Raw genomic sequence first — 88,862 nt, forward strand, 5'->3', positions numbered from 1 at the left:
GGCCCCCCCCCCGCCCCTTACGCCAGCCGCCGCCCCCCCAAGACACCCACCCCCGCCCCCCCCGCCCCCGCCTCCGCACACACTGCGCCCCCGTCCCCGGGGACGGTGGCCCACTGTGTTTCCCGCACGCTCACCCCTGGGTGGGCAGTTCGTCACCCTGGGGTCCCTGTCTCCGACCCCGCCGGTCATTGACGATGAGTGCATGCAAGTGAATTCGTGCAGGTCGGCGGTACTGGATGCAGTGGAAGCGCTGCCCGCGCTCGAAAGGGAGACACTGGCCCTCGTGTACTACCGGGGCATGTCCTGCGACGAGGTGGCGGACACGATGCAGATCAGCGTCGCCACCGTCCGGGACCGCCTCCACGAGGGGGCGCGCAGACTGCTCGCTGGTGTCGGCAGCCTCTGATCGGAACCCCCGCCCTCATGTGCCGATCGGCTGACCGAGCAGGCTCGCGATCGTGTCGCCGACGATCGACGACCACACCGGCCACGTCGCCTGGTCGAGGGCCATCGATCCCACGTCGTGGGTGGTGCACCCGACGTCGGCGGGCACCCCGGCGAACCGGTCCCGCAGCCACATCAGGGCGCTCGCGGCCGCGACCGGTTCGAGGGACAGGTGCTCGCTCGCATGGTCGCGGGTGTACGTCACCCGGGCGTTCTGGTCCTGGCAGTAGGTGCCGACGAGTGTGTCGACGGGTCCGACCGGCACCAGCCAGTCCGGGTTCGCCTGGTACATGAATATCGGTACGTCCGGGACCAGGTGACCCATCTTCGTCCGGTCGAGCACCGATTCGACCACCGGATCTCGCAGCGGGTCGCCACTCGGGCTGTCGAACAGCCCCCTCAGGTTCGCGAACGGCAGCAGCGCCGACTGGTAGCTGACGCAGAGGTTGCTCTTGGCGGCCAGGAGTTGCTTGCCGAGTGGATTCAGGTGCGTGTCGAGATACTCGGCGAGCTCGGGATAGTCACGGCTCACGCCGAACACGCCGCCCAGCACGATCCCCGCACCGAGGTTGTTGTCGGCGATATCGACGAGGGCGCCGAGATCGGCCGGGATGCCGCCTTCGGCCGCGCCGACGATGTTCAGGTCCGGTGCGTAGCTCGCGTGGAGTTCGGCGGCGTGCCCCGTCGCGATCGCGCCTCCCGAGTAGCCCATCACCCCGACGGGAGTCTGCCGGCCCGGCAGCCCCAGTGGGTCGAAGTTCTCCGCCGCCCGGATTCCGTCCAGGGTGATGCGGCCTGCGAGGGGCCCGGCCGCATACGCGGCATTCGGGCCCTGGTGATCCGGCATCACGACGGCCCATCCCTGGGCGAGGGCGGCCTGCGCCTCGAGGAACTGCAGCGGCGCGACGACCTGACCGGTCAGCGGCGCGGGCACGGACCACTGCTGCAGTGCGTACGAGGCGGCGCAGTACCTGCCGAGGGAGTCTTCCGCCGGCTGGAGCGAGAGCAGATTGCGGACGCCGTCGATCGTGCCCCGCGGCTTGACGACCGTCGCGACCGCCGGGATCGCCTCGTCCCGCGAATTGTTGGAGCGATAGGACAGCTGCCACGCGTCGACGTTCACCGGAAGCACCGACAGGTTGGCCAGATGCACTTCGCGGGCGGCGATGATCTCGCCCGGCTCGGCCGCCGCGACCACGTCTGCCGGCGGTTCGTAGAAACCCCGGTCGGCCTCGGGCCAGGCGGGAACGGTAGGGGCCGGCTGCACGTCCACCGACGTTCCGGCGTCGGCGGGAGCCCCGACCGACGGCGTGGCGACGGCGAGCTGCGTGCCCACCACCAACGCTCCCACCAGCAGTATTCGACGTCGCAGCACTCTCGATCCGATCATGTGGTCCTCCCCGGGCTGAAGTGAGACGTCCATGTCTCACTTTGAGAGCAGACCTTAGATCAGGTGTGACGGGTATCGCAATACTCGCGAGTAAGTTCGGCTCAGGACTGATCGGTGACCAGCGCGATGAGCATCGTGCTCAGGACGTCCACCAGGACCGACGCGGACGGTCGGGGGGAGGCGGTGCTCCAGTGGTGGGCGAGGTCGTTGACCGCCCCGATGAAGGCGATCGACACCATCGCGAACCGCTCGGGCGGGTCGACGACGCCGCCGTCGATCGTGCGAGTGACGGTTTCGAAGAGTTGCGCCCACTGCGTGCGGCGCTCGAGGCGGTACTGCTCGACCCGGGGGCCCGCCCCGACCACCTCCACGAAGATGATCCTGGCCCGCCGCTCGTCCGTGCCGACCGACTCGATGTACGCCGTCATGACGGTGCCGGCGACGGTCCGCGGATCGCGCGACGGCGCCCTGTCGTTCGCGGCGAGCACGGCGTCCCGGGCCTCGTCTTGAATCGTGTCGTAGAGCGCGAGGAGGATGTCCTCGCGGCTGCCGAACTCCTCGTAGAACTGGCGACGCGACAGTCCGGCGTGGGCGCAGATGTCGCTGATCGAACTGTGGGCGTACGTCTTCTCCGCGAAGACCGACAGGGCGGAGTCGAGGAACCGTGCCCGGCGGGCCACGCGACGTTCCGCAACCGGTTGGCCGCTGTACGTCCGATTCGACTCTGCTCGGGACACGATCTCAGCCTACGGTGACGGGACGTTGTGGCCCGCCGCGGCTCACATCAGTTCCCGCATCCGCTCGTGCAGGATGATGCGCCCCGCGGCCTCGATTAGCGCGAGGTGGGAGAACGCCTGCGGGAAATTGCCGAGATGACGGCCGGTGCTCGTGTCGAACTCCTCGGCGTACAGCCCCAGCGGAGAGGACACGCTGAGTAGCCGCTCCATCAAATCGGTTGCCGCCTGTACCTGTTCGACCACGGTCAGTGCCGACACCAGCCAGAACGAGCAGATCAGGAAACTGCCTTCCGTCCCCGACAGCCCGTCGTCGGTTTCGCCGGTGCGGTAGCGCAGGACGAATCCGTCTTCGGTGAGGTCGTTCGCGATGGCGTCGACGGTGGCGCGCAGGCGTTCGTCGCCGCGGGGAAGGAATCCGAAGACGGCGGCGAGCAGGGTCGACGCGTCGAGCGCTTCGGTGTCGTAGTGCTGGCGCAGCACCCCGTCCTTCACCCCGTGCTCGAGGATGTCCGCGCGGATCTCGTCGGCTGTGGCGCGCCAGGTTTCCTCGGCCGAGCGATCGCCGCGGATGCCCGCGATCTTCGACGCCCGGTCGAGTGCCACCCAGCACATCAGCTTCGACGACACGTAGTGCTGCGGTGCGCCGCGGGCCTCCCAGATCCCCTGATCGGGGTTGCGCCACACCGCTGACGCGCACGTCGCCTGCTGCTGCACGAGCGGCCACAGCCGGCGGGGGAGGCGCTTGCTGCGCACCGTATGCAACAGGATCGAGTCGAGGACGGCGCCGAACACGTCGTTCTGCCGCTGCTCGAACGCGCCGTTGCCGATGCGCACCGGACGAGCGCCCGCGTAGCCGGACAGGTCGTCGCGGGTCGACTCCGTCAGGTCGCGGGTGCCGTCGATTCCGTACATGATCTGCAGTGCGCCATCGCCGTTCGACTCGAGGTCGGCGACGAACTGCATGAACTCGTCGGCCTCCCAGTCCAGGTTCAGATAGTGCAGCGCCTGCAGGGTGAACGTGGAGTCCCGCATCCACGTGTACCGGTAGTCCCAATTACGTTCGCCGCCCGGAGTTTCCGGAAGGGACGTAGTGAGAGCCGCGACGGTGGCGCCGGTCGGCATGTACGTGAGTCCCTTGATGGTCAGGGCGGACCGCTGGATCGCCTCACGCCACCGGTGGTCGGGAAAACGTGCGTGGCTGAACCACTGCCGCCAGAATTCCGTTGTCGCATCGAGTTGCCCGACAGCCTCTTCCACGGTCTGCGGTGCGACGAGTTCCGCCGACCACGTCAGGGCGCAGTAGAGGGTTTCACCCTTCTCGAGCACGTGGCGGGCGCGAACCCGCCCCCCTTCGATGCCGAGTGCCATGTCGGTCTGCAGGCGGAGGGTCTGACCCGCGCCACTCGCGTCGGCGGTGTGCCGGCTGCCGTCCACGAGAACCCACTCCGCCGGTGTGCGCCCGTAGTCGAACACGGGCTCGCACACCAACTCCACCTCCACGCTGCCGTCGAGGCAGGTGACAGTGCGGACCAGCATGTGGTCTGCGTCCTCGTCTGCAGGTGGCCGTGTGTGAGGAGTGACGGTGTCCTCGCCGCGGCTCGGACCCATCGTCAGCGCGCTGCGCACCGTGACCCAGCCGGTCGGCGTGTTCCACACCGCCGAAATGGTGTTGCTTCCCGGCTCGTACTGCCGGGACGCCGGAACGTTGAGCCCGAACGGTCCGATCCGGAACATCCCCGCCTCGCGGTCGAGGAGGGACCCGAACACGCTGGGCGAGTCGAACCGGGGCACGCACAGCCAGTCGACGGAACCGTCCGGCGCGATCAGCGCCCCGGTGTGGCAGTTCGAGAGGAAGGCGTAGTCGGCGATCGGCGGGAACGGCGACGGCGCGGCAGCGCTCTGGGGTGGGGCATCGTCGTCCGAGGCAGTAGTCACGTTCGCGCGCCCCTCTCCCGGCAGTGTCGACCACCTCCATGCTGCTGGTCGGGGCGCGCACGGTCATCACCCTGTACGGGTGACCGGGGTCCCGTCAGTCACCGAGAACCGCGAGATCGAGTCGGCGGACGCGATCGGGTTCTGCGATGACGTCGATCTCGGTGATCCTGCCGTCCGCGATCGTGAACGCCAGCACCAGGTGCAACCGTCCGTGGAGTGCCATCACGAGCCCGGCCGCCCCGTTCACCAGGGCAACCTGGGTGAACCGGGCCCGTTCCGCGGAGGCGAGCGCGCCCCTGGCCACGACGCGGGCACCCCGGATCACGAGAGGTGCCGGGGTGGGGCCGACAGCCGGATCGGCCCGGAGCACCACGTCCGGATCGAGCAGGGCGACCAGCGCGTCGAAGTCGCCGCCGCGGGTGGCGGCCAGATAGGCGTCGACGACGCGGCGCCGGCGGTCCAGATCCGCCGTGTCCGGCGCCGGCGAGGCTCCTTTCACCCGTCGGCGGGCGCGGCTCGCGAGTTGCCGCACCGCGGGGGAGGAGCGGCCCACGATGGGGGCGACGTCGTCGAAGGGCACGTCGAACATGTCGTGCAGCACGAACGCGAGCCGCTCGGCCGGGGTCAGCGTGTCGAGCACCACCAACAGGGCCAGCCCGACCGAGTCCGCGAGCATCGCTTCGTGTTCGGGGTCGCCACCGTCCTCGTGACCGACGATCGGGTCGTGTGCCAGCACGTCGAGAGGTTCCTCGCGCCGCTGCTCGCGTGAGCGCAGCACGTTCAGGCACACCCGCGACACCACCGTGATCAGCCACGCCTCGAGATTGTCCACATCGCCGGTGTCGGCGCGGCTCATGCGCAGCCACGCCTCCTGGACGGCGTCGTCGGCCTCGCTCACCGAGCCCAGCATCCGGTACGCGACAGCCCGCAGCCGGGGCCGGTGTTCCTCGAAACGCTCCGTCAGCCGATCGCGGTCGTCCACCGTGTCACATTCCTTCCTCGCCGCGTGTCTAAGCAGTAGATCCACCGAAAACCAGCTGTCGAGACCGGGAAACCGAGTCCCGCATCCCACGAATCTGGAGAGATCATGACATCACCCATTCTGATCACCGGCGGTACGGGCACGCTCGGACGTCAGGTCGTCCCACTGCTGCGGGCGGCGGGACGGGACGTGCGGGTTCTCAGCCGGCACGGCCGCGAGACCGGCGACGGCATCGAGTACGTGACCGGTGACTTGTTCGAGGGCAAGGGAATAGAGCCAGCGCTGGAGGGGGTCGAGACCGTTCTGCACCTGGCGGGCGGCCCCAAGGGCGACGAGGTGGCGACGTGGAACCTGGCGGAGGCCGCCTCGCGCGCCGGGGTGCAGCACCTGGTGTACATCTCGGTGATCGGCGCCGACGGCGTCCCGCTCGGCTGGTTCACGTCCAAGCTGGCCGCGGAACGAGCGGTGGCCGATTCGGGTGTGCCGTGGACGACGCTGCGCGCGGCCCAGTTCCACGACCTGGTGCTGACCATGCTGCAGAAGATGGTGAAACTGCCGGTGATCCCGGTCCCGGGCGGACTGCGTTTTCAGCCCGTCGACTCGGGGGAGGTCGCGGCGCGTCTGGTGGAACTGACGCTCGGGGCACCGGCCGGCCTGGTTCCCGACCTGCCCGGGCCGACCGTGTACGGGATGGCCGATCTGATTCGCGGATACCTGCAGGCGACCGGAAGGCGTCGGCTGACGATGCCGGTCCGGATGCCGGGAAAGGCCGGCCGCGCGTACCGGGACGGCGCGAACCTGTCACTCGACGTCGCAGCGACGGGCAAGCGGACGTGGGAGGACTTCCTGGCCGCCTACGAGAGCATCTGACCGCCGACGTCGGCGAGTTTCCCGCGCAGGTCCGCCAGGGTCTTGGTCAGGAGCCGGGACACCTGCATCTGCGAGACACCCACCCGCGCGGCGATCTGCGACTGGGTCATGTTGCCGAAGAAGCGCAGGACCAGCACGGTGCGTTCGAGGTCGGGAAGTGATTCCAGTAGAGGTTCGAGGACCACGTGGTCCTCGACGTGTGCGAGGGCCGGGTCGAGGTCGCCGATCGTCTCCGACAGCGGGCGTTCGTTCTCGCCGAGCGGGAAATCGACGGAGAGGGTGCTGTACGCGTCGGCGACCCGGAGCCCCTGGACTACTTCGTCCTTGTCGATCCCGAGGGCTTCGGCCAGTTCGCTCGCCGTCGGGGCGCGTCCGAGTGTGGTGGTCAGTTCGGTCGTCGAGTTGGTGAGGGACAGGTGCAGTTCCTGCATGCTACGCGGGACACGCATGGCCCAGCCCGTGTCGCGGAAGTGCCTGCGGACTTCGCCGGTGATGGTCGGGACGGCGTAGGACACGAAGTTCGCGCCGCAGCGGGCGTCGAATCGGTCGACGGCCTTGACCAGACCGAGGCGGGCGACCTGGATCAGGTCGTCGAGTGGTTCTCCGCGACCGTGGAAGCGCCGGGCGATGTGTTCGGCGAGCGGCAGGCAACGTTCGATCAGTCGCTGTCGCAACACTTCGCGGCGGGGGTCGGAGGCGGCGAGCCGGCCGATGGCCTCGCACTGCGCGGGCACGTCACGGTACTGGTCGCGCTCGCGGCGCGCGGGCTCCGGGCGTTCCCGCCGTCGGTCTTCTGCTGCTGCGACCTCTGCCGCAGGCTTCGTGCGATGCGTCGGCGTCGTCCTCGAGGGGATGCGACGGATTTCGCAGGATGGTGCGACGAGCTGGGTGGACACATTCATGGCTCTGCCCTTCTCTGACCTGCCGGCATCGGCAATGGCGTCGCTATTCGACGAGTGCGGGTGAGGTGTCGGCGGCCTCGTCGGCGAACATCGCCTCGATCCGGGCCTTGATTTCCTCGGTGCTCATCGTTGCTCCGCCTCGCGAGGCAGTAGTGGTGGCGGAAGCGTGGGATGTGGAGCTGGCGGGCATGAGCGTTGTGTCCTGTCGGGTGCGAAGGGTCGGTGGAGAAAAGGTGGGCGGGCCGGCCGTCAGGTCGGCAGGGACGAGAGGAGAGTGAGCGCGCTGAGGGCCAGCGTGGCGATCAGGCCGCCGGCGATCGCTCCACCGCTACCTGCGCGGAGAACGAGGACTTCTCCGTCGTGGGGAGGGTTCTGCGCGTTGTGTGTGGTCATCGGTTCTCCTTGGTGTCCACCTCGTGGTGTGAACTTATCTGCGTTGAAGAATATAGATTTGTTCTACAGTCATAGCGCAGGAAGTTCAAGCGGAGTCAGCAAGATTGCTGCTCGAGGGGGGCGATCGCCGGAGGAGATCCGGATCAGGAAGAGATCAGAGGAAGCCGAGTGGCCGTCCGGGCCGCCGAGAACTGCGATGCGGGAGTGGGGAAAGCGCGGCACATGCAGGGCAGCGCGAACCTGTACCCCCTGCGGCACATTGTGTCCTTCTGGCCTTGATAAGATTGATGCGCCCTGAGAAGAAGGGAGATCCGGTGACGTCCTCTCATGTGCCGCTTCGTTCGCAGCGAGGTGTGTACGGGATCTCGGTAACGTCGGAACTGACGGGTATCGGGCCGCAGACGCTGCGCTTGTACGAGCGGCGAGGGTTGATCACACCGACTCGCACGGGCGGTGGCACACGCCGGTACAGCGAGGACGATGTCGCGCGCCTCCATAAGGTCACCGAACTCGTTGCCGCCGGTGTCAATCTGGTCGGAATCGGTCAGATTCTTCAGCTCGAAGCCGAGAATGCGATCCTCACGGCGCGAAACGCCGAGCTGGAGCAGCTCGTGCAGTCCGAGGTCCCTGGTCGCGCCTGAGCGGCGCTTACCGGCTCAGCTCGTGGACGGGTCGTTGGTGGCGTTGAACTCGTCGAACGATGCGTCGGCCGACTGCCATTTGCCCTCGGCCCGGATGTCGGCGAACGCGAGGTCGAACGCGTCGACCAGCCACGCGTGCTCGGCGGCGGCCAGCAGTTCGTCGGACGTGCCGTCGGTGACGCCCTGGTAGAGGCTGACCCGCCATTCGGACGTGTCCTCGGCGGTCTCGGTCAGTCCGTCGGCGGCGTTGAATGCGAGAAGGTAGCGGTTGTACTCGAAATCGACCCGGATCGCATAGCCCGTACCGGTGTTGACGACATTTGCCGGCCGCTGGGTGGCCGCGGCGAGCGCAGTGAGGGCATCGCGGTAGCGATCTGCGTGTTCCTGAGTGCGGGGCACCGTTTTCTCGTCTCTGGCGCAGAGGCCGTGGCACTGGCGGCCACGACACCTCCACGAACCCTGCCGGAGCGACCTCGGTTCGTGTTCGGTTCGGACCCGAGATTACGTCACCCGCTCCTGGTCCTCGCGGCAGCAGGCCGGGCATGAGCAGCCAGAGATGCAAAATCTATACCATCAGTTGCAGATTCGTTTCATGCGTTTGTTAACATCAGGTGTTCCTTGAGCAGAAGGGAGCCTGTTGTGACCATCGATGCCTTACCCCGCTCATGTCGCGGGGTCTACGGAATTGCAGTGACTTCGGAGTTGACGGGCATCGGCCCGCAAACTCTGCGGCTGTACGAGCGTCGCGGATTGCTGACGCCGGCCCGGACCAGCGGCGGCACCCGTCGATACAGCGATGACGATCTGGTCAGGTTGGCGCGCATTGCGCAGCTCATGGAGGACGGAGTGAACGTCCCGGGCATTCAGAGGATTCTCGCGCTCGAAGCCGAGAACGTGGATCTGGCGTCCCGGTTGGAAGGGTCGGAGGGCGGCTCGGCCGGAGAGTGATCCGTCAGGTTATGGGGGTTCGACCGATTTTCGGACCGACGTCGGTCTCCGCCTCCGGTTCTTCTCGAGCAGTGGGATCCCGTAGATGTGTCATCTGCGCTGGTCCCGGGTGGTTTCAGCGCCGCAATCCGCGCGTCGGCCGATTCTCTTGCTCGGACGGGTTGAACTTTACTGCTGAGTAGATAAGATGAAATCTGTATCAGCCAGAGCAGATAAGTTGACGACCCGATACGAGCCGCACGCACACGAACACAGAGTGTGACGCCGCGGCAGGGAGAGAACAAGCAATGGCCGAACCCGACACTGCCCGTGCAGTCGATGTCGTCAGCGCGCTACCGCTGTAAATCGCGAAACCCGGGCCCTGCACGAAGGCGCCGACAGCGTCGTCAGGCGAACGCCCTCTCGTGTACGCCCGCCTCTGGTCCGCACTCGACTCCAGACGGGAAATCGAACCATGACCCTTGCCCACAATGCACTCCGCACACGCACTCCCCGGCACGCGAAGAACCAGCAGGACGAGCCCGACCGCCGTTTCTCGCTCGGGACCGCTCTCGTCGCTGCACTCGTCGCCGCCGTGCCTGCGATGTCCGTGACCGGATCGGCGGTCCTCGCGGCCGTCACTGCCGGTTCCGTTCTGGCCGGCGTCCTACTCGCTGCCTATCTCATCTCCAGCCTGATCTGACCGCACCCCACGAACCGGAAGGACACACCATGACCATCACCACTGTCCCCACACTGATCACCCAGCTGCGCGCCGTACTCGATCTGACCAACACCGAAATCCAGGTTGCCGAAACCCACGTCGCGCAGGCGCGCACCGAGGCCGTGCGCCGAGAACTGACCGAGAACGCCGAGAACGGACGCCTCCGTGCAGAGGCGATCGAACGCGCCATCCGCGATCTCGGGGGAGTGCCGGAGATCGTCGGCCCGCTGCTCGGCCGGCTGGCAGCGGCGCTGAAGGCAATGGCGGAGCAGGCCCAGCCGTTCGACGAGGCCCTGCTCGGCGACCTCGCCCTCGAACACCAGCTGCTCGATCGCGCGCGGTACGTGAAGGCCCTCGCGACCACGGCCGGGAAGCAGGACGTCGTCCGGTTGGCCGATCGACTGGTCACCGCGCACGCCGCGACCGTCGACTGGTTGACCACGGTGCTCGCGGAGGAGGCGCTCGGTGGACCGGCGGCCCTGCGACGCACCCCGTTCCAGGCGGCGACCGGCGCCACGATCCGGCTGATCAACGTCCCCGTCTCGTGGTCCGCGCGCGGCATCGACCGTGCTCTCGACACGGCCCGCACCACCCCGCCGATGCTGAGCGCGTTGCTCGGGCGAGGCGCCCACGCGGGCGACGTCGCGGTGAAGACACTTGCCGCCTCGCGTGATGCCGCTCTCGAAACGGCCGAGCAGGTCACTCGCAACGAAGGCGCCGACGGAATCGCCGACGCGATTCATTCTGCACGCGCCGCCGGCGGCGTCCTGGAGGCGGACGAACTCCCGATCGCCGACTATGACGACCTCAACGTGTCCCAGGCCGTCGCCGCGGTCAAGGATCTGACCGATCCCTCCGACGTGCGCACCGTCGTCGCCTACGAGGAAGCCCACAAGGATCGTCAGGGCGTGGTCTCCGCGGCCCAGACTCGACTGGCCGGTATCGCCCAGGAGGTTGCCGGTATCGGTAACTGACGCAACACCGTCGGCGAACTCGCCGGTCCCGCAACCCGGGGCCGGCGGTTCGTCGTGTCGCGCTCAGCGGAGTCCGGCGAAGAACTCCCGGATGTCTGCGGTCAACCTCTCGGGCTCTTCGAGTGCGGCGAAGTGACCGCCGCGGTCCTCGACGTCGGTCCACCGTGTGATCGCGTGCTCCTGTTCGGCGTAGCGACGGATGCCGACGTCGTGGGCGAAGACGATGACCCCGGTGGGGATCCCGGACGCGGATTTGTCGGCGCCCCAAGATGATTCCCGCATGTAGCCGACATACGCGGACGAAGACGCGGTGTCGGTGAGCCAGTACAGCATGACGTTGGTGAGCAGACGGTCGATGCCGACGACATCGTGGGGGAGCGCCGCGCGGGGATACGTCCACTCGCGGAACTTGTCGACGATCCAGGCGAGCTGACCCACCGGCGAATCGGCAAGCGCGGCACCGAGAGTCGCGGGTCTCGTGGACTGGATGGAGATGTAGCCGAACTCCTCGGACATGAACCGGGACACCCGGTCCAGGCGGTCCTGTTCCAACGGTGACAGGCTCGCCCGCTCCTCATCGTCCAGCTCGTGGAACGGAACCCCGACGTTGCCGTTGAGATGCACCCCGACCACCGCGTCCGGGGCGATGCGGGCGACCTCGGGTGAGACGCCCGCACCGATGTCCCCGCCCTGGACCCCGTAGCGGTGGTAGCCGAGCCGGATCATCAGCTCTGCCCACGCCGCGGCGATACGGGCAGTGTTCCAGCCCGATTCGCGGACCGGTCCGGAGAACCCGAATCCGGGCAGCGACGGTACGACCACGTGGAAGGCGTCGGCGGGGTCGCCCCCGTGCGCTGCGGGGTCGGTAAGAGGTCCGATCACGTCGAGGAACTCGACGAACGAACCCGGCCAGCCATGGGTGAGGACGAGGGGCAGTGCGTCCGGTTCGGGTGAGCGCACTTGGAGGAAGTGGATGTTCTGACCGTCGATCTCGGTCACGAACTGCGGGATGGTGTTGAGCGATTTCTCCTGCGCCCGCCAGTCGAACTCGTCGCGCCAGTACGTGACGAGTTCGACCAGGTAGGACGTGGGCACACCGCTCGCCCAGTCGTCACCCGGGAGAGGTGTGCCGAACCGGGTTCGCGCGAGGCGATCGTCGAGATCGTCGAGTTGCTCCTGCGCGATGTCGATGCGAAACGGACGGATGGTCTTCGTCGTGTCGGTCATACCGAACACGCTATGAAGGATTGAGGACGGTTCCGGTCCTCGATTGCGAAGCCGGGTCAGCAGGCCCCGGTCTTGGCGGCGTCGTAGGCCTGGATCATCTGGTCCTTGCGCTCCTGCGGAGCGTCCTTCCACTCCGCCGTCTCGGCCGACTGGGTGAAGAGGTCGTCGAGGGCCTTCGTGCGGTCGAACGACTCGCCGCTCTGCTGCGCCCGCGCCTCTGCGCCGTTCGCGTACTGGAGCAGGCCTTTGCACAGGTCCGCGACGGCGGGCAGGTCTGCGGAGGATGCCTCGGTGGCCTCGGTCGTTGCGCTCGCCGGGGACTCGGCCTCGGTGGTGGTCGATTCGGAACTGCACGCCCCGAGCAGCAGGGCGGCAGGGATCAACAGCGCAACGATGGTTCGTGTCATGCGAAATACATACCAGAGGCACGTGTCGGGCGTTGTCGGCCGGTCGGTCCTATGCACGAAGCGGCAGTGCTCTCGCGAGCTGCCGGGCCGCCTCGCCCGGCAGCTCCCCCAGTTCGCCGATGACGACGTGATCGGCGCCGGCCGCGAGGTGGCTGTGGACCCGCGCGACGATCGCGTCGGCATCGCCCCATGCGACCAGGTCGTCGACGAGCCGATCGCTGAGTCCCGAGATGTCGGTGGCATCGAAACCCATCCGCCCGAAGTTGGCGGCGTAGCCGGGGACTCCGGACAGAAAACCGAGAGGGACGCGGGCTGCTTGGCGGGCACGCGCAGCGTCGGTGCCGAGCACCGTCATGAGCGAGACGACGAGCGTCGCGTCCGGACCGAGGATGCGGCGAGCTTCCGCGGTGTAGTCGGGGGTGACGAGGAGCAGGACGGCCCCCGCGGCCCTGTCCCGCGCGAGTTCCAGCTTGCGTGGGCCCAGTGCGGCAAGTAGTCGGCGCTCCGCCGGCACCGGTGGGTCGGACCGGTCGAGCCTGTCGAGGTACTCGTTCAGTGCCCGGAGCGGTCGCGGGATCTGCGGGCCGCCCAGTCCGACGACGAACCGGTCCGGCGTAGTGGTCTGCAGATCGGCGTACAGCTCGGCGACCGCATCGGCGTCGTAGACGTCGACCGGGATGATGCCGGTCGCGACGGGAATCGAGCCGGTCGCCCGGACGACGGCCGAGATCCGGTCCAGGCTGTCGATCTGACCGCCCCGCAGCCAGATCGCCGAATAGCCGAGGGATTCCAGCCGGGCCGCCTCGTCGAGGTGCGTCTCGTCCGGTGAGATGTCCAGGGAGATGCCGACGGGTCCGAGGCCTTCGATGCGAGTCATGACCCGACCGTAGAACCTCGAGTCACGTTCAGGTCAAGGCGTCAGGCGGGCCCGAGTGTGTAGTCGACGCCCGGACGGTCTCCCTTGCCCTTGAGCCACCGTCCCGGCAACTTGCCGGCGAGGTCGCCGAGCGGCCCGACGGCGGCGCTGAGAATCCCCACCGTTTCCTGCAGCAGGTCGATGCTGGCGCTCATCCGCTCGAGGTTGGGCGCCAGCGCCGTCAACGTTTCGGACAGCGCGACGATCTGGTCGAGTGGGCCACCCTCGGCGATGAGACGTTCGAACGCGCCACCCTCCGACAGCAGGGTCTCGAGGATGCCGTTCTCGGCGAGCGCCCGGTCCACGATTCCGCCCGGCGCCGTGAGCCGCTCGACCGCACCGTCCTGCGCGGTCAGCCGTTCGAGAGGTCCCTGCTCGGCGGTGAGACGGTCGAGCAGACCGTCCTTCGCGAGAAGCCGTTCCAGGGTGCCGTCCTCGGCGAGCACCCGGTCGAGCGGGCCGTCCTTGGCGAGCACCCGCTCGAGCGGGCCGCCCGGCTCGAGCAGACGTTCGAGGGTGCCGCCCTCCGAGGTGAGACGGTCGACGGGACCGCCTGGAGCGAGGAGACGGTCGAGCGGACCACCCGGCTGAAGGGCCTGCCCGAGCGGGCGGTCATTGGCCGCGAGCGACGACAGTTGGCTGATTACCTGCAACGGGCTCCCCGGGGTGCTCATCCCCGTGACCACACCGGTCCCGGCGACTGCCGTGCGGACGGTCATCAGGCTGGCTTCGGCGATTCCGAGGCCGACATCGGCCGCCGCGAGACCGACGCGCACCGGGAGGGTCATCAACGACACCAGGTTCATGGAATTACTGTAACCCGCGACACACAAGCATCGAGTGTCACGATCGGCTCAGTGCAGAACCTTCAGCCCCACGACGCATCCCACGATGCCGAGGATCAGCAGGATCTTCACCAGCGAGGAACTCTCGGCGCCGGTCACCATCGCGAACCCGACCGTGAGGGCCGCGCCGATGCCCACCCACACCGCGTACGACGTTCCGATGGGGAGACTGCGCATCGCGAACGCCAGACCCGCCATGCTGAGGATCAACGCGATGCCGAATACGACACTGGGTCCGAGTTTGGTGAAGCCTTCCGACCGGCCGAGGGCGGTGGCCCAGACGGCCTCCAGGATTCCCGACAGCACAAGGACGATCCACGCCATGACAAACCTCCGGGCACCGTCTTGTCGCTGGCCGGGTACGGTGCGCTCGTCCGGATGTCGTGTCGACGATTTCCACGGTACCCAACGAGGCACTCCGCGCCTGTGAGTGGTGAGCGAGTACACACACTCCTCGAACGCGCACGGGTCGCGAATGCGCCGATTATCTCGCAGATCGAGGTCGCCTCATTTATTGTCGAGCGAAACAGTGAATTCTGTGCATATACCACGGAAGATAACGAGGCACATCATGATGCTCGGACTGCTCGCCGCAATCAACAGCGCTTTCACCCTCGGGCTCGCCAACACGATCGGGACGTTCGGTGGAGTGGTACTCAACCTGAATGTCGTCGCCTGAACTTCCTGCCTGTCAAGACAACTCCGCTCCCGCAACCCCGCTGTCGGCTCGGCGGCGGGGTTGTCTCGTGTGCGGCGACCGGAGGCGCCGGCACGCGGAGCGCAACTTTCCCATCCTTGCCTATGTGCCGTGAGTTTCACCCTTTTTCGCCAAAGAAGAATGGCTGATTTTATTCAGGAAAATTGCTCGCGTGTGTCGCCGCTAATTCCCCGGAGTTGACCTAGTGTCATCCGCAACGCGCACGGACGGCGCGCAACTACCCCTTCGCAGGGGCGACGATGGAGGTCATGATGCTCGGACTGCTCGGGGCGCTCAACAGCGGTGTCACACTCGGCTTGGCCAACACGATCCTGACGTTCGGCGGCGTAGTGTTCAACCTCAACATCGTCGTGAACTGACGAGCGGAATCCCGCCCGCACGGGCCGGTGGTGCCGGCTCACAGGAATCTCCCAGGAAACCTACAGCGACGATCCAGCGTCACGAGTGATGATGGGTTCCGTGAATAAGAAGCCTGTCGAAGCCCGCGTCCTCGTCGTCGACGACGAACCGAACATCCTCGAGTTGCTCTCCGTGAGCCTGCGATTTCAGGGATTCGAGGTGGCGACGGCGTCGACCGGGGCCGAGGGACTCGACACGGCCCGCACGTTCCGCCCCGACGCCGTCATTCTCGACGTCATGATGCCGGGAATGGACGGGTTCGGGCTGCTCAAGCGCCTGCGCGCCGACGGTGTGGACGCTCCGGTGCTGTTCCTCACCGCCAAGGACGCGGTCGAGGACAAGATCAGTGGCCTCACCCTCGGCGCGGACGACTACGTCACCAAGCCGTTCAGCCTCGAAGAAGTGGTGACGCGGCTGCGCGTCATCCTGCGGCGCGCCGGCAAGGTGTCGGTGGAGGAGCAGTCCGCCCGCATCAAGTTCGCCGACATCGAACTCGACGACGACACGCGGGAGGTCTGGAAGGCGGGCGACCTGGTGTCGCTGTCGCCGACCGAGTTCACGCTGCTGCGGTACTTCATGGTCAACGCCGGCACCGTGCTGAGCAAGCCGCGGATCCTCGACCACGTCTGGAACTACGACTTCGGCGGTGAGGTCGGGGTGGTCGAGTCGTACGTGTCCTACCTCCGCCGGAAGGTCGACACGGGCGAGACGCCGCTGATCCACACCCTCCGCGGCGTCGGCTATGTGATGCGAGAACCGCGGCGATGACCGCGCCTGCGGCTCCGCAGGAGTCGGCCGAAGTGGTCGCCGCTGTCCCGAACGGGCTTGCGCGACGGTGGATTCGCGCGATGCCGCTACGCATCACCCTCGTCGGTGCCGTGCTCCTGCTCGCTGCGCTCGGGCTCCTCGCGTCCGGTGTCGCGGTGACGTCGGCGCTCGAGAATTCCCTGACCAACCGTGTCGATCACCAGTTGCACGAGGCGGCTCAGGGGTGGGCGAAGCCCGGCAAATCGCGCCCGCTGCCGCCGCCGGACGAACCGAACCCCGGCCGCCCGCCGAGCCCGTTCTACGTCCGCACGACGCTGGCGAACGGAACGGTCCTGCGCGAGATCAACGACGAATCCGTCTCCCCCGCACTGCCCGAGGACCCCGCGTCCGGGCCCGAGACGGTCGGCTCGACCGACAACTCCGACGTGCGCTGGCGGGTGCTGACGACGACCGCGCCGGACGGAACCGAGACCACCGTCGCGATGACGCTCACCGAGAACGACGAAACGGTGAACCGGCTGGTCGTGCTGCAACTCATCATCGGTGTGGTGGTGCTGATCGCGCTGGGAGTGGTCGCGTACTTCGTGGTGCGGCGCAGTCTGCGTCCCCTCGTCGAAGTGGAGGAGACCGCTGCGGCCATCGCGTCGGGTGACTTGCACCGCCGAGTTCCGGAACGGGACGATCGTACCGAGATCGGTCGACTGTCCGTGGCGCTCAACGGAATGCTCGCCCAGATCCAGCACGCATTCGCCGCCACCGAGGCGTCGGAGGAATCCGCGCGCCGCTCCGAGGAGAAGATGCGGCGATTCGTCGCCGACGCGAGTCACGAGCTGCGCACCCCGCTCACCACGATCCGCGGCTTCGCCGAGCTGTATCGACAAGGCGCGATGACCGACACGGAAACCCTGATGAGTCGCATCGAAGGGGAGGCGTCGCGGATGGGGCTCCTCGTGGAGGATCTCCTCATGCTCGCCCGGCTCGATGCCCAGCGTCCCCTCGAGACCCGGCCCGTCGACCTGCTGTCGGTGGCCTCGGACGCCGTGCACGGGGCACGCGCCGTCGCCCCCGATCGGTCCATCGCGCTCGACGTCCGCCCCGGACCAGGGACACCCGAGGTGATCGGTGACGAGGCCCGGCTGCGGCAGGTCCTCGGCAACCTGCTCGCCAACGCCGTCAAACACACCCCCGCCACCGCGGACGTGACGGTGCGGCTGAGCACCGCCGAACACAGCGTCGTGCTCGAGGTGGCCGACACCGGACCCGGCCTCAGCGAAGAGGACGCGGCCCGGGTGTTCGAGAGGTTCTACCGCACCGACGCCTCCCGCACCCGGGAGAGCGGCGGCAGCGGGCTCGGCCTGTCGATCGTGGCGGCCCTCGTCGCCGCCCACCGAGGGTCGGTGACCGTCGACAGCCGGCCCGGCGAGGGTGCCACCTTCCGGGTGGAACTGCCGCGGTCGAGCTGACCGTCAGTCGGGGACGTTGTCCCCGTGCCCGAGTTCGCGCAGCGCGGCCTTGAGCTTTGCCTGCGCCTCGTCGAGCGATTCCCGGGACGGATTCTGCTCGGCGTTGCTGATGTTGAAATCGCCGAGGTCGTAGGCCGGGAAAACGTGCACGTGCAGGTGCGGCACCTCGAGGCCGGCGATCAGCAGACCCGCCCGCGGTGCGTCGAACGCGGGGCGGACGGCCTGCCCGATCGTGCGGGCGACGTCCATGACCTTCGTCCAGATCGCACCGTCGACGTCCTGCCACTGGTCCACCTCCTTGCGAGGTACGACGAGGGCATGGCCCTGCGTGACGGGGGCGATGGTGAGGAACGCGACGACGTCCTCGTCCTCCCACACGAAACGTCCGGGCAGATCTCCGTTGATGATGGCGCTGAATACTGATCCCATGGCCGCCATTATGCGGCTTCGCCCCCCGTGAGTACTTATCAACCACCCGCGGTTAATAAGTACTCACGGGCGCGAAGCGCACAGGAAACTCCCAGCCTCCGTCCAGAGTCATCGGAGCGTACGGGACGAATCTTGGACGCATGACGACGAATTCCCTCTCCCGCGCACCGGGCGCCATGGGACGACTCGAGACCCCCGAAACCTCAGAGACTGCGCCCGTGCTCGACGTTGTCGTGCCGGTCTACAACGAGGAAGCCGGACTCGAACGTTGCGTGCGCCGGCTGCGGCGGCACCTCGACGAGAACGTTCCCTACTCCGCCCGCATCACCATCGCCGACAACGCCAGCGTCGACGCCACCCTCGCCGTTGCCCACCGGCTGGCCGCCGAGGTCGACGGCGTCCTCGTCGTGCACCTCGACGAGAAGGGGCGGGGCCGCGCTCTGCGTGCGGTGTGGAGTGCCTCCGACGCCGAGGTGGTGGCGTACATGGACGTGGACCTGTCGACGGACCTCAACGCCCTGATGCCGCTCATCGCGCCCTTGCTGTCGGGGCATTCGGACCTCGCGATCGGCTCCCGTCTCGCCCGCTCGTCGCGGGTGGTCCGGGGGCCGAAGCGCGAGTTCATCTCCCGCAGCTACAACCTCATCCTCCGCAGTGCGCTGCACGCGCGGTTCTCCGACGCGCAGTGCGGGTTCAAGGCGATGCGGGCGGACGTCGCGCAGCGGCTGCTGCCGCTGGTCGAGGACACCGGATGGTTCTTCGACACCGAGCTGCTGGTGCTCGCGGAACGCGCCGGGCTCCGCATCCACGAGGTCCCCGTCGACTGGGTGGACGACCCGGACAGCCGCGTCGACATCGTCGCGACCGCTGTCGCCGACCTCAAGGGCGTGTGGCGGGTGGGCCGTGCCCTGTCCACCGGATCGCTGCCGATCGGCAGCCTCCGCGACAGCTTCGGACGCGAGCCGCTGGTGCCCGGAGTTCCCCGCGGCATGGTCGGGCAGCTGGCCCGGTTCGCCGTGATCGGCGTGGCGTCCACCGTCGCGTACGCGCTGCTCTACCTGCTCCTGCATCCGATCATGGGCGCGCAGTGGGCCAACGCCGTCTCACTCCTCGTCACTGCCGTGCTCAACACGGCCGCGAACCGCGCGTTCACGTTCGGTGTCCGCGGATCCGAGGGTGCGGCCCGGCATCAGATGCAGGGCCTGCTCGTGTTCGCCTTCGGACTGCTGCTCACCAGCGGTTCGCTGTACGTCCTCCATTCGGCGGCCCCGGACGTGTCCAAGCACGTCGAACTCGCCGTCCTCGTTCTCGCCAATCTCGTTGCCACCATCAGCCGTTTCATAGCCCTTCGCTGGGTGTTCCGGAACGCACGCCCCGAAGGAGTTCATGCATGACGACGACCCTCGAACAGCCAAAGGTCGAACCGGCCGAACCACCTCCCGCCCGGAGGCGGTGGGAGCCCTGGGCACTCGCCGCACTCCTGGTCGGGACCGCGGTCGCGTACATCTGGGGGCTCGGCGCCTCCGGCTGGGCCAACTCGTTCTACGCCGCCGCGGTCCAGGCGGGTTCGGAGTCGTGGAAGGCGTTCTTCTTCGGATCCTCCGACGCCGCCAACTCCATCACCGTCGACAAGCCCCCGATGTCGCTGTGGCTGATGTCGCTGTCGGTCCGGGTCTTCGGGCTCAGCTCCTGGGCGATGCTGGTTCCGCAGGCCCTGCTCGGCGTCGGTTCGGTCGCCCTGCTGTACGCCACGGTGAAGCGGTGGTTCGGCGCCCCGGCGGGTCTGCTCGCGGGTCTCGTGCTCGCGCTGACGCCGATCGCGGTGCTGATGTTCCGGTTCAACAACCCCGACGCCCTGCTGGTGCTGCTGATGATCGCGTCCGTGTGGGCGATGCTGCGGGCCGTGGAGGATGGACGCACCCGGTGGATGGTGCTGACCGGCGTGTTCGTCGGTTTGGGGTTCCTGACCAAGCAGCTTCAGGTGATGCTCGTCGTGCCGCCGCTCGCTCTGACCTATCTCTTCGCGGGACCGCCGAAGTTCGGCAAACGCCTCGCCCAGTGCTTCGCGGCGCTCGGCGCGATGATCGTCTCCGCCGGCTGGTGGTTGCTGATCGTCGAACTGTGGCCGGCGTCGTCGCGGCCCTGGATCGGTGGTTCGCAGAACAACTCGATCCTCGAACTCACGCTGGGTTACAACGGTCTCGGCCGGTTGAACGGTGAGGAGACCGGCAGTGTCACGCCCGGCGGCGGCAGTCGCGGGGACGCCGCGACTGCCATGGGTGGTGCCGGTGAGGCGATGGCGGGCGGCGGCATGCCCGCAGGCGGCCCCGGTGGCGGCGGCGGAATGTGGGGCAGCACCGGCATCACGCGCATGTTCGAATCGGCTCAGGGCGGTCAGATCGCCTGGCTGATCCCGGCCGCACTGATCCTGCTGGTCGCCGGTCTCGCACTGCGCGGCAGGGCGCCTCGCGTCGACACCCAGCGTGCGTCGTTCCTCGTGTGGGGTCTGTGGCTGCTCGTCACCGGACTGACGTTCAGCTTCATGGCGGGCATCTTCCACGCGTACTACACAGTCGCTCTCGCACCGGCTGTGGCCGCGCTGGTGGCGATCGGTTCGGTGACGCTGTGGCGTCGACGGGACGCCCTGTGGGTGCGGGCGGTCCTCGCCGTGACACTGCTGGCCACCGCCGCCATGTCCTGGGTTCTGCTCGGACGCAGCGCGTCGTTCGTGCCGTGGCTGAAGTGGGCCGTGGTCGTCGTCGGAGTTGTCGCCGCGGTTGCCGTGCTGATCCCGGCGCTGACCCGAGGCCGGATCGCCGCCGTGGTCACGCTGGCCGCGCTGTTCACCGGGCTCGCCGGACCGACGGCCTACGCCGTCGACACCATCGCGACGCCGCACACCGGTTCGATCGTCTCGGCCGGACCCAATGTCGAAGGCGCCCGCGGAGGCCCCGGCGGAATGGGTGGCCCCGGCGGCATGGACGGTGCCGGACGCGTGGGCGGCCGCACCGACGGTGCCGCGGTGCCCACCGCGCCGGGCGGTGTCGTTGCGGGCGCAACGGACGGTGCGGCGGCAGCTGCCACCGACGGCATGGGCGGTATGGGTGCCATGGGCGGCGCCGCCGGGGGACTGCTCTCCGGTAGCGATCCGGGCGCGGAACTGGTGACGTTGCTCGAACAGGACTCCGGCAACTACACCTGGGTCGCCGCGGCCATCGGATCCAACAGTGCGTCCGGCTACCAGCTGGCCACCGAGGACCCGGTCATGCCGATCGGCGGGTTCAACGGCAGCGATCCATCACCCACGCTGGAGCAGTTCCAGCAGTACGTGGCGGACGGCAAGATCCACTACTTCATCTCCGGCGGCCGTGGCGGCGGAATGGGTGGCGACGGCACGGCGTCGGAGATCTCCACCTGGGTGCAGGAGAACTTCACCACCGTCACCGTCGACGGCGTGACCCTGTACGACCTCACGTCCTGATCGAAACCGGCTGTGCGCACTCGTTCACCGTTCGCGGTCGACAAGTGCGCGCAGCTGTTTCAGACGTCGAACGAGATTTCGGGCGTGCGGCAGATGAGCAACCTCCGCACGAGGCCCGAATCGTCGAGCTGTGCCGAGGTGTTGAACGAGGCCTCGAATTCGCCGTTTCGGGTGGTGCGTCCCAGAGCCAGCTCGAGCTCTCCCACACGAGCACCCGCGAGGACCTCGTGTACGAGCACACTCTTCTCGCGTTGCTGCAGGTACCCGATCAGGCCTGCTCGATCCCCGACGAACTCGGCGGCATTACCGTCTCCGGTGGAGAATTGAATCGACATCCGGAAATCGTCGCTGATCATGGTCAGGACGCGGTCGGGATCGTCCGAATCCATGATCGCGAACCACGCGACCAGCGCGGGCGTCGGACAAGTGGTCTCGGTCAGGTCAGTCGCGCTTCCCATGGGCCAACTCCTTTGTGAGAATGCTGAATTCCGTGTCGAAGGACACCTCGTACGCATCGATGGCACCCTCGCTGTCGAGGTGCATCGCGGCGAGGAAGTAGCCGGTTGTCTTCACGTCGTTCTCGACGACGGAACCGTAGGCGAACTGGACGTCGCCGGCGCTGCTCGTTCGGAGCAGCACGTGTCGTCGATCGACCGGGGGCCGTCCCCTGAGGTAGTCGAGCATGTCGGCGCGGCTGTACCCCCGGCGGACGGTACCCGGGAGGACTATGGCGAACTCGATCGATTCGTCGAGCAAGGCAACCGCGTCTTCGGTCCGGCCGCTGTCGAGGATCGCGTAGTACCGCTCGATCACGAGTGCATCGGTCATGAAATGAACTTAGTTCAAACTGCCGGGCGTTGTCGAGAGTCCTTGCCGAAGCAGCTCCGGCGAAACTAAACTGAACTCACGTCAATTTGAGGAGAGTTCCATGCCGTCGCCCCATTCCCGCCCCTGGCCCGAGACCGAACCCCCGGCGATGACGCCTGTCGCCGAGCACGACGATATCCGGGCCGTAGTCCGCCAATTGCTGGATCGGCATTCGACGCTCGAGGCCGGCCGCCTCGCCGCCGAGTCCGAAATCGGCTATTCCCCCGAGTTGTGGTCGCTTCTCGTCAAGGAGATGAACGTCGCCGCCCTGACGGTGCCGGAGGATCGCGGGGGCCTGGGTTACGGCATGGTCGAACTCGGGATCGTTCTCGAAGAATGCGGGCGCGCGCTGGTCGGCGAACCCGTACTCACGTCCGCGACACTGGGAGTGCACGCCCTGCTCGCTGCCGAGAGGTGCCCGCAGGTCGACGAACTGCTGGGACAAGTCGTCGAGGGCGAGCTCGTCGCAACCGTGACAGCCCTGTGCTCGGAGACCGATTTCGTCGACGCCACCCGAGCCGGAGGCCGCTGGTCGGTGTCCGGCCGCGCGACCAATGTCGTGCAGGGTGGCGCGGCCGATATCGTCGTGCTACTCGGGCGTGGTGACGAGGGGCCCGGCCTCTACGCGGTCGATCTGCGTACAGCCCCGGTACGGCGCTCGGAGCTTCCGGTCATCGACCCCAGTCGGCGGCAGGCGAATCTGCTCTTCGACGACGCCGAGGCGGTACGTCTCGTCGGACCCGCCGACGCACTGCGGACGGCCGCATCGCTGCGGAGCCTCGGAGTGATCGGCCTGGCCTGCGAACATGTGGGAATTGTCGACCGATTGCTCGAAAGCACAAGGGAATACACGGTGCAACGCCACCAGTTCGGGCGGGCGATCGGCTCCTTCCAGGCCGTGAAGCATCGATTGGCGAACACCCTGGTCGAGTTGGAGAAGGCTCGATCGGCGGCGCGATATGCGGCCGCCGTCTTCTCGGAAGACCCGGACTCCGCGGCGCTCCCCGCCGCGGTCGCGGGAGCAATCTGCACCGAGGCCGTGATCGCCACCGCCCACGAGGCCGTGCAATTGCATGGCGGTGTCGGCTTCACCTGGGAACATGCGGCGCATTCCTACGTTCGCCGCGCCCTCGGAGACGAACCGCTGCTCGGGGATTCGCGGGCGCATCGCAGTCGTATCGCGGATCTCGTCGGGCTCTGACGTCGGGTCGCCTGCCGGCGGCTGAATCGAAAACTCTTTTCCCGCGCTATTGACGGAACAACTCCCACCCAGTAGAACTGAAGTGAATCCAGTTCAGTTTATCCCTCGAAAGGACACCGACATGGTGGACACCGACCACATCGTGCTCGAGAAGGACGGCGACGTCGCCCGCGTGTGGCTCAACCGCCCGCACAAGAAGAACGCGGTCACCGTCGAGCTGCTGCATCGCCTCGACGAGATCATCGTGGAGGTCGACAACGACCCCAACCTCAAGGTGCTGGTCCTGCGTGGACGTGACGGCACCTTCTGCTCGGGCTTCGATCTCGACGAACTGCGGGAGAAGTACGTCGGCTCCACCACCGCGATGGACGTCGCCGTGCTGTCCGCCCGGGTGTGCGACCGCTTGTACTCGATGAACACGCCGTCCGTCGCGGTCCTCGAAGGCTTCGTCACCGCAGGCGGTTTCGAGCTCATGATCTCCTGTGACTTCGCCATCGCCGCCGAGGACGCCCGTATCGGCGATTTCCACATCCGTCGCGCGCTGTTCGGCGGGGCAGGCCCGATCTACCGGCTCCCGCGGATGATCGGCATTCGGAAGACCAAGGAGCTCATGCTGACCGGCAAGCTCCTGACCGGCAAGGAGGCGGAGGCCTTCGACCTGATCAACGCCTCGGCGCCGGCCGAAGACCTCGACAAGCTTCTCGCCGAGTTCATCGCCCCGATCGTCGACAAGAGCCCGTTCATGATGAAGCTCACCAAGATGTGCATCGACCGCGGCCTCGACGCGGACATCCAGTCACTGATGGTGATGGAGCACCTCGCCGTCGGCAATGCGCTGCAGTCCGAGGACGCACGAGAAGGCGTGAACGCCTTCCTCGAAAAGCGTGATCCGGTCTGGGTCGGTCGCTGATCCGATACCGACGACGAATCCCGAGGAGAGAATGAGGATGGGCGAGACACATACCGCGCCGGCGCTCGGCGCGAGCCGGTGCTCCCACTGCTCGACTGTCGCGTTCCCGGCCACCAGCCTGTGCTCGCAGTGCTCACGACCGGCGATGTCGCCGTTCACGCTGAGCACACGCGGAACGGTCTGGGCGTACACGGTTCAGCGGTTCGCCCCGAAATCCCCGCCGTACGTCCCGCCGCCGAACGGTTTCGCACCGTTCGCCGTCGGATACGTCGAACTCCCCGAGGGAATCAAGATCGAAGCCGTGCTCGAATGCCACGACTTCGACGAGTTGGACGACGGGGCGCCGGTGACCTTGATCGCCACGGCGCCGGTGCCCCGGTTCGCCACCGATGCCTATCTGAAGGAGATCCGCTGATGTCCACCGTGTCGATCATCGGGGCCGGACTCTCGAAATTCGGACGTCAGCCGGACAAGAGCGGTCGCGGGCTGGCCCTGGACGCGATCGCGTCCGCCTTGACCGACGCAGGCATCGCGTGGACCGATGTTCAGGTCGCATTCGGCGGCAGCGACGGATCCGGGCTCGCCGACACCCTGGTCGCCGAACTCGGGCTCACCGGCATACCCTTCACCAACGTCAAGAACGGTTGCGCGACCGGCGGTAGCGCGCTGGTGTCGGCCGTCAACGCGATTCGCGCGGGCGCCGCCGACATCGCACTCGCGGTCGGCTTCGACAAACATCCGCGCGGCGCCTTCGACCCGGCACCGCAGGATTGGGGCCTGCCCGTCGGTTACGGCGAGGCGGGCCTGATGGTCACCACCCAGTTCTTCGGCATCAAGATCGCGCGGTACATGCGCGAACACGGGATCAGCGCACCTACGCTCGCCGCCGTGGCGGAGAAGGCGTATCGCAACGGCTCGCTCAATCCGAATGCCTGGCGTCGCGAACCGATGTCCGCTGAAGTGATCGCCGCAGCGGACATGGTCAACGACCCACTCACGCGATACATGTTCTGTTCTCCCGGCGAGGGCGGTGCCGCCGTCGTCGTGGCGAGTGAGGCCGCCGTCCGGCGCCTCGGCGGGAGGCCCGTGCAACTGCGCGGAATCTCGGCGGGCACCCGCCGATTCGGCTCCTTCGAGGTGTTCGGTCCGTCGATACAGGGCGAGGGAACCCCGTCGAGCGTGAGCACGTCCACCGCCACCGCCGCATTCGAGCAGGCCGGACTCGGCCCGTCCGACGTCGATGTGGCGCAACTCCAGGACACGGAGAGCGGCGCCGAGATCATGCACATGGCCGAGTGCGGATTCTGTGAGCACGGCGAACAGGAGAAGCTGATCGCCGCGGGCGAGACGGAGATCGGTGGCCGGATCCCGATCAACACCGACGGCGGATGCATCGCCAACGGGGAGCCGATCGGCGCCTCCGGCCTCCGGCAGATACACGAGATCGTCACGCAGTTGCGCGGGGAGGCCGGTGCCCGACAGGTTCCCGGACACCCGCGCATCGGATTCACCCACGTCTACGGTGCGCCCGGAATCAGCGCCTGCACCGTCCTGTCCGTCTGAGGAAGAGCCATGAATCAAGCAACGATGCCCGACATGGACCAGTTCGTGGATGATGCGCGGGCGTGGCTGAGAACTGTCGCCGAACCACGCACCCAGATCAAGTGGGGGGTGGGGTCCGACTCGGTCGCCGTCTTCGAGAATTGGACCGCAGAGCAGGAGCGCGACGAGACCGACCATATCCGGGCGTACGAGCAGACGAAGTTCGACGCCGGCTGGGGCTCGATGAATTGGCCGGACGAGTACGGTGGCCGTGGCCTGCCGATGTCCTACGTTCTCGCGTTCCGGCGGGAGGAGAACGCGTTCGACGTGCCGCGCCGGACCGAAATGTTCTCGGTGACGCAGCAACTGGTCGCGCCGGCGATCGCCCAGTGGGGAACACCGGCACAGTGCGAGCGATATGTGCGTGCGATGCTTCGTACCGATATCATTGCCTGTCAGCTGTTTTCGGAGACCGAGGCCGGATCCGACCTTGCCGCCGTCCGGACGAGGGCAGTCGAACAGGACGGCCGGTGGACCATTACCGGGCACAAGGTCTGGACGTCCGGCGCCCGGGTCGCCGACGTGGGGGTCGCGGTGTGCCGCACCGACCCCGACGCGCCCAAACACGCAGGACTCACGGTGTTCCTGATCCCGATGGACGCTCCCGGAGTCACCGTCCGGCCGATCCGCCAGATGACCGGGGGCAGTTCCTTCAACGAGGTCTACCTCGACGGCGTCGAACTCTCGGACGACTACCGCTTGGGGCCGGTGGGGGAGGGCTGGCCGGTCGCCTTGACGGTGCTGGCAGCCGAGCGACTCGACGCCGGGAACCTGGGTCTGGCCAACGCCGATCACGCCGTCGAACTCGCCCGTCACCTCGACCGGCAGCTGACCGAAATCGAGCGTGACAAGGTCGCGGATCTCGTGACGCGCAGCTACGTCCAGCGGGTGACCGGTATGCGGGTGGCCGCGGCAGTGGTCGCAGACAAGGACCCCGGTCCCGAGGCATCGGTGGGTAAGTTGCTCGCCACGGACACCATGGCACGTACGTCGGAGGTCGTCCGGCTGTTGCTGGGGCGCGATCTGATTGCCGACTCGGGCGAGTGGGGAACGTTCGCATGGACGGAACATGTGCTCGGCGCGCCCGGGTACCGGATCGCCGGCGGCACCGACGAGATCCAGCGCAACATCCTCGCCGAGCGTGTTCTCGGTCTGCCGAGGGAGTCGCGCCGATGACCACGAACAGCACGCTCGGCGACCGGGTAGCCCACCGCCTGCGTGAGCAGAGCCCGGGCCTGGACGTCGGAACACTCGAGCCGCTGCTCGGCGGGCATTCCGGTTTGACGTACAAAGTGCAGACCAGCGACGGCGACCTCGTGGTCAAGGCGGTTCCCGAGGGGCAACGCCCCATCGGACGACACGACATGGTGCGCCAGGCGCGGATCATGGAAACACTCGGTGCGACCGAGGTTCCGGTGCCCCGGATCGTCGCCGTCGACGAGGACGGGCCTGCGTGGTTCGCGATGGAGTGCGTGGCCGGGGAATCACTCGAGCCGGTGCTCGATTCCCCTCCGGTCGAACCGGCTGTCGCGGCAGCCCGGATGCGCCGGGCCGCCGCGGTCCTGCCGCTGCTGCACGCGGTGCCGGTCGACACGATCCCGGCGGCCGGGGATCCCCTGTCGCCCGGCGCGGAGCTGGCGCGGTGGAAACGCACCCTGGACGCCGTTCCCCCCGACCTGGTCAGCGGCGGCGACGAACTCCTGCGCCTCCTCGCCGCCGATCTCCCCGACGCGCTGGCACCGACGTTGGTGCACGGCGACTACCGGCTCGGCAACATCATTGCGCGTGACACCGAGCCCGCGGCACTGATCGACTGGGAGATCTGGAGCCTGGGCGATCCGCGGGTCGAACTGGGCTGGTTCCTCGTCTTCGCCGACGGTGCGAACTTTCCCGGGGTGGGGCGCGCGGTGCCGGACCTGCCGTCCGAGGACGAACTGATCGCCCTCTACACCGGGGACCACCCGGCGCTGCCGGACATGAACTGGTTCAACGCGCTCGGCCGCTTGAAGATGGCGGCGATCATGGGCCACAACCTCCGCCGGCACCGAGAGGGCCGCCACCACGACCCCGACCAGGAACGGCTGCCCGACACCATCTCGCAGCTCATCCGCAGCGGGACCGCGCTACTTGCCTGATCAACCTCCGTTCACCGCGTGACGCGATGAAGGAACAGAGAGGACCTCACGTGGACTTCGAATACTCCGCGCGCACCGAGCGACTGCTCGAGCAGCTGCGGAACTTCATGGAAGAGCACGTCTATCCGGCCGAGGCCGTGTACGACGAGCAGATCAAGTCGAACGACAACCCACACGAGCAGCCCAAGGTCATGCTGGACCTGCAGGCGAAGGCCCGCGAGCTCGGTTTGTGGAATCTCTTCATGACGCACGGTGGGTGGGGCGCCGGTCTCACCAACCTCGAGTACGCCCCGCTCGCAGAGTTGGTCGGACGCTCGGTGATCGGCAACGAAGCCATCAACTGTTCGGCACCCGACACCGGCAACATGGAGATCCTCGCCATGTACGGCACCGAGCAACAACAGTCGCGGTGGCTCGCGCCGCTCCTCGACTGCACGATCCGGTCGGCGTTCGCCATGACGGAACCGGATGTGGCGAGCTCCGACGCAACGAACATCACCTCGACCATCCGCCGGGACGGCGACGAGTACGTCCTGAACGGCCGGAAGTGGTACACCTCAGGCATTCTCGACCCCGATTGCAAGCTCGTCATCTTCATGGGCAAGTCCGATCCCGAGGCTCCGACCTACCGGCAGCAGAGCATGATCCTGGTGCCTGCGGATTCCCCCGGTATCGAGGTCCTTCGCGATCTGCCCATGTTCGGATACCGGGACCGGCTCGGTCACGGCGAGGTCCAGTTCACGGACGTCCGGGTGCCGGCCGATCACATGCTCGGCGCCGAGGGGGACGGTTTCGCGATCGCGCAGGGCCGGCTGGGGCCGGGGCGCATGCACTACGCGATGCGAGCGATCGGCATGGCCGAGCGCGCCCTCGAGATGATGTGCCGACGAGCTCTGCAGCGCAATGCCTTCGGCGCGCCGCTCGCCGATCGCGGTGTGGTACGGGAGTGGATCGCGCGCAGCCGGATGGAGATCGACCAGATCCGGCTGCTGGTTCTTCAGTCGTCGTGGCTGATGGACACCCGCGGCAACGCCGCGGCCCGCTCGGAAGTCGCCGCGATCAAGGTTGCGGCCATGGAAGTCGCTCATCGAGTGGTCGACCACGCCGTCCAGACCTACGGCGCGGCAGGGGTGAGTGACGACACGATCCTCGCCCGGCTGTATGCGATCACCCGGGCTCTGCAGATCGCCGACGGCCCCAACGAAGTCCATCTGCGCACCATTGCGCGCCTCGAACTGAAGAAGTACGCATGAACGCGACGCGAGAACTGACAGGCAAGGTCGCACTCGTCACGGGGGCCACCCGAGGGCTCGGATACGCCATCGCCAGCGGGCTGGCCGCCGCGGGTGCCACCGTGATCGTGTCGAGCCGCAAGGAGGACGCGTGCATCTCCGCAGCCCTTGCGATCACCCGTGAGACCGGTGGCATCGCCGAACCGCTCGCACTGCACGTCGGGAAGTGGGAAGCGATCGAACTCGCGGTCGACCACATTCTCACGCAGTTCGGCAGCCTCGACATCGTCGTCAACAACGCCGGTATCGCGCCCCTGTCACCGAACCTCGAGTCGGTGTCCGAGTCGCTCTTCGACAAGACGATCGAGGTCAACCTGAAGGGCCCGTTCCGGCTCATGGCGGTGGCCGGTGCCAGGATGAGCGCGGCCGGAGGCGGCTCGATCATCAACATCTCGAGCATCGGCGCGCTGCGGCCCAGCCCGCCGGAAGCGATGTATGCGGCATCGAAGAACGGCCTCAACGCGCTGACGATGGCCTTCGCTCAGGAATACGCGCCCCGGGTGCGGGTGAACTGCATCATGCCGGGCGGATTCGCGACCGACATGGCGGCGGACTGGGACGACGAGTTCGTCGGCAAGATCGTCGACCGACTCCCCGCCGGCCGCCTGGGGCGCCCTGATGAAATTGCGGGCCTCGTAGTGCATCTGGCCGGCGACCGTGCCGGCTACACCACGGGCGCCGTCATCCCCGTCGACGGCGGGCGCACCGCCGTCTACTGACGCGCGCGTGCCATAAACACGAGTAGGAGCCAATTACATGCAGGTACCCGACCTGTTCCAGCTGAGCGGTCGCGTCGCCGTCGTCACGGGTGCATCCTCCGGGTTGGGAACGGGATTCGCGCGGACGCTGGCGTCAGCGGGCGCGACGGTCTTCGCGGCCGCCCGCCGTGTCGAGCGCCTCGCGGCACTGGCCGACGAGGTCGAGGGGGTCGTCCCCGTCGAGTGCGACATCACCGTGGACTCGGACCGGCGCTCGCTGGTCGATCGGGTACTCGCGGAGGCCGGACGAATCGACGTCCTCGTCAACAACGCGGGCAGACCCGGCCGGCCGAACGCCGAGGACGAGAGCCCGGAGGAATTCTCCTCGATTCTCGACGTCAATCTGGCCGCGGGATTTCACCTCGCCACGTGCGTCGCCTCGGCCACACCGGCGGGCGAGGCAGCGTCGATCATCAACATCTCCTCCGTCGTCGGGCTCGTGTCGACGGCACCCATCGGCGGCGCGAGCTATGCGGCATCGAAAGCCGGCGTGCTCGGGCTGACCCGCGAACTCGCCGGGCAGTGGGGCAGGCGTGGCATCCGCGTGAACGCCATCGTGCCGGGCTGGTTCGACACGGAAATGACCGATGGATTGTTCAGCAACCAGCGCTCGGCGGACTGGGTGCGCCGCAACACGATGCTCGCCCGCGGTGGACGCCCCGGCGAAGTGGACGGCGCTGTCCTCTTCCTGGCGTCGGACGCGTCGTCCTACGTCACCGGCCAGACCCTGGTGGTCGATGGCGGCTGGACCGCCCGGTAGGCAAAGGTGACACTCATGGCAGTTCCGACAATGCAGGCAGTACGCCTGACCGGCTGGGGTGACGGAGCGCGGGTTGTGCGCATCCCGGTTCCCGAACCGCAGGGGCATCAGCTGCTCCTCCGGGTCGAGGCCGCCGGGCTGTGCAGATCCGATCTGCATGTGATGGACGCACCCGCGGGAGTATTCGACTATCCCCTCCCGTTCACGCTCGGGCACGAGGTGGCGGGAACCGTCGTCGGTGCAGGCCCGGAGGCCGACGAGTCCTGGATCGGTGAGTCCGTCGTCGTCCATGGTGTCTGGTCGTGCGGGCGATGCCGCAACTGCCGCCGAGGCCGCGAGAACTATTGCTTCGAACTGGGCCCACGCGACGACGGTCGTCTCACCGCGATCGGCAACGGCATCGGCTACGACGGTGGTCTGGCCGAAACCATGATCGTTCCATCGGGGCGGTGTCTGGTCCGCACCCACGGGCTCGCCCCCGAGAGCGCCGCCCCACTCGCCGATGCCGCCCTGACGGCGTATCACGCAATCCGCACCAACCGGGACCTCCTGGGCGCCGACTCCGTTTCCGTGGTCGTCGGTGTCGGGGGACTGGGCCACATCGCGGTCCAGGTTCTTCGCGCACTGGGCGCGGGAACGATCATTGCGGTCGATCCGCGTAAGAGCTCACGCGACCTTGCACGTCGGCTGGGGGCGGACGTGGCGGTTTCGGACATCGCGGAGGTTGCGACATCTCGGCCCGGCATCGCCCGACGTCACTGCGCTGACGTGGTCTTCGATTTCGTGGGAGCGCCGGACACGATGGAATCGGCGGCACAGTTGCTCGCCCCCGGGGGCCGGCTGGTCACCGTCGGCAGCGCCGGCGGTCGGCTCACGGTGGGCAAAGACGTCGGACTCGCGACGGGCTGGCAGGTGACTGCGCCGTTCTGGGGAACGCGCGCAGATCTCGAAGCCGTGGTCGACCTCGCAAACCGAGGTCTGCTGGCGGTCGAGGCGACTGCGTACCCGTTGGACGATGTCCTCGACGTGTATTCGAAGTTGCGGCGCGGCGAGATCACGGGGAGGGCCGTCGTGATTCCGTGACCGACGAAAGCTGGGTACGGTGCGTGTCATAGTCAATAATGAAACTAGTTCACTTCAATGGAAGGTCGGCGGAATGTGGGAGCTGGCACGCGAATTCGTTGCTCGCGCAGCGAATTCTCCGGATGACATCGCAGTCGTCGATGCAACGGGGGAGCACACGATGGCGGAGGTTGTCGCGGCGGCAACCGGGCTCGCCGCCCAGCTGGACGCCGCGACGGGTGGCTCGCCGACGGTGCTGGTGCAGGCCGACAACACGTGGCGCACACTCGCCGCGGCAATCGCCGTCGGACTGCGCGGCGGCCTGATCGCGGTGTTCAGCCGACATGCCACCCCGTCGGAGTTCGCCGTGGCCCTGAACGACATCGCACCCGACGTGGTGATCGCCGACCGGCAGTCGCTCTCGCACTGGGGTGTACCGGAGGACCGCTTCTGCGAGGAAGCGGCCGCGGCGGCCGGCTGGGTGATGCGCTGGTCGCGATCACCGGTCAGCGACGTCGAGCGGTGGAACGGCGGGATCGCGATCGCGATGACGTCCGGGTCGACCGGACATCCCAAGTGCGTGGTGCAGTCGGAATCCGCAATCCGGTACGCCTGCCGTTGCACGATCGAGGCGGTCGGCCTCCAACCCGGAGATCCGGTCGCCGCGTTCGTGCCGCTCTCGTCGGTGGCCGCATTCTGCTTCGGGCTCTACCTCCCCACGATGCTGGCCGCGCCGATGGTCTGCATGGACGGCTGGAAGCCGGCGACAGCCCTCCACACCGTCCGGGAACACCGGGTTGCGTGGACGATGCTCGTCCCGACCATGGCTCTTCAGCTGGCCGTCGCACCGGACGCTGCGGGAGCGCTCACGTCGCTGCGTGCCATGACCGTCGGCGGCGGTCCGATGGATTCCGGTGCGCTCGGTCGCGCCGAACAGACCCTCGGCACCACGTTCCTGCGTGTGTTCGGTATGTCCGAGTGCCTCGGACACACGACCCCGCTGCCCGCGGACGAACCGGGCGTCCGGCTGGGGCGGGACGGCCGTCCCTTCCCGGGGACCGTCGTCCGAGCGGTCGACGCACACGGTGCCCCCCTGCCACCGGGCCGGGTGGGCGATGCCCAGGTCAAGGGTCCCTCCCTCTTCGTCGGTTATGCACGGGCAGGTGTTCCCGCACCCCCGGAACTCACCGCGGACGGATTTCTGCCCACCGGCGACCTCGTCGAAGTCGCCGAGGACGGCAGCATCCGGGTCATGGGGCGCCAGAAGCAGATCATCATTCGCGGGGGCCGCAACATCGACATCAACGAGGTCGAGGCCGCGATCGCACGCATCCCGACCGTGTCCCAGGTGTGCGTGGTGCCGGTGCCGGACGAGCTACTCGGTGAACGTGCCGCGGCGCTGGTCGTGAGTACCGGCGATCCGATTACCCTCGACGAGGTCGTTGCATATCTCGGAGACGTCGAGTTCCCGAAGTTCAAATGGCCGGAGTTCGTCTTCACGATCGACGATCTGCCGCAGAACCGGGTGGGGAAGCTGTCCCGACCCGACGCGGTGGACCTTGCAACACGCCTGCTCGGCGGTACCGACAGCCGCTGATATTGACCTGACTTCACCTCAGTTCAGGTACTCTTTCAGGTACCGGCCCGAACAAACAGATGGATGGGGGACCCGTGTCCGTAGAAGCCATGACGCTCCGTGATGGTCCGCGATCGAAGCGCGGGCTCATCCTGACGGCCGCGATCGAACGGTTCGGGGAGGTCGGCTTCGAGCACACGAAGTGGGCGTCGATTGCCGACGAGGTCGGAATCGGCCAGACGGCGCTGTATCACTATTTCGAGTCGAAGGGTCACTGCCTGCTGACCATCATGCGTCTCGAACTGGCGCAGTCACTCGAGCGATTCACTGCCGCGATCGAGGGCGTCGACGACCCGGTCGAGGCGTTGAGTGCCGCCGTCACCAGCGCTCTGGAAGCGACCCCGCGGGACGCGCTGCAGCGGCGCATCCTCCAAAGCCACATGGATCTTCTTGCCACTCCGCGCCAATCGGAGAAGGAAGAGGCCGAGCGCCAGACCTCACGCGCGCTGGTGAACTCGATCGAAGAAGAGTGGTCTCTTCTCATTGCGCGGGGAATGGGCGCGGGTGTATTCGCCGACGGTGATCCGCGATTGATGGCCCGGCTGGTCCTCGGACTCGTCGTCAGTGTGTGGCGGTGGTATCGACCCGGCGGGGACATGAGCCTCGATCAGCTCAACCAGCACGTTCGCGACACCACCCTGCGTATCGTCCGCGCATAGCCCGCGGTGTACGCGCAGGGGCGTTCGCTTGCTCTCAGTAATTGAACTTAATTCAGGTCAGTAATGGAGTGATGATGTACAACTTGATCGTCTTGGCCGCCCGTCCGCACGACTGGAGCCATGAGCAGTTCATCCAGTGGTGGCGCGGGGAACATGCCGACGTGACCTACCCACTCCCGGGCCTGCGGCGATGGCAGCACACCGAGGTGCTCGACGCGATGGACGACAGGTCCCGGGAATGGGACGGCGTCTCGATTCTGAGCTTCGACTCCCGCGAGGACCTCGACGCCGCGCTCGCCAGCCCGGAATGGCAAGCCGCAGTGGACAACGTCGGCCAGATGCGTGGAAAGCGCATCCTCGTCATGGGTGAGGAGAAGACGATGGTCGAAGTGGGCAGCGGTGAATCATGAGAGCGCACTGGATGGAGCCGGGCTGCTACGAGGTGGCGCCCGGTGTGCATCGAGTGCCCCTCCAGATGCCTGACGACGGCCTCGGAGCAGTGAACGTCTATGCCCTCGAGACCGAGGACGGCCTGGCCCTCATCGACGGTGGCTGGCGAGTCGACACGACTTTCGACGAGATGGAACACGCACTGCTTCGGATCGGTCACAGCACCAAGCAGATTCACGACATCTATGTCACCCACGTGCATCGCGATCACTATACGTTCGCGATCGAACTCCGCCGTCGTCACGGCTCTCGCGTCCACCTCGGTGTCGCCGAGGCTGACGGATTGGCAGCCGTCAGTGCACTCGGCAGTAACGTGCCGACGGATTCTCTGCACGAACTCCGCCGCGCCGGTGCCCCCCTCCTGGCAGACACGGTCGAGGTCATGACCGCCGCGGAGCCGTTCTACCCCTCGGATTGGGAAGAACCCGATCACTGGCTCACCGCGGGGACGATCCGGATCGGACGGCACACACTCGACGTCGTGCACACGCCGGGCCACACGAAGGGGCACATGGTCTTTCACGACGAACAGCACGGTCTACTCTTCAGTGGCGACCACGTCCTTCCCACGATCACGCCGTCGATCGGTTTCGAACTCGGCGAGTGGGATCTGCCGTTGGGGCGCTACCTCGAGTCGCTGACCCGACTGCTCGAACGCCCCGACTCGCAACTGCTGCCGGCGCACGGAGATACGACACCGAGCGTGCACCTGCGCGTCGAAGAACTTCTCGCGCATCATGACCGGCGATTCATGACCATGTGCAGCGCACTGGTCTCGCTCGGGCCGGCGACCGCGTCTGCCGTCGCAGAGGCGGTCACGTGGACCCGTCGCGAAAGGCCGTTCTCCACTCTCGACCCGTTCAATCAAATGATCGCCACCTGTGAGACCCTCGCGCACCTCGACACTTTGGTCGATCGCGGCCGGCTCGCAGTCCGAAGACGAGACAGCTCCGACGTCTTCTCCGTCGTCTGAGCGCGGAAGGATTCCCGTGCAGAGTCATGAGCTGAAACTGGCGCGCCATCCCCAGGGGAAGGTTCGGCCGTCGGACTTCCACCTCGACGTGGTGACGGTTCCCGAAGAACTGGCGCCCGGTGAGATTCTCGTTCGCAACTCGTGGTTGTCGATCGACCCGTCTGTGAGGATACGTCTCGGCCCCACCGGCCCGGCAGGCTACTTACCACCGTTCCGCATCGGGGAGACGCTGACCGGGTTGGCTGTCGGCGAGGTACTCGAGTCCCGTGACCCCGGCTTCGAACCGGGCGATACGGTTCTGCACATCAAGGGTTTTCGCGAGTTCGCGGTGGTCCGGCAGGGCAGCGAAACCTTGGCCGGGGCCGGTGGCGTGACACGACTCGACACGCGCGTGCACCCGCCGCAATCGTATCTCGGGGCGCTGGGCAGCTCCGGGCTCACAGCGTATGTAGGTTTGCAGTGCATCGGCGGACTCACGAGCGGAGACGTCGTGTGGATCTCGTCGGCCGCGGGTGCGGTGGGCAGTCTCGCCGCACAGATTGCGAAGCTCAGAGGTCACTACGTGGTCGGCAGCACCGGTTCCGGCGAGAAGGTGAGCTTCCTGCTGGACGAACTGAAACTCGATGCCGCATTCGACTACCACAGCCCGGACCTGGCCGGAGCTCTCTCGAGCGCGGCACCGAACGGCATCGACCTGTATTTCGACAACGTGGGTGGAACGCATCTCGAGGCCGCCCTGTATCACCTCCGACCAGGAGGCCGGGTGGCCATGGCGGGCGCTGTCGCCTCCTATGACGCGGACACGGCTGCGGCAAGTCCGAGCAATCTGTTTCAGATCGTGGCAAAGAACCTCACGGTGCGGGGTTTCCGGGCCGGCGCCTACGACCATCTGCTCGGCGACATGCGGGCCGAGGTCGGGAGCTACCTCCGCGACGGTCGTCTCGTCGTCGAGGAGACCGTGTTCGACGGCCTCGCGTCGGCGCCCGACGCCATCGTCGCCATGCTGCACGGCCGCACCGTGGGAAAGACGCTCTGCCGTTTGCGCTGACGCTTCACCGGCTACACAGAAGAACATGGCCTCCGCATCACGCGGAGGCCATGTTCTTCTGCCTCGCTCAGGCCGCCGTCCACCCACCGTCGGCGTAGATCTCCGAGCCGGTGACGAAGGTGGAGTCGTCGCCGGCCAGGAAGGCAACTGCGGCCGCGATCTCCTCACCCCGCCCGAGGCGACCCATCGGAGTGCCGGCCAGCATCTCGCGGTGACGCTCGCTGCCCTCCCAGCGCTCGAGCAGAGGGGGCGTACCGATGAATCCCGGGTGCAGAGAGTTGACGCGCACTCCTGCCTTCGCCCAATGCAGGGCTGCGTTCTTGGTCATCGTGCGGACTGCACCTTTGGCGGCTGCATAGGCAACGCTGTTGCCCAGGCCGCCCACGGTTCCCAGTATCGAGCACATGTTCACGATCGAACCGCCGCCGCTCCGCTCGATCAGCGGGCCGGCATGTTTCATGCCCAGCCACGTGCCGGTCTGGCCGACCCCGATCACCCGATCCCACTGTGATCGGGTTTCCTCGTCGACCGTTGCGACGCTGCCGATGGCAGCGTTGTTGACCAAGGCGTGCAGCGCGCCGAACGTGCTCTCGGTTGCTGCCACGACGTCTTCCCACTGCTTCTCGGAGGAGACGTCGAGGGCGAGCGCCGCATGTCGCTCGGGATGGGTTTGAGTATCGAGCAAGTCTTGGCAGGCCGAGTTCTCGAGATCGGTGACGACGACGTGAGCGCCCTCGTCGGCGAGCCTTCGGACGATCTCGGCGCCGATACCACCGGTCGCCCCCGTCAGCAGGACGACCTTGTCGCGAAGTCGGTCAGGGCCGACAGTCATCTTGACTCCTTGTCACTCGTTCGAATCGGGCAGGGCAGATCGACATCAGAGATTGCTCAACACGTTTCGGCCACCGACGAGCATCGCGATCACGACACCGATGCTGGTCACCGCCGTCATGAGAAGGGCCATCGCGGCCACCAGCGGGTAGGAGCCGTTCTCCCACAGGTCGAACAGCAGCGTACCCATCACCTGTGTCGTGGCGGCACGGACGAGCAGTGAGGCGGCGAACTCGTGGGTCAGCAGGATGAACATCAAGGCGACGGAACTGAGCACGGTCGGCCTCATCAGCGGCAGAATCACCCGGATGTTGGTGATGAAGGGGCTCGCACCGCTCGTTGCCGACGCCTCGGCGTAGGTCTCCCCGAGCGACAGCATCGCCGTCATTTGCATTCGGGTGGAGAAGGGCACCATCAGCACGATGTAGACGAGGATGATGACCGCTTTGGTTCCGTAGAGGATCAGCGGGGGCTGGGTGTAGGTGAGCAGGAACCCGACCCCGAAGATCACCGCTGGAATACCCAGGGGGAGAGCGGTGATGACGTCACCGATGGTTCCCAGCACCCGGTGTTTGCGGCCTCGCACGAGCAGCGTGGCGGTGAGGTAACCGATCGGCACGCAGACGGCAACGGCCACCACGGAGGTGAGGAGACTCGTGTACACCGAGTCGACGATGCTCGCCGTCCGGAAGAGCGCCCGGAAGTTGTCGAGTGTGAAGAGGTTCCAGGACAGGGTCTCCGACCAATAGGGAGACACGGCCACGATGGCGAGTCCGATCAGCGGAACCACGAGTGCGAGCATCGCGTATGCCGAGATGCAGACGGCGGCCCAGGCCGAGCGGCCGGTATTCGGCGCGAACGCTTTTCCTCCGTGAGTGACGAAGCGTGACTGATTACCGAGAAGCATCTTCTGCGCCAGCACGACGACGACACCGAAGATGACGAGCGGCGAGCCCGCCGCGGCTGCAGCGGCGAAGTCGGCCGGCGACTCGGATACCCGTCGATACATCTCGGTGGTGAGGACCTTCACGCCGGTGTTCTGCCCCAGCAGGAGCGGTCCGGTGAACTGGCCCAATCCGAGAAGCAGCGCAATTCCACCGCCGTACACCAGGGACGGGCGAAGCAGCGGGAGAACTACACGAAAGAACACCCCGAGCGTCGACGAACCGCTGATCTGTGCTGCCTCGAGGTGCTCGGAACTGATGTTCTGCATTCCCGCGCTGACGAAAAGGTAGACGAAGGATGTGAGTCCGAAACCCGTGAGAATGATGATCCACGGCGTGCTGTAGACATCGATCGGTCCGGAGTCCACGTTGCTCCACCAGGGAAGCTTGCGCAGGAGTGCGTTCAGGTACCCGGGCCCGGGGGAGAGGAGAAAGGCCCACCCGACCACATTGGCTACCGCGGGCATCACGATGGGCAGGATGGGGACGATCCTGAGAAAGCTCAGCCGGCGTGGCAGCCTGGTCGCCGCGAAGGCGAGAATCGTTCCCAGGACCATTGCGATGGCGAGCGACGAGACAGCGAGGGCGATGGTCGTCCGGATGGTTTGGCCGATGTCGTACCGGCCGTACTGGGCTTGATATCCGCGACCGCCGTCCTCGAACGCCAGCGACTGCAATCGGAAGAGCGGAAGCACGACGAGATACGCCAGAACCGCCAGTAGCGCGCCGTACCCGAGTCGGGTACGCCATACCGTACTGACGACGAACGGACGTGCGCCGCGGCGCACGGCAACCGTAGCCATCACGCCTCCGATCGGGCGGCCTGGGCGAGCACGGGAACCTGTAGATTCACGTGGCCGTCCGGGTGCGGAAACACCCGCAGCTTGGTGGGGGAGAAGCTGACCACCAGAGGAGATCCGATGGTGGCACCACGCAACCAGCGTCCGTGCCGCTCCGCATCTGCGCGAACGTACAACTGCTCACCTCCGGCATCGACTGTCACGTCGAAATAGCGGCCTCCGTACTCCGAGGTGACGAGTTCGCCGGTGAAGCCGACGTCACCCGCGGGGACCTCGTCGAGTGAACGATGAAGTGCGAGGTCCTCGGGCCGAAGTCTTCCCAGCGCCGTATCGCCGCTCATGTAGTCGCCCTGGATGCCGGCCGCGTCGAGATCGACGGGAGCCCCCGCTCGCGTCGTCCACCCCTCGTGCCGGCGGACGAGTTCGAGTCGGTTCGCCATCCCGATGAACGCGGCGACATAGTCGGAGGAAGGAGACTCGTATACCCGCTCCGGGGTGTCGTACTGTTCGATCTTGCCCGCCTTCATGATGGCGAGTCGGTCACCGAGCGCAAATGCCTCGGCCTGATCGTGGGTGACGAATACGGCAGTGAAGCCCAGTCGTTGGTGTAGTTGATGAATCTGGGACCGCACCTGATCGCGCAGCCGTGCATCGAGATTGCTCAGGGGTTCGTCGAACAGCACCAGGTCGGGTTGGGCGACCAAGCCGCGGGCCACTGCTACTCGCTGCTGCTGGCCACCGCTGAGTTGGGACGGATACCGGTCGAGCAGGGCTCCGCAGTCCACCATGCCTGCCGCGGTCTCTACCTGTCCGGCGGCGATCGCGTTCTTCATCCGTCGAACCTTCAAGGGGTACCGGATGTTCTCTCGTACAGTCATGTTGGGCCACAGCGCGTAGGACTGGAAGACCATGCCGATGTTGCGCTTGTAGGCCGGAACGTTGATGCGGGTCGACGCATCGAAGACGGTGTGGTCCTTGAACGTGATCGACCCACCCTCGGGTGTCTCGAGACCGGCGATGCATCGTAACGTGGTCGTTTTCCCGCAACCGCTGGGACCGAGCAGGACGAGAAATTCACCTTCCTGAATGTCGAGGTCGAGTTGATCGACGATGGTGTTGGACCCGAAGGTCTTGGTCAGGTTGGAAACCCTGAATTGCGATGTCACCTTGGCACCTGCTTGGTTGCGAGTGGTTTGTCGAGGAAAGAAAAAAATAAAGTGAATTCAGTTCATCTTACGCGGGCGTCGGGCGCTTCGGAGTCCTGGCGCCCGCGGAGGTTCCGCCGTCGATCATGAGATCGGAGCCGGTGATGTAGCTGCTGTCCTCGCACGCGAGGAACAGGATGGCCTTCGCCACCTCGAGCGGCAGGCCCCGGCGTTGCAGCGGAATACTTTTCACGTACGCCTCCATGTCGTCGTCGGCGAAGTCGGAGCCGGCGGTGATTGCCGTCTCGATGCTGCCCGGGCAGACCGCGTTGACCCGGATATTCGATTCCGCGAACTCCAACGCCGCAACGCGTGTCAAGGCGCGGACACCGAACTTCGACGCGCCGTACGCACCGAGCTCGGCCGTCGCGAGGACACCACGCAGCGAGGACAAGTTGACGACGGAACCGCCGGTGGTCATCGCGGTGCCTGCGGCTTGCAGGCCGAGGAACGTGCCCACCAGATTGAGGTCGATCATGCGTCGTAGTTCTGCGAGCGACGTCTGCATGATGGACGCTTTGGATGCGGCGCCTGCAGAGTTGACCAGAACACGCATCGAATGCCCGCGATCCGCCATCTCGCTGGTAACGCGCGTCCACTGCGATTCGTCGGTGACGTCGAGGTGCCGGTAGTGGGCTCTCGCACCGATTTTCGCCGCGACGCTTTCCCCCAGCTCGTCGTCGACGTCACCGAGGTAAACCGTGGCCCCGTGGGCGTGGAAGAGTTCTGCGGTCGCGGCGCCTATCCCTCGTGCAGCGCCGGTGACGAGAGCGCAGGTGTCACGCAGTCGCCCGTCGTTGGTTGTCACTGGATGAATCTCTTTTCCCAGTCGGACTGGTATTCGGTGAGCGATTCGGGCGTCAGATCGGACGGGTTGGGCAGCGCGATGTCCTGGGCTCGTGCGACGCTTCCTTCGATGTCGGGAAGGGCGCTCGCGTAGCCGAGGGACAACGCCTTCTGGCCGGCGGGAGTGACCATGAAGTTCGCCAGCACCTGGGCCGCATTCGGGTGCGGCGCCGCGGACAGTGCGTGCGTGAACCACGGGGTACCCCACGGGGGTGAGGGCAATGCCCAGTCCACTGGTGCACCCGATGCCTTTTCCCGCACCAGGGGTTGCACCACCGGGGTTGCGACGATCTCGCCGGAGGTCAGGGCCTGAGCGACGCCCAGTGCACTCGGGTAGATGCGCGGTTTCAGTTCGGCGAGTTTCTGGAGATAGTCGGCGCCGAAGTTCTTTTCGAAGAACCGGTAGAGGTCGACATAGGAGGCGATGCCGGACGGGTTGACGATTCCGATCTTGCCCTTCAACGCCGGGTCGAGCATATCTGCCGGCTTCTGCAGACCGCTCGGAAGTGCTGTCGTGTTCCATCCGAGAGAGAACACCGCCGCACTCGTCAAGAAGAATCTGTCGGACATGATACTGGTCTTTGGGTCGTATTCCGGTGCATCGAATGCCGGGCCGACGAGGTCGGTCGAGTAGGTGCCCGACTCGGCGGCAGTCTCGATCCACGCGGCGTCGGTAAGCATGTGCACGTCAGCCGTTCCGCGCTTCGTCTGATTCTCGACCTCGACCTTCGGGTTGATGTCGGCGTCGGTCCCCCGAACGTATTCGAGGGAGATCTCGGGGTACTCCTGCTCGAATGCCACTTTGAGTGCTTCGAGATTGGCGGGGTTCTGGCTCGAGTACAGCAGCACACTGCCTTCGCCCTTGGCCGCGGCGACGACGTCGTCCCAACTGCCGGTCACTGGCCCAGTGGGTCCGGAGCCGCCGGATCCGCAAGCGGCGGAGGCGAAAGCGGCGACCACTGCGACGGCCATCAGCTTTATCGGCATACTTCTCATGGCATGAAAGCCCTTTCGGTATCGGTTCGACGAATGCGAACCCGTGTATTCGGTGACGGATGGAGGAGTCGAACGAGTCCTACGACGCGACACCGTTGAGCAGTGTGGCAATGCGATCGGAAATCGTGACCATGGCCATATGGCCGGATTCGAGGAAGACGGTGTCGCCGCCGACGATGGCAGCCGATCTTTCCTGGAGGTCGGGTGGATAGCAGGTGTCCTTGGTCAAACGTACGTATGTACGGGGTAGGTCCGCGCGGAGACCGGACAGATCGACGGACTCGGTGAGTAGCGCGCCGCAGTCGTCGACCAACTGGTCGATCATCCAGTCCGTCTGCTCCGCGTCCATGTCGTTGCAGAGCATCGCGGCAGCGCCCATCGGATCCTGGCGGTACACGCCATCTTCTATCGAGGCCTCCACCGCGGTGCGGACGTCCGGGTCGATCTGGTCGATCACTCGCGTCCCGTCGGGCGGGACGACGGCGGAGAGGAAGACGACGTGCCGTAGTCGGTGCGCGAGTGCCTGCATGACCCGAGGGGCCGTCACTCCCGCGAAAGAGTGTGCGACGAGGACGACGTCCTCGAGGTTCGCCGCCTCCACGTCATCGATGACGGCGGCAGCACAGTCGTCGAGGGTGACGGACCGTGGATCGACGGAGCGCCGTCGCCCCCGTCCCGGGAGATCGACTGCGAGAGTGTCACCTTCGAGCAAAGGAATGAGAGGCTCCCAGCAGGAGGCACCCATTCCTGCGCCATGGACGAGAACGAACGACATGATGCCCTCACTAAATTGAACTGATATCAGTTTGAATCTAGGGAAATGACCTTGTGATGTCAATCACCTGCTAGCGTGAAGTGAATCCAGTTCAGTTAGGAGCCGGTATGAGAACTCCACGTGCAGCGCAGCCGCTGCAGCTCGGCGCGCTTCGGTTGGCAAACCGTCTCGTCGGTACGCCGCACGCCTCGGGCGCCGTCGCCGGCGGTATCCCGATGCCCGGTGACGAAGACTACTGGCGGCGCTGCGCGGCCGGTGGTGCCGCGATGCTCATCGTCGGCGGCACCGTGGTGTCGCCCGGTTCGACCAATCGCAACGGCAACATCACCGAGGCCTGGCGTCCCGAAGTCCTCGCCGGCCTGGAGGCTCGGGCCCGGGCGATCACCGAGGAAGGAGCCATCGCGGCCTGCCAGCTGGTGCACCTCGGACGCGAAACTCTGGGCGCCGAGATGTGGAGTCATCCTGTCGCGCCGTCCGCGGTCCGCTCGCCCCGCGAACCGACGCGTCCGCGCGCCCTCTCCGGCGCCGACGTCGACGGGATAGTCGACGCATTCCGCACATCCGCGGTCCACGCGTGGTCGGCGGGATTTCCGGTAGTCGAACTGCACGCAGCGCACGGATATCTCCTGGCGCAATTTCTCTCACCGATCACCAACTTCGGGCGAGACGCTGCGACGGTTGCTCAGCGTGTGCAGATCCTCGACCGCATTGCGTCTGCGGTTCGTGACGCCTGCCCCGGTGTCGTCCTCGGTGTCCGTGTGTCTGCTGAAGGCGGCGAAGAGGCAGGCCTGAGCATGGACGGTCTCTGCGACGTGCTTCCGCACCTCTCCGATTTCGACTACGTCAACGTCACGGTCGGCGTACGCACCACCTACGTCCGAGATATGGCCGTCACCGACCCGCCGCTGCTCGATTCGGTCGGACAGTTGCGCGCCGCCGCAGTGACCCCGCTGCTGGTGTCACAGTCCTTCCGCACCGGTGCGTCCATCGAAACCGCGTTGCAATCGGGAGCCGACCTCGTCGGCGTGGCACGACCGCTGATCGCGGACCCGAACTTCCCGAGGAAAATACTGACCGGGCGCGAGGCGTCGATCCGCCCGTGCGTGTCGTGCAACGAGGACTGCAGGGCGTTCGACCCCGTCCTGCTGTGCTCGGTCAATCCCGACCTCGCTCCCCCGGGTTATTCCGCACGTCCGGCGCACCCGCTGACCCTGGGGCCCACGCGCGGATCGAGAGACCGGCGACGGATCGCCGTCGTCGGTGCAGGCCCCGCCGGGCTCGAGTGCGCGATGCGGCTCGGACCCGACCACGACGTCACGCTCTTCGAACAGCGAGAGCGGATCGGAGGCCAGATTGCGATAGCCGCCGACGCCCCTCACCGGAGCGGCTGGCGTCGCCTCCTCGACTATTACTCCGACAACATGCCGAAGGTCGCAATCCGTCTGGCCCACACCGTGAGCGCCATCGACCTGGAGGACTACGACGAAGTCGTCCTGGCCGTCGGTGCCGTGGAAGAGCTTCCCCCGAGGTTGGCGGGAACGGCGTCCGTGCTTACCTCTCAGGCGTTGCTGGGTGGGGGAGAAGCTCTTCGCGGCGCCGGCCACGTCGTCGTGGTCGACGACGGATTCGGGCTCTGGCCCGCAGCGAGCACGATCGAAGCGGCACTCGCCGCGGGTGCCGGCCGCGTAACCGTCCTGACACCCGCTGCGGCCTTCGCGTCGGGTCTTCCTGCGGAGGGCCGGGTGCAGTATCTGCGTCGGCTGTCGGGGGCGCCGGTCGACGTGCGCGTGCTGTCGTCGCTCGTCGCGGTCGCCGACGGCTCTGTCGAGTTCGAGAGCGCCCTGTCGGGGGAGAAGACTCGTCTCGACGTCGACCGGGTGGTCGTGGCCGGTGAGCGGCGCCCGCGCGACTGGTCGCAGCTCGCACCGGACAGCGCGCGCGTGCACGTCATCGGCGACGCGCTCGTACCCCGCAAGGTCGCACACGCCGTCTCCGAAGGCCGTGCTGTCGCCCGTGAGTACTTATCAACCGCGGGCGGTTAACAAGTGCTCACGGGGGCGGCAGTGTGGTTGCGCTCACACCCCGGGTCATTTAAGTTACGTGAACTGAAGTCAACTCAATTCGAAATCCGGCCGCCCTCGGAGGCATCGTGGACCAGTTGTTCATCACTTTGACCACCGGCATCGCCAACGGTGCCGTGTACGGTCTCATCGGACTCGGATTGGTCATCATCTTCCGATCCACCGACGTCATGAATTTCGCAATGGCGTCATTGTCGACCCTCGCCATCTACGTTGCCCTCAGCGCGTATGGGGCCGGCGTGGGCATTGCTGTCGCCCTGGTGGTCGCAGTGGTCTTCGGAGCTCTCAGCGGAGTCGTGGTGCGGGAAGCACTGATTCGTCCGCTCGGGCAAGGCAAGCTCTTCGCTGCGCTCGTCGTCACGATGGGGCTGTCGATCATCGTCGAGCATCTGATCGGTCACTATTGGGGAGAGCAGCCGCGGCGATTCCCGCAGCTCGTCGACGGCACGATCTCGATCGGCAACTCGAATCTGTTGCTGCAGGACATCGCCACGATTCTCCTCGCCGCGGTGGCCGTGTCGGCCATTGCGTATCTGTTCACGCGTACGCCGGTCGGATCCGCGATGCGCGCGGTCGCCGAATCTGCTGAGACCGCGGAGATCCTGGGCATCAACGCGCACAAGGTCGCGCGGATCGCCTGGGCTCTCGGCATGGCGTTGGCGGTGCTGGGAGTCTTCTTGTACGCCCCGAAAACCGGGGTTTCGCCGGTGATTCTCGCCCCCGTGTTGTTCCGTGCCTTCGCAGGCATCCTGCTCGGTGGCCTCACCAGCATGTACGGCGCGGTCATCGGTGGGCTCATCATCGGTGTCCTGGACAACCTCGCTGCAGCCTATATCTCCGCCAGCTTCCGCGACACGTTCGTCTTCTGCGTGGCGGTGCTCGTGCTGCTCATCCGTCCCCAGGGCATCTTCGGCCGCCAAACCTTCGAGAGGGTCTGAATCCATGGTCACAAAAGATGGCTCGGCGCAGCGTGCCGGACGCTCCGCCCAGCGGCTGTACAGCGCCGGTCAGCTTCTCGGCGGACCGGCTGCGGCGATCCTGACGATAATGGTGCTGTCTGCCGGACTCGTGCCGGGCTACCAGATTTACACGGTCGGACTTGCTGCGGTGTACGGACTGATCGTCTTGTCCATCTCGCTACTGGCCGGGTGGACGGGGATCTGGTCGATCGGGCATCCCGCGATGGTCGCGATCGGTGCGTATGTGACCGCCTACGGCAGCAGTAGCGGTTGGGGACTGGCCTTCACGTCCGTTGTCGCCGTTGCTTTGTGCGCAATGCTGGGAGGCTTCCTCGGGTTCGCCGGCTCTCGCTTCTCCGTGCTGTACGTCGCGCTTCTCACGTTGGCGTTCACATTGGTGACTCTCGAAATCATCGGTGCGTGGAAGAGCGTCACCGGCGGCGACCAAGGAGTGCCGGTCGACACATTCGACACCGCGTTCGGCGAACTCGTTCCGTCGTCCGACGCAGTCACCTACCTGGCCGTCGGAGTCCTCGGTCTCGCTGTCGCAGTGTCGGTGTTCCTGCGCCGCACGACCATACGTATGCGCATGGTTGCGGCCAAGACACACCCACTGGCGGGCAGATCGATCGGTATCGCTCCCGAACTGCAGTCGAGCCTCGGGTTCGCGATCAGCGCGGGTGTCGCAGGTCTGTCCGGTGTGCTACTCGCCTTGCTGTCGGGCTTCATCAGCCCGGAGGGATTCTCGATGGTCTTCGCGGTCAACCTGATTGCCGCGACCGTCCTCGGCGGGACCGGCAGCGTGATCGGCGCCGTTCTCGGTGGTGCGTTCCTCGCATCCGCACCGACGCTGGCGTCGTCGCTGTCGATCGACCAGCCCTACCTGATCGGGGGTGTCCTGATTCTCACCCTGCTGTTTCTCGCCGATGGAATCGTCCCGACGGCCGGGAGGTTGTTGCGCCGATTCGTCCCGCTCACGCGTGCACTCGGCCGCCCCACGCTGTCCACCTCCCAACCCAGCCTTCTCGACACTGCGGGATCGGTTCCGAATACGCTGGCCGATACCGCGGCGGCGGCCGTGCTGAAGACGGAGGCACTCGGTGTTCGATTCGGTGGCCTTCAGGCCGTCCACAACATCGATCTCCGCGTAGATGCAGGTGAGGTGCTCGCGATCATCGGGCCGAACGGCGCCGGCAAGACCACCTTCGTCAACGCCCTGTGCGGCCTGATCGGCGGCGGTGAACTCGTGGGGACAATGGAACTCGGTGGCCGGCCTCTGCACGGGGTGCGGGCGACTCGTCGGCGCTCGCTCGGCCTCGGCCGGACTTTTCAGCATGCTGAACTTTTCGCGGAACTGACCGTCCTCGAAAATGTCAGTGTCGTCAACCGTTGGGGGCGCCGCGCCGATCGCGACACGGCGTTGCAGGTCCTCGCGAGTGTCGGGTTGGCCGACCACGTGCACCGGCTCCCCACAGAACTGCCGTTCGGGCTGCAGAAGCGAGTCGATCTGGCCCGTGCGATCGCGGCGCTCGCCGACAACCCGCGACTGATCGTGCTCGACGAACCGTTCGGTGGCCTCGACGCCGATGAACGTCACACTCTCGCCGACCACATCCGCCGGCTCTCGCATTCCGGTACCTCCGTGGTCATCATCGACCACGTCCTCGACGACTTGTTCGCCGTCGCAGATCGGGTGGTGGCGTTCGACTTCGGCGAGCTGATCGCCGATGGGACCCCGGACACCGTCCTGCAGAACCAACAGGTCCGCGACTCGTATCTGGGAAAAATCGACACCGCACTGATCGCACCCGACATCGACCGAACGGCGGCCCCATTGATCTCCGTGCGTGGGATCGAGCACCACTACGAGGGTGTGCAGGCATTGTCCGGCATCGATCTCGACGTCCATGCAGGCGGAATCCTCGGCATCGTGGGCGCGAACGGCGCCGGCAAGAGCACTCTGGGGCGGATCCTGCACGGCGATCTGCAGTCGACCGGCGGCACCCGGACGGTCAATGGCACCGACGCATTACGCCTCAGCCTGGTTCCCGAGGGGCGCGCCTTGTTCCGCACCCTGTCGGTGCGCGAGAACCTGGAGGTCGCGGCGTACGCCGCAGGAATCTCCGGCCGTAAGCTGCGGACCCGGCTCGAAGAGTTGCGGCAAGGGCTCCCCGAACGGGTCCGCACCCGCATGGACATACCGGCAGGCTCGCTGTCCGGCGGCGAACAACAGCTTGTCGCCATCGCCCGGGCGCTGATGGCCGACCCCGAAGTTCTGATCCTCGACGAACCGGCGCTGGGCCTCTCCCCGGCGATGGTCGAGGAAGTGTATTCACAGGTGAACGATATGGCGCGCCGGGGCATTACGACCATCCTGCTCGACCAGTCACTCGCCCGCGCGCTCGAAGCCTGCAGCGAGGTCATCGTTCTTCGTCAAGGTGAGGCCGTCGCGCGCGGCAACAGCAGTACTCCGGGCTTCGGCCGCATCGCCGAGGCAGCCTACTTCGGTACAGACGTCCCTGCAGGTGTCGTCGAGGTTCACCAGTGACTGCCGTATGCGGCGGACCGCCGGGGCCTGGAGATACCCGACCTGCTTTTCGCTGTCGCCGAAGACACCCGGCTTGCACATGCGCTTGATCAGACTCTGACGAAGGGACTACCGACGAAGATGGACAGAACAGCAGGACAAGGCAGGTTCGAGGGCGCGGTCGCCCTGGTGACGGGTGGCGGATCAGGAATCGGAGCGGCCGTCGTCGCGCAACTCGTCGGTGAGGGAGCTGCCCGCGTCTACGTGGCCGATATCGTGGTCGAGAAATTGCGCCGACGGTACGGTGACGACCCCACGACGATCGCACGAGGGGTCGACGTCTCGGACCCGGACGCCGTCGATGCCGCCATGGCGGAGGTCCTCGACGCCGAAGGGCGGCTCGACGTCGTCGTCCACGCCGCCGGTGTGGACGACCCGGAGTCCAAGAAGATCATCACGGAGGCGACCGCCGCCGGCGCACCGATCGACCTGACGGCGAACCTCACCGATGCGCAATGGCGCCGAGTGATGTCGGTCAACCTGGACGGCACATTTCACGTGGTGCGCGCCGCCGTACGGGCGATGAAGCCGAAAGGCGGCGCGATCGTCGTGATCGGCTCGTCCTCAGCGTTCGATACCTTGACGGGATACCCGCACTACGCGGCATCGAAAGCTGCCGTCCATGCCTTCTGCCAGGCCGTCGCCAAGGAGGTGGTGGCGTTCGGCATCCGACTCAACCTTGTCGCTCCCGGCCCGACGGAGACCGGCATGGCCGCTCGCACACCGGAAGAACTCAAAGTGCAGTGGGTCAACAACACGCCGGTGCCCTACGCGACACCGGGCGAGATCGCGGACAACGTGCTGTTCCTCGCTTCGGAGCAGGCCAGAAACGTGGTGGGTGCGGTGCTACTCAGCAACCGTGGACGATTCACCGTCTGACAGCTCATCCGAGCGGAACAGAAACACGGTATTCGCTACGAGCGCATCCAGGTTGGACTCGCCGACCTGGATGCGCTCGAGGTGCTACTGCGGTGACACGAAGTCTCCGATGGGAACGAACTTGCCGCCCTCGACCTGGACCCGGACCACGCTGTCGGTACCGAGGTGCTCATCCGCGCTGAACGTGAGTGGAGGCATCACGCCGGTGTCGAGGGTGCCGCTCGTGATTATCGCGTCGGTGACGGACTTGGACGTGATCTCGCCGTCGATGCTCGCGAGGACCTGAGCGAACGCTTTCGCCGAGCCATAGGTTGCCAGCGAGTAGAAATCGGGCTTATCGCCAGGCTTGTACTTCGCAAGCGCCTGTCGGTACTCCTCGACCTCGGGGTTGTCGGCGGTCGGCGGCAGCGTCAGTGACACGGCGCGGAACCCTTCCGCGTTCGCACCTGCGAGGTCGAGCAGGCTGTTGCCGACCGTAGGGGAGTAGCCGTAACTGGGGATCTTGACACCCTGCAGGGCCATCTCGTTGAGGTACGCAGCGGCCTCCTGGATCGGCAGGATCGTCAGGACTGCATCGGGTGCAGCCGAACGGATCTGGGACACGAACGGGCTGTAGTCCGTGGTACCGAGCTTGACCTCCACGGTCGAGACCTCCGCCCCGGCCTTCTCGAGTTCGGTCGTGGCGACTGCGCCCACATTCACGAACGCGGCCGGATCGTTGCGGATGATCGTGACCTTCTTGGCACCCTCGTCGAGCGCCCACTGCGCGGCGGCGCGCGCCTGGTTCTCGTAGAGCGTCTGGCTGCCGAACAAACCGTCCCGCGGCGGGTCGTACCAGGCGGTGGAGCCGCCATAGGTTCCGAAGATGGGTATGTCGTTCTGTTCGAGAACGAATGGAAACGTCGCCTCCGTGGTTGCCGTGCCGTTTGCGCCGACGATCGCGACAACCCGGTCGCGAGAGACCAGCTGTCGCGCCACCTGAATCGTCTGCTGCGGGTCGAACGCGTTGTCGACCGGAGTCCACTCGACGGGGCGACCGTGGATCCCTCCTGCCGCGTTGAGCTGATCGAAGAACGCCTGGGTACCGGCTTCCTGGGGAAGACCCCCCGAAGCCTGTGGCCCCGAAAGGGGAAGCCATGCGCCGAGTTTGATCGGCCCGCCCGCATCGCCGTCGCCGGCTTGCGCTCCGCACGCCGTCAACGCCGTGGCGAGGACTACACCGACGGTGAGAAGAATTTTCCGCACATCCACTCCTTGAATCAAGTTCAGTTCAATAGATGCTATAGAGGAAATGCTGTGTCGGCAATCACATTCGTGGACCGAATGTGGATTCCTGCCAGCCGTCGAAGTGGTCGCGAGGGCGTTGTGCGGCGACGCCCGGCGAGGGCGGTTGTTCGACGCTAATGTGTGCGATTTACTTGAACTGACTTCAGTTGAGGAACTACGGTGTTGGGGACAATGCAACTGTTCGGAGGATGAGGAGCACCAGATGCCACGAATCGACACCGATCTACTCGTCATCGGCGCCGGCATGGCCGGGTTGACCGCGGCGGCTCGGGCGGTGGCCGGAGGACGGTCGGTTGTCGTCGTCGAGAAGTCTGCAACGATCGGCGGGTCCGCCCAGTTCGCGGGATACGCGTGGACTGCGCCCTCACACGAGGTGATGGACGAGGTCAATCCGAACGGCGACCCCGCGTTACGTCGGGCGCTCGTCGACGGATTTTCGGACGGAATCGCCTGGATCCGCTCACTCGGCGTCGAGTGCGCTGACGCGGTGACAGTTCTCCGCTACGGCACGGGCCACCAGTTCGACACCAACCGATACATCGACGAGTGTCGTCGGCGAATCCGCAGTCACGGCGGTGAGTTGCACACGAACGCCGAGACGCTCTCCCTGATCACACTGGACGGCGGAGTCGTAGGTGCTCGTGTGCGACTCTCGGACGACACCGAATGTGAAATACGTTCCCACGCGACGATTCTCGCCACCGGGGGATTTCAGGCGAACCCTGAACTGTCCGGTGAACACATCCATCCCGCCGCGACCGAGATGCAGCTGCGCTCGAATCCCACGAGCGCGGGTGACGGACTACGCCTGGCCGAGGCCGTCGGCGCTGCCTCCGGCACGGACCGGTCCGGCTTCTACGGCCATCTCATCCCGACCGGGGTGCGTTTCCGCGACCCGTCCGACTTCGTCGCGCTGTCGCTCTACTACAGCGAGCATGCGCTGCTGTTCAACCTCGACAACCGGCGTTTCACCGACGAGACCGTCGGTGACCATCTGACCACGATGGACCTGCTGGAGCAGCCCGAGTCGCGCGGATTGCTCGTCGCCGACGCACGGGTGTACCGCGAGTGGATCACCGGCAGCTACGTCGAGGGCACCGCCGCGATCGACAAGTTCGACCTCGCGCAGCGCCGGGGTGGGCGGTGCGGAATCGCCGAGAACCTCGACGAGTTCGCCTATCTTCCCGAGGAGTGGGGCTACGACGGTGCCGCGATCGCGGATCAGATCCGGGCACTCGATGCGGCCGGTCCGGACGCTCAGCCGCCGCGTCGCTACGACTCGAAGCCACTTGGTGAGGGGCCCTACTACATCGTCGAGGCATGCCCGGCACTGACATTCCCCTTCCACGGCATCCGCATCGACGAGCACGGCCGTGTCCTGAATGCCAAGGGCGGGACGATCAGTGGACTGTTCGCGGCCGGGTCGGACACCGGCGGCCTCTACAACCGCGCGTACACCGGCGGTATTGCACCTGCACTGGTGTTCGGTCTGGCCGCCGCGGACTTCACCGCCCCTGTGAGTACTTGTTAACCGCCCGCGGTTAACAAGTACTCACAGGGGGTGTTCCCCGACATCCGCGGCGGCGAGGGTGATGACCAGCAACGGCACCACCTTCGCCGCCGGGATGCGGTAGTGGTTCCTCGACTCCTGCTCGACGATGCGCGCCCCGCCGAGGGTGCGCAGGTGGTGGTAGAGCTGACCGGGCGAGGACAGCCCGACCGCGGTCTGCAGCTCTGCTGCGCCGGCGGGACCGCGCAGCAGTGTGCGGACGATCTCGAGGCGGGTCGGATGTCCCAGGGCGGCGAGCACGTTCGACACGGCCGTGGGGGACAGGTCGAGGGTGGCGCCGGCGTCGTATCGGATCGTCCACTGGATCTCGCCGCCCAGGTCGACGGTGCCCTGATACCCGATCTGCCCGATGCTCTCGCCGACGTCGGCTGTCGGGGGTTCGGCGGGCCGGGCCGATTCGAGGGCGTGGACGCGCGCCTCGAGGTCGGCGAGCCGGGCGTCGTACTCGTCGTTCACGCGGCACAACTCAGCTGTGACGTCGTGTCGGGATCGGTCATCGCCTCGAGAAGCAGTTGCTGGTGCGCGTAGTTCCCGCCGATGAAGTTCAGGTAGTCCTCGCTCGACAGGTTCGACGTCAACAGCACCGCGGTCGCGACGGTGCCGTCGGGACGACGGATCGTCATCGCCTCGGTGACCACTCCCGGAAGGTTGCCGCCCTTGAAACCCAGCCCGTCCAGCCCGGGCGGGGCGGGCTGCCATTCGAGTGTTCGGCGCGCGATATCGGAGCCGGGGCCGAAGTCGCCGCTCGCGATCGCGCGGTGCAGCGACGCCAGGCCCGCGGCCGTACCCGCCACCCCCGACTCCTGCACCCGGGCCGTGACCGCCGGGAAGTCGTCGCCGGGCGACATCCGCATCACCTGTTCGCGGTAGGCGCTGTCGTGTGCGTAACGCTGGGCGGCGTCCCATCGGGCATCTCGCGACATCGCCGGATCGAGGAGGGCGATGGTCGAGCCCAGCAGGGTCGGCACCTCCAGGTCGTCCCAGCCGCCCTGAGCGGCGGCGTCGGCGAGGGCGGCGTCGCCGAGTCGGTCGCGCAGATAGTCGGGGACGGCGTTGTCGCTCTCCTGGATCATCGCGGTCACCATCTGCTCGAGCGGGACCGTGGCGTCCGGTTCGGTGACGCCGAGCCGCTGCAGGGCCGTCGGGTGGGCGCCGCCGTCGGTGTTCGGGAGGTACCACCGTTCCCACTCGGACAGCGGTACCGGCTCGGCCGGGTCGAGTTCACCCGATGCGACGGCCCGGGCGTAGGCGGCCAGGTGCACCACCTTGATCGCGGACGCCAGCGGAACGGTGTCGCCGGCGCGGTGCTCGACTGTTCGGCCGCGACCGTCGTCGACGACGAAGGCGACGTCGTCGGGGTGGGAGCCGACGTACCCGACCCATCCCGCGGCGGTCGTGATGTCGGCGGGGGGCAGTGGTGCGCATACGGCCGGCGGCGCAGCGTGCTCGTCCGAGGAGGCGGCGGTGCCGTCGGTGCTGCATGCGCCCAGGCTCACCGCGACCGCGACTGCTGCTGTGACCGTGCCCAGCATCCTGGTCATCGTGGAGATCCCTTAACCTGTGATAATTCGATAATTCGGAATTACGGAATTCTAGAAGTAGGGTAACCGGGAGCGGGGGGACTGTCGAGACCGCACGCTCCGAACATCCCGTTCGGCGCGGCCCGTAGGCTGACACCCGTGCGCGTACTCGTTATCGGCTCCGGAGCCCGTGAACATGCCCTCCTTCTCGCCCTCGCTCGCGACCCGGGTGTCAGTGCCCTGATGTGCGCGCCCGGCAATGCCGGGATCGGCAAGATCGCCGAGCAGCACTCCGTCGACATCGCGTCCGGGGAGGCGGTGGCAGCCCTCGCGAAGAAGCTCGACGCAGACCTCGTCGTGGTGGGTCCCGAGGTCCCGCTGGTGCTGGGTGTCGCGGACGCCGTCCGCGCGGCGGGCATCGCCTGCTTCGGCCCGTCGGCCGACGCCGCGCGCATCGAGGGTTCCAAGGCGTTCGCCAAGGACGTCATGGCCGCCGCCGGTGTGAAGACCGCGCACAGCGAGATCGTCGACTCGCCCGCCAAGCTGGACGAGGCACTCGACCGCTTCGGGCCCAACTGGGTGGTCAAGGACGACGGCCTCGCGGCAGGCAAGGGCGTCGTTGTCACCACCGATCGGGACGCCGCCCGCGATCACGCGGCCGAACTGCTCGAGAACGGTCACCCCGTTCTCCTCGAATCCTTCCTCGACGGTCCCGAGGTGTCGCTGTTCTGCGTCGTGGACGGCGAGACCGTCGTGCCGCTGCTGCCCGCCCAGGACCACAAGCGCGTCGGCGACGGCGACACCGGACCCAACACCGGCGGCATGGGCGCCTACACGCCGCTGCCGTGGCTGCCCGAGCAGACCGTGACCCAGATCGTCGACGACGTCGTGAAGCCGGTCGCGGCCGAGCTCGTCGCCCGGGGCAGCGCCTTCAGTGGCCTGCTGTATGCCGGGCTGGCGATCGGCAAGGACGGCCCCGCCGTGGTCGAGTTCAACTGCCGCTTCGGCGATCCCGAGACGCAGGCGGTCCTCGCGCTGCTGAAGAGCCCGCTCGGCGAACTGCTGAACGCGGCGGCCTCCGGCACGCTCGATCAGGTCGCGCCGCTCGAATGGCAGGACGGCTCGGCGGTGACTGTCGTGGTCGCGGCCGAACACTACCCGGCCACTCCGCGCACCGGCGACGTGATCACGGGCGCCGACGGTGACGGCGTCCTGCACGCAGGCACCAAGCTCGTCGACGATCAGGTTGTCTCCGCCGGCGGACGTGTGCTCAGCGTGGTCGGAGTCGGAGCCGACCTCGAGGCGGCGCGCGCGGATGCGTACTCCAAGATATCCGCGATCAAGCTGCCGGGAAGCCACTTCCGCAAGGACATCGGCCTGGCCGCGGTCGAGGGACGCATCGCCATTCCCTGAGTTCCGAGCGCTTCGGCGCCGGAAACGACTGACAGGCGTGCACCCCCGGATATTCCAGGGGTGCACGCCTTTTCGTCACGTCACCGGGCCGTCCATCCTCCGTCGATCGTGTAGGAGGCGCCGGTGACCATGCCTGCGTCGGCGGACGCGAGCCACGCGACGAGTGACGCCACCTCCGACGGTTCCACCAGTCGCTTGATCGCGCTCTCGGTGAGCATCACCTTCTCGATCACGTCGGCCTCGCTGATGCCGTGCACCCGTGCCTGGTCCGCGATCTGCTTCTGCACCAACGGTGTCAGTACGTAACCGGGGTTGACGCAGTTGCTGGTGACGCCGTGCGGGCCGCCCTCGAGCGCCGTCACCTTCGACAGTCCCTCGAGTCCGTGCTTGGCGGTGACGTACGCGGCCTTGAACGCCGACGCGCGGAGTCCGTGCACGGACGACACATTGATGATGCGCCCGAATCCGGTGGAATACATGTGCGGCAGGGCGGCACGGATCAGCAGGAACGGCGCCTCGACCATGAGCGTCTGGATGCGCCGGAAGTCTTCGGGGCGGAATTCCTCGATGGGACTGATGGTTTGGATCCCGGCGTTGTTGACGAGGATGTCGGTCTCGAGCCGCATCTCGGTGAGCGGATCGGTGTCGAGGAGGTCGACGTGCCATGCGGTTCCGTCGATTTCGTCGGCGAGGCTCTTCGCGGCCACGTCGTCGAGGTCGGCGACCGTGACGTGGGCTCCGCGTGCCGCGAGCGTCCGGGCGCAGGCTGCGCCGATCCCGCTGGCACCGCCGGTGACGAGCGCCGTGCGTCCGCTCAGGTTCTGCTCGGTCATGCGGGGACACCGTCCTTCGCGCCGGCAGCCTTCTCGTCCGCCAGGATCTGGGCGTCCGCCTCGTCGACCGATTCGAGCGAGATGCCCTTGGTCTCCCGGGCGACGATGACGGCGACGACGGTGACGAGGCACGCGATCGCCAGGTAGATCGCGATCGGAACAGACGAGTCGTACTTGCTGAGCAGGCTGGCCGCGATGATCGGCGCCAGCGAACCGGCCACGATCGACGTCACCTGGTAGCCGAGGGAGACACCCGAGTACCGCATGCGCGTCGGGAACATCTCGGCCATGATCGCCGGCTGGCCGGCGTACATGAAGGCGTGGAACACCAGGCCGATGATGATCGCTCCGAGGATGACGGCGTTGTGCCCGCTGTTCATCATCGGGAAGGCGAAGAAGCCCCACGTGCCCGCGGTCAGGGCGCCGATCATGTAGACGGGACGCCGGCCGATCGTGTCGGAGAGCCGCCCGACGAGAGGGATCACCGCAAAGTGCACGGCATGTGCGATCAGCATCCACCACAGGATCTGCGCGGTGTCCGTGTGGACGACGACCTTGAGGTAGGTGATCGAGAACGTGACCACCAGGTAGTACATGACGTTCTCACCGAAACGCAGGCCCATTGCCGTCAGCACGCCGCGGGGGTAGCGCTTGAGCACCTCGAAGACGCTGAACGACGTCTCCTTGATGTGCTCCGCTTCCTTCTGTGCCTGGATGAAGATCGGAGCGTCCGTGACCTTCGTGCGGATGTAGTAGCCGACGAGGACGATCACGGCCGACAGCCAGAACGCCACGCGCCAGCCCCAGCTGAGGAACGCCGCATCGGACAGCGTCGTCGTCAGGATCAGCAGGACGACGGTCGCGACGAGATTGCCCGCGGGTACACCGGCCTGCGGCCACGACGCCCAGAAGCCGCGGGAGCGGTTCGGGCTGTGCTCGGCCACCAGCAGCACCGCGCCACCCCACTCACCGCCGACGGCGAATCCCTGGATGAAACGGAGGGTGACGAGCAGGGCGGGAGCCCAGTAGCCGATCTGGCCGTAGGTGGGCAGGCAGCCCATCAGGAACGTGGCCGCGCCGACGAGGACGAGGCTGAACTGAAGCAGTTGCTTGCGGCCGAACTTGTCGCCGAAGTGACCGAACACGATGCCGCCGAGAGGCCGGGCGACGAAGCCCACGGCGTAGGTCACGAACGCCGCGATGATCCCGTCGAGTTCATTGCCTCCGGCCGCGAAGAAGACTTTGCTGAACACGAGAGTCGCCGCGGTCCCGTAGAGGAAGAACTCGTACCACTCGACCACGGTGCCGGCCATCGAGGCGCCGACCACCTTCTTCAGCCCGGATGGCGGGGCTTCCTTCACGTGCGGTGTTTCGTCGACGCTCATCTGTCGCTCCTCGTTACACTCCGTACCCCGTTGTGATTGGGGACACAGTTCGTTGTCCTGCCGAGTATTGATGCATATTTGTGCGCACACAATGACGCAACCTGCAGTCGGCATGTGCAAATATGCAGAAATGACCTCCGGAACAGCCATGCCCAGCGCCGACGACCTGCTCGTACTGCTGGCAGTGGGGCGGACCGGCCGCTTCAACACCGCCGCCGACGACCTGGGTGTCAACCACACAACCATCTCGCGTCGGATCGCGAGTCTGGAGAAAAGCCTCGGCGGCCGGGTACTCGTGAAGGCCGCCGGCGGGTGGGAACTCACCGACCTCGGGCGGCAGGCGCTGACCGCGGCCGAACGCGTGGAGGCCGCCGTCCACGGACTCGTCGCCGAACCCGGCCGCGCCGACCACCTGAAGGGCGTGGTCCGGGTATCGGCGACCGACGGGTTCAGCGCCTACATCGCGGCACCCGCCGGCGCGCTGATCCGCAGCAGACACCCCGAGGTGTCCGTGGAGATCGTCGCGATCACCCGCCGGGCCTCGCAGCATCGCTCTGGGCTCGACATCGAGATCGTCGTGGGCAAGCCGCAGGTGCACCGTGCGGAGGCGCTGTGGCTGGCCGACTACACCCTCGGCCTGTACGGCGCGAAGTCGTACCTGTCCGAACACGGCACCCCGAGGCAGGTGGGAGATCTGGCCGATCATTCACTCGTCTACTTCATCGACTCGATGCTGCAGGTCGACGAACTCGACCTCGCACGCCGCCTCACCGTGTCCATGCGCGAATCGGTGACGTCGACCAACGTGTTCGTACACGTCGAGGCAACCCGGGCGTCGGCGGGTATCGGGTTGCTGCCATGCTTCATGGCCGACCGCCACGACGACCTCGTGCGGGTGCTACCCGGGCAGGTCGAGGCCACGCTGGCCTACTGGCTCGTGGCGCGACCCGAGTCGTTGCGCCGACCGGAGGTCGCGGCGGTGGTGGGGGCGATCCGGGAGACGGTGGAGTCGCAGCGGGACGCGTTGGCGGGGCAGTGAGCGCGTCACGCTAGCGTCAAGGGGTGCGTCCCGAATCCCAGCGGTCCAACATCCAGACCTTCCACGTGATGGACGTGTGGAAGGCGGCCACCGAACGTCAGCGCACCCACGGTGACGTGCTGACGCTCGCGGCGGGGCAGCCGTCCACGCCCGCGCCGCAGCCGGTACTCCGCGCCACGCGGGAAGTGCTCGACGGGCACCTGCTCGGCTACACGGAGACGTTCGGGATCCTGCCGCTTCGGGAGGCGATCGCCGGGTACCACTCGTCCAAGTCCGGTATCGACGTCGACGCCGAGGACGTCGTCGTGACCACCGGATCCTCGGGTGCGTTCACGCTGCTGTTCCTCGCCGCCTTCGACGTCGGCGACACCGTCGTGGTGGCCCGCCCCGGCTACCCGGCCTACCGGAACACGCTCGCCGCGCTCGGTTGCACCGTCATCGAGATCGATTGCGGAGCAGACACCCGCTTCCAGCCGACGGTCGCGATGCTCGACGCCCTGCCCGAACCGCCGGCCGGACTGATCGTCGCCAGCCCCGCCAACCCCACCGGCACGGTCATCGACCCCGACGAACTGGCCGCCCTCGCCCGCTGGTGCGACGACCACGGGACGCTGCTGATCTCCGACGAGATCTACCACGGCATCGGATACGGCGAGCAGGCGATGACCAGCTCGTGGGAGACGTCGCGCGAATCCGTCGTCGTCGGATCGGTGTCCAAGTACTTCTCGATGACGGGCTGGCGGCTGGGCTGGATGCTGGTCCCCGAGGGACTGCGCCGGCCGTTGCAGCGCCTTGCCTCGAACATGACGGTGTGCCCGCCGGCCATCTCCCAGTACGCGGCGATCGCCGCGTTCACCGAGGAATCCAGGGCCGAGCTCGACGGCCACGTCCAGCGCTACGCCGTCAACCGGGAGCTGCTGCTCACCGGTCTCCCGGAACTGGGCATCACGGACCTGGCGCCCGCCGACGGCGCGTTCTACGTGTACGCCGACATCGGGCACCTGCTCGGCGGATCCCACGGCACGACGTCGACGGAATGGTGTTCACGACTGCTGCAGGACACCGGTCTGGCACTGGCCCCGGGCATCGATTTCGACACCGTCCACGGCGACCGGACGGTCCGGCTGTCGTTCGCCGGCTCCACCGCCGAGGTCCGGGAATCACTGGTGCGCCTGGGTCGCTGGCTGTAGCCGGAGTTGCCCGACCACGGCTCTTGCGGCGCCGCCGCAGCAGTTGTTCGATGGACTTGGGCGCACTGCGTGTTCGGGCGTGCCAGGCAAGGAGAACGGCGATGCTGTACATCGCGTTGTTCGCTTTCGTGTTGTGGGTTCTGTGCTTCGCCGACGCCATCACCACCGACGACGACCAGTTCCGAAGCCTCTCGAAGGAGGGCTGGCTGGTGATCGTGCTGCTGCTTCCGCTCGTCGGCTCGGTGTTGTGGCTCGTCGCCGGACGGCCGCAGAAGGACCAGGGTGATCGGCTGCCCGCCGACCCGGAGGAGGCGGAGTTCGTGCGGCGGTGCCGGGAACGGGCCGAGGAGCAGCGCCGGGAAGGTTTCCACGGGCACGACCAGGAGTAGAAGGCCTACACTGTGGCTAGGATTACAGTGTTACACACCGGCCCTGAGGCGACGACATGAGCGACATCAGTCATCCACAGCCACCCGTTCCCGGCGGAGTCCGCATCGGGACCGTGGAACGGGAGCAAGCCGCGGCGGCACTCGCGGAACATTTCGCAGCCGGACGGCTCGAGACCGACGAGTTCGACGCGAGGGTGCGCCAGGCGTACCTCGCCAAGACCGCCGCCGACCTCGCGCCGCTCTTCGCGGACTTGCCCCAGAAGCCGCGCTTCGGCGCCGAACCCGAGCGTGTGCGCCGCGATCCGGGACGGGAGGCGGCGGCACTGCGTGTTCTCGTGTTCGTGGTGGCCGTGCTCGCCGCGATCCTGTGGGTCGCCCTGGTCCGCGTCCCCCCGCTCGTCTTCCTGCCCATCGTCTGGCTGGTGCTGGCCCGGCGTGGCTTCGGCAGGCGGTCGTGCCGGGCGTGGTGACGCCCTGGGCTCCGAAGTGAAAACTACCGCGAGGTCGGTTGTCGCTCCCGTACTCTGACAGGCAGGTTGACGCCGTCGAGCGATCGAGGAGCCACGATGACCACCAGAATTGCGCGATGCGCGAGCCTGATCCCAGTTGTCGCGGCCTCCGCGCTGCTGCTGGGCGGATGCGGTTCCGACAGCGGTGACACCTCGTCGACCACCAGTGTGACGACGGCTGCTGCAACGACGACGTCGTCCACCGGGACGGTGGCGGCAGCAGCGATCACCAAGGAACAGGCGGAGCAGATCGCGATCGGGGCAGTCCCGGGCGGCACGGTCGCGAACTCCGAGCAACAACTCCGGGACGGTAAGGCGGTGTGGCACGTCCACATCCGCGACACACGGGGCTACGACTACGACGTCGACGTCGATGCGGCGACCGGCGCGGTGGTGCCCGAGAACCAGAACGGGGGGACCACCGCGGCACCTGCACCCGCACCCGCTCCTCCCGCCGGCGGGGCGGTCACCCAGGAGCAGGCGGAGCAGATCGCGGTCGCGACGGTCCCGGGCGGCACGGTCGCGAACGCCGAGGAGCAACACCGGGACGGTAAGACGGTGTGGCACATTCACATCCGCGACGCCAAGGGCTGGGACTACGACGTGAACGTCGACGCCTCCACCGGAGCCGTCCTTCCCGACAACTGAGCGTGGGTAGAACGACCCATGGTCCGCTCGGCGCGAGATGGGTGAATTGTCCGATGTCCTTGTGGTGACGCCGCTCTAGCGTCGATGCCATGGTCACTACGTCAGTTCTCATGTCGCGTCCCGGCTTCCAGCGGTGGGCTGCCGGTGCGGGCGTGGCGGGTCCGCTCGTCTTCACCGTCGGGTTCGTCCTCCAGGAGACGTTCCTGCGAGACGACTACAGCCCGATCGCCGAACCCGTCAGTGCTCTCGAGGCCGACCCGAGCGGGTGGATCCAGCAGGTGAACTTCGTGCTGTTCGCTGCCCTACTGACGATCTTCGCGGTCGGACTGCACCGCGGCATCGCGGCGACGCGGTTCGGCTGGGCGGGACCGGCTCTCCTCGGCGGCGCGGCGGTGGGACTGGTTCTCGCCGCCATGTTTCCGTTGCGGGAGGACGCGGCCGGGAACGCGTACGACCCCGGCAACCATGTGATCGCGGGGGTCATGTTCTTCTCCTGCAGCGCCCTGGCACTGGTGGTGCTGTCGCGCCGGTTCGCCGCCGATCCGCGATGGCGCGGCCTGGCACGGTACGTCGGGGTCGCCGGGGTGCTCGGCCTGGGATGCTTCGTGATGCTGGGCCGGTTCGCGATGCCGGAGGGTGCCCCGCTGCACGACGTCGCCGGTCTTCTCCAGCGCGGCACCCTGCTCATCTTGACGTTCCCGGCGCTGGTGACGATGGCCCTGCGGCTCCGTCGCCTCGCCTGCCGGCCTCCGGTGCTCATCCGGTCGTGAAGGCCGGCATCTGTACTCGCGCGAGGCAACTCGTGTCGTAGCCGCCGGCCGGCTTCTCGAGGAAGCTGACCGTGACGGCCGGGGCGCAGTCCGAGGACTGCAGCACGTCGTGGCCGAGTCCGGGGAACTCGAGGACCTCGGACCGCGACAGGGATTCGGCCGCGGTGCGCGCCCGCGACGGCGGGGTGACGGCGTCGAGCGACCCGGTGAGGAGCAGCGTCGGCACGTCGCTCGCCGTGGGCTGGTGCACGCGGGCGTCGGATGCGGGCACGTCCCAGACGTCGCAGTCGTCGAAGATCCGGGCCGCCTGCGGCACCAGCGACAGCACGGGGTCCGGGAAGTCGGGGAGCGCCCGCTTCGCGGTGGCGGCAACCTGCTCACTGTCGGTGAACGACGTCTGTTCACCGCAGAACACCCCGAACGTCAGCCCGTAGCCGATGAGGCCCGGCGGTGTCACCGTGCCGAGCAGCGCGGTGGCGGCCGGGACGCCATCGCCGGTGGCGGTCGAGTGGATGAGCGCGGGTAGTCCGGCGTAGTTCCCCGGCGCCAGGCTCTGCTGGATCACCAGATTCGCGAAGGTGTACCCGTCGAGGACGACGCGCCTGCCGGACAGTTCGACGGTCAGCGGCGCGGCGGCCAACCGGTTCACGGTCCCGGTGAATTCGTCCTGCAGTCCGGGGTAGGCGGCGGCGCATGCCGGCTGAGCCGCGCACGCGTCGAACAGTGCGCGGTATCCCTCGGCGGCGCCCGGCCAGAAGCCCTCGATGATGTTGCTCTGCGTCGGCACCACCGAGTCCAGTACGACGCTGCGGATGCCGTCCGGGTGGTCGCGGAGCAGAGTCAGCGCGAGGTCGGTGCCGTACGAGACGCCGTAGACGTTCCACTCGTCGAGGCCGAGCGCCACCCGCAGATCCGCGACGTCGGCGGCGTTCGCGGTGGTGTCGTACGCGCCCAGGTCATGGCCGCCGCCGGCCACGCGGTCGCGGCACGACCGGGTGGCCTGGACGCCCTGCGGCGCGGTCGCCGGATCGAGCGGACTCAGACCCGTCTGAGCCGACTGGAACTCGTCGATCTCGGGGCACGGCAGGAACGGGTCGGAGTGCATGGTGCCGCGCTGGGCGAGGAACAGGACGTCGCGGTCGCGGTTCAGCCCGAGCGGCTCCACCTGGGCGGCGCTCGCGAGCGCGGGCCCGCCCGGACCTCCCGTCAGATAGACGAGCGGGTCGGGTCGCGGGGTCGGAGACGCGGCAGCCAGTCGCGTCACGGCCAGTTCGATCCGGCGGCCGTCCGGACGCGATCGGTCCTCCGGCACGGTCAGGGTGCCGCAGCTGAAGCCGGGTCCGAGGTCCAGCTGCGGCACCCCGGAGACGTTCGGGGACGGGCACGCCGCGGCGGTGTACGTGGCCGCTGACGAGGTGTCCGGATCCGGTGCGGGGCCACCCCGGGATCCGCACGCCGACACCAGTCCGAGCGGCGCGATCGCCGCACATCCCAGGGCCAGCATCCGCACCGACACCCGCATGGTCCCGACGCTACGCGGGTGGTCTCGACCGCCCATATACTTCGCGGTCTGTCGTCCAATTTGCCCTGGTTCGGCGCCCGCGGCTGGCAGGATGAATTGGTGTCATCTGCGGCAACTCCGAAGGGCGAACGGCGCCGACAGGCGCTGGTCGAGGCCGCCGCCGATCTGTTGCTCGAGGGCGGATTCGACGCGGTCCGGCACCGCTCGGTGGCCACCCGGGCCGACCTTCCGCTCGCGTCGACCACCTACTACTTCGAGTCGCTGGACGACCTGATCGCGAAGGCCGTCGAATGCAACGGCAACCGTGATCTCGCGGTCATGCGCGGTCGCGTCGACGACGTCACGCACCGGCGCCGCGGCCGCGAATCCACCGTCGACCTCCTCCTCGATCTCCTCGTCGGACCGGCCCTGATCAGTGAGGACTGCCGCGAGAGGCTGATCTCCCGGTACGAGCGGTTCACGGCCTGCGCGCGTCGCCCCGAACTGCGCGAGGTGCAGTTGCGGTTGCGCGCGCAACTCGACGACGTACTCACCGAGGCCCTGCGACGCTCCGACCGCGACGTCCGGCAGGAGCAACTCCGGCGGCTCGTCGCCGTCGTCGACGGAGCCCTGGTGACCGCGCTCGGCGAACACGACCCCGACCTGCGGGCCCTCGCCCGGGCCATGCTGCTCGACGTCGTCGACGTCGTCGCGCCGGCCCTGGACCGGCCGGACCACGTCGAGCTGTAGGACCGCCGTAAACTGAGGACTCGTGAGCCGCATCCCGAACGTCCTTGCCAACCGTTACGCCAGCCCCGAACTCGTCGAGTTGTGGTCGCCCGAGCACAAGATCGTCCTCGAGCGTCAGCTGTGGCTCGCCGTGCTGCGTGCCCAGGCGGAACTCGGGATCGACGTGCCGGCCGAGGCGCTCGCCGACTACGAGCGGGTGCTCGAGCAGGTGGACCTCGACTCGATCGCCGACCGTGAGCGCGTCACGCGCCACGACGTGAAGGCCCGCATCGAGGAATTCAACGCACTCGCCGGGCACGAGCAGGTTCACAAGGGTCTGACCAGCCGCGACCTCACCGAGAACGTCGAGCAGTTGCAGATCCTGCGGTCGCTCGAGCACGTGCACGCGCACGGAGTCGCGGTCGCGGCCCGGCTGGCCGAGCGGGCCGCCGAGTACGGCAGCCTCGTCATGGCAGGCCGGTCGCACAACGTCGCGGCGCAGGCCACCACGCTGGGCAAGCGGTTCGCGTCCGCCGCCGACGAACTGCTCGTCGCGCTCACCCGGCTGCGCGAGCTGATCGACCGCTACCCGCTGCGCGGCATCAAGGGCCCCATGGGCACCGCGCAGGACATGCTCGACCTCCTCGACGGCGACGCGTCCAAGCTGGAGGCGCTGGAGCAGAAGGTCGCCGAGCACCTCGGCTTCTCCCACGTGTTCACGAGCGTCGGCCAGGTGTACCCGCGGTCGCTGGACCACGACGTGCTGTCTGCGCTGGTGCAGGTGGCGGCCGGGCCGTCGTCGTTCGCGCACACCATCCGCCTGATGGCGGGCCACGAACTGGTCACCGAGGGCTTCCAGCCCGGCCAGGTCGGGTCGTCCGCGATGCCGCACAAGATGAACACCCGTTCCTGCGAGCGCGTCAACGGACTGCAGGTCGTACTGCGCGGGTACGCGTCCATGGGCGCCGAGCTCGCGGGCGCGCAATGGAACGAGGGCGACGTGTTCTGCTCGGTGGTGCGCCGCGTCGCGCTGCCGGACGCGTTCTTCGCGATCGACGGACTGATCGAGACGTTCCTGACGGTGCTCGCCGAATTCGGCGCCTACCCCGCCGTCATCGAGAAGGAACTCACCCGGTACCTGCCGTTCCTCGCCACGACCAAGGTCTTGATGGCCCTGGTGCGGGCCGGAGTGGGCCGGGAGACGGCGCACGAGGTCATCAAGGAACACGCCGTCGCCGTCGCGCTGGCGATGCGTGAGGAAGGCAGGGAGCCCGACCTCCTCGACCGCCTCGCCGCCGACGACCGCCTGCCCCTCGACCGGGCCGCCCTCGACGAGGCCCTCGCCGACAAGAAGGCATTCATCGGTGCCGCCGAAGCGCAGGTCGCCACGGTCGTCGCGCAGGTGCAGAAGCTCGTCGACTCCGACCCCGAGGCAGCCGCCTACCAGCCGTCCCCGATCCTGTAGGCGCGTAGCGCCCGTGCGCCTTTTTGGTAGCGGGGACTACCGAAAAGGCGCACAAGCACCGGAGGTGCCTACCCCGTGAACTGCATTTTCTGCGAGATCGTGTCGGGTCGATCCGACGCCAGTGTCGTGCACGAGGACGACGACGTGATGGCGTTCATGGACATCCGGCCGTGGACGTCCGGACACCTGCTGGTGGTCCCGAAGCGGCACGCGAGCGGGCTCGCCGACCTCGACCCGGGCGACGGCGCGGCGGTGTTCGCGGTGGGGCAGCGCATCGCGACCGCGCTGCGCCACGGGCCGATGCGGGCTGAGGGCGTCAACCTGTTCCTGGCCGACGGGATCGCCGCCGGCCAGGAGGTGTTCCACGTCCACCTGCATGTGGTTCCCCGGACTGCTGGTGACGGGTTCGGGCTGCGCGGAATGCCGAAGTCGCCGAGCCGGATCGCGCTCGATCAGACGGCGGGCGTCATCCGTTCCTCCCTCACCTGACGTGAGTGGCAAAGCGTGCGGGAGCACACTTTGTCACTCACGTGCGGGGAAGCGGACCTCGCCGGTGGGGCCGTTCTCGTCGAACCGTCGTTCGGTGATGTCGAAGGTGCCGTCCGGCCGGACCCGCAGCAGCGTGGACGCCCGCGTTCCGTATTCGCCGTAGTGAATGAACCGGGACGAGAGGGCGCGTTCGAGTTCGGGTTCGATGCCCGTGTCGGGCAGCGATTCCCACGGTGCGGGGTCGCTGTCGGCGAGCAGGTCGAAGTATGCCCCCGGATCTGCCTCGGGGCTGCCGTCGTCGGCGGCGAGGGCGGCGGCGAACGCCTGCTTGCCGCCGGTCACCTTCGGCCACGGCGTGTCGAGTTCGGCGTTGGAGAGGCCGTGGACGCCGGGTTCCACGCGCTGCCGTCGGCCATGGGGCCGGTTGGTGGCCCACCACAGTTCCGTGGGGTCGCCGACGAGCAGGTTGAAGCTGCCGTACTCGGCGCCCGTCGCCGCCACCTGTTCGGCGTGATCGGCGGGTGACAGCCCGCCGTGGAGGAAGTCGACGGGCAGGGCACCGCGGGACCGTGTCCCGGTCGCGGGGGCGCCGTCGCGGACGTTGGTGACGGCCGCGAATCGCAGGGAGTCGGCGATGCCCATCCAGGTGCCGCCGGCGAGCAGATCGCGGCCCGCGACGAACCCGTCGTCCCACCTGCTCAGCGGTTCGGTGGGGCGGGCGTAGAACTCGTCGCGGTTGGCCGCGACGACGAGGGGGAGATCGGGGCGGGTATGCCAGGCGAACAGGACCAGGCACATGCAGATGTCTCCCTCGTTACCCTCGGTCATCCGAACTCGGTTGCACGCCCGAGCGTAGCCGCCCTCGTAATACCTCTGAAACAGAGCTATATTGAAGGTATGGCACAGAACGAGGCACCCGACCACTCGGCGCCTGCCGAACAGCTCTTCGCCGCAATCGGATTGCTGCGCCGGCACACGCGCCGTCGGGTCGGGCGGCCGTGGCCGGAGACACCATTGACGGGGTCGCAGGTGGAGTTGGTGCGCCTGCTCCGCCGCAGGCCCGGCACGTCCGTCGCGGAGGCTGCGGCGGCCCTGGGCCTCGCGGCGAACACCGTCTCCACCCTTGTGCGGCAACTCACCGACGCCGGGCTGGTCGAACGGGTGCGGGACGAGTCCGACCGCCGCGTTGCCCGCCTGGCGCTCACCGACGAGGCGCGGTCGCAGGTCGAGCGCTGGCGCGACCGCCGCAACATCGAGGTCGCGGCCGCATTCGACGGACTGAGCCGCGCGGACAGGCAGGCCATCGAATCCGCCATTCCCGCCATCACCCGCCTCGCCGGAGCACTCCACCCGGATCAGGCCGGGCAGAGCGATCAGGAGGTCGTCAGATGATGTTCCGCAGGGCGCAGACCGCCGCACGACAGCGGCCGTCCCACGACGCGCTGGAACTGTCGCACGTGACGTACTCGTTCGGGGACTACGCCGCGGTGAAGGACCTGAGCCTCGCGATCGAGGCGGGGGAGTGCTTCGGCCTTCTCGGCCCCAACGGGGCGGGGAAGACCACCACGATCCGACTGCTCAACACGCTTCTTCCGCTGCAGGGCGGTGACGTGAGCATCTTCGGGTTCGACGTGCGCACCCAGGCCATGGCCGTGCGACGGCTGCTCGGGTATGTGCCGCAACAGTTGTCGATCGAAGGCGCGCTCACCGCCCGTGAGAACGTGTCGTGGTTCGCCCGCCTCTACGACGTACCCCGGTCCGAACGCCGGCGCCGGGTGGACGAGGTGCTGGAGATGGTGGATCTCTCCGATGTCGCCGACCGGGTGGCGTCGAGTTTCTCGGGCGGCATGGTCCGGCGCCTCGAACTCGCGCAGGCGTTGGTCAACCGGCCGTCGTTGCTGGTGCTCGACGAACCGACGGTCGGGCTCGATCCGGTCGCGCGGGATTCGGTGTGGACCCGCGTCACCGAGATGCAGAAGCAGTACGGGATGACGGTCCTGCTCACCACCCACTACATGGAAGAGGCCGAGGCGCTGTGTGATCGGGTCGCACTGATGCACCGCGGCGAATTGCGGGCGGTCGGTTCCCCGTCCGGACTCGTCGCCGAACTGGGGCCCGACGCGACGCTCGACGATGTCTTCCGCCACTTCACCGGTGACAGTCTCACCGCCGACGAGAAGGGAGGGCTCCGGGATGTCCGTAGCGCCCGCCGCACTGCCCGCCGTATGGGCTGAACCGCCGACCCGGGGTGTGCTCCGGTTGTTGTCGCGGATCGTCACGTTCTGCCTGGTCGAGCTGCAGAAGCTCCGCCACGATCGAACGGAGTTGGTGACCCGTGCGATCCAGCCGATCCTGTGGCTGGTCATCTTCGGGGAGACGTTCAGCCGCATCCGCGCGATCCCGACCGGCGACGTCCCCTACCTGGACTATCTGGCGCCGGGCATCATCGCCCAGTCGGCGCTGTTCGTCGCGATCTTCTACGGCATCCAGATCATCTGGGAACGCGATGCCGGGGTCCTGACCAAACTGCTCGTGACACCCACTCCGCGTGCCGCTCTCGTGACGGGTAAGGCGTTCGCGGCCGGTGTCCGCGCGGTGGCCCAGGCCGTGGTCGTCGTGGTCGTGGCTGCGCTGCTCGGCGTCGGAATGACGTGGAATCCGGTGCGCCTTCTGGGTGTCGTCGTGGTCGTGGTGCTGGGAGCGGCGTTCTTCTCGTGCCTTTCGGTGGCCATCGCCGGGGTGGTGCTCAAACGTGACCGGCTGATGGGGATCGGGCAGGCGATCACGATGCCGCTGTTCTTCGCGTCGAACGCGCTGTACCCGGTGGAACTCATGCCGGGGTGGGTCCAGGCGATCAGCCGCGTCAACCCCCTGAGTTACGAGGTGTCCGCACTCAGGGGGCTGCTGATCGGCCAGCCGACGAACTACTGGCTGGACTTCGGGGTCCTTGTGGCAGCCGCGGTGCTCGGGATCGCCGTCGCGTCCGCGCTGCTGGGGAGACTGTCCCGATAGCCGGGTCGGGTTACGAAGTCACGAACGTCTTCTCCAGTGCCCGGCGCAGGTCGGACTTGCTGATCTTGCCGACGCCGGTGACCGGGAACTCGTCGACGAACACCACCTTGTCCGGCACCTTGTACTCGGCGAGTCCCCGGCTGCGGACGAACTTCTTGAGTTCGACGGCCTTCGGCTGCTCACCCTGGACCACGACGAACGCGCAACTCCGCTCGCCGAGATACGGGTCGGGCATCGACACCACCGCGACGTCGGCGACGGTGGGGTGTGCGAGTAGAAGGTTCTCGACCTCTTCCGCGGCCACCTTCTCGCCACCGCGGTTGATCTGATCCTTCGCGCGGCCCTCGACCACGAGGTAGCCGTCGTCCGTGAGCCGGACGATGTCGCCGGTGCGGTAGAAGCCGTCCTCGGTGAAGGCCGTCGAATTGTGTTCGGGAGCCCGGTAATACCCACGGATGGTGTACGGGCCGCGGGTGAGCAGATGGCCGGACGTGCCGTTCGGGACGGGCTCGCCGTGGTCGTCGACCACCCGGACCTCGTCGTCGGGGCTGATCGGTCTGCCCTGGGTGGTGACGATCGTGTCTTCCGGGTCGTCGAGCCGGGTGTAGTTGACCAGTCCCTCCGCCATCCCGAAGACCTGCTGCAGCGTGCACCCGAGTTCGGGGCGGACCCGCTTCGCCGCCTCGGCGCTGAACTTGGCACCGCCCACCTGCAGCACCTCGAGGCTCGAGATGTCCCGTTCCGTGCGACCACTGGCGGCCAGCCACGCCAACGCGAGCGGCGGCACCAGCGACGCAATCGTGACGCCCTCCCGCTCGATGAGAGCGAACGCGGTGTCGGGACTCGGATCCGGCGCGAGCACCACGCGACCGCCGGCGTGCAGTACGCCGAGGATGCCCGGTGAGCTCATCGGAAAATTGTGCGCCGCAGGCAGAACGACGAGCATGCGGGTGCTCTCGTCGATGCCGCAGATGCGGTCCGACTCGCGCACCGAGTACAGGTAGTCGGTGTGCGTACGCGGGATCAGCTTCGACACCCCGGTGGTTCCGCCCGAGAGCTGCAGGAACGCCACGGATTCCGGACCCACCGCCGGCTCGTCCGAGATCGGTTCCGCCGCCCGCAGTTCGTCGAGTGACGTGAACTCCTCCGCGTCCCCGGCCACGATGATTCTCGGCGGATTCTCGGCGGACGACACCACGTCGCGGGCGAGTGTGCGGTAGTCGAATCCGGCGTGCGTATCGGTGACGACGTAGGCCGCGGCGTCGGTGAAGCTGCAGAAGTAGGAGATCTCCTGGGCGCGGTGCGCGGGCAGCGCGAACACCGGCAGTGCGCCCAGTCGGAAGACCGCGAAGATCACCTCGACGTACTCGACGATGTTCGGCAGCTGCACCACCACGCGGTCGCCGGGCTGCACCCCCGACGACTGCAGCCCGGCGGCGAGCCGGTCGGCGCGGTCGGACAGTTCCCGGTAGGTGAGGGCACGGTCGACCCCGGACGCATCCGGTCCGGTCACGGCGATCGCGTCCCCGAATTGCTCGGCGCGGACCTCCAGGAACTGCTGGAACGTCTCGTCCGTCCAGTACCCGGCGTCACGGTAGCGTGCGGCGAGGTCGGCGGGATAGCCGACGGTGCTCTCCAGGGGAGCGCGAACGCTCGTGGTCATCGAAAGTCCTTTCACGGGCATGGCTGTTCGGGTCGTCAGGCTCGGAGGGTAGCGCCGCCGTCGACGTAGAGCGCCTGCATGGTGATGTGACGCGCCCGCTCCGACAGGAGGAACTCGACGGAGTCCGCGATGTCGGCGGCGTCGGCGATGCGGCCCAGCGGGATACCGACCTTGAACGTGCCCAGGTCTCCGTCGATCGCTCCGCGCGCTCCGGTGTCGTCGGCGGGGTCCGACCACAGCGAACGCTGCATTGCGGTGTCCGTCGAGCCGGGGGCGACGATGTTGGCGCGGATCCCGTATTCGGCCAGTTCGAGGCCGAGCACCCGGACGATCATCGAGACGGCGGCCTTGGACGCGCCGTACGCGCCCATTCCGGTGCGGGGGACGCCCGCGGCGTTGGAACCGACCACGACGATGGAACCGGCTGCACGCTCACGCATTCCGGTGCCGACCGCCCGCAGCACGTTGACGAGGCCGGTGACGTTGACGTCGAACACGCGCTGCCAGCTCGCGGGATCGGCGTCGAGAACCGAGCCGGTCTCGAGTACACCTGCCACGTGTGCGAGTGCGGTGACGGGACCGTGCTCGTCCTCGATCCGGCGGACGGTGTCGGTGACGGCGACGGTGTCGCGGATGTCGGTGACGGCGATGCCGAGCGGCGGGGTGTCGAGCAGTGCCGCGGTGGCGGCGAGGCCGTCGGCGTCACGGTCGAGCAGCACCAGGCGGTGGCCGGACCGCGACAGTGTGACGGCCGTGGCCCGCCCGATGCCCTGGGCTGCCCCGACGACCAGTGTCGTGCCGCTCATCGGGGGAGCCCCAGTGCGGTGAGGACGGTGCCCAGTTTGGTTGTGGTCTCGGCGAGTTCGTCGTCCGGTTCGGATGCGGCGACGATGCCGCCGCCGGCGTACGCCGTGACGGTGGTGCGGTCGGCGTCGATCCGCGCGCACCGGATGGTGACCATCCATTCGCCGTCACCGTCGGCGTCGGCCCAGCCCACGGCGCCGGCGTAGAAGCCGCGGTCGCCCTCGAGTTCGCCGATCAGCGCCCGCGCGGCGTCGGTGGGGGTGCCGCACACGGCGGGGGTCGGGTGCACGGCGACGGCGAGGTCCAGTGCGGTCACCGAGCGGTCCCGCAGCCGTCCCGACACGGGCGTGCCGAGATGCCACAGTTGCGGTGTGCTGGTGAGGGTGGGCCGGTCCGGGATGTCGAGTTCGGTGCAGAACGGTTCGAGGCTCGCTCGCAGCGCCTCGACGACGAGGGCGTGCTCGCGCAGATTCTTCTCCGACGACGCGAGGTTCTCCGCGGTCAGCCGGTCGATCTCGGGATCGGTGTGCCGGGGAGCGGAGCCGGCGAGTGGATGGCAGGTCACGGTGTCGCCGCGGCGACGGATGAGCACTTCGGGACTCGAGCCGACGAGGTGCCGTCCCGACCAGCCGGTGCCTGCGGCGCTGAGATCGACGCTGAAGCCGTTGCCGCCGAGGTCGTTCGCCACAAGTCGCGCGAGCACTGCGTGCGGATGCAGCGGTTCGTCGGTGTGCAGGACTACCGATCGGGCGAGCACCACCTTGTGCAGTGTGGCCTCGGGTTCCCGCAGCACGTGAATGGCGGCGGCGACCCGGGCGACGTGCTCGTCCTCCGGGGGAATCGACTTGCCGGCGCGGACGTGCGGGAGGGCCTGCGGACGAGGGGTCCAGCTTCCCGGGTGATGACGCAGCGTCTGTGGTGCGATCAGCGCGGCGGGATGTGACGGGTCGAAGGCGAGCGCGCCGACCACCGAGGTCGCGGCGCCGCTCCGGAGGGCCGCGGCGGCGGCGCTGGCGGAGTCGTAACCGGTGCGGACGCCGTCGGCGATCACGGTGCCGTGCGGGCGGGACAGAACGAACGGCGTGCCCGGCGGGAGGTCCGCCGAAGTCCCTGCGGACTCGGCAACGGCCGTCGATTCCATGTGTGCTCACCTCTCATAGCGGACAACTGCGGTGCGGGTGGCGATGCGTACCCTCACGCATCGACCATATACGGTTAGCCTAACCTTTGGCGGGTCCGCTTCTCGGTCGGTGGTTCCAGAGCGAGGCGTATCTCCCTGCGGGCCAGCGGTTTCGAGTCACGACGCGAGGGTGCAATATCGCCTCCAATCGGATCGGGATCGACACCGACGCCCGTGGCCTAACATCGCATGCACACGTGGCACGGAGGGCAGGTCTCTGCAATGACCGAACGCAGGTTCTCGCTCGATCAGCGGATCGTCGCTGCCCTCCAGGTCGACGGGCGGTGTTCCTGGAGCCGAATCGCCCAGGCGCTCGGCGAACCCGAACGGAACGTGACCCGGCACGGCATCGCGCTACTCGAGTCCGGCCGGGTGGCCGTCACCGCCGTCGCGAACAGCGGCGGCACCGCGATCGTGCGCCTCCAGTGCTCCCCGGGAACGGTGCGGGTGGCGGCGAGCGCCCTCGCTCAGCGCAGCGACTGCATCTTCGTGTACATCCTCACCGGCACCGCCGACTGCGTGGCCGAAATCCACGTGTCCCGGGACCGCCTCCCCAAGCTCGTCATGGACGAACTGCCCGCGACGATGGGCGTCGTCCGAAGCTGGACCGACCCCGTGCTGCGGTACTTCCGTACGGTCCGTGAATGGGAGGCGGGGGTGCTGACCCCCGCCGAGAAGGAAGCGATCGGTGGGGTGGCGCCTCCGGCGTCCTTCCTCACCGACCTCGAACGCGGCACCCGCGACCCCGTCGACCGGACGATCATCCGCGAACTGATGCAGAACGGGCGGGTGGGCACCACGGCACTCGCCCGGACCTCGGGTGTGTCCGAGGCGACGGCCCGGCGACGGGTCCAGGCGCTGCTCACCGAGGGCGCGATCAGCCTTCGGGTGGTGGTGGATCCGGCCCTGTTCGGGCTGCGTGCCGAGGCGATGCTGTTCATCAAGACCCAGCGCAACCGGATCGAACCGCTCGTCCGGGGGATGCTCGAGATGCCGTACGTGCGGTACGCCGCCGGCACGGCGGGCGAGTACCAGGTGGTCGCCAACATCGCCGCCCCGGACGAGTCGGTGCTCTACGACTACATCACCACCGCGCCGTGGGTGGCGGACGCGGCGGCGCTGGAAACCAACATGGTGGTGCAGGCGGTCAAGCGCAGCGGCCGGGCGATGTGACGGATTTCGACATCGGGCGGCTCCTACAGCGCACCTGATTGCGATCTCCGACAGGTTGGTGGCCGATTTCGCCGAACCTCGTCCAGCTGTTGAGTGCTGTGATCCGCACCACGCATGCTTCCTCTACTCCCCGGATGGAAGAAGGAACAGCATGCAACGAGACGCCATTCTCGGGGCGATCGAGGATTCGCCGCAGCGCCGCTGGCTGCTGCTCGTCCCGGTCGCCCCGGTGCTCGCACTCGTCACCGCCGTGTGGCTGCCGTTTGTGAACACGGCCGATCTGTGGCTGGGGATGCCCCGGCTCCTCGTCTGGTGCTCGGCCTGGGTGCTCCTCCTGCTGCCCGCGCTGGCGGCGGTGGAGTTCGGCCTCGTCCGGCCGCACGAGGAGGCGACGCTATGACGAACTCGGCACTGTGGATCACCCTGGCCGGCATGATCGGTCTGGCCGTGATCGCGGTCGGTGGGCGCCGGAAACGGGCTCAGAACCTGAGCGAGTGGACGGTCGGCACGCGGAACTTCGGTGTGGTCACCAGTTTCTTCCTGCAGGCCGGCGAATCGTTCACCACGTTCACGTTCCTCGGTGTCGCCGGTATCGCATTCACCGCGGGCATCGGCGCCACCTACGCCATCCCGTACATCCCGCTCGGCTACGTGGCCCTGTATTTCATCGGACCGCGGATCTGGAAGCTCAGCAAGGACCGCGGCTACATCACCCAGGCCGACTTCTTCGCGGACCGGTACCGCAGCCCGCTCCTCGGGCGGCTCGTCGCCCTGTGCGGCATCATCTTCCTCCTGCCGTACCTGCAGTTGCAGATCACCGGTCTCGGTCTGATCGTCCGTCTCGTCACCGGCAGCGCGAGTTCGGGCACGCTGAGCATGATCGTCGCGACCGTCCTCGTCGTCGGATTCGTGCTGTGGGCCGGCATCCACGGCCTCGCGCGCACCGCCTATGTCAAGGACGTCCTGATCCTGCTCGCCGTCGTGGTGCTGTCGATCGTGATCCCGTTGCACTTCGCCGGTGGCATCGGCGACGTGTTCGGCCAGATCGCCCAGACCCACAGCGAGATGCTGACCGTGAACCCCGGCGACTACGACAAGGTCTGGTGGACCACCAGCCTGCTGATCTCCGCGATCGGCTGCGGGTTCCTCACCACCCCGCATCTGTGGCCGCCGCTGCTGGCCGCCAAGAACGGTCGAGTGATCCGCTCCAACAACACTTTTCTGCCGATGTACCAGGTGGTCATGATTCTCCCGATCATGCTGGGCTTCGTCGGGATCCTCGCACTGAATCCCAACACCAGCAGTAACGCCGTCCTCCTCACGCTGGCCGGGGGAGCCCTGCCGAACTGGGCGCTCGGACTGATCGCGATCGCCGCAGCCTCCGCCGCGATGCTGCCCGCCGGCGCCATCTGCATCGGCATCTCGACGCTGGCTTCGCACAACCTGGTGAAGATTCAGAGCGAGCGCACGAAGCTCCGGTTCAACCACCTCGTCGTGATCGCGGCTGCCACCACGGCTCTGGTGCTCGGCCTGACGCGCCCCGATCTGCTGGCCAATCTGCTGCTGCTCACGTTCGGCGGGCTCAGCCAGCTGGCTCCCGGTCTGGCGCTGGCCCTGCCCGAGAAGCCGTTGCTCGCCAAGCAGTCCGTGTTCGCCGGTCTCGTCGTGGGAATGCTCACCGTCATCGTGATGACCGTCTTCGACCTGAACCTCGCCAACATCGACGCCGGCATCTGCGGCCTGGTCCTCAACCTCGCGGTGATCGCCGTCGTGGAGGCCGTCGTCCGCGCCACCCGTCCCCGCACCCCGACCCCCGCGCCGTCGGAAGACCTTCCCGCCACCACCTCGATCCTGGAGACCTCGAAATGACCATCGATCACTACTCGACCGCGCGAGAGATGCTCGCCGCACTCCGTAGCAAGGACATCTCGGCCCACGAGCTGCTCGACCTGCACACGGATCGGATCGCGCAGGTGAATCCGACGGTCAACGCGCTCGTCAGCCTCGACCTGGACCGCGCGCACGCCACCGCTGCCACCGCTGACGCACAGACGGCCGCCGGAAGCCCGGTGGGTCCGTTGCACGGACTGCCGTTCGCGTTCAAGGACACTCACGACGTCGCCGGTTTCCCCACGGTCGCGGGCTCACCGCTCCTCGTCGACAACGTGCCCGAGACCAGTGAGCTGATCGCCGAACGTGTCATCGCGGCCGGGGCCGTCACGATCGGCAAGACCAACGTCCCCGAATTCGCCGCCGGCTCGCACACGTTCAACCCCGTCTTCGGGACCACCACCAACCCGTACGACCCCACCAAGAGCGCGGGTGGCTCGAGCGGCGGCGCCGCGTCCGCGCTCGGTGCGGGACTGGTCGCGCTCGCCGACGGCAGCGACATGGGCGGTTCGCTGCGCAACCCGGCGTCGTTCTGCAACGTCGTCGGATTGCGCCCCACGCCGGGCCGCGTACCGTGCTGGCCCAACAGCGCCCCGTGGGACTCACTCGTGACGCAGGGGCCGATGGCCCGGAACGTCGACGACCTGGAACTGCTGCTGTCGGTGATCTCCGGACCCGACGCGCGCATCCGCAGCTCGCTCAGCGCCGATGCCCTCGCGCCGCGCCTCGGTGTCGCCGGCCTGCAGGGTCTGCGCGTCGCGGTGTCCGCGGATCTGAACGGCATCTTCCCCGTGGACCCGCCGGTCCGCGAGATCCACGACCGGCAGTCGTCGATCTTCGCCGCCGCGGGTGCGGTGGTGGCCGAGGACGCACCGTCGATTCCCGACGCCGAGTGGGTGTTCCGCACGCTGCGGGCGTGGCGGTTCAAGATCGACCTCGGTGACCGCGCCGACGCCACCCCCGACCTGCTGAAGCCGTCGCTGCTCGACAACATCCGGCAGGCAGACCGGCTTTCCGCCGACGATGTCGCGAAAGCCATGGTGGCACAGGCGGAGATCCAGTATCGCGCCGTCGAATTCTTCACCCACCACGACATCCTGGTGATGCCGGTGTCGCAGGTGCTCCCGTTCGACGCCGAACTCGAGTACCCGGCCGCGGTCGACGGTCGTCGCTGCGACGACTACCTCGACTGGATGACGTCGGCGTTGACCGTGACGGTCCTGGGATGCCCGTCGATCTCCGTTCCCGCCGGATTCAGCGCCGACGGTCTGCCGGTCGGTGTGCAGATCGTTGCCGCCCCGGGCAACGACCTGTTCCTGCTCGACGTGGCGCGGGCCTACGAGCGGCTCAACCCCGTCGGGGCCATACGCCCGCATCTGCTCGACGGGGCAGCAGCGTCTCGCCCGTCGTGAAGTCGTCCTCGCCGACCCGGTGGACGTGGATGAGGTTGGTGGATCCGACGGTGTGCGGGGGAGAGCCGGCGACGATGACGACGAGGTCGCCGCGCCGGTAGCGGCCCAGCCGGAGGAGCGCGGTGTCGACCTGGCGGATCATCTCGTCGGTCGACTCGACCGGGTCGACGAGGAACGTCTCGGTGCCCCAGGTGAGGGCCAGTTCGTTGCGCACCTGGGGTACCGGGGTGAACGCCAGCAGGGGCAGCGGGGTGTGGAGCCGGGCCAGGCGTCGCACGGTGTCCCCGGACTGGGTGAACGCCACCAGCGCGGTGGCGTTCAGGCGCTCGCCGATGTCCCGGGCGGCGAACGAGAGCACACCGCCGTGGGTACGCGGGATGTGCGTCAGGGCGGGAACGGTGGTGGACTCGCGTTCGACGGCGGAGAGGATCCGCGCCATCGTCGCGACCGTCTCGATCGGGTATGCACCGACGGAGGTTTCACCGGACAGCATCACCGCGTCCGCGCCGTCGAGGACCGCGTTGGCCACATCGGACGCCTCTGCCCGGGTGGGACGGCAATTCTCGATCATCGACTCGAGCATCTGCGTCGCCACGATCACCGGTCGGGCGTTCTCCCGTGCGATCTGCACGATGCGCTTCTGCATCAACGGCACCTGCTCGAGGGGGACCTCCACCCCGAGATCGCCGCGCGCGACCATGACCGCGTCGAAGGCACGCACGATCGCCTCGACGTCGTCGACGGCTTCGGGCTTCTCGATCTTCGCGATCACCGGCACCCGCCGGCCGACCCGGTCCATCACCTCGTGGACGCGGTCGATGTCGGACGGGGCGCGCACGAACGACAGGGCGACCAGGTCCACCCCGAGCCGCAGGGCGAATTCGAGGTCGTCGATGTCCTTGTCGGACAGCGCGGGAACGGAGACGTTCATCCCGGGCAGACAGACGCCCTTGTTGTTGCTGATCGGGCCGCCCTCGGTCACCCGGCACACCACGTCGTTGCCGTCGACGTCGAGCACGGTCAGTGCGATCTTGCCGTCGTCGACCAGTAGGCGGTCACCGGGCCGGGCGTCCTGGGCGAGTTGGTTGTAGGTGGTCGAGACCCGGTCGTGGGTGCCCTCGCACTGCTCGACGGTGATCCGGACCTGTTCCCCGGCCGCCCACACCGCCCCGCCGTCGGCGAAGCGGCCGAGGCGGATCTTCGGTCCCTGCAGGTCCGCGAGGATTCCCACCGCCCTGCCGGTGCTGTCGGCTGCGGCACGGACGCGCCGGTAGTTGGCCGCGTGGTCGGCGTGGTCGCCGTGGCTGAAATTCAGTCGGGCGATGTCCATCCCGGTTTCGACGAGGGTGCGGGTGCGTTCGTCGGTAGCGGTGGCAGGCCCGAGGGTGCAGACGATCTTCGCCCGGCGCGGCGACAGCAGCGACGCCGCGTCGACATCGGCAGCGAGTGGCGAATGGATGTCGGTGAGAGTCACAGTGGTCCTTCGGTGTGCAGAAGTGAGCCGCGGCCGATGTCGCGCCCGATGTGGGTGAGGAGTTCGCCGGTCAGCTCCGGGTCGGTGGCGGTGTTCCGGTCGGTGTAGTCGCCGAGGGCGTGGATGTGATCGAAACCGGCAGGTGCCCAACGATTTCGGGCGAGAGTGTTGCGGCCGGCCACGGCGATCACCGGGACCGGGTGGGCGCGGCGGGCCAGGACGGCGAGGAGTTTGCCGTGTTCGGTTTGCTCGTCGATGCTTCCCTCGCCGGTGATCACCAGGTCCATTCCCGCGAGGTAGCCGTCGAAATCGAGCAGGTCGAGGAAGTATTCGGCGCCCGAGACCATACGTGCACCGAGCATCATGGCGGCGAATCCGATCCCACCGGCGCTGCCTGCGCCGGGGGAGTTCGCCACCGCACGCGACTGCGGGTAGCCGCTGCGGGTGAACGCCTCGACGAGGTTGTCGAGGCCGGCGTCGAGGTAGCGCACGGCCGCGGGGTCGGCGCCCTTCTGAGGGCCGTACACGGCGGCGGCACCGTTCGGTCCGGTCAGCGGGTTGGTGACGTCGCCGGCGATCACGATCTCGATTCCGGACAGGTTCACCGCGCGGGAGGAGTCGATCGTCGCGACGTCGGGAAGGGTTCGCCCGCACGCCCGCAGGGGTCGTCCCGTGGTGTCGGAGAACGTGAACCCGAGGGCGGCGAGCATCCCCATCCCGCCGTCGGTGCCGGCGCTGCCGCCGAGGGCGAGGACGAGGCGACGCGGGTGGTGGCGGAGGGCGTGCCCGATGGCCTGCCCCACCCCGAGGCTGGAGGCGTCGAGGGGAGCGGTGCGCCCGCTGGGGAGGGTGGCCAGTCCGCAGGTGTTGGCGACTTCGACCACCGCCGTGGTGCCGTTGACTGCGATGCGTCCGCGCTGGGGTGTTCCCGTGGCACCGGCGACGGTGACCGGGTGCGGAGTGAACCCGACTGCCACCGCCGCGTCGACGCTGCCGTCGCCACCGTCGGCGAGAGGAAGTTGCCTGCTCTCGATTCCCGCCGAGGCGAGTCCGGCCGAGAGATGTTCGGCGACATCGACTGCGGAGAGGGAGCCCTTGAACTTGTCGGGGGCAACCAGAACCCTCATCGGCCTTCCTTTCTCGCGTGCAGTGCGGGGTGCGGTCATCGCTGTGCGGAGTGCGCGGGCGTTGTCGCGGCGTCGAGTCGCTCGTGGTCGATCCGTTCAGGCCGTGGTTCCTGTTCCAGGATCTCCATGTCGAAGTCGTTCTCGACGTCACCGTCGGGTGAGGGAAGTACCTCGCCCGAGAAGACGCGGCGGGCGCGGTCGACGTCGAGTTCGTGGTTCCATTTGGCGACGAACAGGGTGGCGACGGCGTTGCCGATGAAGTTCACCAGGGCGCGGCATTCGGACATGAACTTGTCGATACCGAAGATGAGCATGATGCCGGCCGCGGGGATGGTGCCGAGGGTGCTCAATGTTGCTGTCAGCGCGATGAATCCGCCTCCGGCGACACCTGCGGCGCCCTTGGAGGTGAGCAGCATGACGCCGAGGAGGCCGAGTTGCTGCGGAATCGACAGGTCGGTGTTGGTGGCCTGCGCGATGTACAGCGCCGCGAGCGAGAGGTAGATGGCGGCCCCGTCGAGGTTGAAACTGTAGCCGGTGGGCACGACGAGACCCACCGTGGGCTTCTTGACGCCGGCGTACTCGAGCTTCCGCATCAAACCGGGCAGCGCGGGCTCGGCGGTGGAGGTACCGAGAATGAGCAGGAGTTCTTCCTTGAAGAAGCCGAGCATCCGGAAGATGTTGAGCCGCAGGTACGCCATCACCGATCCGAGGACCACGAAGACGAAGAACGCGGACGTGGCGTAGAACAGCAGGATGAGGCTGCCGAGGCTGGTGAGGGTGGAGACACCGTACTTGCCGATGGCGAAGGCCATGGCGCCGAACGCACCGAGGGGTGCGAGCTTCATGATGAAGCTCAGGACCTTGAAGACCACCGCGGTGAGGCGTTCGACGGCGTCCCGGATCGGGGCGGCGATCTGTCCCACCGCGTTGATGGCGACACCGAAGATGACGGCGAGGAAAATGACCTGGAGGATGTCGCCCTCGACGAACGGGCCGAACACGCTGTCCGGGACCAGGTGGGTGATGAACTCCCACCACTGTTTCTCTTCACCGGTCTGAATCAGTTTGTTGGCGGAGTCGGTCGTTTCCAGCGAGGCGGCGTCGGCATTCACCCCGTCCCCGAGGCGGAAGAGGTTGATCGCGACGAGGCCGGTGAGCAGTGCGAGGATCGTTCCGACCTGGAAGTAGGTCAGCGCCTTGATTCCGGTCAGCCCGACCTTCTTCAGGTCCGCGACACTCGCGATCCCGCCGACAATCGTCAGGAACACGATCGGGCAGATCAGCATCTTCATCGCGGTGATGAAGGTGGTGCCGATCGGCTCCATCGCCTCGCCGGTGTCCGGCCAGAGCCACCCGACCAGGATGCCGAGCACGATCGCGATGAGAACCCAGAAGTACAGTTGCCTGTACCACGGTTTCTTCACAGTCGCCGGTTGGTAACTCGCTGCGCTGCTGGGTATTTCCATGACATTCACCTCGGGTGAGAGTGTTCAGGTGTGAAGACGGGGTGGCCGAGAGTTACCGACCGTTCGAGGGGGCCCGACCCGGCAGATCCTGCCGAGTCGGGCCGGCTGCGCAGGCGGGCTGGGGTCAGGCTGGGGTCAGAGCGGTCTGCAGAGCGTGCACGATCGCCTCGGTGACGGCGTCGGTGTCCGACGAGCCGCCGATGTCGCGGGTCAGTGCTCCGCTCGCGGTGGCGGCTTCGATGGCGGCTTCGACGCGGCGTGCCTCGTCGTGCAGCCCGAAGTGGTCGAGCATCAGGGCGGCGCTGGCGATCGCGCCGATCGGGTTGCTGATGCCCTGGCCGGCGATGTCGGGTGCGGAACCGTGGACGGGTTCGAACATGCTCGGGAAGCGGCGCTCCGGGTTGAGGTTCGCGCTTGCCGCGATGCCGAGGCTTCCCGCCAGCGCGGAGCCGAGGTCCGAGAGGATGTCGGCATTGAGATTCGACGCCACCACCACGGACAGGTCCTCCGGGTGCAGGATGAACTTCGCGCTCATGGCGTCGACGAGGACGCTTTCGGTCGCGACGTCGGGGTAGTCGAGGGCGACGCGGTTGAAGACCTCGTCCCACAGGACCATGCCGTACTGCTGGGCGTTGGACTTGGTGACGCTGGACACCTTCTTCACCGTGCGGGTGCGGGCCAGGTCGAACGCGAACCGCATGATGCGCTCGCAGCCCTTCTCGGTGAACAGTGCGGTCTGCAGCGCGACCTCGTTGCCCGGTCCGCGACCGCTGAGGTTGCGTCCACCGAGGCCGGCGTACTCGCCCTCGCTGTTCTCCCGGACGACGACCCAGTCGAGTTCGGTGTCGTCGGCCTTGCGCAGCGGCGACTGCACACCGGGGAGGAACTTCACGGGCCGCACGTTGGCCCACTGGTCGAAGTTCTGGGTGATGTTGAGCCGCAGCCCCCAGAGACTGATGTGATCGGGGACGTTCTCCCATCCGACCGCTCCGAAGTAGATGGCGTCGAATGCCTTCAGGGTGTCGAGGCCGTCGTCGGCCATCATCTTCCCGGTCTGCTCGTAGTACCCGCATCCCCAGGGAAATTCTTCCCACTCGAAGGCGAAACGCCCACCGGACTGTTCTGCGAGGACGTCGAGCACGCGCCGTCCGGCAGCGACGACCTCCTTGCCGACGCCGTCGGCGGGGATCGATGCAATCTTGAACGTCTGCGGTGCCATGTCGTTGCCTCCATCGTGTTGTGCTCGTCACAGTGTGTGATGCATTCATTAACCCGTCACAATCGCGCAGCGTCCATGACCAAGAGTCGATCCGGCTTATAGGTTTCACCTAATCGAGTTGTGTTTTCGCAGGTAGAGTGAGTGTCCACGCATAGGTCGCCGACGGTCGCAGTCGAGGGTTCGGCGCAGATCGACGGAAATGAAGGGGTTCGGATGGATGCGCGTCAGTTGCGGTACTTCCTGGCTGTGGTCGATCAGGGAGGCATCAACCGCGCAGCGGAAACACTGCTGATCGCGCAGCCCTCGCTGTCCCAGTCGATATCCGCGCTCGAACGGGAACTCGGGGTACCGCTCTTCCACCGCGTCGGGCGCCGGCTGGTGCTCAGCGACGCCGGCGAAACGCTCGTCGGTCCTGCCCGCGTGGTGCTGCGCGATCTCGAGGACGCGAAGGCGTCCGTCGATGCGCTGAAAGGGCTGCGCTCCGGTCGCGTGGACCTGATCACGATGCCGTCACCCGGGATCGAACCCCTCACCACGATCCTCACGAGCTTCAGCCGCACCTATCCGTCGGTCACCGTCAATGCCGAGGCGGCGTTCACTCCCGAAGAGGTTCTGCACGCCGTGCGCACCGGCGTCTGCGAGGTCGGGATCCTGGGTTCACCCGCCGCGGTGCGTGCCCCCGAACTCGACGTCGTCGCGCTCGAAAGCCAGCCGCTGATCCTCATCTCCGGGCCGGGCGCCGAAACGCCGGCCCGCCCGGAGATTCGGAGATCGGAATTGTCGGGCTTCCGCCTGATCGTCTCGCAGCGTGGATCGTTGATGCGAACCCTCGTCGACGAGGTCCTCGCCAGCGGCGTCGCAGCCACCATCGTCGCCGAGGTCGCCCACCGGACGTCGATCCTGCCGATGGTGCTCAGCGGATTCGGGCAGGCCGTCATGCCGTCGTCGTGGGCGCCGTCGGCCAGGCAGGCCGGCGCCACCGTGCACCGCATCGTCCCCGAGTCCTACCTGCACGTCGCCGCAGTCTGCCGCCGAACCCACCTCACGCCACCGGCACGGACGCTCATGGACGAGGCACGAAAGTACGCAGGACGCACAGTGGCCGCCTGGGAAGCACCCGCAGCGGAGAACCCGCAAGACTCCTGAACGACGGTCGTGCCCACGACCCGTGCGGTTTCGACGCGTTGGGGGACTCAGCCCAGGTCTGTCCCTTCACCGGAATTCTGCGGGCTGGGATCCGGTATGCGCCTCATGCGGAACGAATTGAACACCCCGATGAGGCCGGCGAGGATGGGGATGAGCAGTGCGACCTGAAGGGCGAGGGGTCGTGCGTCCGTGTTGATGCGGATGATCTCGTCCTGAATCTCCGGGGGTTGGTCGACCAGCAGTTGTTCGAGTTGGGTGTTGCTCATGACCTGGGCGTCGTCCTCGAGCACCTGCGCGACCTGTTGCTGCTCTGCCGGCGGGAGCACGGTGCTCGATTCCGCCATCGCCGTGAAGGTGAGGGACAGCGTTGCCAGCATGATGGCGCCGGCGAACGCCAGCCCGAACGACAGACCGAACGATCCCGCCGCAGAATTGACGCTGGCGGCTTCGCTGATCCGCTCCTCCTCGATCGGGGCGAGCGTGTAGTTGTTGAGTTGAGACACCAGCAAACCCAACCCCGATCCGGCAACCATCAGGGGGATCAGGAGGCCCCAGCCGAACTCGGCCCGGGGCACGATCGGGATCAGCACCGCTATCCCGATCGTGAGAAGCACGAATCCCCACCGGATGATGCTGCTCGGGCGCCGATCGGCCGCCTTCTTGCCCGCGAGCAACGCCACAGCGAACATGCTGAGGGAGAGGGGTGCGAGGGACAAGCCTGCCTGCATCGCGTTGTACTCGAGTACCATCTGCAGGTAGATCGGCAATGCGATCATCGTGCCACCCAGGGCGATCTGCTGGAGCATCTGCCCACTGATGCCCAGCCGGAAGATCTTGGAGCGGAACAGATCCGGGTCCAGCAGTGCCGGCTTCCCGCCACGTTTGCGCCGCACGAGCCAGTAGGCCAGCCCGGCCAGCGCGACCGCACCGGTCACCAGGAGCGCGGCAACGGATTCGCCCCCTTCCTGCCACACCAGGATTCCCAGCACGATGCCGCCCATCCCCAGAACGGAGAGGACGGCACCGACCGTGTCGATGCCGCGCGGTCCGGTGTACGGGACGTCGCGGATGAGTCTGATGCCGGACAGCACGACCCCGATGATGACGACCTCGAGCACGAATCCGATGCGCCACGAGAGGTAGGTGGTGATGAAACCACCGAGTAGCGGTCCGACGGCAGCGGCGATCGCGGCCGCCGCCCCGACCAGGGCGTAGACCTTCTTCTGAGCGTCTCCTTCGAAGTTGCCGTGGATGAGGGACTGCATCGCGGGCAACAGGAGTGATGCGCCGATTCCACCCAGCACAGCCCAGAAGATGACGATCGCGATGAGGCTTTGTGCGAGTGCCATCGCCGACGCACCGATTGCGTAGCCGAGCAGACCCAGCACATACGCCCGCTTACGTCCGATGAGGTCGCCGACCTTGCCGCCGATCAGGATGAACGCGGCAGATACCAGCGCCTCGAGCGCGATCGCCGCCTGGACGCCGCTGACGGTCGTGTGAAGGTCGCGAACCACCGACGAGATCGACACGTTCATCAGCGACGTGTCGACGACGAGCACGAACATCGCCATCGCCAGCAGAATCGCGAGCGCGCGTCGGGGGCCCGCTGCCCGCTCGGAATCACCGGTAGTCGGTTCTTCGGTCATAGGAGGCCCACCGTCCGTCCATTCCGCTGCCCTGAGTGTCCCATGTGTGCGGGGACGGCGAAGCTACATCGGTGTTTGTCATCGTTCGATCCGGACACCGGTCTCGCGACGGTTACGGTGATGAGACACTGCACCGAGGTGAGGAGTCGCCGTGCCCAAGCTGGAGATCAAGAGGAAGTCCGAGCTCTCCCGGAAAGAGGTGTCCGACCGGCTCATCGCGCTCGGACAGGCCCTCGCGAGCGGCTCCGAGGTGGAACTGGGCTCCGGTGGCGACTCGATTTCGGTCGTCGTGGGCGACCGGGTCCAGTGGGAGCTGGAAATCGAGGTCGACGGCGACGAAACCGAGATCGAGATCGAAATCAGTTGGCGCGACGATCCGTCCGAGGAATCCACGGACGACGCGGAACCGGAATCGGAGACACCGCCTCCCGTCAAGACTGCGCCGCCGGCCAAGACTGCGCGTCGTGGGCGGCCCCGCAAGAGCACCGCCAAGTGAGCTGCGCCAAGTCAGGTTGGTGAGATCGGTTCGAAGGGCCGGATTTCGTCTTCCCCGGGTCGGACCACGCCGGCCGAAGATTCCGGCACTTCGTTCCACGCGCCTTCGAGGTCGCGGAGGGGCTCGGAGACCACGAAGCGGGTCTCCCCGCTCAATTCGCGCAGCACCTCGACCTCCGGGTGCAGTGCGCGCACCTTCGCGACCTCGGTGGAGAAGAACAGCGACCTCGACTGCCGCTCACTCGAATAGCGAAAGACCCACAGCGATTCACCGTCGGTGGTCGCGACGGTCATCTGCACCGGATGCTCGACCCCATACGTGCGCCCGACATCCTCGACGAAGCCGACCGCACGGGCCACAGCACCGAACGGATCGTCGACGAGGCCGAACGTCAGAGCGAGGTAGAACAGGGCCTCGGAGTCGGTCGACCCCTCGATGTCGGAGAACAGCGTCGGGTCGACGGCCATCACCAGGTCGCGCCTGATCTCGTGAAAACCGCGCAGGGCGCCGTTGTGCACCCACAACCACCGCCCGTGCCGGAAGGGGTGACAATTGCTGCGCTGCACCGGCGTCCCGGTCGAAGCCCGTACGTGAGCGAGCAACATCTGCGTTCGCACCTGACCGGCGATTTCCCGCAGATTGCTGTCGTTCCAGGCCGGTTCGATGCTCTTGTAGACCGCCGGCTCACTGCCTTCGCCGTACCAGCCGATACCGAACCCGTCACCATTCGTGGTGGTCGCCCCGAGACGTGAGTGCAGACTCTGGTCGATCAGCGAATGTTCAGGGCGGAACAACAGGTCTTCCGCGAGGATCGGCTCACCCGAGTACGCCATCCACCGGCACATACATCAATTCAAGCAGAACGGCGCCGGCGAGCCCACCCCCGTTTTCCCGGCGAACCTGCTGGTATTTGCCGCCAACGCCGTCCGGGCGGAGGAGAATGGGAACCAACCGGCCATATCGCGTCGCTCGAGGAAGGCAGGCAGCCATGTCCGAGGAACCGACAGCGGATCTGACGGCCGCCCGATGACGAACGCCGCAGAACACGACGAACAGGTGGCACATCCGAGCCGGGCCGAGCGCGCACAACGAGGGGCGGCCGCCCGCCGAGACACCCCGCCGGCTGCGCTCGCGGAGCACGGTGTGGCCGACCGGCGCGACCCGGTGGGCCTCCTCGCGAAGCAGGCGACGGAGAGAGTCGCGGAACTCGTTCCGATCCGGTACGGGCGCATGTCGGCGACGGCCTTCGCGTTCTACCGTGGTGCCGCCGCGATCATGGCCGACGATTTGTCCCACTCGCCCACCACGGGCCTGCGCACGCAGCTCTGCGGCGACGCGCACCTGAGCAACTTCGGAATCTTCGCCACCCCGGAACGCCGGCTGGCATTCGACATCAACGACTTCGACGAGACACATCGCGGTCCCTTCGAGTGGGATGTCAAACGCCTGGTCGCGAGCCTCGCGATCGCCGCGCAGGAAAACGAATTCAGCGCCAAGAAGCGCAGGAAGATCACCCACGCCTGCGTCGCCGAATACCGCGAAACCATTGCCAGACAGGCGCAACTGGGAAACCTGGCCGTCTGGTACTCCCACATCGAGCCCACAGCGGAACTCGTGGAGCTTCGAGACGAGCTGGACAAGTCGCAGACGAAACGCGCCCGCACGGCTCTGGAGAAGGCGTGGCGCCGGGACAGCGTCCAAGCGCTCTCCAAGCTCACCGCCGTCGTGGACGGTGAGAGGCGGATCATCAGCAACCCGCCACTGCTGGTCCCGGTCGAGGAGCTGTACGCGGGCGAGGACCTCGAATCGTTGTACCGAGACTTACGGCACCGCCTGGACGTGTATGCACAGTCTCTGCGTTGGGACCAGCGCGTCCTCTACGACCAGTTCCGGATGGTGCAGATCGCCCGCAAGGTGGTCGGCGTCGGCAGTGTGGGCACCCGCACCTGGATCATCCTGATGCTGGGAGCAGACGACGACGACCCGCTGTTTCTCCAGGTCAAGGAAGCGGGTCCGTCGGTGCTGTCGCGTTACGTCGACGGGCCGTCGTTCGCGACGGAGGGCGAGCGGGTGGTCAGTGGACAGCGACTGATGCAGGCCGCGAGCGACATCTTCCTGGGCTGGGAACGTGGTGCGGGTCCCGACGGCGTCGAGCGGGACTTCTACGTGCGCCAGCTGCGGGACGGCAAGGGTTCGGCGGTGGTCGAATCCCAGACACCCTCCACCATGATGCTGTACGGGCGATTGTGTGCCCGTGTCCTCGCCTATGCGCACGCGCGGGCCGGCGACCGGATCGCGATCGCCGCCTACCTGGGAGACGACACCGAATTCGAACACGCGATAGCAGAATTCGCCGAGACCTACGCCGAGCAGAACACCGCAGACCATGCGGCCCTGCTCGAGGCCGTCGCCGGAGGCCGCATCGTCGCAGCCACCGGTTTCTGAACAGCTCGTTCGCCCGCTCGGAGAACCCTCCGGCAGCAGTGCGCACTAGACCGAAGTTGCGGTAGCTCTCGGCGGAGATTGCATGATCGACCTGAGAAGACGACGGAAATCGATTCGGAAATGTAGCCACTAATACTGCGT

88 protein-coding genes and 1 riboswitch are annotated in these 88,862 nt (G+C 67.2%); of the genes, 50 read left to right on the forward strand and 38 right to left on the reverse strand.

Features of this window, described 5'->3' with window-relative positions:
- Nucleotides 1-202: 202 nt before the first annotated feature.
- Nucleotides 203-406: an RNA polymerase sigma factor gene (locus tag ACFVJ3_RS05045; RefSeq protein ID WP_378451014.1), complete on the forward strand. Its 204-nt coding sequence runs from the start codon at nt 203-205 to the stop codon at nt 404-406.
- Between the two features lie 15 nt (nt 407-421).
- On the opposite strand, the gene ACFVJ3_RS05050 is transcribed toward ACFVJ3_RS05045, so the two are convergent.
- The 4 genes from ACFVJ3_RS05050 to ACFVJ3_RS05065 all read right to left on the reverse strand — a co-directional run bounded on the left by ACFVJ3_RS05050 (nt 422) and on the right by ACFVJ3_RS05065 (nt 5,488).
- The gene (locus ACFVJ3_RS05050; RefSeq protein WP_378451015.1) at nt 422-1,834 is read right to left on the reverse strand and encodes a lipase family protein; all 1,413 of its coding nucleotides are present in this window, start codon (nt 1,832-1,834) and stop codon (nt 422-424) included.
- A gap of 101 nt (nt 1,835-1,935) precedes the next feature.
- Nucleotides 1,936-2,571: a TetR/AcrR family transcriptional regulator gene (locus tag ACFVJ3_RS05055; RefSeq protein ID WP_378451016.1), complete on the reverse strand. Its 636-nt coding sequence runs from the start codon at nt 2,569-2,571 to the stop codon at nt 1,936-1,938.
- A gap of 42 nt (nt 2,572-2,613) precedes the next feature.
- A complete protein-coding gene (locus tag ACFVJ3_RS05060; protein WP_378451017.1) occupies nt 2,614-4,506 on the reverse strand; it encodes a glycoside hydrolase family 15 protein in 1,893 nt (630 codons plus the stop codon).
- Between the two features lie 94 nt (nt 4,507-4,600).
- Nucleotides 4,601-5,488 (reverse strand): sigma-70 family RNA polymerase sigma factor, encoded by an 888-nt coding sequence (locus ACFVJ3_RS05065; RefSeq protein ID WP_378451018.1) that lies wholly within the window; start codon nt 5,486-5,488, stop codon nt 4,601-4,603.
- Nucleotides 5,489-5,593: 105 nt separating this feature from the next.
- On the opposite strand from ACFVJ3_RS05065, the gene ACFVJ3_RS05070 reads away from it, so the two are divergent.
- On the forward strand, nt 5,594-6,358 hold the full coding sequence (locus ACFVJ3_RS05070; protein ID WP_378451019.1) for an SDR family oxidoreductase: 765 nt from the start codon (nt 5,594-5,596) through the stop codon (nt 6,356-6,358).
- Here the strand turns inward: ACFVJ3_RS05070 and ACFVJ3_RS05075 are convergent.
- From ACFVJ3_RS05075 to ACFVJ3_RS05085, 3 genes are read right to left on the reverse strand one after another with little or no spacing between them, the layout of a single operon-like run.
- Entirely contained in the window at nt 6,343-7,260 is a 918-nt protein-coding gene (locus tag ACFVJ3_RS05075) for a SigB/SigF/SigG family RNA polymerase sigma factor (RefSeq protein WP_378451020.1), read from the reverse strand. The two genes, ACFVJ3_RS05070 and ACFVJ3_RS05075, sit on opposite strands and share 16 nt — an antisense overlap.
- 43 nt (nt 7,261-7,303) lie before the next feature.
- Nucleotides 7,304-7,450 (reverse strand): hypothetical protein, encoded by a 147-nt coding sequence (locus ACFVJ3_RS05080; RefSeq protein ID WP_164709551.1) that lies wholly within the window; start codon nt 7,448-7,450, stop codon nt 7,304-7,306.
- Nucleotides 7,451-7,509: 59 nt separating this feature from the next.
- Nucleotides 7,510-7,653, reverse strand: coding sequence for a hypothetical protein (locus ACFVJ3_RS05085; RefSeq protein ID WP_378451021.1), 144 nt, complete (start codon nt 7,651-7,653; stop codon nt 7,510-7,512).
- 314 nt (nt 7,654-7,967) lie between these two features.
- On the opposite strand from ACFVJ3_RS05085, the gene ACFVJ3_RS05090 reads away from it, so the two are divergent.
- On the forward strand, nt 7,968-8,294 hold the full coding sequence (locus ACFVJ3_RS05090) for a helix-turn-helix transcriptional regulator (RefSeq protein ID WP_378451022.1): 327 nt from the start codon (nt 7,968-7,970) through the stop codon (nt 8,292-8,294).
- Nucleotides 8,295-8,309: 15 nt separating this feature from the next.
- Here ACFVJ3_RS05090 and ACFVJ3_RS05095 read toward each other — a convergent pair whose 3' ends face one another.
- Nucleotides 8,310-8,693 carry a hypothetical protein gene (locus tag ACFVJ3_RS05095; protein WP_378451023.1) on the reverse strand — a complete coding sequence of 128 codons (384 nt, stop codon included), beginning with the start codon at nt 8,691-8,693 and terminating at the stop codon, nt 8,310-8,312.
- A gap of 240 nt (nt 8,694-8,933) precedes the next feature.
- On the opposite strand from ACFVJ3_RS05095, the gene ACFVJ3_RS05100 reads away from it, so the two are divergent.
- The 3 genes from ACFVJ3_RS05100 (at nt 8,934) to ACFVJ3_RS05110 (ending at nt 10,919) form a co-directional block, all read left to right on the forward strand.
- Nucleotides 8,934-9,242, forward strand: coding sequence for a MerR family transcriptional regulator (locus tag ACFVJ3_RS05100; RefSeq protein ID WP_378451024.1), 309 nt, complete (start codon nt 8,934-8,936; stop codon nt 9,240-9,242).
- Nucleotides 9,243-9,696: 454 nt separating this feature from the next.
- Nucleotides 9,697-9,924, forward strand: a complete 228-nt coding sequence (locus ACFVJ3_RS05105) for a hypothetical protein (protein WP_378451025.1) — start codon at nt 9,697-9,699, stop codon at nt 9,922-9,924.
- A gap of 29 nt (nt 9,925-9,953) precedes the next feature.
- A complete protein-coding gene (locus ACFVJ3_RS05110) occupies nt 9,954-10,919 on the forward strand; it encodes a ferritin-like domain-containing protein (protein ID WP_378451026.1) in 966 nt (321 codons plus the stop codon).
- Nucleotides 10,920-10,982: 63 nt separating this feature from the next.
- Here the strand turns inward: ACFVJ3_RS05110 and ACFVJ3_RS05115 are convergent, their stop codons facing one another.
- The 5 genes from ACFVJ3_RS05115 to ACFVJ3_RS05135 are packed head-to-tail and all read right to left on the reverse strand — an operon-like array spanning nt 10,983 to nt 14,638.
- Complete coding sequence (locus ACFVJ3_RS05115) at nt 10,983-12,146, reverse strand: epoxide hydrolase family protein (protein ID WP_378451027.1); 1,164 nt, start codon at nt 12,144-12,146, stop codon at nt 10,983-10,985.
- A gap of 56 nt (nt 12,147-12,202) precedes the next feature.
- On the reverse strand, nt 12,203-12,553 hold the full coding sequence (locus ACFVJ3_RS05120) for a hypothetical protein (RefSeq protein ID WP_378451028.1): 351 nt from the start codon (nt 12,551-12,553) through the stop codon (nt 12,203-12,205).
- Nucleotides 12,554-12,602: 49 nt separating this feature from the next.
- The gene (locus ACFVJ3_RS05125; RefSeq protein ID WP_378451029.1) at nt 12,603-13,430 is read right to left on the reverse strand and encodes a TIGR03620 family F420-dependent LLM class oxidoreductase; all 828 of its coding nucleotides are present in this window, start codon (nt 13,428-13,430) and stop codon (nt 12,603-12,605) included.
- A gap of 41 nt (nt 13,431-13,471) precedes the next feature.
- Entirely contained in the window at nt 13,472-14,275 is an 804-nt protein-coding gene (locus tag ACFVJ3_RS05130) for an ABC transporter (protein WP_378451030.1), read from the reverse strand.
- Nucleotides 14,276-14,323: 48 nt separating this feature from the next.
- Nucleotides 14,324-14,638 (reverse strand): DMT family transporter, encoded by a 315-nt coding sequence (locus ACFVJ3_RS05135; RefSeq protein ID WP_378451031.1) that lies wholly within the window; start codon nt 14,636-14,638, stop codon nt 14,324-14,326.
- A gap of 10 nt (nt 14,639-14,648) precedes the next feature.
- A riboswitch (guanidine-III (ykkC-III) riboswitch) is annotated at nt 14,649-14,710 on the reverse strand.
- A 772-nt stretch (nt 14,711-15,482) separates the two neighbouring features.
- On the opposite strand from ACFVJ3_RS05135, the gene ACFVJ3_RS05140 reads away from it, so the two are divergent.
- Nucleotides 15,483-16,199, forward strand: a complete 717-nt coding sequence (locus ACFVJ3_RS05140; protein WP_378451032.1) for a response regulator transcription factor — start codon at nt 15,483-15,485, stop codon at nt 16,197-16,199.
- A gap of 80 nt (nt 16,200-16,279) precedes the next feature.
- Nucleotides 16,280-17,662 (forward strand): sensor histidine kinase, encoded by a 1,383-nt coding sequence (locus ACFVJ3_RS05145; protein ID WP_378451098.1) that lies wholly within the window; start codon nt 16,280-16,282, stop codon nt 17,660-17,662.
- Between the two features lie 3 nt (nt 17,663-17,665).
- On the opposite strand, the gene ACFVJ3_RS05150 is transcribed toward ACFVJ3_RS05145, so the two are convergent.
- A complete protein-coding gene (locus tag ACFVJ3_RS05150; RefSeq protein ID WP_378451033.1) occupies nt 17,666-18,091 on the reverse strand; it encodes an HIT family protein in 426 nt (141 codons plus the stop codon).
- Between the two features lie 140 nt (nt 18,092-18,231).
- Here ACFVJ3_RS05150 and ACFVJ3_RS05155 point away from each other — a divergent pair, with 140 nt between their 5' ends.
- Both ACFVJ3_RS05155 and ACFVJ3_RS05160 read left to right on the forward strand, forming a co-directional pair.
- Nucleotides 18,232-19,485 carry a glycosyltransferase gene (locus ACFVJ3_RS05155; RefSeq protein ID WP_378451034.1) on the forward strand — a complete coding sequence of 418 codons (1,254 nt, stop codon included), beginning with the start codon at nt 18,232-18,234 and terminating at the stop codon, nt 19,483-19,485.
- The gene (locus tag ACFVJ3_RS05160; RefSeq protein WP_378451035.1) at nt 19,482-21,572 is read left to right on the forward strand and encodes an ArnT family glycosyltransferase; all 2,091 of its coding nucleotides are present in this window, start codon (nt 19,482-19,484) and stop codon (nt 21,570-21,572) included. Before ACFVJ3_RS05155 ends, ACFVJ3_RS05160 begins: the two co-directional genes overlap by 4 nt.
- A gap of 59 nt (nt 21,573-21,631) precedes the next feature.
- Here the strand turns inward: ACFVJ3_RS05160 and ACFVJ3_RS05165 are convergent, their stop codons facing one another.
- Nucleotides 21,632-22,030, reverse strand: coding sequence for a hypothetical protein (locus ACFVJ3_RS05165; RefSeq protein WP_378451036.1), 399 nt, complete (start codon nt 22,028-22,030; stop codon nt 21,632-21,634).
- Entirely contained in the window at nt 22,014-22,400 is a 387-nt protein-coding gene (locus tag ACFVJ3_RS05170) for a hypothetical protein (RefSeq protein ID WP_378451037.1), read from the reverse strand. The genes ACFVJ3_RS05165 and ACFVJ3_RS05170 overlap by 17 nt, the downstream gene beginning before the upstream one ends.
- 100 nt (nt 22,401-22,500) lie before the next feature.
- Here ACFVJ3_RS05170 and ACFVJ3_RS05175 point away from each other — a divergent pair, with 100 nt between their 5' ends.
- The 15 genes from ACFVJ3_RS05175 (at nt 22,501) to ACFVJ3_RS05245 (ending at nt 36,925) form a co-directional block, all read left to right on the forward strand.
- Nucleotides 22,501-23,640, forward strand: coding sequence for an acyl-CoA dehydrogenase family protein (locus ACFVJ3_RS05175; RefSeq protein ID WP_378451038.1), 1,140 nt, complete (start codon nt 22,501-22,503; stop codon nt 23,638-23,640).
- Between the two features lie 121 nt (nt 23,641-23,761).
- Nucleotides 23,762-24,550, forward strand: coding sequence for an enoyl-CoA hydratase/isomerase family protein (locus ACFVJ3_RS05180; RefSeq protein WP_378451039.1), 789 nt, complete (start codon nt 23,762-23,764; stop codon nt 24,548-24,550).
- A 37-nt stretch (nt 24,551-24,587) separates the two neighbouring features.
- On the forward strand, nt 24,588-24,965 hold the full coding sequence (locus tag ACFVJ3_RS05185) for a Zn-ribbon domain-containing OB-fold protein (protein WP_378451040.1): 378 nt from the start codon (nt 24,588-24,590) through the stop codon (nt 24,963-24,965).
- Nucleotides 24,965-26,113 carry a thiolase family protein gene (locus ACFVJ3_RS05190; RefSeq protein WP_378451041.1) on the forward strand — a complete coding sequence of 383 codons (1,149 nt, stop codon included), beginning with the start codon at nt 24,965-24,967 and terminating at the stop codon, nt 26,111-26,113. The genes ACFVJ3_RS05185 and ACFVJ3_RS05190 overlap by 1 nt, the downstream gene beginning before the upstream one ends.
- Before the next feature lie 9 nt (nt 26,114-26,122).
- Nucleotides 26,123-27,328 carry an acyl-CoA dehydrogenase family protein gene (locus ACFVJ3_RS05195; protein ID WP_378451042.1) on the forward strand — a complete coding sequence of 402 codons (1,206 nt, stop codon included), beginning with the start codon at nt 26,123-26,125 and terminating at the stop codon, nt 27,326-27,328.
- A complete protein-coding gene (locus ACFVJ3_RS05200; RefSeq protein WP_378451043.1) occupies nt 27,325-28,287 on the forward strand; it encodes a phosphotransferase family protein in 963 nt (320 codons plus the stop codon). The genes ACFVJ3_RS05195 and ACFVJ3_RS05200 overlap by 4 nt, the downstream gene beginning before the upstream one ends.
- A 50-nt stretch (nt 28,288-28,337) precedes the next feature.
- The gene (locus tag ACFVJ3_RS05205) at nt 28,338-29,540 is read left to right on the forward strand and encodes an acyl-CoA dehydrogenase family protein (protein WP_378451044.1); all 1,203 of its coding nucleotides are present in this window, start codon (nt 28,338-28,340) and stop codon (nt 29,538-29,540) included.
- Nucleotides 29,537-30,298 carry an SDR family NAD(P)-dependent oxidoreductase gene (locus tag ACFVJ3_RS05210; protein ID WP_378451045.1) on the forward strand — a complete coding sequence of 254 codons (762 nt, stop codon included), beginning with the start codon at nt 29,537-29,539 and terminating at the stop codon, nt 30,296-30,298. The genes ACFVJ3_RS05205 and ACFVJ3_RS05210 overlap by 4 nt, the downstream gene beginning before the upstream one ends.
- 37 nt (nt 30,299-30,335) lie before the next feature.
- Nucleotides 30,336-31,097, forward strand: a complete 762-nt coding sequence (locus ACFVJ3_RS05215; RefSeq protein WP_378451046.1) for an SDR family NAD(P)-dependent oxidoreductase — start codon at nt 30,336-30,338, stop codon at nt 31,095-31,097.
- 15 nt (nt 31,098-31,112) lie between these two features.
- Nucleotides 31,113-32,180, forward strand: coding sequence for an NAD(P)-dependent alcohol dehydrogenase (locus ACFVJ3_RS05220; protein WP_378451047.1), 1,068 nt, complete (start codon nt 31,113-31,115; stop codon nt 32,178-32,180).
- Between the two features lie 73 nt (nt 32,181-32,253).
- Entirely contained in the window at nt 32,254-33,756 is a 1,503-nt protein-coding gene (locus ACFVJ3_RS05225; protein ID WP_378451048.1) for a class I adenylate-forming enzyme family protein, read from the forward strand.
- Between the two features lie 89 nt (nt 33,757-33,845).
- Complete coding sequence (locus tag ACFVJ3_RS05230) at nt 33,846-34,454, forward strand: TetR/AcrR family transcriptional regulator (RefSeq protein ID WP_378451099.1); 609 nt, start codon at nt 33,846-33,848, stop codon at nt 34,452-34,454.
- Between the two features lie 74 nt (nt 34,455-34,528).
- A complete protein-coding gene (locus ACFVJ3_RS05235) occupies nt 34,529-34,864 on the forward strand; it encodes an EthD family reductase (protein ID WP_378451100.1) in 336 nt (111 codons plus the stop codon).
- 11 nt (nt 34,865-34,875) lie between these two features.
- Nucleotides 34,876-35,877 (forward strand): MBL fold metallo-hydrolase, encoded by a 1,002-nt coding sequence (locus ACFVJ3_RS05240; RefSeq protein ID WP_378451101.1) that lies wholly within the window; start codon nt 34,876-34,878, stop codon nt 35,875-35,877.
- A gap of 16 nt (nt 35,878-35,893) precedes the next feature.
- Entirely contained in the window at nt 35,894-36,925 is a 1,032-nt protein-coding gene (locus ACFVJ3_RS05245; protein ID WP_378451049.1) for an NADP-dependent oxidoreductase, read from the forward strand.
- A 67-nt stretch (nt 36,926-36,992) separates the two neighbouring features.
- Here ACFVJ3_RS05245 and ACFVJ3_RS05250 read toward each other — a convergent pair whose 3' ends face one another.
- The 6 genes from ACFVJ3_RS05250 to ACFVJ3_RS05275 all read right to left on the reverse strand — a co-directional run bounded on the left by ACFVJ3_RS05250 (nt 36,993) and on the right by ACFVJ3_RS05275 (nt 43,322).
- Nucleotides 36,993-37,757 carry an SDR family NAD(P)-dependent oxidoreductase gene (locus ACFVJ3_RS05250; protein ID WP_378451050.1) on the reverse strand — a complete coding sequence of 255 codons (765 nt, stop codon included), beginning with the start codon at nt 37,755-37,757 and terminating at the stop codon, nt 36,993-36,995.
- A gap of 45 nt (nt 37,758-37,802) precedes the next feature.
- Nucleotides 37,803-39,503: an ABC transporter permease gene (locus ACFVJ3_RS05255; RefSeq protein ID WP_378451051.1), complete on the reverse strand. Its 1,701-nt coding sequence runs from the start codon at nt 39,501-39,503 to the stop codon at nt 37,803-37,805.
- Nucleotides 39,503-40,666: an ABC transporter ATP-binding protein gene (locus ACFVJ3_RS05260; protein WP_378451052.1), complete on the reverse strand. Its 1,164-nt coding sequence runs from the start codon at nt 40,664-40,666 to the stop codon at nt 39,503-39,505. Before ACFVJ3_RS05260 ends, ACFVJ3_RS05255 begins: the two co-directional genes overlap by 1 nt.
- Nucleotides 40,667-40,733: 67 nt before the next feature.
- Entirely contained in the window at nt 40,734-41,513 is a 780-nt protein-coding gene (locus tag ACFVJ3_RS05265; protein ID WP_378451053.1) for an SDR family NAD(P)-dependent oxidoreductase, read from the reverse strand.
- Entirely contained in the window at nt 41,510-42,547 is a 1,038-nt protein-coding gene (locus ACFVJ3_RS05270) for an ABC transporter substrate-binding protein (protein ID WP_378451054.1), read from the reverse strand. The genes ACFVJ3_RS05265 and ACFVJ3_RS05270 overlap by 4 nt, the downstream gene beginning before the upstream one ends.
- Before the next feature lie 79 nt (nt 42,548-42,626).
- Nucleotides 42,627-43,322 carry an alpha/beta fold hydrolase gene (locus tag ACFVJ3_RS05275; protein WP_378451055.1) on the reverse strand — a complete coding sequence of 232 codons (696 nt, stop codon included), beginning with the start codon at nt 43,320-43,322 and terminating at the stop codon, nt 42,627-42,629.
- A gap of 107 nt (nt 43,323-43,429) precedes the next feature.
- Between ACFVJ3_RS05275 and ACFVJ3_RS05280 the strand changes: the two genes are divergently transcribed.
- The 4 genes from ACFVJ3_RS05280 (at nt 43,430) to ACFVJ3_RS05295 (ending at nt 49,828) form a co-directional block, all read left to right on the forward strand.
- On the forward strand, nt 43,430-45,364 hold the full coding sequence (locus ACFVJ3_RS05280; RefSeq protein WP_378451056.1) for an FAD-dependent oxidoreductase: 1,935 nt from the start codon (nt 43,430-43,432) through the stop codon (nt 45,362-45,364).
- Nucleotides 45,365-45,471: 107 nt separating this feature from the next.
- Nucleotides 45,472-46,341: a branched-chain amino acid ABC transporter permease gene (locus ACFVJ3_RS05285; RefSeq protein ID WP_378451057.1), complete on the forward strand. Its 870-nt coding sequence runs from the start codon at nt 45,472-45,474 to the stop codon at nt 46,339-46,341.
- Nucleotides 46,342-46,345: 4 nt separating this feature from the next.
- The gene (locus ACFVJ3_RS05290) at nt 46,346-48,910 is read left to right on the forward strand and encodes an ATP-binding cassette domain-containing protein (protein WP_378451058.1); all 2,565 of its coding nucleotides are present in this window, start codon (nt 46,346-46,348) and stop codon (nt 48,908-48,910) included.
- A gap of 120 nt (nt 48,911-49,030) precedes the next feature.
- Nucleotides 49,031-49,828, forward strand: a complete 798-nt coding sequence (locus ACFVJ3_RS05295; RefSeq protein WP_378451059.1) for an SDR family NAD(P)-dependent oxidoreductase — start codon at nt 49,031-49,033, stop codon at nt 49,826-49,828.
- A gap of 84 nt (nt 49,829-49,912) precedes the next feature.
- Here the strand turns inward: ACFVJ3_RS05295 and ACFVJ3_RS05300 are convergent, their stop codons facing one another.
- On the reverse strand, nt 49,913-51,073 hold the full coding sequence (locus ACFVJ3_RS05300) for an ABC transporter substrate-binding protein (protein WP_378451060.1): 1,161 nt from the start codon (nt 51,071-51,073) through the stop codon (nt 49,913-49,915).
- Nucleotides 51,074-51,317: 244 nt separating this feature from the next.
- Here ACFVJ3_RS05300 and ACFVJ3_RS05305 point away from each other — a divergent pair, with 244 nt between their 5' ends.
- Complete coding sequence (locus tag ACFVJ3_RS05305; protein ID WP_378451061.1) at nt 51,318-52,646, forward strand: FAD-binding protein; 1,329 nt, start codon at nt 51,318-51,320, stop codon at nt 52,644-52,646.
- 21 nt (nt 52,647-52,667) lie between these two features.
- Here ACFVJ3_RS05305 and ACFVJ3_RS05310 read toward each other — a convergent pair whose 3' ends face one another.
- A complete protein-coding gene (locus tag ACFVJ3_RS05310) occupies nt 52,668-53,141 on the reverse strand; it encodes an ArsR/SmtB family transcription factor (RefSeq protein ID WP_378451062.1) in 474 nt (157 codons plus the stop codon).
- The gene (locus ACFVJ3_RS05315; protein ID WP_378451063.1) at nt 53,138-54,226 is read right to left on the reverse strand and encodes a serine hydrolase; all 1,089 of its coding nucleotides are present in this window, start codon (nt 54,224-54,226) and stop codon (nt 53,138-53,140) included. Before ACFVJ3_RS05315 ends, ACFVJ3_RS05310 begins: the two co-directional genes overlap by 4 nt.
- A gap of 138 nt (nt 54,227-54,364) precedes the next feature.
- On the opposite strand from ACFVJ3_RS05315, the gene purD reads away from it, so the two are divergent.
- On the forward strand, nt 54,365-55,618 hold the full coding sequence (gene purD / locus ACFVJ3_RS05320) for a phosphoribosylamine--glycine ligase (RefSeq protein ID WP_378451064.1): 1,254 nt from the start codon (nt 54,365-54,367) through the stop codon (nt 55,616-55,618).
- 80 nt (nt 55,619-55,698) lie between these two features.
- Here purD and ACFVJ3_RS05325 read toward each other — a convergent pair whose 3' ends face one another.
- Together ACFVJ3_RS05325 and ACFVJ3_RS05330 are read right to left on the reverse strand one after the other, a co-directional pair.
- Entirely contained in the window at nt 55,699-56,451 is a 753-nt protein-coding gene (locus ACFVJ3_RS05325; protein WP_378451065.1) for a 3-hydroxybutyrate dehydrogenase, read from the reverse strand.
- Nucleotides 56,448-57,836 (reverse strand): MFS transporter, encoded by a 1,389-nt coding sequence (locus tag ACFVJ3_RS05330; protein ID WP_378451066.1) that lies wholly within the window; start codon nt 57,834-57,836, stop codon nt 56,448-56,450. Before ACFVJ3_RS05330 ends, ACFVJ3_RS05325 begins: the two co-directional genes overlap by 4 nt.
- Nucleotides 57,837-57,966: 130 nt before the next feature.
- On the opposite strand from ACFVJ3_RS05330, the gene ACFVJ3_RS05335 reads away from it, so the two are divergent.
- From ACFVJ3_RS05335 to ACFVJ3_RS05360, 6 genes are all read left to right on the forward strand, one after another.
- Nucleotides 57,967-58,875, forward strand: coding sequence for a LysR family transcriptional regulator (locus ACFVJ3_RS05335; protein WP_378451067.1), 909 nt, complete (start codon nt 57,967-57,969; stop codon nt 58,873-58,875).
- A 23-nt stretch (nt 58,876-58,898) separates the two neighbouring features.
- A complete protein-coding gene (locus tag ACFVJ3_RS05340; protein ID WP_378451068.1) occupies nt 58,899-60,065 on the forward strand; it encodes a pyridoxal phosphate-dependent aminotransferase in 1,167 nt (388 codons plus the stop codon).
- Nucleotides 60,066-60,166: 101 nt separating this feature from the next.
- Nucleotides 60,167-60,454 carry a PLDc N-terminal domain-containing protein gene (locus tag ACFVJ3_RS05345; protein WP_378451069.1) on the forward strand — a complete coding sequence of 96 codons (288 nt, stop codon included), beginning with the start codon at nt 60,167-60,169 and terminating at the stop codon, nt 60,452-60,454.
- A gap of 56 nt (nt 60,455-60,510) precedes the next feature.
- Nucleotides 60,511-60,924, forward strand: coding sequence for a DUF1707 domain-containing protein (locus ACFVJ3_RS05350; RefSeq protein WP_378451070.1), 414 nt, complete (start codon nt 60,511-60,513; stop codon nt 60,922-60,924).
- Between the two features lie 96 nt (nt 60,925-61,020).
- Nucleotides 61,021-61,611 (forward strand): PepSY domain-containing protein, encoded by a 591-nt coding sequence (locus tag ACFVJ3_RS05355; protein WP_378451071.1) that lies wholly within the window; start codon nt 61,021-61,023, stop codon nt 61,609-61,611.
- An 89-nt stretch (nt 61,612-61,700) separates the two neighbouring features.
- Nucleotides 61,701-62,381, forward strand: coding sequence for a DUF998 domain-containing protein (locus ACFVJ3_RS05360; RefSeq protein WP_378451072.1), 681 nt, complete (start codon nt 61,701-61,703; stop codon nt 62,379-62,381).
- Here the strand turns inward: ACFVJ3_RS05360 and ACFVJ3_RS05365 are convergent.
- Nucleotides 62,368-63,903, reverse strand: a complete 1,536-nt coding sequence (locus ACFVJ3_RS05365; protein WP_378451073.1) for an alpha/beta fold hydrolase — start codon at nt 63,901-63,903, stop codon at nt 62,368-62,370. The two genes, ACFVJ3_RS05360 and ACFVJ3_RS05365, sit on opposite strands and share 14 nt — an antisense overlap.
- A gap of 99 nt (nt 63,904-64,002) precedes the next feature.
- Between ACFVJ3_RS05365 and ACFVJ3_RS05370 the strand changes: the two genes are divergently transcribed.
- The 3 genes from ACFVJ3_RS05370 to ACFVJ3_RS05380 all read left to right on the forward strand — a co-directional run bounded on the left by ACFVJ3_RS05370 (nt 64,003) and on the right by ACFVJ3_RS05380 (nt 66,565).
- Entirely contained in the window at nt 64,003-64,632 is a 630-nt protein-coding gene (locus ACFVJ3_RS05370) for a TetR/AcrR family transcriptional regulator (protein ID WP_005254889.1), read from the forward strand.
- A gap of 22 nt (nt 64,633-64,654) precedes the next feature.
- Nucleotides 64,655-66,076 (forward strand): adenylosuccinate lyase, encoded by a 1,422-nt coding sequence (gene purB, locus ACFVJ3_RS05375; RefSeq protein ID WP_378451074.1) that lies wholly within the window; start codon nt 64,655-64,657, stop codon nt 66,074-66,076.
- A 75-nt stretch (nt 66,077-66,151) separates the two neighbouring features.
- Nucleotides 66,152-66,565, forward strand: coding sequence for an HIT family protein (locus ACFVJ3_RS05380; RefSeq protein ID WP_378451075.1), 414 nt, complete (start codon nt 66,152-66,154; stop codon nt 66,563-66,565).
- Between the two features lie 33 nt (nt 66,566-66,598).
- On the opposite strand, the gene ACFVJ3_RS05385 is transcribed toward ACFVJ3_RS05380, so the two are convergent.
- Complete coding sequence (locus tag ACFVJ3_RS05385) at nt 66,599-67,363, reverse strand: NRDE family protein (RefSeq protein WP_378451102.1); 765 nt, start codon at nt 67,361-67,363, stop codon at nt 66,599-66,601.
- 99 nt (nt 67,364-67,462) lie between these two features.
- Between ACFVJ3_RS05385 and ACFVJ3_RS05390 the strand changes: the two genes are divergently transcribed.
- The 3 genes from ACFVJ3_RS05390 to ACFVJ3_RS05400 are packed head-to-tail and all read left to right on the forward strand — an operon-like array spanning nt 67,463 to nt 69,577.
- Nucleotides 67,463-67,957 (forward strand): MarR family winged helix-turn-helix transcriptional regulator, encoded by a 495-nt coding sequence (locus ACFVJ3_RS05390; protein ID WP_378451076.1) that lies wholly within the window; start codon nt 67,463-67,465, stop codon nt 67,955-67,957.
- Nucleotides 67,954-68,799, forward strand: coding sequence for an ABC transporter ATP-binding protein (locus tag ACFVJ3_RS05395; RefSeq protein WP_378451077.1), 846 nt, complete (start codon nt 67,954-67,956; stop codon nt 68,797-68,799). The genes ACFVJ3_RS05390 and ACFVJ3_RS05395 overlap by 4 nt, the downstream gene beginning before the upstream one ends.
- Nucleotides 68,759-69,577 carry an ABC transporter permease gene (locus tag ACFVJ3_RS05400; RefSeq protein WP_128639948.1) on the forward strand — a complete coding sequence of 273 codons (819 nt, stop codon included), beginning with the start codon at nt 68,759-68,761 and terminating at the stop codon, nt 69,575-69,577. Before ACFVJ3_RS05395 ends, ACFVJ3_RS05400 begins: the two co-directional genes overlap by 41 nt.
- Before the next feature lie 10 nt (nt 69,578-69,587).
- On the opposite strand, the gene ACFVJ3_RS05405 is transcribed toward ACFVJ3_RS05400, so the two are convergent.
- From ACFVJ3_RS05405 to ACFVJ3_RS05415, 3 genes are read right to left on the reverse strand one after another with little or no spacing between them, the layout of a single operon-like run.
- The gene (locus ACFVJ3_RS05405; protein ID WP_378451078.1) at nt 69,588-71,240 is read right to left on the reverse strand and encodes a (2,3-dihydroxybenzoyl)adenylate synthase; all 1,653 of its coding nucleotides are present in this window, start codon (nt 71,238-71,240) and stop codon (nt 69,588-69,590) included.
- Between the two features lie 35 nt (nt 71,241-71,275).
- The gene (locus ACFVJ3_RS05410) at nt 71,276-72,046 is read right to left on the reverse strand and encodes an SDR family oxidoreductase (RefSeq protein WP_378451079.1); all 771 of its coding nucleotides are present in this window, start codon (nt 72,044-72,046) and stop codon (nt 71,276-71,278) included.
- The gene (locus ACFVJ3_RS05415) at nt 72,043-73,185 is read right to left on the reverse strand and encodes an isochorismate synthase MenF (protein WP_378451080.1); all 1,143 of its coding nucleotides are present in this window, start codon (nt 73,183-73,185) and stop codon (nt 72,043-72,045) included. The genes ACFVJ3_RS05410 and ACFVJ3_RS05415 overlap by 4 nt, the downstream gene beginning before the upstream one ends.
- 261 nt (nt 73,186-73,446) lie before the next feature.
- Here ACFVJ3_RS05415 and ACFVJ3_RS05420 point away from each other — a divergent pair, with 261 nt between their 5' ends.
- From ACFVJ3_RS05420 to ACFVJ3_RS05435, 4 genes are all read left to right on the forward strand, one after another.
- Nucleotides 73,447-74,397: an Lrp/AsnC family transcriptional regulator gene (locus ACFVJ3_RS05420; RefSeq protein ID WP_378451081.1), complete on the forward strand. Its 951-nt coding sequence runs from the start codon at nt 73,447-73,449 to the stop codon at nt 74,395-74,397.
- 151 nt (nt 74,398-74,548) lie between these two features.
- Nucleotides 74,549-74,797: a hypothetical protein gene (locus ACFVJ3_RS05425; RefSeq protein WP_037230626.1), complete on the forward strand. Its 249-nt coding sequence runs from the start codon at nt 74,549-74,551 to the stop codon at nt 74,795-74,797.
- Complete coding sequence (locus ACFVJ3_RS05430) at nt 74,794-76,266, forward strand: sodium:solute symporter (RefSeq protein ID WP_378451082.1); 1,473 nt, start codon at nt 74,794-74,796, stop codon at nt 76,264-76,266. The genes ACFVJ3_RS05425 and ACFVJ3_RS05430 overlap by 4 nt, the downstream gene beginning before the upstream one ends.
- Nucleotides 76,263-77,699 carry an amidase gene (locus ACFVJ3_RS05435; RefSeq protein WP_378451083.1) on the forward strand — a complete coding sequence of 479 codons (1,437 nt, stop codon included), beginning with the start codon at nt 76,263-76,265 and terminating at the stop codon, nt 77,697-77,699. The genes ACFVJ3_RS05430 and ACFVJ3_RS05435 overlap by 4 nt, the downstream gene beginning before the upstream one ends.
- On the opposite strand, the gene pyk is transcribed toward ACFVJ3_RS05435, so the two are convergent.
- From pyk to ACFVJ3_RS05455, 4 genes are all read right to left on the reverse strand, one after another.
- Entirely contained in the window at nt 77,635-79,158 is a 1,524-nt protein-coding gene (gene pyk, locus ACFVJ3_RS05440) for a pyruvate kinase (protein ID WP_378451103.1), read from the reverse strand. The genes ACFVJ3_RS05435 and pyk overlap by 65 nt on opposite strands.
- 11 nt (nt 79,159-79,169) lie before the next feature.
- Entirely contained in the window at nt 79,170-80,300 is a 1,131-nt protein-coding gene (locus ACFVJ3_RS05445; protein WP_378451084.1) for a glycerate kinase, read from the reverse strand.
- A 35-nt stretch (nt 80,301-80,335) separates the two neighbouring features.
- Nucleotides 80,336-81,766, reverse strand: a complete 1,431-nt coding sequence (gene dctA / locus ACFVJ3_RS05450) for a C4-dicarboxylate transporter DctA (RefSeq protein WP_378451085.1) — start codon at nt 81,764-81,766, stop codon at nt 80,336-80,338.
- A 124-nt stretch (nt 81,767-81,890) separates the two neighbouring features.
- Nucleotides 81,891-82,985 (reverse strand): tartrate dehydrogenase, encoded by a 1,095-nt coding sequence (locus ACFVJ3_RS05455; protein WP_378451086.1) that lies wholly within the window; start codon nt 82,983-82,985, stop codon nt 81,891-81,893.
- 213 nt (nt 82,986-83,198) lie between these two features.
- Between ACFVJ3_RS05455 and ACFVJ3_RS05460 the strand changes: the two genes are divergently transcribed.
- Nucleotides 83,199-84,131 (forward strand): LysR family transcriptional regulator, encoded by a 933-nt coding sequence (locus ACFVJ3_RS05460; protein WP_378451104.1) that lies wholly within the window; start codon nt 83,199-83,201, stop codon nt 84,129-84,131.
- A gap of 47 nt (nt 84,132-84,178) precedes the next feature.
- Here the strand turns inward: ACFVJ3_RS05460 and ACFVJ3_RS05465 are convergent, their stop codons facing one another.
- Nucleotides 84,179-85,780 carry an MFS transporter gene (locus ACFVJ3_RS05465; RefSeq protein WP_378451087.1) on the reverse strand — a complete coding sequence of 534 codons (1,602 nt, stop codon included), beginning with the start codon at nt 85,778-85,780 and terminating at the stop codon, nt 84,179-84,181.
- A 151-nt stretch (nt 85,781-85,931) separates the two neighbouring features.
- Here ACFVJ3_RS05465 and ACFVJ3_RS05470 point away from each other — a divergent pair, with 151 nt between their 5' ends.
- Nucleotides 85,932-86,276: an amphi-Trp domain-containing protein gene (locus tag ACFVJ3_RS05470; protein WP_378451088.1), complete on the forward strand. Its 345-nt coding sequence runs from the start codon at nt 85,932-85,934 to the stop codon at nt 86,274-86,276.
- A gap of 11 nt (nt 86,277-86,287) precedes the next feature.
- Here ACFVJ3_RS05470 and ACFVJ3_RS05475 read toward each other — a convergent pair whose 3' ends face one another.
- Nucleotides 86,288-87,109, reverse strand: coding sequence for a class II glutamine amidotransferase (locus ACFVJ3_RS05475; RefSeq protein ID WP_378451089.1), 822 nt, complete (start codon nt 87,107-87,109; stop codon nt 86,288-86,290).
- A 193-nt stretch (nt 87,110-87,302) separates the two neighbouring features.
- Here ACFVJ3_RS05475 and ACFVJ3_RS05480 point away from each other — a divergent pair, with 193 nt between their 5' ends.
- Nucleotides 87,303-88,721 (forward strand): DUF2252 domain-containing protein, encoded by a 1,419-nt coding sequence (locus ACFVJ3_RS05480; RefSeq protein ID WP_378451090.1) that lies wholly within the window; start codon nt 87,303-87,305, stop codon nt 88,719-88,721.
- Nucleotides 88,722-88,862: the final 141 nt, after the last annotated feature.

This window comes from Rhodococcus sp. NPDC127593, from assembly GCF_042671975.1.
Classification (GTDB): Bacteria; Actinomycetota; Actinomycetes; order Mycobacteriales; family Mycobacteriaceae; genus Rhodococcus_F.

Bases quoted from the DNA above. Each gene is read 5' to 3' on its own strand.
- ACFVJ3_RS05200 (WP_378451043.1), top strand. From the start codon at position 27,325: ATGACCACGAACAGCACGCTCGGCGACCGGGTAGCCCACCGCCTGCGT.
- ACFVJ3_RS05170 (WP_378451037.1), bottom strand. From the start codon at position 22,400: ATGACCGATGCACTCGTGATCGAGCGGTACTACGCGATCCTCGACAGC.
- ACFVJ3_RS05080 (WP_164709551.1), bottom strand. From the start codon at position 7,450: ATGCCCGCCAGCTCCACATCCCACGCTTCCGCCACCACTACTGCCTCG.
- ACFVJ3_RS05390 (WP_378451076.1), top strand. From the start codon at position 67,463: ATGGCACAGAACGAGGCACCCGACCACTCGGCGCCTGCCGAACAGCTC.
- ACFVJ3_RS05400 (WP_128639948.1), top strand. From the start codon at position 68,759: ATGTCCGTAGCGCCCGCCGCACTGCCCGCCGTATGGGCTGAACCGCCG.
- ACFVJ3_RS05280 (WP_378451056.1), top strand. From the start codon at position 43,430: ATGAGAACTCCACGTGCAGCGCAGCCGCTGCAGCTCGGCGCGCTTCGG.
- ACFVJ3_RS05220 (WP_378451047.1), top strand. From the start codon at position 31,113: ATGGCAGTTCCGACAATGCAGGCAGTACGCCTGACCGGCTGGGGTGAC.
- ACFVJ3_RS05130 (WP_378451030.1), bottom strand. From the start codon at position 14,275: ATGAACCTGGTGTCGTTGATGACCCTCCCGGTGCGCGTCGGTCTCGCG.
- ACFVJ3_RS05150 (WP_378451033.1), bottom strand. From the start codon at position 18,091: ATGGGATCAGTATTCAGCGCCATCATCAACGGAGATCTGCCCGGACGT.
- ACFVJ3_RS05110 (WP_378451026.1), top strand. From the start codon at position 9,954: ATGACCATCACCACTGTCCCCACACTGATCACCCAGCTGCGCGCCGTA.
- ACFVJ3_RS05290 (WP_378451058.1), top strand. From the start codon at position 46,346: ATGGTCACAAAAGATGGCTCGGCGCAGCGTGCCGGACGCTCCGCCCAG.
- ACFVJ3_RS05195 (WP_378451042.1), top strand. From the start codon at position 26,123: ATGAATCAAGCAACGATGCCCGACATGGACCAGTTCGTGGATGATGCG.
- ACFVJ3_RS05295 (WP_378451059.1), top strand. From the start codon at position 49,031: ATGGACAGAACAGCAGGACAAGGCAGGTTCGAGGGCGCGGTCGCCCTG.
- ACFVJ3_RS05475 (WP_378451089.1), bottom strand. From the start codon at position 87,109: ATGGCGTACTCGGGTGAGCCGATCCTCGCGGAAGACCTGTTGTTCCGC.
- ACFVJ3_RS05270 (WP_378451054.1), bottom strand. From the start codon at position 42,547: ATGAGAAGTATGCCGATAAAGCTGATGGCCGTCGCAGTGGTCGCCGCT.
- ACFVJ3_RS05325 (WP_378451065.1), bottom strand. From the start codon at position 56,451: ATGACCGAGCAGAACCTGAGCGGACGCACGGCGCTCGTCACCGGCGGT.
- ACFVJ3_RS05350 (WP_378451070.1), top strand. From the start codon at position 60,511: ATGAGCGACATCAGTCATCCACAGCCACCCGTTCCCGGCGGAGTCCGC.
- ACFVJ3_RS05165 (WP_378451036.1), bottom strand. From the start codon at position 22,030: ATGGGAAGCGCGACTGACCTGACCGAGACCACTTGTCCGACGCCCGCG.
- ACFVJ3_RS05085 (WP_378451021.1), bottom strand. From the start codon at position 7,653: ATGACCACACACAACGCGCAGAACCCTCCCCACGACGGAGAAGTCCTC.
- ACFVJ3_RS05175 (WP_378451038.1), top strand. From the start codon at position 22,501: ATGCCGTCGCCCCATTCCCGCCCCTGGCCCGAGACCGAACCCCCGGCG.
- ACFVJ3_RS05330 (WP_378451066.1), bottom strand. From the start codon at position 57,836: ATGAGCGTCGACGAAACACCGCACGTGAAGGAAGCCCCGCCATCCGGG.
- ACFVJ3_RS05420 (WP_378451081.1), top strand. From the start codon at position 73,447: ATGACCGAACGCAGGTTCTCGCTCGATCAGCGGATCGTCGCTGCCCTC.
- ACFVJ3_RS05275 (WP_378451055.1), bottom strand. From the start codon at position 43,322: ATGTCGTTCGTTCTCGTCCATGGCGCAGGAATGGGTGCCTCCTGCTGG.
- ACFVJ3_RS05395 (WP_378451077.1), top strand. From the start codon at position 67,954: ATGATGTTCCGCAGGGCGCAGACCGCCGCACGACAGCGGCCGTCCCAC.
- ACFVJ3_RS05230 (WP_378451099.1), top strand. From the start codon at position 33,846: ATGACGCTCCGTGATGGTCCGCGATCGAAGCGCGGGCTCATCCTGACG.
- ACFVJ3_RS05135 (WP_378451031.1), bottom strand. From the start codon at position 14,638: ATGGCGTGGATCGTCCTTGTGCTGTCGGGAATCCTGGAGGCCGTCTGG.
- ACFVJ3_RS05190 (WP_378451041.1), top strand. From the start codon at position 24,965: ATGTCCACCGTGTCGATCATCGGGGCCGGACTCTCGAAATTCGGACGT.
- ACFVJ3_RS05335 (WP_378451067.1), top strand. From the start codon at position 57,967: ATGACCTCCGGAACAGCCATGCCCAGCGCCGACGACCTGCTCGTACTG.
- ACFVJ3_RS05455 (WP_378451086.1), bottom strand. From the start codon at position 82,985: ATGGCACCGCAGACGTTCAAGATTGCATCGATCCCCGCCGACGGCGTC.
- ACFVJ3_RS05460 (WP_378451104.1), top strand. From the start codon at position 83,199: ATGGATGCGCGTCAGTTGCGGTACTTCCTGGCTGTGGTCGATCAGGGA.
- ACFVJ3_RS05250 (WP_378451050.1), bottom strand. From the start codon at position 37,757: ATGACTGTCGGCCCTGACCGACTTCGCGACAAGGTCGTCCTGCTGACG.
- ACFVJ3_RS05050 (WP_378451015.1), bottom strand. From the start codon at position 1,834: ATGATCGGATCGAGAGTGCTGCGACGTCGAATACTGCTGGTGGGAGCG.
- ACFVJ3_RS05435 (WP_378451083.1), top strand. From the start codon at position 76,263: ATGACCATCGATCACTACTCGACCGCGCGAGAGATGCTCGCCGCACTC.
- ACFVJ3_RS05425 (WP_037230626.1), top strand. From the start codon at position 74,549: ATGCAACGAGACGCCATTCTCGGGGCGATCGAGGATTCGCCGCAGCGC.
- ACFVJ3_RS05345 (WP_378451069.1), top strand. From the start codon at position 60,167: ATGCTGTACATCGCGTTGTTCGCTTTCGTGTTGTGGGTTCTGTGCTTC.
- dctA (WP_378451085.1), bottom strand. From the start codon at position 81,766: ATGGAAATACCCAGCAGCGCAGCGAGTTACCAACCGGCGACTGTGAAG.
- ACFVJ3_RS05430 (WP_378451082.1), top strand. From the start codon at position 74,794: ATGACGAACTCGGCACTGTGGATCACCCTGGCCGGCATGATCGGTCTG.
- ACFVJ3_RS05140 (WP_378451032.1), top strand. From the start codon at position 15,483: ATGGGTTCCGTGAATAAGAAGCCTGTCGAAGCCCGCGTCCTCGTCGTC.
- ACFVJ3_RS05160 (WP_378451035.1), top strand. From the start codon at position 19,482: ATGACGACGACCCTCGAACAGCCAAAGGTCGAACCGGCCGAACCACCT.
- ACFVJ3_RS05145 (WP_378451098.1), top strand. From the start codon at position 16,280: ATGCCGCTACGCATCACCCTCGTCGGTGCCGTGCTCCTGCTCGCTGCG.
- ACFVJ3_RS05115 (WP_378451027.1), bottom strand. From the start codon at position 12,146: ATGACCGACACGACGAAGACCATCCGTCCGTTTCGCATCGACATCGCG.
- ACFVJ3_RS05305 (WP_378451061.1), top strand. From the start codon at position 51,318: ATGCCACGAATCGACACCGATCTACTCGTCATCGGCGCCGGCATGGCC.
- ACFVJ3_RS05155 (WP_378451034.1), top strand. From the start codon at position 18,232: ATGACGACGAATTCCCTCTCCCGCGCACCGGGCGCCATGGGACGACTC.
- ACFVJ3_RS05120 (WP_378451028.1), bottom strand. From the start codon at position 12,553: ATGACACGAACCATCGTTGCGCTGTTGATCCCTGCCGCCCTGCTGCTC.
- ACFVJ3_RS05235 (WP_378451100.1), top strand. From the start codon at position 34,529: ATGTACAACTTGATCGTCTTGGCCGCCCGTCCGCACGACTGGAGCCAT.
- ACFVJ3_RS05210 (WP_378451045.1), top strand. From the start codon at position 29,537: ATGAACGCGACGCGAGAACTGACAGGCAAGGTCGCACTCGTCACGGGG.
- ACFVJ3_RS05045 (WP_378451014.1), top strand. From the start codon at position 203: ATGCAAGTGAATTCGTGCAGGTCGGCGGTACTGGATGCAGTGGAAGCG.
- ACFVJ3_RS05105 (WP_378451025.1), top strand. From the start codon at position 9,697: ATGACCCTTGCCCACAATGCACTCCGCACACGCACTCCCCGGCACGCG.
- ACFVJ3_RS05355 (WP_378451071.1), top strand. From the start codon at position 61,021: ATGACCACCAGAATTGCGCGATGCGCGAGCCTGATCCCAGTTGTCGCG.
- ACFVJ3_RS05445 (WP_378451084.1), bottom strand. From the start codon at position 80,300: ATGAGGGTTCTGGTTGCCCCCGACAAGTTCAAGGGCTCCCTCTCCGCA.
- ACFVJ3_RS05465 (WP_378451087.1), bottom strand. From the start codon at position 85,780: ATGACCGAAGAACCGACTACCGGTGATTCCGAGCGGGCAGCGGGCCCC.
- ACFVJ3_RS05255 (WP_378451051.1), bottom strand. From the start codon at position 39,503: ATGGCTACGGTTGCCGTGCGCCGCGGCGCACGTCCGTTCGTCGTCAGT.
- ACFVJ3_RS05410 (WP_378451079.1), bottom strand. From the start codon at position 72,046: ATGAGCGGCACGACACTGGTCGTCGGGGCAGCCCAGGGCATCGGGCGG.
- ACFVJ3_RS05415 (WP_378451080.1), bottom strand. From the start codon at position 73,185: ATGGAATCGACGGCCGTTGCCGAGTCCGCAGGGACTTCGGCGGACCTC.
- ACFVJ3_RS05070 (WP_378451019.1), top strand. From the start codon at position 5,594: ATGACATCACCCATTCTGATCACCGGCGGTACGGGCACGCTCGGACGT.
- ACFVJ3_RS05075 (WP_378451020.1), bottom strand. From the start codon at position 7,260: ATGAATGTGTCCACCCAGCTCGTCGCACCATCCTGCGAAATCCGTCGC.
- ACFVJ3_RS05405 (WP_378451078.1), bottom strand. From the start codon at position 71,240: ATGACCACGAGCGTTCGCGCTCCCCTGGAGAGCACCGTCGGCTATCCC.
- ACFVJ3_RS05240 (WP_378451101.1), top strand. From the start codon at position 34,876: ATGGAGCCGGGCTGCTACGAGGTGGCGCCCGGTGTGCATCGAGTGCCC.
- ACFVJ3_RS05215 (WP_378451046.1), top strand. From the start codon at position 30,336: ATGCAGGTACCCGACCTGTTCCAGCTGAGCGGTCGCGTCGCCGTCGTC.
- ACFVJ3_RS05385 (WP_378451102.1), bottom strand. From the start codon at position 67,363: ATGTGCCTGGTCCTGTTCGCCTGGCATACCCGCCCCGATCTCCCCCTC.
- ACFVJ3_RS05125 (WP_378451029.1), bottom strand. From the start codon at position 13,430: ATGACTCGCATCGAAGGCCTCGGACCCGTCGGCATCTCCCTGGACATC.
- ACFVJ3_RS05365 (WP_378451073.1), bottom strand. From the start codon at position 63,903: ATGCGGGTGTCGGTGCGGATGCTGGCCCTGGGATGTGCGGCGATCGCG.
- ACFVJ3_RS05480 (WP_378451090.1), top strand. From the start codon at position 87,303: ATGACGAACGCCGCAGAACACGACGAACAGGTGGCACATCCGAGCCGG.
- ACFVJ3_RS05180 (WP_378451039.1), top strand. From the start codon at position 23,762: ATGGTGGACACCGACCACATCGTGCTCGAGAAGGACGGCGACGTCGCC.
- ACFVJ3_RS05315 (WP_378451063.1), bottom strand. From the start codon at position 54,226: ATGACCAGGATGCTGGGCACGGTCACAGCAGCAGTCGCGGTCGCGGTG.
- ACFVJ3_RS05225 (WP_378451048.1), top strand. From the start codon at position 32,254: ATGTGGGAGCTGGCACGCGAATTCGTTGCTCGCGCAGCGAATTCTCCG.
- ACFVJ3_RS05185 (WP_378451040.1), top strand. From the start codon at position 24,588: ATGGGCGAGACACATACCGCGCCGGCGCTCGGCGCGAGCCGGTGCTCC.
- ACFVJ3_RS05360 (WP_378451072.1), top strand. From the start codon at position 61,701: ATGGTCACTACGTCAGTTCTCATGTCGCGTCCCGGCTTCCAGCGGTGG.